Raw genomic sequence first — 114,247 nt, forward strand, 5'->3', positions numbered from 1 at the left:
CGGGTCCTCTGCGATGGCACCCAAGTCGATGACACCCTCAACAACGACCTACCTTGGATCAGCGGCGCGACATCACAGTACGCGGCCGGATTCGAGCACGAACTCTCCACCGCGGCCGGATCACACGTCTGGAAACTGCAGGTCCAATGCTCTTCGGCGTCGGCGATCAGCGTGAACAACGCGGTCCTGATCCTGAGCGAGGTGTGACCATGACCCTGCTTGAGGGTGTTGACATCTCCTACACGCAGGGCGACTACACCCCTGCGGGTGAGGATTTCGTGATCATCAACGCCTCCCGCGCCAATGTTGGACTCACCGTCGGGTCCTGCTACCGGGCACAGGTCGCGCTCGCGCGGGCCGCGGGGAGGCATGTCGGGCATTACTTCTTCAACGGGAACCTCGACCCAGTGGTGTGCGCGGACTTCTTCGCCGACAACCTCGCCTACGTCGCCGGGGATTCGCTGTGGCTCGATATCGAGGACGAGGCATCCACAGGCACCCGGGCGTGGAGCCCCGCGCAGGCGCTCGCCTTCCTGAACCAGGTGAAGACCCGTCTCAGGGTGGTCCCGGGCGTGTATCTGAACAAGTCGCTCATGGACGCCGCCGACTGGTCCGCCGTCGTGGCGGCCGGCGCGCCCTTGTGGATCGCCTCCTACACCCCGTCCCCACCACCCATCCGGTGGTGGCCTGACTGGACGGTATGGCAGTACACGTCCACCCCCATCGACCGTAACAAAGCCCAAACGTCGCTGACCACAGCGTTCACAACCCCAACCCCTCTGGAGGAGGACATGAAAATCCAGCTGATCAAAACGGGCGACGCCTCCGGCGCGATCGGCACGTTGAACCCGGACGGGACCCTCGACTGGCTGACCGCGGACGAGTTCCAAGCCCTGACCCGCACCGGCCTCATCGAGCCCGTCCACGCGGAAGGCGACGGGACGGTATGGGGCATCCTCGCATCCCGCACCGCACGCCTCCGCGCACAACAGGGCGGCGACCCCGTGGCCCTCGCGAAGTCCGTGTCCGCCCTTCTCGTCCCGGCCGTGCTGGCCGGCATCCAGGCCAACAGTGGCCTCTCCCTCACCCCTGAACAAGTCCAGGCCGCGTGCGAGACCGCGATCAAGGACGTGTTCGCCCACGCATCCACCTAGAACCCTCTCCCGAACCCCATGAGAGGGGAACACCATGCCCGACATTCCCATGGGGTGGGCGACGTTGATCGCCGCGGCCGTGACCGCGGCCGGTGGTATGGCCGCGATCGTGATCTCGATCGTGCTGGGCGCCCGCACCCGCCGCGCCGTGAAAAACATCGCATCCGACACCCGCGAGGTCAAAGAACAAGTCACGAACAGCCACACCACCAACCTCCGCGACGAATCCGACCACCGCCACAACGAACTCATCAGCGAGATCACAGCGGTCATCAGCGAGATCACAGCCGTCCGCGCAACCCAGGACACCCACGGAGAGCGCCTCGATGAGGTGCAACGCACCCAACGGGGCATGCAACGCGATATCGGCCGTCTCGCCGACGCCGACCAAGAACAAACCCGCACCGATCACCGCCTCAGCGAACGCCTCACCGACATCGAGAAGAACAACCCCCGACCACACCTCCCCGAAGGAGAATCATGAGCAAGCACCTCACCGCCGAGATCCCGGAGATTATTCACACCGGCCAACGGGTCCTCCGCACCATCATCCAGACAGGGATCCCCGCCTTCCTGACCTTCGCCGTGATCCTCCCGCAGGTCATCGACGCCCTCGGCCTGCCCCTCACCTCGAAGGTCTACCTGTGGCTGGTCGGCCTCGCCGGCATCGTCACCGGGATTGCCGCCGCCCTCACCCGCATCATGGCCATCCCCACCATCAACCGGTGGCTGACAACCATCGGCCTCGGCACCATCAAAAAGACCGACCCGCAAACCCCCGCCAACCCGACGCAGGACCCCACAACCACCCCACCCGCCAACCCCTAACACCCACCACCACGCCCCGGCCCACCCCTCAATTGAGGCGGTAGGCCGGGGCGGGTTTTTGTCGTGTGCCGGCGGCCCGGGCATGGGAGAAGGGGTGTCGCAATATGCGACACCCCTTCAGGGGCTTTGCATCATCACCCGGAAATCACCGATCGTTTACGGTGCCGGTTCCCGCTGTACGCCATGCCGATGCTGGCCGGCTTCTCGGGATGGACCCGTCAGTTTTTCTTTGTTGCGTATTTGAAAACATCGACGTAGTGGGCGATGCCAACGCGTGTGGGGTGGAAGGCTTCACCATTACGGTCTGGCGCGCCGAGGGCGTTGAGACCATTCACCCAATGGGGTGCAGCGCTACAAGCAGTCCGTGCCTGGCTGCGGCTGCTTGCAGGAAGGAGGGTGAAGCCATACTTTTCTGCCTCTCTCTTGATGAGACCGTTCAACTTGTCCTGAACCTGGTGAAGATACACCACATCCTCATCCGTGAAAGGCATGTCGGTTTCCTTCAAATCGCCCGTCCCGGTCGTCGTGAACGCGTAACAGCCAGCCGCCGGAGTGTTCGCCCGGTCAGGGAACAGATCCGGATAGTCGTAGGCGAACTTCCGCGCGTGCGGCGCACGCGCGCTGATCTGACCATAAAGAGCATCGAGGGCCGGTCCCACAACGTCAGTGATCCTGCGGTCCAATTCGTCGTGACCATTCTTCACGTAATCCTGACGACACGTCCTCGAACCCGTCTCTGCAACAGGACCCTTGCCGGATTCGGCAAGGCAAGAAATAATGACTCTTGAGAAGCCCAGGTCGGTGCCTCCAGCGGAGACAAGAACCATGTCGGTGGAGGAGTTCAATGCGTTAATCTGGGGTGGAATGTGGATCGTTTTGCCATCGCTGTCGGTCCTGTCCTGGCCATTGACCATGCCTCGGGCCGTTGCGCCCATGCAGGTAACATCAGTGACAGAGTAACCGGCTGCGCTGCCTACCAGACGTCCCACGCTGGAATCGGACTGGCCACACACGGCAGCGGGGCCTCCTACATCCGCGCCAACACCGTAGGCTGCAGTGAAAGAGTCCCCGATACTCACGAGACCATGCCCAGATGGGCTCACCACACGTTGCCCCGATGACACAGAACCCACACCGGCGGACGCCGACTGAACGCCGACGAGCGAGAACGTCAGACCCGCTACGACCGAGGTCACGACAGCAAGAGAACGGATTCCCCTCCGCTTCGACCGGTCCCTTCGGCCTAAGGCCAGAAACCACCACCCGAGAAGGGGGATGGCATGAGTGCCGTCTTTTACACGAGCCATAACATCACTTTTTATCAACATGGCCGAACGCTACTCTCCAGCCATACACACCGGCAACACCCCTGCGGTAGGTGTGTGGCTGCGGCGTTTGCAGCGGCCGGTAGGCGAACCATTCGGAGAATGGTGACCCGCTCGGCAGACGGCATCGTGGGTGTTCGGCAGGTAGGCCGTTCTGCTGGTGCTCGCGGTAGAAGCTGGACAAACTTCGCGGCCGTCAGCTGCTTCTCGGTCATCTCCACCGCCAACGCTGAACGTGTTCGTGATCGCCTTCGCCGGCCGTGGCTGACTCCCTGGCCTTAACTGAGCCTTAGGGTCACCGTCCGTTTCCACCATTTTTTGGATAGGCCTCCCCGCAGACCCGCTCATGGGGTTAACCTCTTCCCTGCCTCCCAGACAGGCCCCCTCATGAGGGGCCTGTCTGGGGGGAATGCTCGCTCGTATGGTGCGAGGGGTAGCAGGAATTGAGGAGGTTTTGATGTTGGGTGTGTTCTCACAATCTTGGAGGGTTCGGGTTGTGGCGGGGGTGGCTGGTTTGGTTGTCGCGGGGCTGGTTGCCGGGTCGTCTGTTGTGCTGGTTTCGCGCGTGGACTCGGCCGTGGGGTCACCGATGCGTGATACCAAGACGGTGGTCGACTCTCGTACCCGCCCGGTTCCCCAGGCTGAGGAGGGGCCGTCGGAAGATGATGGCGGTTTTTCGTTCACCGTGCCAGGCGAGCAGACGAATGAGGTTGTCGATGCGGGTGGTGTTTCCCGGCGACCGTTTCATGGCACCGGGCGTGCTTTGGGTTCTACAAAGGTAGGGGAGACGGTTATGAGTGTTTTTCCGACCGAGAATGCTCTGCAGGTTCTGATGCGGGTGCCGTCACCAGGTGCGGTAAGGGAGTACCGGTTCCCGTTACAGATGATGAAAGGTCTTCACCCTGTTATCCGCCAGGACGGTTCCGTAGCTGTTGTTAGTGACGGGCAGAATGATCCGGTCGGAGGGTTCGCTGTTCCCTGGGCTGTAGACGCGCACGGCGAAAAGGTGGGGGCTTCCTTCCGCCTCGAAGGAGGCGACCTTGTAGAAACCATCAATGTGCGGCGCGCAACGGTCTTCCCTGTTACGGCAAGCCTTGAGCAGGTTATGCAAGAAGGCCAGTAGACCGGAAAGTTTCGTGAAAACTATTTCGGTAAAGAGCTTTTCCGATGTTTCTCGGATGAATTTATGCGGGTTCACGCCATAATCTGGTGGACGCTGTTGGCAATAGCAGTCAGCGGGGTGGGTTTGCTGCTTCTCCCGCGTTTTCTCGTGAGATCTGAGCCACTCGTTGGGTGGGCAGCACCCAGCATCTATAACACGTGCGGATTGTTCCTTGTCTCCGGAACAATGGGAGTACTTGTTCTTGTCTTCTTGGTCGTCAGGGTATCATCATGGCCAGGCAAGCGGTTTCACCTGTTCTGGGTCGTCCCCGTCGCGGTTCTTGTTGCAGTCGCGTTTTTTGTCGCCTTGCTGCTGGCGACGGTTTTCGTGCCATACCCCTCTCTGTGATTTATCTATTGATATTATTTTTGATATTTAAATGATTGGAAGTTCGAAATGAGAATACGACTTTCTCGGAAAACACTCATGTCGATAAGTGTGATCACTGTAGTAAGCCTCGGAATGGTCGGCGGCATGGCTCCAGCCCATGCGGCCGGACTGGTAGAATTGCCCGCCGGATGCACCCCTGTGCAAGTTCTCGTGTTCCGCGGTTCAGGCGAGCCTAGGGGTAGCGCTGGGACGTACAGAGATACGACGATGACCACTAACGGCTGGGAAGGGAAAACTCTACGTCGTCTTCTGGAAGCCTACGTAGCTCAAAGCCGCGGCACCAGGGCCCCGAGTCCGTATGTGGATACGGTCCCAGTCAAAGCGATCGGTCCGGACGAATTCGGTACCGGGAAGGGATATCCGGGGGTGGCGGTACCGAGAACGGTCGACGTTGCCTTTATCAAGAAAGTAATCGGGGACTCCGCTCGAGCCGGCGCAACAAATACCGCCTCATATATAGATTCGACCATCCAGGCGCAAACTGCTGCCGGTTGCCCGTCTCCGAAGTTTGTTGTCCTCGGTTATTCCCAAGGTGCGATAACTGCGCGCTGGCTCACCCAGCTGCGACCTGACGATGTCGCGCTCACTCAAATTTTTGGTGACCCGCTGCAATTCGAAAATCAAACCGGTAACCACGGCAGTGGTTCCGGCGGAAACGGCTTCATGCGCTACATTTCCACCACCCCCGAAAAAATTCAAGACAACAAGTATTACGCGCTTTCCTCTTCCAAAACCGGTCTGTGCCATGGAGGCGACCCATTCTGCGACTACAACTGGCTCGTGGGAGCGTTCGCAATCGTGTTCCATCAGTTCCAAGAACACCTCGACTATGTCACAGGAAACTCAGAAATTACCCAAGAAGGCCAAACCATCAGCCGCAAAGTTGCTCAGCTAATCCAAACCGTCACAGTCAACGGACCCACCCTGGGTCGACAAAAAGCTACACCCGAACACAACTATCTGGATGATATCGACATGAACACCCTCATGGCCGACCCCAACGTAACCGTCGCTAACCCCGAAACCCCCCAAGCAAACCTCTCTCCCCTTCAACTTCAAGCCATCGGCAAGAACAAGGCTGCACATCTAAACCTTCACCGATTCATCAGCATCCGAGAGGGCAGCACCGTTCGAATCCATGTCGCTGGCATACCAGCCGGGCAACAATTCGGCCTTCGCCTTACTTCCCTAACATCCAAGGGTTCTTGGCGACTGCCTGCTGTCTGGACAAGTCCGATCTACACCTCTACCGGTGGAACCCAAACCATCACCCCAGCCCTCACCGGCATTGACCACGGAAGCTATACCGCAAGCGTGCTTACCAACACATTCACTCACACCCCAGACACCACAATCACTATCACCCAATAATGTAAACCGTCCCATCGGCATCGTCATTGACGAAACGACCGCGGAAAAAGAGGCGATCGGAGCGTGAGGAAGGATTGGTACAACTGATCGTTAGCGCCGGGAGATGCTGGCGGGGAGAAGATATTCAGAGCGTTCCAGTCCTCGGGCGTCACGGAGAGCTCACCACCGGGAGGCGGCGGATGGTGCGCCGTTCACGTTCCCGGCGACGTGTGAGATGTCCTTGTCCCACGTCACCGTCTGGACGTACTCCCAACCGTCTCGATGAGGAGAAGTGGACGGTGGCCCAACCGAGTTCAGTGTTCCAGAACCACAGAGTAGTGGCCGGCTTCGCGGCTCGATCCCAGGCGGTCACGTGTGGGCGGTACCAGTCCACAAGGCCCTCAGCGCCCGTCGTATCTCCGTGGAAACCACGCACGCCGTACGCGCCATCGCTAATGATCGTGTCGGGCGCTTCCCAGTCCTTGTAGGCGCGGAGGACGTTCCCCCGGTGCAACGTGTAGGGAGGGCGGATGGATATGACGGGCATACGATCACACTAGCCCCGGGAACCGACCCTCACTCAGAGACAAGCCGGGCACCACCCGAACACCAACAGGATCGATCTCCTCGCCGATGACAGCATGAGCATGAGCATGAGCACATTCCACCAAATGCCACACCACAAACTGTGGTGACCGGCGGGCGGGCACCCCTCAGCGCAACACGCCGAATAGTTCCGTGAATATTTGACAGGGACAATTTTATAGTCCAGTCCCACAACCACCAACAAACCCCCACCCCACCCCACCCCACATTTTGCCCACAAACACCCCGAAACCAACCAGCCCCAAACGTATGTACTGGCATGCAATCTCTACGGCACATAGTGGTAGACCTCTCCACCAAGGGATGCGACGGCAGCCCGCGCGACATTCTGCTCCACGGACAAATTCACCGGCCCGGCCGTGTGCCCAGCGAACGCGGCCTGGAGCAACTTATCGGCCTGGTTCGTGAACTGATACTGGAGGATCGGATCATCACCCAGGGTCACCGTCCAGGAGTCGCCGCGGGCATAGTAGGTCTCGCGTGCGTCGCCAGCGAGGACCGGTTCGATGTTCGAGTCACGCCCACTCGCCCACGAGTTGACGTTGATGGTATGCCCGTAAAGCATGCACGTCGCCGTCGACAGCAGGGCCGGGGCACCGCCCGCGATGTCACCGACACGAACGTCCTCGCAGCCCTTGATACGGATCGCGATCACCCCAGCATCTTCCCCGATTGAAACCGCAGCGGGCGTGGAAGTCGTCTTATGCGCGGGCTTCGCAGCGGGCGTCGTCGAGCACCCGGCCAGAGCGAGCACCCCCACGAGCGCGAGAGCGAGGACTGACTTGTTCATGGCGCTGATCGTACATCCACCGACAGCCGAACCGTTACACCTTCAAAGGGTGCCCCCGCTCGGGCTCGAACCGAGGACCCAGTGATTAAAAGTCACTTGCTCTGCCAACTGAGCTACAGGGGCTTACCCAACCATCTTGTCAGATTCGGGAATGGTGCGCATGCGAGCCGAGCTGCGTCGCTGCGCGATCGGCGGAAGGGTGGCGACTCCGGCGCGCATGTCGTCCTGGTCGACCTCGGTATAGAGCTGCGTCGTCGCCAGCGAAGCATGGCCGAGGAGTTCCTGCACCACTCGGATGTTGACGCCCTGCTTCAGGAGAGTGGTGGCGTAAAAGTGGCGGAGGCTGTGCCCGGTGAGGTTCCGGTCCGTGATGCCCGCGTTGCGGATCGCCTTCGAGACGCGGGCGGAGGCCGACTTCATGAGGATGTGGCCGCTGCCGTTCGGGAACTGCTCATTGCGGTGCGGCGATGGGAACCACCATCCTGTGCGCGGGTAGCTCCGCGCGAGGTCGATGAGAATAGGGTGGAGGGCTATCACGTGGGCCAAGTTGCCCTTGCGGAGTGAACAGAGAACGCCGCCGTCGAGGTCGACGTCCTCACCTCGGATCTTGACAATCTCACCGATACGTAGGCCCGAAAGGGCGGCGATGGTAATGATGTCGCGGGTGCGCTTGTACGCGCCGGAGTCCAGCATGGCGTCGACCTGCTGGATGCGCAGCGGTCGCGGCTTCCGGCGCGGGATCTTGATCTTGGGGAGTCCGGCGGAAGGGTTGTCGGGCCGGTGCCCTTTGACCTGCATCCACGTGAAGAACGTCTGGTAGTAGGACCGCTCGGACTGCTTGGTCCCGGCCGCGAGCGGGCAACCGGTGCGCGGATTGAATCGGGAAAGCATATTGAGCAGATCCTCTTCACACACGTCGAGGGGCCCAATCCCGCAAAGACGTGCGATGAGTATGAGGCTTTCTTCTCGGTTCACAATGGTCTTCTCTGACAGACCAGCGGCGCGCTGGTAACGTGCGAATCCGGCGAGGGCGGACGTCCAATCCATGTGCTCAATCCTCTCAAGAGTGCTGCCTGACATGGCGCAACAAAGGCTATAGAGCGGGGCACTGTGCGGTATTGGGCTACTGTGATTTGCGATACGTCAGGCAGCGCGACCCCTGGGGTGACGCTGGTCGAGGCGTAGGCCGGGCCGCTGACGGGGCGAATGATTCTGGAGCGGCATAAAAACGCCCCCATAATCCGCGGGTCGTGGGTTCGAGCCCCACGGGGCCCACCTCAACGGCCGGTCGAGGGCCACAGGATGCTGTGGCCCTCGACCGGTGCGGCCGAACGAGCCGTCCGGGATAGTGGGGCGCTTGAGAGAAGTCCAGAATCGAGAGAAGTCCTGTGTCTCCGGTGAGCAGCGCGCCCGAGCTCCCGGCGAAACCCAGCCGTCTCTCCCCATCCGAGTCCGATCCCGGGTTGAATAGACTCATGCCTCGCAACACCTGGTGGTCTCTCCTGGGACTGGCCCTCATCCTCGCCCTGGTCTCCCTGGGACTGTTCCTCGCGCCCGGGCTCGATCAGGGCGTCGCCACGCGAGCGGTCGGCCACCACGACGCTCTCACCCGACGGCAGTGGATCGACCTGGCCGTGGCGGTCGTGGGGTTCGCGACGGCGGTCTGTGCCGGGACGGCGCTGTTCGTCACACGGAAGCGAACGGAGGAGGGAGTTCAGGCGACGCCGGTCACGCGACGCCGCTCCCACACGTAGCCGACCGCGACCGCTCCGGCGACGCACAGCATCACCGGGGTCAGCAGCTGCGGGCCCTGGTGTGTGAACTCCATCACCAGCAGCAGGGCGGTGACCGGGGCGCGCATGGTCGCAGCGAGGAACGCCGCGGCCCCGATCAGCGCGAACCCGGCGAGCGGGACGCCGGGCCAGAGCGCGTCCCAGACGGAGCCGAGACCGAGACCGAGGCCCGCGCCGATCGCGAGAGACGGGGTCAGCGTGCCGCCCGCTGCGCCCGCCCCAATGGTGCCGACGGTCGCGACGGTCTTCACCAGAGTGATCGCCAAGAGCAGCAGCACCGGCACAGTCGCCGACAGCGCGAGCTGGCCGAGTGCGTGACCGTTGCCGAGGATGGCCGGCATGCCGAGGGACACGACGCCCACCGCAGCGAAGGTGAGCGGCATCGCGATCAGGATGCCCCAGGAGCGCGGCCGACGGGCTTGCGCGAACGAGGCGAGGCGGACGAAGCCGACAGCGGCGACGCCGAGCAGCGGCCCCGCCAGCAGTGCCCAGACCACGAGCTGCGGACTGAGCGGCACCTGCTGCACGGTGTAGAGCGGGTTGGCCGGGACGACGGAGCTGGCGACGAGGGCGGCGACGCCGGAGACCGCGAAGGCGGGGAGGACCGTGGCGAAGCTGATCTCGGCCAGGAGGATTTCGAGGGCGAAGACGGCCCCGCCGAAGGGGACGCTGTAGACCGCAGCGAGGCCGGCCCCGGCCCCGCAGGCGACGAGGATGCGGCGCTCACGGGCCGTGACGCCGGCGCGCTCGGAGAGCCAGGACGCCCAGAGCGCTCCGATTTCGCGCGGTGCGACCTCTCGCCCGATGGACGCGCCCAGACCGACGATGACGACCTGCAGGGCGGCATTGGCGAGGGTGACCAGCACCGGCATCCGCTGGCCGTCGACGGCGGCCTGGACGGCGACGACGGCGTGATCGGCGCGGCGGCGGCCCCAGCCGCGCAGCAGCCACCAGCCGACGGCGCCGATGACGCCCGCAACCGCCAGCGCCACCACCCGGTCTGCGGGAGGCGACTCTTGCAGACCGTCGAGGAAGGTGCCTTCGGAGTACCCGAACGCGAGGTGCTGGAGAGCGTGCAGGGCGAGCGCCACCGCCCCTCCGCCGACACCCGCGCCGACCCCGACCAGCACGGTGACGACGACGAGGCGGATCAGCCAGGCGGGTGTGCCGCGACCGGAGACGGGAGAGGCGAGGGGCACGGTTCCAGCGTAATCTCGGATCAGCCGCCGACGAGCGCGCCGACCGTCAGCAGAGAGACGCTGGCGCTGGTACACGCGGTGAAAGCACCGTCCTTCACGAACAGAGCGGTGGTCGAACCAGGCGGATAGACGCGGAAGCCGTCGGCTTTCTGCGGCTGGCACTCCGATTGGTCGTAGTTGAGCGCCTGTGCGATCTTGAGCGGCGCGTGCGCGGTGCCACCGGGGGCGAGTCGCACGGTGGGATGCGGCGCGCTGCGGTCGAACTCAGCCGGCTGGCCGAGCTGGACGCCGTTGCCGTCGCCGACGAAGGAGACACCCGGCCAGCCTTGCAGCGCGCACGGCTCGGACCCCCCGTTGGTCAGGACGAGGGTGACCTCGACGCTGCCGGCCGCTCCCCCGCCTCCCGCGGCGATGGAACCGTTCAGCTTCGCGGTGTCGCACTGGTCGTCGATCGGAACGGCCGTGCTGCTGCTGCTCGGCCGCGGCGTCGGAGAGCCGGTGGCGGTCCGGTTCGGGGTGGAGGACGCCGTCGGGCCCGCGCCGGGAGAGCAGGCGGAGAGAGCCGCCGTCAGAGCGGCGGTGACGGCGAACGCCGCGAGAGCGCGCCGGGATGCGGAGGACGGGATGCGCGTACGATCGGCCATGCATCCACCTCAGCATTCATGCATGTGACTATGGGGGAAGACGCGCCGCACTGACAGGATGGGACTATGAAAGCGCTCGGAACCTGGCTCATCCGCTTCTGGGCGATCGGCGTCCCCGTGATCGGCCTCGTCCTGCTCGTGGGGTTCTGGACGGTGCCGCTCGGAGCGTTCTCGATCACGCTGATCGGCGTCTTCCTCGCGGGCACCGTGCTCGCGGCCGTTCAGCACGCGGAGGTCGTCGCCCACCGGGTCGGGGAGCCGTTCGGGTCGCTGGTGCTCGCCGTGGCGGTCACCGTGATCGAGGTGGCGCTGATCGTGACCCTGATGACAACAAGCAAAGACTCCGAGACCCTCGCGCGGGACACCGTCTTCTCGGCCGTGATGATCACGATGAACGGTATCGTCGGCCTCAGCCTGTTGCTGGCGGCCTCCCGCCGCGAGACCACGTCCTTCAACGCGCAGGGCAGCGGCTCGGCCCTGGGCACCGTGACAGCGCTCGCGGCGCTGACGATGGTGCTCCCGGCGTTCACAGAGACACCAGGCCCGCAGTTCTCCCCGAGCCAGCTGTGGTTCGCGGCGATCGCCTCGGTGCTCCTCTATGCGATGTTCGTGTTCACGCAGACCGTCGCCCACCGGGACTTCTTCCTCCCGGTCTCCACCAAGGAACGGCCGATCGCCGAGGACAGCCACGCCGATGCGCCCTCCAACCGCACCGCGCTCATCAGCCTCGGGATGCTGTTGATCGCCCTCGTTGCCGTCGTCGGCCTGGCCAAGCTCGAGTCCACCCCGATCGAGCGCGCTGTCACCGCGGCCGGTCTGCCGCAGTCGTTCGTCGGAGTGGTCATCGCGCTGCTCGTGCTGCTCCCCGAAGGCATCGCAGCGGCGAAAGCGGCGCGCCGGAACCGGATGCAGACCAGCCTCAACCTGGCGCTCGGCTCCGCCATCGCGAGCATCGGCCTCACCATCCCGTCCATCGCGATCGCGTCGATCTGGCTGCCGGGGGCGCTGCACCTGGGCCTCGGGGCGAGCCAGATCGTGCTGCTGGCCCTCACGGTGGGAGTCAGCATCCTGACGATCGTGCAGGGGCGCGCGGCACGGATGCAGGGAACCATCCACCTGATCATCTTCGCCGCGTTCATCTTCCTCTCGATCGTGCCCTAGGTGTGTGTGTGTTGCCCAGGGACGGTGGTCAATCTGCTGATGGGTGGCTGGCTGCCGATGGCGGTGTGGGGCCTGTGGTGATTGTAGGAGTGCAGCCAGGCCGGGAGTGCGTTGCGGCGGGCTGATTCGGAGTTGTAGTGCCGGGCGTATGCCCAGCCGTCGGCGAGGGTGCGGTGGAAGCGTTCGATCTTGCCGTTCGTCTGCGGATGGTAGGGCCGGGTGCGTTTCGGTTGGATGCTGAGCTCGGCGCAAGCGTCGCGCCAGGCGTATGAGCGGTATGCGGAGCCGTTGTCGGAGAGCACCTGTTCGACGGTGACGCCACGGCTGGCGAACCAGCCGACCGCTCGACGCAGAACAGCGATTGCAGTGGCGGCGGTTTCGTCGTCGTGGATCTCGGCGTAAGCGACACGGGAGTGATCGTCGATGACGGTATGAACGAACGCTGTGCCGGTGATCATGTCGCCGGTGATCCCGTGTTTCCCGGTCCGCTTCGCGGTGATGGCCTTGTTCCGCTCTCCCTGGAGACGTCCGACGTAGCGCCAGCCGCCACCGTCGGGGATGTTGCCGAGTTTCTTGATGTCGACGTGGATCATCGATCCGGGATGCTCGTGCTCGTAGCGGCGGGCGGGTTCGCCGGTGCGGACGTCGACGTGGCTGGGCCGATTGATCCGGCACCGGGAGAGGACCGTGTGAACGGTCGAGGCGGGCATGCCGAGCTGGGCGCCGATACCGACTGGTCCCAGCCGCTTCTTCCACCGCAGATGCACGACCTTGCGGACCAGTCTTCGCGGGGTCTTGTTCGGGCTGTGATGCGGCCGTGACGAACGGTCCAGCATTCCCGCCTCGCCCATCTCCACGTAACGACGAGCCCATCGGTCCGCGGTGCGTCAGGACACTCGGAAGTAGGTCGCCGCCGCAGCAACGGACCAGCCGTCGTCGACGACTTGGCGGGCCAGGCGGAGGCATTCGCGAGGAGTCAAAGCAGCATTAGCGTGGGTCACGAGGACCTCCTAAGTCATCGAGTGCAGGGAAACTAGACAGCCCCACTCTCGACCGGGAGGTCCTCACCCATCTATCGCGTCACACCTCAACCAACGTCCCTGAGCAGCACACCTAGCCCACGAGCCGCTCGCGGACCACATCCGCGAGTTCGTTCGCCATCCGCACGGCCGTGTCCTGATCGGCCGCCTCCACCATGACCCGCACCAGGGGCTCGGTTCCCGACGGACGCAGCAGCACCCGGCCGCTGTCGCCGAGCGTCGCCTCCACGGCTTCGACGGCCGACCGCAGCGACTCGTCGCTGTGGACCGAGTGGTGATCGACCCCCCGCACATTGACCATCACCTGCGGGTACACCGTCATCGCCTGTGCGAGCTCGGCGAGGCTCTTGCGCTGGCGTGCCATCTCGCTGAGCAGGTGCAGGCCGGTGAGGATGCCGTCGCCCGTGGTGGCGAAATCGCTCATGATGACGTGGCCAGACTGCTCGCCGCCCAGCGAGTAGCCGTGCCCGTTCATCTCCTCCAAGACATAGCGGTCGCCGACGGCGGTCTCGACCACCCGGACACCGGCCTCGCGCATAGCGAGCTTGAGTCCGAGGTTGCTCATCACCGTCGCCACGAGCGTGTCGTCTTTGAGTTTGCCGCGCTCCTTCATCCCGAGAGCGAGGATAGCCATGATCTGATCGCCGTCGACGATGCGGCCATCGGCATCGATCGCCAGGCAGCGATCGGCGTCGCCGTCGTGAGCGATGCCGACATCGGCGCCGGCCGCCAGCACGGCCTCCGCCAGCCTGTCGAGGTGCGTCGAGCCGACGCCGTCGTTGATGTTCATACCGTCCGGCGCATCGCCGATGACGGTCACCCGGGCGCCGGCATCGGTGAAGACCTCCGGCGAGATCCCCGCGGCGGCTCCGTGCGCGCAGTCGAGGACGACATGGATGCCGTCCAGGCGGTGTGGCAGACTCGCCAGAAGATGCAGGACGTAGCGGTCTTCGGCATCCGCGAAACGCCGGATGCGCCCGACCTCGGCGCCGGTCGGTGTGAGCTTCTCCAGGTGGAGGTGCTCCTCGATCCTGTCCTCCACGACATCGGGGAGCTTGGTGCCGCCACGGGCGAAGATCTTGATGCCGTTGTCCGGAGCGGGGTTGTGCGAGGCCGAGACCATCACACCGAAGTCGGCTTCGACATCGGCGATGAGGAAGGCCGCAGCGGGGGTCGGGATGACACCGGCGTCATAGACGTCGATTCCCGAGCTGGCCAGACCGGCCGCGACGGCGGCCGACAGGAACTCACCGGAGACACGCGGGTCGCGGGCGACGATGGCCAGCGGGCGCTTGCCCGCGGCGCGGCGCGCCTCCGCGCTGCGGCCTCGCGTCAGGACAGCGGCGGCTGCCTGGGCGAGGCCGAGCGCGAGGTCGGCGGTGAGCGTACCGTTCGCGAGTCCGCGGACTCCGTCGGTTCCGAAAAGACGGGGCATAAACCGAAGCCTAAGCGCTGCGAAGCGTCAACGCTTGGAGAACTGCGATGCCTTGCGGGCCTTCTTGAGACCGGCCTTCTTGCGCTCGGTGACGCGAGCGTCGCGGGTGAGGAAGCCCGCCTTCTTCAGGGTCGGCCGGTTGTTCTCGCGGTCGATCTCGTTGAGGGCCCGGGCGATGGCGAGGCGGAACGCCCCGGCCTGACCCGACGGGCCGCCACCGGTGATGCGCGCGATCACATCGTAGGAGCCGACGAGGTCGAGGACCTTGAAGGGGTCGGTGATCAGCTGCTGGTGCAGTTTGTTCGGGAAGTAGTCCGCGAACGCACGGCCGTTGACCGTGATGGTGCCGGCGCCGGGGACCAGACGCACGCGCGCGATGGCCTCCTTGCGGCGACCGACGGCCGCGCCGGGAACGGAGAGGACGGGACGGGGAGCGGCCGGGGCGGCGCTCTCCGGGGTCTCGGTCGAGTAGGACTCGACGTTCTCAACGGTGTCGACCTGGGCCGAGTCGATGCTGTCTGCGATCTTCGCCACGATGGTGATAATCCTTTTTCTTAGTCAGTCGTGAAGGTCGTGGGATCGCCTACTGGGCGACCTGGCCGAGGGCGTAGGCCTTGGGCTGCTGGGCGGCGTGCGGGTGCTCGCTTCCGGTGTAGACCTTCAGCTTGCGGAGCTGGGCCCGGCCGATGGAGTTCTTCGGCAGCATCCCGCGCACAGCCTTCTCGACGGCGCGAACCGGATTCTTCTCGAGGAGCTCGGCGTAGGTGACGGCTTTGAGGCCGCCCGGGTAGCCGGAGTGGCGGTAGGCCTTCTTCTGGGCGGCTTTCTGGCCGGTGAGGGCCACCTTGTCCGCATTGACGATGATGACGAAGTCGCCTGTGTCCAGGTGAGGGGCGAAGGTCGCCTTGTGCTTGCCGCGCAGGAGGGCGGCGGTGTGGCTGGCGAGACGGCCGAGCACGACATCGGTCGCGTCGATGACGACCCAGTCGCGCCGGATCTCGTCTGCCTTCGGGGAGTAAGTGCGCGTCACAGTAGTGGCTGCTTTCTTGTGTCGAACGGAGGAGTTCGTGAATCCCACTCCGATGGGGGTTCCTCTCCCGAGGGGAGGGGAACCGAAGCCGGTGGAGGGCTCACGTTCGCGGTGCGCGCCGCAGTGAGGCGTAGACACCAAGGGTCAATCCTACGCGACACGCCCGGGAACGGTCAAACCGGACGTCAGAGCGTGCGCAGACCGCGGGTCCGCTCGGCGCGCCGGCCGAGTTCGGCATCGTCGGGGTAGCCGACCTCCCGCAGCGTCAGACCGCGCGCGGGCATCACCCTGAAGGCGCTCGTACGCCGCCGCTCGTCGCGCAGCTCGACAAGGGCGCCGGGCCGGAGCGTGCCTTCGCCCACCTCGACGCACGCGCCGACGAGCGCCCGGACCATGCTGTGGCAGAAGGCGTCGGCGACGACCTCGCCGAGCAAGACGCCGTCGTCGTCGCGCCGCCAGGAGAACGCCTGCAGAGTGCGGATCGTCGTCGCGCCCTCGCGCGCCTTGCAGAAGCTCGCGAAGTCGTGGAGGCCGAGCATCCCGCGTGCGCCCCGGTCCATCGCGTCGGCGTCGAGCGTCGAGGGAACCCAAAAAGTGCGGTGCCGCTGCAACGGGTCGCGGAACGCGACGCGATCGGCCACGCGGTACTCGTAGCGGCGCCACAGTGCGGAGAACCGCGCGTCGAAGCCGGGCGGCGCTTCGGAGGCCCGGACGATCACGACATCCGGGAGGGGCCCCAGCACACCGTTCACCCGCCGCCGCAGCGCCTCGTGCGCAGCCCGGGGCTCGCGCTTGCCGTGCGGCTTGCGCAAGAGCGCCACCTGCTCGGGCGAGAGATCGACGTGCGCGACCTGGCCGGTGGCGTGGACGCCGGCATCCGTCCGCCCGGCGACGGTCAGCGCCGGCGGCTCCCCCGTGCGGCGGAAGATCGTCGCGAGCGCGGCCTCCAGCGTCCCCTGGACGGTCCGGAACTCCGGCTGACGGCCCCAGCCGGCGAAGTCGGTGCCCTGGTAGGCGATGTCGAGCCGGAATCGCGTCGCCTGGTCGGTCATCCCTCGATTCTAGGAGCCAGGATGCCGCACACGCGGGCTGTGGCCGATCTTCTGCCGGCGACGAAGCCATCGGGGTGCGCGGCCACACGCTCGCGCCGCCGGTCGAAGCGAACGTCCCGCACCCCCGAGGGGATGCGGGACGTCACGCTGCGATGAGAAGGTCAGGCCTTCTCGGCCTCCGCCTTGGCGGTGGTCTCCTTCTCGGCCTCGCCGGTGGCCTCTTCGACGACCTCGGCCTCGGTCGCGACGGTCTCCTCCGAAGCGGACTCCGCGGGAGCCTCCTCGGCGGGGGTCTCCTCGACCGGCTCCTCCGCCTTCGGGGCCGCCTTCGCGGCGCTCGGCTTCGCGCGCTTCGCCTTCGCGGTCAGCGGCTCGAGCACGAGCTCGATCTGCGCCATCGGGGCGTTGTCGCCCTTGCGGAAACCCAGCTTCGTGATGCGGGTGTAGCCACCCTCGCGCTCGGCCAGCAGCGGCGCGATCTCGGTGAAGAGTTCGTGGACGACGGTCTTGTCGCCGATGACGGCGAGGACACGACGACGGGCGTGCAGGTCGCCGCGCTTCGCGAACGTGATGAGGCGCTCGGCGTAGGGGCGCAGGCGCTTGGCCTTGGTCTCAGTCGTCTTGATGCTCTTGTGGGTGAACAGCGCGGCGGCCAGGTTGGCGAGCATCAGGCGCTCGTGCGCGGGGCCACCCCCGAGGCGGGGGCCCTTGGTGGGCTTAGGCATGATCGGTTATCTCCAGTGTTGAAAGCGGAAGGCGGAAGGGAGGCGGCCTCAGATGGTGGACTCGTCCTCTTCGTACCCGCTGTAGAAGTGGGCGCCGTCGAAGCCGGGGACGGAGTCTTTGAGCGAGAGCCCCATCTCCGTCAGCTTGTCCTTGACCTCATCCACCGACTTCTGGCCGAAGTTGCGGATGTTCATGAGCTGCGTCTCCGACAGCGAGACGAGTTCGCTGACGGTGTTGATGCCCTCGCGCTTGAGGCAGTTGTACGACCGGACCGACAGGTCGAGGTCCTCGATCGGCATCGAGAGCTCGGAGCTGAGGACCTGGTCGACCGGCGCGGGGCCGATCTCGATGCCCTCGGCCGCACTATTGAGCTCGCGCGCCAGTCCGAACAGCTCGACCAGCGTGCGGCCGGCGGACGCGATGGCGTCGCGCGGGCTGATCGCCGGCTTGGTCTCGACATCGACCACGAGGCGGTCGAAGTCGGTGCGCTCACCGGCACGGGTGGCCTCGACGCGGTACGTGACCTTCAGGACCGGGGAGTAGATCGAGTCGATCGGGATCTGACCCGCCTCGCTGTACTCGTTGCGGTTCTGCTGGGCGGACACGTAGCCGCGGCCACGTTCGATGGTCAGCTCGACCTCGAACTTCGCCTTGTCGTTGAGGGTCGCGATGACCAGCTCGGGGTTGTGGATCTCCACGCCCGCGGGGGCCGAGATGTCCGCGGCGGTGACCTGGCCGGCGCCGGTCTTGCGCAGATAGGCGGTGATCGGCTCGTCGTGCTCGCTCGAGACCACCAGACCCTTGATGTTCAGGATGATCTCGGTGACATCCTCCTTGACACCCGGAACGGTGCTGAACTCGTGCAGCACGCCGTCGATGCGGATGCTGGTCACAGCCGCGCCGGGAATGGAGGAGAGGAGAGTGCGGCGCAGGGAGTTGCCGAGCGTGTAGCCGAAGCCCGGCTCGAGCGGCTCGATGACGAACCGCGATCGGAACTCCGAGATGTTCTCTTCGGTGAGCGTAGGACGCTGTGCAATGAGCACTTTTTGTTTTCCTTTCGGCTAAGTGTCCGCTATATGACACTCGCATCGGGCGCGAGGGGGTGACGCGGCGAAGCCGTGCCACCCCCTCGCTTGCTCGAAAATTTACACAGAATTAGACGCGGCGACGCTTCGGCGGGCGGCAGCCGTTGTGCGCCTGCGGAGTGACGTCGTTGATCGAGCCCACCTCGAGGCCGGCGGCCTGGAGGGAGCGGATCGCCGTCTCACGACCCGAACCCGGGCCCTTCACGAAGACGTCGACCTTTTTCATACCGTGCTCCTGCGCCTGACGGGCGGCCGACTCGGCGGCCAGCTGGGCGGCGTACGGAGTCGATTTGCGGGAGCCCTTGAACCCGACGCCGCCGGAGGAAGCCCAGCTGATGACCGCACCGGTGGTGTCGGTGATCGAGACGATCGTGTTGTTGAACGTGCTCTTGATGTGGGCCTGGCCCACAGCGATGTTCTTCTTTTCTTTCTTGCGCGGCTTGCGAGCGGCCGACTTGGGTGCTGCCATTTTCTTATCTCCTTGAGTCCGTTGTCGGCCTAGCGAGCCTTCTTCTTACCGGCGACGGTGCGCTTCGGCCCCTTGCGGGTGCGCGCGTTCGTCTTGGTTCGCTGGCCGCGGACCGGAAGGCCCTTGCGGTGGCGGATTCCCTCGTAGCTGCCGATCTCGACCTTGCGGCGGATGTCGGCGGCGACCTCGCGGCGGAGGTCGCCCTCGACCTTGAAGTTTCCTTCGATGTAGTCGCGGAGCGAGACGAGCTGCTCGTCCGTGAGGTCTTTGACGCGAATATCGCCCGAGATATCGGTCTCGCGAAGGGTCTGCAGCGCGCGGGTGCGCCCGACGCCGTAGATGTAGGTGAGTGCGACCTCCACGCGCTTGTCGCGCGGGATGTCGACGCCTGCTAGACGTGCCATTTTTGGCTTCTCCTGTGATGAGCGGAGGTCTGCGGCGGCCCCGGTGCCCCGGCCTCCTCCGGGGGTGTCCCCCGCCTCCTGAGTCAGGACGCGGGTTCTGGGATCGCCTCGTTATTCAGTTGAGTCTTGCGCGGTGAGCCCCGGCCGGATCAGCCCTGGCGCTGCTTGTGGCGCGGGTTCTCGCAGATGACCATGACCCGGCCGTTGCGACGGATGACCTTGCACTTGTCGCAGATCTTCTTGACGGAGGGGTTGACCTTCATAAGTTTCTCTAACCTTTGTTCGCTGTCCTCGTGCCCCACCCGGGGCTACCCGGTGAGTGGGGCCGTTACTTACAGCAGCTCTTACTTGTAGCGGTAGACGATCCGGCCGCGGGTCAGATCGTAGGGGCTCAGCTCCACGATCACGCGGTCCTCGGGGAGGATGCGGATGTAGTGCTGACGCATCTTGCCGGAGATGTGGGCAAGAACCTTGTGACCATTGGTGAGCTCCACGCGAAACATCGCGTTGGGGAGCGCCTCGATCACAGATCCTTCGATCTCGATGACACCGTCTTTTTTGGCCATAGCCTCACTGTCGCTAAAAATAGGGGTTGCTGGTCGTGCGTTGACCGGTGACGGGCACGCCGGAAGCGAGCCCAAGACACCGAGGATCAATCTTATGGGATATCCGCATGTTTCGCCAATTCCCGCTATACTCCCGGTTCACGGAATCGGACTCGGGGTGAGGCCGAACGGCGCGAGCCCGGCCGCCCCGCCGTCATCCGCCGTCAGCACCCAGATGCCGTCCGCATGCACGGCGACGCTGTGCTCCCAGTGCGCGGCAGCGGTCCCGTCCTCGGTCGCGACGGTCCAGCCGTCGTCTTTCACATAGGTGTCCTGGTCTCCCAGCACGACCATCGGCTCGATCGCAACCACGAGTCCCGGCTTCACCTCCGGGCCTTTGGCGCGCACCCGGTAGTTGAACACCGGCGGCTCCTCGTGCATCCGGCGGCCGATCCCGTGCCCGATGTAGTCGGTCAGGATGCCGTACTCTCCCCGCGAGAGGATGTAGTCCTCGATCGCCTCACCGACCTCGTTGAGGTGCCTCGCCCGGGCGAGGCGAGCGATCCCGTGCCAGAGCGACTGCTCCGTCACCTCGGAGAGCGTCTGCCGCTCGGCCACGAGATCGGGACGCGCGGGGTCGGGCAGCACGAATGTACGCGCCGCGTCCCCATTCCAGCCATCGAGGATGGCGCCGGAGTCCACCGAGAGGATGTCGCCGGGTTGCAGGAGGCGCGGGCCAGGGATGCCATGCACGACCTCATCGTTCACCGACGCGCAGATCGTGTGGTGGTAGCCCGCCTCCAGCTTGAAGTTCGGCTTGCCGCCGGCCGCCTCGACGGCACGCTCGGCGATGGCGTCCAGCTCGAGCGTCGTGGTCCCGGCCGCGATGGCCCGAGCGACGGCGTCGAGAGAGGCCGCCGTGGCGCGCCCCGGCGCCACCATCGCACGCAGCTGCGCGGGCGTCTTGTAGAGCGAACGTTTGAAGACCATCGAGGACGGCTAGGCGGCGCTCGTGAGGGGCAGGATGCCGCGCTCGGCGAGCGCCGCGCGAATGCGATCGGCCACCTCGCCGACGGAGCCGAGTCCATCCACCTCCACGAGCAGCCCGCGCTCGCGGTAGACCTCGATCAGGGGGGAGGTCTCACGCAGATAGACCTCCTGGCGGTGCCGGATGGCCCCCTCGGAGTCGTCGGCGCGGCCCTGTTCCAGTGCCCGCTTGGTCAGCCGGGCGACGATCTCTTCACGGTCGGCGACGAGCTGGATCACAGCGTCCAGCTTCCCGCCATCCGAGGCCAGCAGTTCGTCCAGGTACTTCACCTGCTCGAGCGTGCGCGGATAGCCGTCCAGCAGGAAGCCGCCCTTGGCGTCGTCCTCGGCCAGCCGGCCGGTGACGAGTTCGTTGGTCAGGCTGTCCGGAACATAGTCCCCCGCGTCCACGATGGCCTTGACCTGCTTGCCGAGCTCTGTCTCGTTCTTGATGTTGGCCCGGAAGATGTCGCCGGTGGAGATGTCGGGAATTCCGTATCCGCTGGTGATGAGGGAGGCCTGGGTGCCTTTCCCCGATCCCGGAGGTCCGACGATGAGCATGCGGGTCAACGCAGCAGCCCTTCGTAGTGCCGCTGCTGGAGCTGCGAGTCGATCTGCTTGACCGTCTCGAGGCCGACACCGACGATGATTAGGATGGACGTGCCGCCGAACATGAAGTTCTGGCTAGCTCCGAGCAGAGCGAAGGCGACCAGAGGGATCAGCGCGATCACCCCGAGGTAGATGGAGCCGGGCAGCGTCACACGGGTCAGCACGTAGTCGAGGTACTCGGCGGTGGGGCGTCCCGCGCGGATGCCGGGGATGAAGCCGCCGTACTTCTTCATGTTGTCGGCGACCTCCTCCGGGTTGAACGTGATGGCCACGTAGAAATAGGTGAAGCCGACGATCAGCAGGAAGTAGAGCAGCATGTAAAGCGGGTGGTCGCCCTTGGTCAGGTAGTTCGTGATCCAGGTGACCCAGGCGGCCGGCGCCTTGCCCGCGGCAGGCTGGTTGAACTGCGCGATCAGCGCCGGCAGGTACAGCAGAGACGAGGCGAAGATGACCGGCACGACACCGGCCATGTTGACCTTGATCGGGATGTACGTGTTGTTCCCGCCGTAGGTCCGCCGGCCGACCATGCGCTTGGCGTACTGCACGGGGATGCGGCGCTGCGACTGCTCGACGAACACGACCGCCGCGACGATCAGCAGCCCGATCGCGATCACCACGAGCATGATCTCGATGCTCTGCGACTGCCCGATGGTCCACAGGGAACTCGGGAACTGGGCGGCGATCGAGGTGAAGATGAGCAGCGACATGCCGTTGCCGATGCCACGCTCGGTGACCAGCTCGCCCATCCACATGATGAGGCCGGTGCCGGCGGTCATGGTGACGACCATGAGCATGATCGCGTACCAGGAGTCGTCCGTGATGAGCTGCGTGCATTGCGACACGGCCGTCGTGCCGAAGAGCGCACCGGAGCGAGCGACGGTGATCAGCGTGGTCGACTGGAGGACGCCGAGCGCGATCGTGAGGTAGCGCGTGTACTGCGTGAGCTTGGCCTGCCCGGCCTGACCCTCCTTGTAGAGGGTCTCGAAGCGTGGGATGACCACGCGCAGCAGCTGCACGATGATCGACGCGGTGATGTACGGCATGATGCCGAGCGCGAAGATCGAAAGCTTGAGGAGCGCGCCGCCCGAGAACAGGTTCACGAGCGAGTAGAGGCCCGAGGTGTCCTGGTTGGCGTTGAGACAGGTCTGCACGTTGCCGAAATCGACGAACGGCGCGGGGATGAAGGACCCCAGCCGGAACAGGGCGATGATACCCAGCGTGAAGAATATCTTCCGGCGGAGATCCGGAGTGCGGAAAATCCGCGCGACGGCGCTAAACAAAAGTGCGTCCTGCTTTCCTGTCGGAAGTCAGTCGGGTGGCCGGTGGAGTTCCGGCCACCCGACTGCGCTGCTGAGGGAGGCTACTGGCTGACAGAGCCGCCAGCGGCGACGATCTTCTGCTGAGCGGAGCCGGAGACCTTATCGACCGCAACGTTCAGCTTAACCGCAATGTCCCCGTTACCGAGAACCTTGACTTTCTCGTTCTTGCGAACGGCGCCCTTGGCGACGAGATCGGCGACGGTGACGTCGCCGCCGGCCGGGTAGAGCTCGGCGAGCTTCTCCAGGTTGACCACCTGGTACTCGACGCGGAACGGGTTCTTGAACCCGCGCAGCTTCGGCGTCCGCATGTGGAACGGAAGCTGACCTCCCTGGAAGCCGGGGCGCACCTGATAGCGGGCCTTGGTTCCCTTGGTGCCGCGACCGGCCGTTTTGCCCTTGGAGCCCTCGCCGCGTCCGACGCGGGTCTTCTCCTTCTTGGCGCCGGCGGCGGGTCGCAGGTGGTGAACCTTCAGAACCTGCTCGCGCGGGGCGGCGACGTCCTTCTTGGCCGAGGCCTTCGCCGGCTTGGCGGCGACCGCCTCGTCCTTGGCGGCGGGAGCGGCCTTCGCCGGAGCCTTCTTGGCCGGAGCCGCAGCCGTCGCTTTCTCGGCGGCCGGCTTGGCGGCGGGCTTCTTGGCGGCGGCCGGCTTCGCGGCAGCCTCGTTCGTGGGCTTGTCGTCAGCCATTAGTCAATCTCCTCGACCTTCACCAGGTGGGCGACGGTCTTGACGTACCCGCGGTTCTGCGCGGTGTCCTCGCGGACGGTCACGTCGCCGATGCGCTTCAGTCCCAGGCTGCGCAGCGTGTCGCGCTGGTACTGCTTCTCGCTCACTTTCGACTTGATCTGTGTGATCTTCAGACGGGCCATCAGGCACCCACCTTCTCTGCGCCGGCCTTCTTCGCGGCAGCGGCGGCCTCGGCCGCGCGGGCCTCGATCTGCAACAGCTTCTCCGGCGCGACACGGTCGTAGTCCAGACCACGACGGGCGGCGACGGCACGCGGCTCTTCGAGCTGCTTGAGCGCCTCCACGGTGGCGTGGACGATGTTGATCGTGTTGGACGAACCGAGCGACTTGCTCAGCACGTCGTGGATGCCGGCGCACTCCAGGACGGCGCGCACGGGACCACCCGCGATGACACCGGTACCGGCAGCGGCCGGGCGGAGGAGGACAACGCCAGCGGCGGCCTCACCCTGCACCGGGTGCGGGATGGTGTTGGCGACGCGGGGGACGCGGAAGAAGTTCTTCTTCGCCTCCTCGACGCCCTTCGAGATCGCGAGCGGCACCTCGCGGGCTTTGCCGTAGCCAACGCCCACCAGGCCGTTGCCGTCGCCGACGACCACGAGAGCGGTGAAGCTGAAGCGACGACCGCCCTTCACGACCTTCGAGACGCGGTTGATGGTGACGACGCGCTCCAGGAACTGGCTCTTGTCGGCGTCCCGGCTGCCACGGTCGCGGTTGGGGTTGCGCTCCCGGCCACCGCGGCGCGGCTCACGCTGCTCACGGTTGTTGTCGGTCGACGCAGCGGTCTCGACCGGCTGCGCGGTCTCCGTTACCTCAGCGGCCACGGTCTGCTCCTTGTTGTTCGTCTCGCTCACAGGTTCAGCCCGCCTTCGCGTGCGCCCTCGGCGACGGCGACCACACGGCCGGCGTACTGGCTGCCGCCGCGGTCGAAGACCACGGCCTCGACACCGGCGCTCTTCGCGCGCTCGGCGACGAGCTCACCCACCTTGCGGGCTTTGGCGGTCTTGTCGCCGTCGAAGCCTCGGAGGTCCGCTTCCATCGTGGATGCGGAGGCCAGTGTGCGGCCCTGGGCGTCGTCCACGACCTGCACGAAGACGTGGCGGGCCGAACGGGTGACCACCAGGCGCGGACGCAGCTCGGTGCCGACGATCTTCTTGCGCAGGCGGGTGTGACGACGGCCGCGAGCGGCCGCCTTGCTCTTTCCTCTGGTACCCAGAGCCATGATTATTTACCAGCCTTTCCGGCCTTGCGACGGACGACCTCGCCGGCGTAGCGCACGCCCTTGCCCTTGTACGGCTCGGGTTTACGGATCTTGCGGATGTTCGCGGCGATCTCGCCCACGGCCTGCTTGTCGATGCCGGCCACGGTGAGCTTGTTGTTGCCCTCGACCGTGAAAGTGATGCCGGCCGGCGGCTCGACGGTGACCGGGTGCGAGAAGCCGAGCGCGAACTCGACGGCCGCGCCCTTCTGGGCCACCCGATAACCGGTGCCGACGATCTCCAGGCCCTTGGAGTAGCCCTCGGTCACGCCGATGATTTTGTTGTTGAGGAGGGTGCGGGTGAGGCCGTGCAGCGAACGCGACTCGCGCTCGTCGTCCGGACGGGTGACCAGGACCTGGCCCTCCGAGAGTGTGACCTCGATCGGGCTCGCGACGGTGAGGCTGAGCTCGCCCTTCGGGCCTTTGACGGTGACGGCCTGGCCGTCGATCTTCACATCGACCCCGGCGGGGACGTCGATGGGCAGTCTTCCAATACGCGACATGGCGGGTTACCACACGTAGGCGAGGACTTCCCCACCCACGCCCTTCTTCTCAGCCTGGCGGTCCGTGAGGAGCCCCGAGGAGGTGGACAGGATGGCGACGCCGAGCCCGCCGAGCACCTTGGGGAGCTCCGTGGACTTCGCGTAGACGCGGAGGCCGGGCTTGGAGACGCGCTTGATACCGGCGATGGAACGCTCGCGGTTCGGACCGAACTTGAGGCTCAGCGTCAGGGTCTGGCCGACGCGCGCGTCGGCGACCTCCCACCCGGAGATGTAGCCCTCGGTGGTGAGGATCTCGGCGATGTGCGCTTTGAGCTTCGAGTGCGGCATCGACACGGTGTCGTGGTGGGCCGAGTTCGCGTTGCGTAATCTGGTCAGCATGTCTGCGACCGGATCTGTCATTGTCATGTGCGGTTTTTCCTTCGTACACCAGGTTTCGTGCAGCCGTTACACGACTGACGACCTGTGGTGGGAGTGGGCCGGCCGGACCGGCCGGCCCACAAGTAGACAAGGCTACTAGGTTTCCCTAGTTCGCCGCCTCCACGGAACGGAAGGGGAAGCCGAGCTGCTTGAGCAGCGCGCGGCCCTCCTCGTCGTTCTTGGCGGTGGTCACGACCGTAATGTCCATACCGCGGACGCGGTCGATCCTGTCCTGGTTGATCTCGTGGAACATCGACTGCTCCGTGAGACCGAACGTGTAGTTGCCGGTGCCGTCGAACTGCTTGTCGCTCAGGCCGCGGAAGTCCCGGATGCGGGGCAGGGCGAGCGAGAGCAGCCGGTCGAGGAACTCCCACATCCGGTCGCCGCGCAGCGTGACGTGCGCGCCGATCGGCTGACCTTCGCGCAGCTTGAACTGCGCGATGGACTTGCGGGCCTTGGTGACCTGCGGCTTCTGGCCTGTGATCAGGGTGAGGTCGCTGATCGCGCCGTCGATGACCTTGCCGTCGCGAGCCGCCTCGCCGACGCCCATGTTGACGACAATCTTCACCAGACCGGGCACCTGATGCACGTTGGTGAAGCCGAAGTCGCCCTGGAGCTGCTTGGCGATCTCGTTCTTGTACTTCTGCTTCAGGCGCGGCTGGCTAGCTTTGACAGACGCCGCGCCAGCGGCGGTTGCAGTGTCAGTCATTTTTACAGGTCCTTACCAGACTTCTTGGCGTAACGAACGCGGACCGTCTTGGTGACGCCGTCCTTCGTAACGGTCTCGGTGCGGAAGCCGACGCGGGTCGGCTTCTTGGTCTCGGGGTCGACCAGGGCCACGTTGGAGACGTGGATCGAGGCCTCGTGGGTCTCGATGCCGCCGGTCTTCGTGCCACGCTGCGTCTGGCCGACGCGGACGTGCTTGGTGACGAAGTTGACGCCCTCGACGATCACACGGTTCTTCTCCACGAGGACCTCGATGACGCGCCCCTGCTTGCCGCGGTCACCGCCACGGGCCTGCGAGCGGCCCGTGATGACCTCGACGAGGTCGCCCTTCTTGATGTTCGCCATGGCTTACAGCACCTCCGGAGCGAGCGAGATGATCTTCATGAACTTCTTGTCGCGGAGCTCACGGCCGACCGGGCCGAAGATACGGGTGCCACGGGGGTCACCGTCGTTCTTCAGGATCACGGCGGCGTTCTCGTCGAACTTGATGTAGGAGCCGTCCGTGCGCCGGGTGTTCTTCCGAGTGCGCACGATGACGGCCTTGACGACATCGCCCTTCTTGACGTTTCCGCCGGGGATGGCGTCCTTGACCGTGGCGACGATGACGTCGCCCAGCCCCGCGTACCGACGGCCGGAGCCGCCGAGCACGCGAATGGTCAGGAGTTCCTTGGCGCCCGTGTTGTCGGCGACCTTGAGTCGGGATTCCTGCTGAATCACTTGGCCTTCTCCAGAATCTCAACCAGGCGCCAGCGCTTGCTGGCGCTCAGGGGGCGGGTCTCGTTGATGAGGACGAGGTCGCCGATGCCGGCGGTGTTGTTCTCATCGTGCGCCTTCACCTTGGAGGTGCGGCGCAGGACCTTGCCGTACAGCGGGTGCTTCACACGGTCTTCGACCTCGACGACGATGGTCTTGTCCATCTTGTCGCTGACGACGTAGCCGCGACGGGCCTTCCGGTAGCCACGGACGAGGGCCTCATCGGCCGCCGGCTCCACAGCCGTGGCCTTGGTGGTCTCAGCCATTACTTGGCCTCCTCAGTCTCGGTCTCGGCGATCTCGGCGGCCGCGGGGGCCTCCGTCTCCGCCTTGGACTTCGCTGCCTTCTTGGCAGGCTTCTTGGCGGGCTCAGCCTCGACCGGAGCCGGGGTGGCCCGGATCCCGAGCTCGCGCTCGCGGATCACGGTGTAGATGCGAGCGATGTCGCGCTTCACGGCGCGCAGGCGGCCGTGGCTCTCGAGCTGGCCGGTGGCCGACTGGAAGCGCAGGTTGAACAGCTCTTCCTTGGCCTTCTTCAGCTCGTCGATGAGACGCTCGTCTTCAAAGGTGTCGAGCTCGCTGGGGGCGAGCTCCTTGGTGCCGATCGCCATTACGCGTCGCCCTCCTCGCGCTTGATGATGCGTGCCTTGAGGGGCAGCTTGTGGATTGCACGGGTCATCGCCTCGCGAGCGAGGTCCTCGGAGACGCCCGAGACCTCGAAGAGGACGCGACCCGGCTTGACGTTGGCGACCCACCACTCCGGCGAGCCCTTACCGGAACCCATGCGGGTCTCGGCCGGCTTCTTGGTGAGCGGACGGTCGGGGTAGATGTTGATCCACACCTTGCCGCCACGCTTGATGTGACGCGTCATGGCGATACGAGCGGACTCGATCTGACGGTTGGTCACATAAGCGGGGGTCAGGGCCTGGATGCCGAACTCACCGAAGGAGACCTTGGTGCCACCAGTGGCCTGGCCGGAACGGCCAGGGTGGTGCTGCTTGCGGTGCTTGACTCTGCGTGGGATCAACATGGTTATGCCTCAACTCCTGCTGCGGCCGGCGCGGCCTGGGCTTCGGGCGCGTTGCTCCCCCGGCCACCGCGGCGCGGACGGTCGTTGCGCTCGCGCGACGGCTTGACGTTCGCCTGCTCGCGAGCCAGTTCCTTGTTCGTGATGTCGCCCTTGTAGATCCACACCTTGACACCGATGCGACAGAAGGTGGTCTTGGCCTCGTAAAAGCCGTAGTCGATGTTGGCGCGGAGGGTGTGCAGCGGCACACGGCCTTCGCGGTAGAACTCGGAGCGGCTCATCTCGGCCCCGCCGAGACGGCCCGACACCTGGATGCGGACGCCCTTGGCGCCGGCGCGCTGCGCGCCCTGGAGGCCCTTGCGCATCGCGCGGCGGAACGCCACGCGGGCGGCGAGCTGCTCCGCGATGCCCTGCGCGACGAGCTGGGCGTCGGCCTCGGGGTTCTTGACCTCGAGAATGTTCAGCTGGATCTGCTTGCCCGAGAGCTTCTCGAGATCGGCGCGGATGCGCTCGGCCTCGGCGCCGCGGCGACCGATCACGATGCCCGGACGGGCCGTGTGGATGTCGACGCGGACGCGGTCGCGAGTGCGCTCGATCTCGATGCGCGAGACACCCGCGCGGTCGAGCGAGGTCTTCAGCAGTGTGCGGATCTTGACGTCCTCGGCCAGGTAGTCGCTGTAGCGCTGACCCTTCTTCGTGCTGTCGGAGAACCACCGCGACACATGGTCGGTGGTGATGCCCAGACGGAAGCCATACGGGTTGACTTTCTGACCCATTAGTTGCTCGCCTTCTTCACAGTGCTGGCCTTCTTAGCTGGCTGGGCGACCTCAGCCTCATCCGGCGTCGCGAGGACGACGGTGATGTGGCTGGTGCGCTTGTTGATGCGGAAGGCACGGCCCTGAGCGCGCGGCTGGAACCGCTTCAGGGTGGTCCCTTCGTCCACGAAGGCACGGCTCACGTAGAGGTCCTGCTCATCCAGGTAGGTGTTGGTCTGGTCGGCCTTGACGCGCGCATTGGCGATGGCCGACGCGACCAGCTTGTACACCGGCTCGCTCGCGCCCTGCGGGGCGAACCTCAGGATGGCCAGGGCCTCCTGGGCCTGCTTGCCGCGGATCAGGTTGACGACGCGACGGGCCTTCATGGGGGTGACGCGGATGTGTCGCACACGTGCGATCGACTCCACCATTTCTCTCCTCCTTTTCGTCGCCGCGATTAGCGGCGACGACCCTTCTTGTCGTCCTTCACGTGACCGCGGAAGGTGCGCGTCGGCGCGAACTCGCCGAGCTTGTGACCGACCATGGTCTCGGTGACGAACACCGGGATGTGCTTGCGACCGTCATGCACCGCGATCGTGTGGCCGAGCATGGCCGGGACGATCATCGAGCGGCGCGACCAGGTCTTGATCACGTTCTTGCTGTTGGCCTCGTTCGCGGCGACCACCTTGCGAAACAGGTGCTCGTCGACGAAGGGGCCCTTCTTGAGACTGCGTGGCATCTTCTCGAACTCCTACTTGCGCTTCTTGCCGGCGTTGCGGCGGCGAACGATGAGCTTGTCGCTCTCCTTGTTGGGGTGGCGCGTGCGGCCTTCCTTCTGGCCCCACGGGCTGACCGGGTGACGACCACCGGAGGTCTTGCCCTCACCGCCACCGTGCGGGTGGTCGATCGGGTTCATCGCGACACCGCGGACGGTCGGGCGCACGCCCTTCCAGCGCATGCGGCCGGCCTTGCCCCAGTTGATGTTCGACTGCTCGGCGTTGCCGACCTCGCCGATCGTGGCGCGGCAGCGCGCGTCGACGTTGCGGACCTCGCCCGAGGGGAGGCGCAGCTGGGCGTAAGGGCCGTCCTTCGCGACGAGACGCACCGAGGAGCCAGCGGAGCGGGCCAGCTTGGCGCCACCGCCCGGCTTGAGCTCGATCGCGTGGACGACGGTGCCGGTCGGGATGTTGCGCAGCGGCAGGTTGTTGCCCGGCTTAATGTCCGCGCCAGCGCCCGACTCGACGATGTCGCCCTGCTTGAGACCGGCGGGCGCCAGGATGTAGCGCTTGGTGCCGTCCAGGAAGTGCAGGAGCGCGATACGAGCTGTGCGGTTCGGGTCGTACTCGATGTGGGCGACCTTGGCGTTCACGCCGTCCTTGTCATTGCGACGGAAGTCGATGACGCGGTACTGGCGCTTGTGGCCACCACCGATGTGACGGGTCGTGATGCGGCCCTGGTTGTTGCGGCCACCACTCTTCGACAGCGGCCGGAGAAGGGACTTCTCCGGCGTCGAGCGGGTGATCTCGGCGAAGTCAGCGACCGAGGAGCCGCGACGACCGGGGGTCGTGGGCTTGTAGTTACGAATAGCCATGTCTGTCTTCCTCTAATCCTTCGCTCAGCCGACGGCCGTGAAGATGTCGATGGAACCGGACTTCAGCGTGACGATGGCACGCTTGGTGTCCTTGCGCTTGCCGAGGCCGAACTTGGTGCGGCGGGTCTTGCCCTGACGGTTCAGGGTGTTCACCGATGCGACCTCGACCTTGAAGATCGACTCGATGGCGAGCTTGATCTCGGCCTTGTTGGAACGCGGGTCGACGAGGAAGGTGTACTTGCCCTCGTCGATCAGGCCGTAGCTCTTCTCGGAGACGACCGGGGCGATGATGACGTCGCGCGGGTCCTTGTTGACGGCGGCCATCAGGCGTTCACCTCTTCCTTCTTGGTCGCAGCGCTGGTGGACTTGGCTGCGATGAAGCCCTCGAGCGCGGCCTGGGTGAAGACGATGTCGTCGCTCACCAGCACGTCGTAGGCGTTCAGCTGGTCGTAGGTCAGCGCATGCACGGACGCGATGTTGCGCACGCTCTTGAAAGCGAGTTCGTCGTCGCGCTCCAGCACGACGAGGACGTGCTTCGAGGTGGCGACGCCGCTCAGCAGCTCCACGACGGCCTTGGTCGAGGGGGCTTCACCGGCGGTGAAGGCCTGGACGGCGTGGATGCGGCTGCCGCGAGCGCGGTCCGAGAGAGCGCCGAGCAGAGCGGCGGCGATCATCCTCTTGGGGGTGCGCTGCGAGTAGTCGCGCGGCGTCGGTCCGTGGACGATGCCACCACCGGTCATCTGGGGAGCGCGGATCGAGCCCTGACGAGCACGGCCGGTGCCCTTCTGCTTGAACGGCTTGCGGCCGGCGCCGGAGACCTCGCCACGACCCTTGGTCTTGTGCGTGCCCTGGCGAGCCGCGGCGAGCTGCGCCGTGACGACCTGGTGGATCAGCGGGATGTTGGTCTGAACGTCGAACAGGGAGTCGGGAAGCTCGACGGAGCCGGCCTTCTTGCCCTTGAGGTCGACGACGTCAATCGAGGTAGCCATGAGCTTAGGCCCCCTTCACTGCGTTGCGGACGAAAACGATGCGGCCGCGCGCACCGGGAACGGCGCCCTTGACCAGCAGCAGGCCCTTCTCGGCGTCGATGGCCTGCACCGTGAGGTTCAGGACGGTGACGCGCTCGCCGCCCATGCGACCGGCCATGCGCATGCCCTTGAAGACACGGCTGGGGGTCGAGGAGGCGCCGATGGAGCCCGGCTTGCGGTGGTTGCGGTGCGCACCGTGCGAGGCGGAGACGCCCTGGAAGTTGTGGCGCTTCATGACGCCGGCGAAGCCCTTGCCCTTCGAGGTGCCGACGACATCGACCAGCTGGCCGGCCTCGAAGGTGCTGTCGACGGTGAGCTCCTGGCCGGCCGAGTACTCGGCGGCGTCGGCGGTGCGGACCTCGGTCAGGTGACGGCGCGGCGTGACGCCGGCCTTGTCGAAGTGGCCGGCGGAGGGCTTGTTGACCTTGCGCGGGTCGATCTGGCCGTAGGCGATCTGGACGGCATTGTAGCCGTCGGCCTCGGGGGTGCGGACCTGGGTCACGACGTTCGGCGTGATCTCGATGACGGTCACGGGGATGAGCTTGTTGTTCTCGTCCCAGACCTGGGTCATGCCGAGCTTCTTGCCGAGGAGGCCACGGGAGGTCTTGGTGTCGATGGTGGACATAGCGGCACTCCCCCTTAGAGCTTGATCTCGATGTTGACGTCGGCCGGCAGGTCGAGACGCATGAGCGAGTCGACGGCCTTCGGCGTCGGGTCGATGATGTCGATCAGCCGCTTGTGCGTGCGCATCTCGAAGTGCTCGCGGCTGTCCTTGTACTTGTGGGGCGAACGGATGACGCACACCACGTTCTTCTCGGTGGGAAGCGGCACCGGCCCGACGACGGTCGCGCCGGCACGGGTCACCGTGTCGACGATCTTGCGCGCCGAGGTGTCGAGACCAGCGTGGTCGTACGATTTAAGCCGAATGCGGATCTTCTGTCCCGCCATGTTGCGACTCTCTCTCTTGTTATGGCGTCGTACGAAGAACTCTCCTCGGGGGGAGTGCTCTCGCATTGGACGCGGTGCGACGAACGCAGGGGAACGCCACTGTTTATCTGTCAACTCTCCGGCCTCGCCTCTGGGAGTTTCTCCCGGCCGGAAGACAGGGATGAACCGTGTTCTCCGAGGTAGCCGATGTGAGCGTGTCCTGCTGCCTGCGGCCTAACCATCCGTCCGCGGGTCCGGAGACTCTCGCGCTGGGCTATGCACAACCTGGCAGTGATCCGTTCGGAGCGCGCACTCGCACACTCGTTCCGAAATGTTCAACCCGTCAAGTTTGCCAGATTCCGGCCAGTGCTGCAACCCGGGCGTGTCGCGCTACCGGGATCCGGCGAGTTCCGTCAGTTTCACGCCGAATCGAGCGTACTCGGAGGCGACGTACGCCTCGAGCGCCCCGGCTGCGTCGCCCGCGGCATCCGAGCCGGGCTCACCGATCGAGCACAGAGCCGCGGCGAGGGCGCGGACCAGTTCTGCGTGGGAGGAACCGTCGACCTGGACGAGACTCTCCCCCACCGCGCCGGCCACTTCCTCCAGCGCCGGCGAGCTGCGCGTGACGACCGTCTTCCCGGCGGCCAGGCCCTGCCAGACCTTGTTGGCGATGACGCTCCGCGCCTTCGGGGAGTCCCCGAAGATGCCGAGCACCACATCCGCGGCGGCCAGGTGATCGGCCAGCTCGATCGCGGGGACCGGCTCGAGGAATCGGCACTGCTCGGCGATCCCGAGCTCAACGGCCCGCGCGCGGACGCTCGCCCGCGGCGTACCGTCGCCGATGAACGTGGCCTCGAACGACGTGGCCGCTCCGAGCGCGGCGAGCGCCTCCAGAATGACCGGCAGGCCGTGCAACGGAATGTAGTTGCCGTAGTAGAGGACACGGAGGGGCTCGTCCGCTGCGCGCCGGCGATCGGCGGCCGCCGCCCCGGTCGCCGGGCGCGCCCACCCGGGAGCGCCCACCGGGAGGGAGAGGACATCGGTTCCGGGATGCGCGGCAGCCAGCTGTTGCGCCCGGACCCTGGTGTCGATCAGGACGAGGTCGGCCAGCGCGCAGGCCATCGCGTCCACCAGTGCGTACCATCGCGCCCGCAGCGAGCCCGGCCGTGCTTTCTTGCAGTCTTCGACCATCGTCTCGTACTGCCCGACGAATCCGTCGGCCACGAGCACGCCCCGGTTGAGGCGCGCGACCGCCCACACGACGGCGATGTACGGGAGCGAGAACTCCGACAGGATGTAGACCCGCCGCCCGTGGACGGTGAACAGGAGCGCTCGGAGATCGTGCAGCATCCGCCCGCCAGCGGGACCCTTCCCGACGTCGCGTGATCGTGATCTCGGCGCCTAGGTGCTCCTCGAGGAAAGCGCGAATCCGTGCGTTGCGCGGATATTCGGTGTCCCAGACACGGCAGTAGGCGACCTTCACGCGGCGGGCCTCCCCATCCGAACCCGGTTGCTGAGCGCGCGGAACGTTGTGACGCAGAAGTAGGCCCAAGCGCCGTACCCGAGCCGTCCGCCGCGGAGAGCCGCGCCCAGGCACGCGAGCAGGCCGCTCCCGCTCGCCGCCCGTCCCGCGCGGTCGGCGGGCAGCGTCAGGAAGAAGTCGCCGCGGATACGCCGACTGGTCGCTGTGAGGTACCGTTTGCCCCACTCGAGGCTCGCGCGCCAGTTCGGGTCCGTGGTCAGAGAGTCGGCATGACTGACGGGGCGGCACACGAGCGGTTCTGGGACGCACAGCATGCGGGTTCCCCGTTCGCGCTCCAGCCAGATCAGCCACTCCCAGTCTTGGTGGAGCCGCACGGCGGTGTCCCACGGCTCGGACAGCGCCAGAGCCTGGGGGAACAGCATGGTGGAAGAAGCGAATTGTGGCGAGACGGAACGGAGGCGGGGTCTTTCCAGCAGGTACTCGGTGATGCTCGGAACGTCTCGGACGGGCTCGGTGGGGACCACGCGCTCGCCGCCGGTGCTCAGGTCTTTTTCGAGAATCGCACAGCTCACCACCCAGTTGCCGCCCGAGACTCCGGCCGATTCGAGCGCGTCCAGCTGGGCTCGGAGCTTCGTCGCCTCCCAGGTGTCGTCGTCGTCGAGCGGCGCGACGGTCTCGTGCCGCGCCGCGCGGATGCCGGCCATGCGTGCGCCGTTCCCGCGCAGTTCCGGTTCGGAACGCACGACATGCACCCGGGGGTCCTGGAAAACCGGCGGATTCTAGTGGTCGTTGCAACACGACGATTAGCTGGTAGGTAGTTTAGCGAGGCGCTGGGCTGGGGTTTCCCAGCCGAGCGTTTTGCGTGGGCGGGTGTTGAGTTCGTGTGCGACTCGGGCAAGGTCCGCGGGCGAGTGCTGTGAGAGGTCGGTGCCCTTCGGGAAGTACTGCCTCAGCAACCCGTTCGTGTTCTCGTTAGAACCGCGCTGCCAGGGCGAGGCTGGGTCGCAGAAGTAGACGTCCATGTCGGTGGCGATCGTGAACGTCTTGTGGGCGGCCATCTCCGCACCCTGGTCCCAGGTCAGCGACTTCTTCAGTTCGGCCGGCAGGCCGCTCATCGTCCGAATGAGGCCATCGCGGACGGTCTCGGCAGCGTGGTCGGTCGGGAGGTGGACGAGCATCACGAACCTGGTGGTTCGCTCGACGAGGGTGCCGATCGCGCTGGCGTGGTCAGCGCCGATGATGAGATCGCCTTCCCAATGCCCTGGAACAGCACGATCAGCGACCTCAGCGGGGCGCTCGGAGATCATGAGCATCGGGTCGACGAACCGCGAACGACGTGCGTTGGTTCCCCGGTTCGGTCGGCGACGTGCGCGCCCGGTACGCAGCGCTGTCGCGAGATCACGGCGCAGCTGGCCGCGTCCTTGGAGATAGAGCGTCTGGTAGATCGTCTCGGTCGCCACTCGCATCCCAACGTCGTCCGGGAACTGACGGATCAGGGCTCGAGTGATCTGCTCGGGAGACCACCGCAACGCCAGCTTCGACTCAACGAAAGCACGCAACCGCAGCTCTGTCACCAGTCTTCGCGGCTTTGGCCGTGGGCGACGCTTCGCCGAGTAGCGATGTGCTGCGAAGGGGTGATAGATCCCGGTCGAGGACCGGTTCCGGGAGATTTCCCGACTGATCGTGGATGGCGACCGCCGCAGCTGGGCGGCGATGCTCCGCAGTGACAACCCATCGCGGAGGAGATCCCGGATCTGCTCACGTTCCTCCAGCGAAAGGAACCGCGGATCGAGCTTCCTCTCCAGCTGAAAGATCGCCGCCGGCGAGATTGTCTCGGTGCCGTCAAGAAACGTCGTCATACCTGTTTTGTAATCGACGACCCGACCATCTGGGTAATAGCGGCGATGAGCGGTCTTCCGGACACCGTTATCCCAATCCCGTGCCGTGCGGATGTTCACCCCGACGGCAGCCGCTGCTTCGCGACGCGAGATGCCATCGCGTCGCAACTGGAAGTAGCGTTCCTTTCCTGGATGCGGACCAGTCCCGGTTTTCCCCTGGCTGCGCAGGCCGGCCTTCCATACCCACGTCCCGCAGGTCGCCGGGTTGAACCCCAACTCACGCGCCGCGATCGTGATGCTCCCACACGCCTCGAACAACGCGAAGAACGCGTCCTTATCAGCCTGCGTGAAACAGCGTCGATCCCTCGAATAGCTCCTTAAACGGGCCACGGTCGTTACAACTCCCAGAAAGTCCAGGTGTTGCAACGACCGTTAGAACCCAAGAATAGCGCGGGGCCTTGTTTTTGCTGGAGCCGCCCGAGGGAATCGAACCCTCGACCTTCTCATTACGAGTGAGATGCTCTGCCGACTGAGCTAGGGCGGCGTGGCCGGAATGCAGTGCCGGATACAATGAGACAGCTTACCCGATCTCGAGAGGCTCTCTCGACAACGAATGCGGCGTTCGGGGGGTCAGCGGGGCTTCGTCCCGAGCGCCTGCACCTGCTCGAAGGAGCTGCGGAGCCGGGCGCTGAGCGGTTCGCCGCCGCCGAGGTCGACCCAGCACGACCAGGCGTGCCGCATACCGGCGAACGCGACGTACGTCACGAGACGCGCTCGCTGGTGCAGGGCCTCGGGGTCGGCGGCGAGGGCGGGGTCGTCGCGGGAGAGACGCTGCTGCACGACCGCACTGAGCGCGTCCTCGAATTGATGCATCCTGGCCAGGCGCTGAGCGAACAACTCGGGGTTGTCCTTCAGGAGGGCGCGGCGCCGGATATGCAGCTCCTGCACGCTCGCGGACATCGCGCCCGGGAACGCGGGATCGCCCAGCTCGCCGGTGGCGATCGCCGCGATCAGCAGCTGGCCGATGCTGTCCAGAAGGGGCTCCTCCGGCCCGGCGGCGACGAACCGATCGATACTCGCCTCGTCAGGGAGTTCGGGGAGCTCGCCGACGATCGCGGACTCCTTCGACGGGAAATAGTTGAAGAAGGTGCGTGGGGAGACGTTCGCCGCGTGGCTGATCTCATCCACGGTCACACGGTCGAACCCTCGTTCGCCCGCGAGTTGGAGGGCGGCGAGCTGGATGGCGCGGCGTGTGGCGATGCGCTTGCGCTCGCGGAGGCCGAGCTCACCCTCCACTGCGGGTTCGCAGGCGACAGTCACAGAGATGATTATTTCATTCTCTGCAAAATTGCACCACTCACTTTAAGTCGCATGAAGCATGCCTCAGCAGGTCTTACCGTCGGCGGGCAGCACGCCATTCACGAGGTAGGAGTCCACGGTGTCGTTCACACAGGAGTTGGACTTGTTGTAGGCCGTGTGGCCCTCGCCCTTGTACCTCAGCAGGCGCCCGTTCTCCAACTGGCCGGCGAGGCTCTTCGCCCAGACATACGGGGTGGCCGGGTCGTTGGTGGTGCCGACGACCAGGATGGGAGCCGAGCCTTTCGCGGCGATCGGGCCGCGCTCGACAGCCGACTTGTACGGCCAGTTCGCGCACCCGATCTCGCCGTACGACATGTAGGGGCCGATGACCGGCGCCGCCCGTGTGAGCTCCGCGGCTTGCGCACGCATTCTGACGGGATCGGCGTCGTGGGAGTAGTCCAGGCAGTTGATCGCCGAGAACGCCTCGGTGGAATTGCCGTTCTCAGTGCCGTCTTTGCTCCGGCTGTTGTAGGCGTCGGCCAGGGTGAACGCGGCCGCCGCGCTGCCCTTCATCACCGACTCGAACATCTTACTCAAGTACGACCACGCGGTCGCGTCGTAGAGCGGGTAGATGATCGCGGTCACCAGGGTGTCGGCGCCGAGCATGCGTCCGTCGCTGTTGCGGATCGGACTCTTCTCGACAGAGGCCAGCAGGTCGGAGACGGTCCGCATCCCCTCCTCCACCGTGCCGGCGAACGGGCAGCCCTTCTGCGGCAGGCAGTCTTTGAGATAGGCGCTCAGCGCACTCTCGAAGCCCTCGGCCTGCGCCTTCGTCACATCGAAGTACGAGACCGCAGGGTCGAGCGCTCCGTCGAACACGAGCCGGCCGGTCTTGCCCGGATAGAGACCGGCGTAGACCGCGCCCAGGTAGGTGCCATACGAATAGCCGAGATAGTTGAGCTTCTTGTCGCCCAGGGCGGCGCGCAGCAGATCTAGATCGCGTGCGGCGCTGACCGTGTCCACATGGTCGAGCAGCGCGCCCGTGTTCTTCTCGCACGCCGCACCGAAGTTCTTCGAGACAGCAGTGTTCTCCGCGATCCACTGGTCCGAACCGCGCGTGCCGGGCGTGATGCCATAGAGGTAATCGTCCATCTGGCCGGCGCCGTAGCACCTGACCGCCGACGACCGGCCAACGCCGCGGGGATCGAAGCCCACCACATCGAAATGGTCCTGCAGAGTGGAGTCGGTCGCGCGGTCCACCGAATCCTTCACGAAATCGTAGCCGGAGCCACCGGGTCCACCCGGGTTGACCAGCAACGAGCCCTGCTTCGCGCCCTTCGCGGGCTGCCGGATGAGCGCGAGCTCGATCTCGCCCGCGCCCGGATCGTTCCAGTTCAGCGGCGCCTTGGCCGTCGAGCACTGCATCCCGCTCGCGCAGTCCGACCAGGTCAGGCGCTGGCTGTAGAAGGGCTGCAACGCAGCGGGAACGCTCTCTGTCGCCGGCGTGGACGTCCGCGGCGCTCTCGCCGGCAGGAACCAGGTGACGCAGCCGCTCAGCGTGAGCGCGACGACCGCTGCGATGGCGATGAAGACGGTACGGGCGGCTCCCCGGCAGGACGGGCGTCCTGATCGCGTGGTCATTGGTCGGTCCCTTTTCGCGCGGCTTCGCCACGGAGAACAGCGGTGAGCATGGCCTCGAGGGCCAGCGCGGGCGCGACGTTCGCGTCGATGCGCTGACGGGCGGTGGCGACCGCGTCCATGGCCGCGAGCGTAGCGGCCGGAGTCGTACGGGCGCTGAGTGCGCCGAGCTCGCCACTCAGCTCGGTGTTCACGAGACCGATCCCGCCGTCGAGCTGGACCATCATCACGTCGCGGTACAGCGAGAGCAGATCGGTCAGGATGCGGTCGATCCCGTCGCGCAGACTGCGCGTAGCACGGCGCTTCTGGTCCTCTTCGAGCTGGCGCAGTTGCACACGCAGCGCCGGGGGGATGGCCGCGCCGGGTTCGAGGCCGAGCGAGCGCAGAGCGTGTTCTCGCTCCTGCGCGTCGCGCTCCTCCGTGATCGCTTTGGCGTCCGCGCCGGCGATCTCCAGCAGTTCCGCTGCGGCGAGCACCGCGCCGGAGACCGAGCGGACCCCGAGGGCGAGTTGCAGCGTCCGCTCGCGCCGTCGCCGGGCTTCCCCGTTCGTCGCGAGCCGGTGCGCCATCCCGATGTGGCTCTGAGCGTGACGGGCCGCGCGCTCGGCGGTCTCGGCGTCCACCCCGTCGCGCCGTTGGATGAGCCCGGCAACGTCCGCCACGCCGGGCACCTTCAGCCGCACCGTGCGCACGCGGGAGCGGATCGTCGGCAGCAGGTCGGCCTCGCTCGGCGCGCACAGTATCCAGACCGTGCGCTCCGGAGGCTCCTCCAGCGCCTTCAGCAGCACATTCGAGGTGCGCTCGGTCATCCGGTCGGCGTCCTCGATGACCATCACGCGAAACCGCCCGGCCGAGGGCGCGAACTGCGAGCTGGAGACGAGCGAGCGCACCTCGTCGATCGAGATGATCACCCGCTCGGTGCTCAGGACGGTGAGATCGGGATGCGTCCTCGCCTCGACCTGCCGGCGCGCTGCCCGGTCTCCCTCCGGGGTCCCGGGGCTCAGCAGCGCGGTCGCGAAAGCGAACGCGAGATTCGACCGGCCCGAGCCGGGCGGACCGGTGATCAGCCACGAGTGCGTCATGCCGCGGGCCGCCTGCTCGACGGGCCCGGGGGCGGTGGCGGTCTCCGCGGCGGCACGGACGACGGCGATGGCGTCGTCCTGCCCCGTGAGTTCGTCCCAGACCGCCATAGCCTCCAGGCTAGCGGCCACCGCGGACACTCGCTCCGCCCTCAGACCCGGCCGTCGAGGCGGCGGCGGATCTCCGCGGCGATCTCCTCGACCGGACACGAAGCGTCCACGACCAGGAACCGCCCCGGCTCGGCGGCGGCGAGCGCCAGATAGGCCGCCCGCACCCGCGCGTGGAACTCGGACCGTTCCGCCTCCAGCCGGTCGTACCGTGTCCGGGCACTGTCGAGGCGCACCCGCGCGGTCGTCTCGTCGAGGTCGAGCAGAATGGTCAGATCCGGCAGCAGCCCCTCGGCGGCCCACAGCGACAGCCCGCGGACCTCCCCCGCGTCCAGCACCCGTCCGGCGCCCTGGTAGGCGACGGAGGAGTCGAGGTAACGGTCCTGCAACACCACCTCCCCGCGCTCCAGGGCCGGACGCACGACCGTCGCGACATGGTGCGCGCGGTCCGCGGCGTACAGCAGCGCCTCGGCGCGCGGAGCGATGTCCCCGCGGCGGTGCAGAACGATCTCCCGGATCTCGACTCCGACGTCCGTGCCGCCGGGCTCGCGAGTGCGGACGACCGTGCGGCCGAGCCCGAGCAGCCACCGCTCGAGCAGGGCGGCCTGGGTGGACTTCCCGACACCGTCCCCGCCCTCGAGCGTGATGAACAGCCCGGGGCGGGAGGTGGGGACGCTCACTCCGCGTCCGCAGCGGTCGGCTCGACGGCGGTGGATGCGGTGGTCTTGACGGCGGCGGCCTTCTTCGCCGCCGCGGTCTTCGCCGCGCTCGACGTGGCCGCTGCGCTCGTGGTCGCGGCCGTCTTCTTCGCGGCGGCCGGCTTCGCGGGCGTCTTCTTCGCGGGCGTCTTCTTCGCGGGCGTCTTCTTCGCGGGCGTCTTCTTCGCGGGCGTCTTCTTCGCGGCGCTCGCGCGCGACGTGGCCTTCCTCGCCGCGCCCTTCTTGGCCGGACCCTTGGCACGTTTATCGGCCAGGAGTTGCACGGCCCGCTCGAAGTCGACCTCGTCGACGGTCTCGCCACGCGGGATGGTCGCGTTCGTCTCGCCGTCGGTGACGTAGGGACCGAACCGGCCGTCCTTCAGCCTGATCGGTTTGCCGCTGACCGGGTCCGCATCGAATTCCTTGAGCGCGCTCGAGGCACGCCGGTTGCCATACTTCGGCTGGGCGAACAGATCCAGCGCCCCTGCGAGGTCGACGGCGAAGATATCGTCCTCTCCCGGCAGCGAGCGGGTGTCGGTCCCCTTCTTCAGGTACGGCCCGTAGCGGCCGTTCTGCGCCTGGATCTCGTCCCCGCTCTCCGGGTCCACACCGACGACACGTGGCAGATCGAGCAACCGGAGCGCGGTGTCGAGGTCGACGCTCGCCAGGTCCATCGATTTGAAGAGGGACGCCGTGCGCTGCTTCGGCGCCGCGCCCTTCTTCGCGGGCTTCCTGGCCTCGATCACCTCGCCGGTCTGCTGGTCGGCCTCGGGCTCTTCCGGGTCGGCTTCGGTCACGTAGGGACCGAAGCGGCCGTCTTTCGCGAGCACCAGCTTCCCGTTCGCCGGGTTGGTGCCCAGCACACGGTCGGTCTGGACCGGCGCCTCGATCAGCTCGCGCGCCTTGGCCGGGGTCAGCTCGTCCGGGGCCAGCTCCGGCGGGATGCTGACCCGGCGCGGCGAGGCGTCCTCCGCCGCACCCGGTTCGGCGAGCTCGAGGTAAGGACCGTACTTGCCGATGCGAAGCGTCACGCCGTCGTCGATCGCGATCGAGTTGATGCTGCGCGCGTCGATCTCACCGAGATTGTCGATGACCCGGCGCAGCCCCGTGTGCTTGTCACTGCCGAAGTAGAAGCTGTTCAGCCAGTCCACGCGCGCCGCCAAACCGCCGGCAATGCGGTCGAGGTCGTCTTCCATCTCGGCCGTGAAGTCGTACTGCACGAGGTCGCCGAAGTAGTCCTCCAACAGGCGGACGACCGAGAACGCCACCCAGCTGGGCACGAGCGCCTGACCGCGCTGGGTGACATAGCCGCGGTCGATGATCGTGGAGATGATGCTCGCGAACGTCGACGGACGCCCGATCCCGAGCTCCTCCAGCGATTTGACGAGGCTCGCCTCGGTGTAGCGCGGCGGCGGGGTGGTCTCGTGCCCGTCCGCTGCGACCTCCTGGACGGACAGCGCCTGCCCGGCGGTCAACGGCGGGAGCTTGGACTCACCGGTGTCGGAGGCGTTGCGCTCCTCGTCCCGGCCCTCTTCGTAGGCGCCCAGGAACCCGCGGAAAGTGATCACGGTGCCGCTCGCGGTGAACTCCGCGACCGTCCCCGAGAGCTGCCCCTCCGCGATGGCGGCCTCGACGGTGACCGAAGCGGTCTGTCCCTTGGCGTCGGCCATCTGCGAGGCGACCGTGCGCTTCCAGATCAGGTCGTAGAGCCGCAGCTCCGGCCCGCGCAACGACTTCTCCAGCTCGGCCGGAGTCCGGAACGTCTCACCCGAGGGACGGATCGCCTCGTGGGCCTCCTGTGCGTTCTTGCTCTTGGAGGTGTAGACGCGTGGCTTCTCCGGCACCGTCTCGGGACCGTAGAGCTTCGCCGCTTGTGCCCGTGCCGCGTTCGTCGCCTGCTGCGACAGCGAGGCGGAGTCGGTGCGCATATAGGTGATGTAGCCGTTCTCGTAGAGCGACTGCGCGACACTCATCGTCTGACGTGCCGAGAACCGCAGCTTCCGGGCGGCCTCCTGCTGCATCGTCGAGGTGGTGAACGGCGCTGCCGGACGCCGCGAATACGGCTTCGAGTCGACCTTCGCGACCGACACGACCGTGCTCGGCTTCCGGATCGCCTCGGCGAGCGCCTGCGCGGCGGCCTCGTCGAGGGTCCGCGCCCCGGAGGTCAACCGACCGTGGTCGTCGAAGTCGCGACCGGTCGCGATCCGGTCGCCATCGACCCGTGCGAGCCGGGCCCCGAAGGAAGGGGCCTCTTCCGGCGCAAGCTCGGCCGTCAGTCCCCAGTAGCTCGCCGCGACGAACGCCAGCCGCTCCCGTTCGCGGTCCACGACGAGCCGCGTCGCCGCGGACTGGACGCGACCGGCCGACAGCCCGGGACCAACCTTCCGCCAGAGCACCGGCGACACCTCGTAGCCGTACAGGCGGTCCAGGATGCGCCGGGTCTCCTGAGCGTCGACGAGGGCCGTGTCGATCTGGCGGGTGTTGTCGCGCGCCTTCTCGATCGCCTCACGGGTGATCTCGTGGAACACCATCCGCTTGACGGGCACCTTCGGTTTGAGCACCTCGACCAGATGCCAGGCGATGGCTTCCCCCTCGCGGTCCTCATCCGTGGCGAGCAGGAGCTCGTCGGCGTCCTTCAGCGCCCGCTTCAGGTCGGCGACCGTCTTCTTCTTCTGATCGGACACGACGTAGTAGGGCTCGAACTCGTTCTCGACATCCACCGAGAACTTGCCGAGCGAGCCCTTCTTCAGTTCCGGCGGCAGGTTCTTGGGCTCGATGAGGTCGCGGATGTGCCCGACTGAGGCCATGACCTCGTAGCCGTCGCCCAGATACTGCGCGATAGACTTCATCTTGTTCGGAGACTCGACGATGACGAGTTTCTTCGTGGCGGGCACCTGACTCCTCGTTATATCTGTACGCACGATCGTTTCGACGAACGTGCGGTTTCGCTCCCCCAAGCGCCGCTCCGATGGCGGCGAGCGCGGCCCACACGGCCCAACACGCAAACCATACACACCTCAGCCGCCAGTGTGCCTAATCCTCTCGACGGACGTTCGCCCTGGGCGCATCGCCCGAACCGCACCGCTCTTGCGGTCGCGCAGCGAACGCGGACAATAAGGGTATGGCACCGACTTCAATGACGACGTACACCGCCAAGCTGATCGACGGCCCCCTCGAGGGCAAGACCATCGCCACGGCTTTCCTCGACGAGGACGGACTCCGCCCCCGTCTGGAACTCCCTTCCACCACCGCAGGCAAGCGCTTCGTCTACATCCGTGCCGCCGGGGCAGAGGTCGAGTTCGCGCCCGGCGACGACCGTGCGCCGCTTCCGAGCGCGGCGGCGTATCGCTATTTGGAGACAGTGTTCGACTGAGCAGTGCTCGGCCTGTGCGGCCCGCGCATCGACTTATGGTGTGCCTGCCCTCATGGTGTGCCCGCCGGCCCGGCTCGAGCGGATGCGGAGGCCACGAGCCCGGCGTAACCCACCTGCACGGTGACAACGGCGACCGCCTCGGTCACCGCACACGCGCTCACCACCGCGCCGTTCGCCCTCGCGATATTCCGGGCAACCTCACACGGTTCGCCCGGCAGCCGTCCGATGGCGATGTCCGCCGCCGCGAGCGCTGCCAGGTCCGCCGCGACGCCCGCCCGTCGTTGAGCCGCCAGCGCACCGCAGACCGCCATCACGAGCAGCCCGACCACGACGACGACCGCCACGATCAGCACGGCAAGGACGGTGCCCGCTCCGCGATCTGAGGAGAGCGGGACAGCTACGCCACGCGCCGGCGACAAACCTGAACGCACACCACACCAAGCACGCGCACCACACCCCGAAGCCGCTGCCGTCTCCGCGCCACGACTCGCACGCTCACCGCTACCGGACACGAACCTCATGCGTGAGCCCGGTGTCACCGATGCCGTCACGGTCCCTCGACCGCCGACTCGTCCAGCGCGCACGCCCGGGCGCTCACAGCGAGCCCGAAGCTGCCGAGTCCGATCGCCGCGACCGGGGCGGACATCCGCACGCACACCATCCCTTTCTCCCTCTCGGTCGCGCTCGTCTGTCCACCCGGCGGATCGGGAGGAACATCCCCGCGCCCGAGCAGCCAGGCCATCACGGCGGCCCGATCGGTCAGCACCGCCTGCTGTGCCGCGGCCTGGACACCGGCGATGCACAGCCCGAGCCCGACGATGACGGCGGGGAGCGCGGCTGCGAACTCTGCGGCCACGCTGCCGCGCTCGGCGCTAACCGGCCACCGTGAGCGCACGTCTCACCAGTTCGCTCAGGATGCCGCGGACCTCGTCGCCCCGGAGCAACACCAGCAGCCCGGCGAAGCCCACCGCCGCCATGGTGGTGACCGCGTATTCGGCCGTGCTCGCGCCGCGTTCTTCGATGATCAGTCTGTTCGTGAACTCCCGCATGGGTCCTCCTTCGTTGTCGATGATTCGATCCTCGCGGCGAAGGCTCAGGCGTGGTTCGAGTCGGGCGAATCTGTTGATAAGTCATCGGAGACCGGTCACTGTGGAGGAGACCATCGCGAGGATGACCGGTGCGACGCCAAGAACGAGAAACGCGGGGAGCACACAGACACCCAGCGGGAGCAACAGCCGCACAGCCAGCGTCGCCGCCCGCGCTCGTCCCTCGATGCGGGCGGAGCGCCGTTCCTGCCGAGACGCGGACGCCAGGAGATCGGCCACCGGCGCTCCCGCGCGTTCCGCGATACGGAGCACACGGTCGAGCACATGATCGTCGCCGGTGTCCAGCCCCGAACGCTCCCGCACCTCGCCGATGAGCCGTCGCGCACCCGGCACGGAGAGACCGCCCGCAAGGGCCGCGCCCATCAGGTCCAGTCCGACGCCGGCGACGGGGCCCCTCGTCGTCGCGGACCGGACCAACCGGGACATCCAGGCCCGCCCCGCGAACGTCAGCCCGACACCGGCGACGAGGAGCCCCCAGCCGATCAGCGAACCGGTGAGCGCACCGAGGACGTCGATCCCGAGCCCGGCCGCCATGAGCAGCCCCACCAGGGGAAGGACCGTCATCAGCCGTGAGGTCGCCCGGGGACCGCTCAGTGCCGCTTCCACTTCACGCGCCGTCTCCGCGCGGTCGCGGAGCGAGGCTCCGGCGCCGCGCAACACGGGCGAGAGCACGGCTCCGGCGGCCTCGGCGACCTGCCAGGCTGCCGCGACCGTCCGAACGGCTGGGCCCGCCCGGACCGAGACGAGCACGAGCGCATCCCCCGGCCGCTCCCCCGCCGAGACCGCTCGCGCCACGCGGCCGATCGCGGGATGCGATGAGTCCTCCGCGAGATAGCCCCAAGCCGATTCCGGAGCCACCCCCGCCTCCAGCAGCACGCCCAGCGCCTCGACGGCCTCGGCGAGCGCGTCTTCCTCGAAACCGGGCCGCCTCCGGCCGCGCTCAGTCATCCCGCACCACCCGCAGACGGCCGTCGCCGCCGAGCGCGAGCCGGCCGAACCCCGCCACTCGGCGGCGCCCACCCGAGCGTTCGACGTGGACGATCATCCCGATAGCGCTGACCGCCTGACGCGCCACGGCTCGATCGTGCAGCCCCGCGAGCGCCCCGAGCGCCTCGAGCCGGGCCGGGACGTCCTCGATAGAGTTGGCATGCAGGGTGCCAGCTCCGCCGTCGTGTCCGGTGTTGAGCGCCGACAGGAGATCGCTGATCTCGGCGCCGCGGCACTCCCCCAGGACGAGCCGGTCCGGTCGCATCCGGAGTGCCTCGCGGACGAGGCGGCGCAGGTCTACCCCACCCGCACCCTCCAGATTCGGCTGTCGCGCCTGAAGACCGACGACGTGCGGGTGCGGAATGCGGAGTTCGGCGACATCCTCGATCACGACGAGGCGTTCGGTGGGCGGCACGTGGGCGAGCATCGCCGCGAGGAGGGTCGTCTTCCCCGCGCCGCCAGCCCCCGTCACGAGGAGGTTGACCCTGCCTGCGACGGCGGCGAGCAGGATCGCACGCTGGGCGGCCGTGAGCGTTCCGCTCTCGACCAGATCCGGGATGCGCGGCTGCACGCGCGCGGGGATGCGGACGGAGAGCAGGGTGCCCTCGGTGGAGACGGGCGGCAGCACTGCGTGGACGCGCACGCCGCCCGGGAGCCGGACGTCGATGAAAGGCGTCGCCTCGTCGATGTGCCGTCCGCCGTGCGCGATCAGGCGGACGGCGAGTCGTCTGACCGCGGTTTCCTCCGCGTTCCAGCCGTCCTGCCGTCGGAGGCCGCTGCGGGCGTCGTCCGTCCAGAGTTCGCCGGAACCGGTGACGAAGAGGTCGGTGATGCCCTCGCGCATGAGATAGAGGGTGAGCGGACCGTACGTGTACCAGAGGCCGGCCGGTGGCGGGGTCTGGAGACGGACCGATGAGGCGTCCGGACGCGGGGAGAGCACGGGCGGTTTCGACGCCACGCGGGACGAGACGGCCGCCAAGCCCCCTTCCGGGCTCCCGGCTAGCGTCGGTGTCTCCGGCGCAATCGCCGGCGACCCCCGCGATGCCGTCGCGTCATCCAGCGCAACATGAGCGGCCGGGAGCACCCGGCCGCCGCCCGGCGGCTCGTACCGTTCGGCCGGTCCTGCGGCAGCCTCCATCGCCCGGTGACGGGACGGCTCCCGTGGGCTCTCCCGCGGCTTCGCCCGCGCCCGTGTTCGTCTTCGCATCCCCTGACGCTACGGACATCCCGCGTCTGCGCGCCGGGGTCGCAGAATCCGTGGACAACTCGGCCGCGCCGCCGTGCTGTGGAGAACTCGATCGCGAACAGGAGACCCGTGTTAAACAAAGGGGGGCCGCACCTATTGGGGGGAACAGGTGCGGCCACTGCGGCGCAGGATTGGGGGGAATCGTATTGCGCCGCACGCCAGAATATTAACAATTCGGCCACGGACTAGTCTACGCAGAATCAATGCAAACGCAAGTCTGTTCGGGGTCCTCTTCTACAGGTTGTAGAGTCGGGCAGTATCGTGCCACGACTCATCCCATCCGGCATCGCAAAGGAGCGAACAGACTCGCCATGAGCAACACCATCGACAACCTGCTGCACGAAGCGCGCCGGTTCGCGCCCAGCGAGGAATTCGCCGCGAACGCTGTGGCGTCGGCTGATCTCTACGAGAGAGCGTCCGCCGACCGTCTCGGATTCTGGGCCGACCAGTCGCGCGAGCTGCTGCACTGGCACAAGCCGTTCACACGCACGCTCGACTGGTCGAATCCGCCGTTCGCTCAGTGGTTCGACGACGGCGAGCTCAACGTGGCCTACAACTGCCTCGACCGGCATGTGAACGCCGGAAACGGCGAGCGCGTCGCGCTCCACTGGGAGGGCGAGCCCGGCGACAGCCGGAGCATCACCTACGCCGAGCTGACCGCCGAGGTGAAGAAGGCAGCGAACCTGCTCACCAGCCTCGGCGTCCGTGCGGGCGACCGCGTGGCGATCTACCTGCCGATGATCCCGGAGGCCGTCGTCGCGATGCTCGCGATCGCCAGGATCGGCGCCGTCCACTCGGTGGTCTTCGGCGGATTCAGCGCAGAGAGTCTCCGCTCGCGCATCGACGACGCCGCGGCGAAGCTTGTCATCACGGCCGACGGCGGCTGGCGGAAAGGCCGCGTCTTCCCGCTCAAAGACGCGGTGGACGCCGCCCTCGCCAACGAACAGTGCGCCGACCGGCAAAGCACCGTCGAGCACGTTCTCGTCGTGAAGCGCGGCGAGAACGAGGTGGCCTGGACCGAAGGCCGCGACCTGTGGTGGCACGAGAAGATCGCCCAGGTGGATGCCGACCACGTCGCGAAAGCCTTCCCGTCCGAGAACCCACTCTTCATCCTGTACACCTCGGGCACCACCGGAAAGCCGAAGGGCATCCTGCACACCTCGGGCGGCTACCTGACCCAGGCGGCTTTCACCCACAAGAACGTGTTCGACCTGCATCCCGAGTCCGACGTCTACTGGTGCAGCGCGGATGTCGGCTGGATCACCGGCCACACATACGTCGTGTACGGCCCGCTCGCGAACGGCGCGACGCAGGTGCTCTACGAAGGCACCCCCGAGACGCCGCACCCCGGCCGGTGGTGGGAGATCATCGAGAAATATAGGGTCTCGATCTTCTACACGGCCCCCACAGCGATCCGCTCCTTCATGAAGCTAGGCCGGCAGCACCCGCAGCGGTTCGACCTGTCGAGCCTGCGCGTGCTCGGGTCGGTGGGGGAACCCATCAACCCCGAGGCCTGGATGTGGTACCGCGAGGTCATCGGCGGCAACCGGACGCCCGTCGTCGACACCTGGTGGCAGACCGAGACCGGCGCGATCATGGTCTCCGCCCTTCCCGGAGTGACGACATTGAAACCGGGGAGCGCCCAGGTTCCGCTGCCCGGGATCTCGGTCGACGTCCTCGACGAGGCCGGTGTTCCGGTCGGCCGGGACGAGGGCGGCCTCCTCGTGGTCACCAAACCGTGGCCGAGCATGCTGCGCGGCATCTGGGGCGACCCAGAGCGCTTCAAGGACACATACTGGGAGAAATTCGGCGACAAGTACTTCGCCGGCGACGGCGCCCGCTACGACAAGGACGGCGAGATCTGGCTGATGGGCCGCGTGGATGATGTGATGAACGTCTCCGGGCACCGCCTGTCGACCACGGAGATCGAATCGGCGCTGGTCGCCCACCCGCTCACCGCGGAGGCCGCCGTGGTCGGCGCGGCGGACGAAACGACCGGTCAAGCGGTGGTGGCCTTCGTCATCATCAAGCAGAATCAGCTGGAGACGGCCGAGTCGATCGACGCGGCCGCGGAACTGCGCAAGCACGTCGCCGAGCAGATCGGCGCGATCGCCCGGCCGCGCGACATCTTCCTGGTCAACGAACTGCCGAAGACGCGCTCCGGGAAGATCATGCGCAGGCTGCTCCGGGATGTCGCGGAAGGGCGCGAGGTCGGCGACACCACGACTCTGGCGGACACGGCGATCATGTCGTCCATCCAGTCCAAGCTCGTCTAGCTGTACAGCTAGACGATCGGCGCAGCGCAGATCCAGACAGCGCGGACCAGAGCAGCACCGCTGCCGAACAGAGGAAGCGGCGCGAACCGGGCCGGTTCGCGCCGCTTCCCGGGCTCACGGCCTAGTCGAACGCGACGATGAGCTCGACCTCGACAGGAGCGTCGAGCGGGAGCACAGCGACACCGACCGCGGAGCGAGCGTGGACGCCGGCGTCGCCGAAGACCTCGCCGAGAACCTCGGAGGCGCCGTTGACGACACCGGGCTGGCCGGTGAACGCGGGGTCCGAGGCGACGAAGCCGACGACCTTGACCACACGAGTGACGCGATCGAGGGAGCCGATCACGCTTTTGACCGCAGCGAGCGCGTTCAAAGCACAGATCCTGGCGTACTCCTTGGCGTCAGCGGCGGGGACGAGGCCGTGCCCCTCCCCCACTCTGCCTGTCGCAGGCAGAGCGCCCGCGACCATGGGCAGCTGACCGGAGGTGTACACGTGGCCGCCGTCGACCACCGCGGGAGTGTAGGCGGCGACGGGCGGGACAACCTCCGGCAGGTCGATCCCGAGTTCGGCGAGCCTCGCCTCGACGCCCGCCATTAGGTGTCCGCCCCGTCCCGCGCCGGACGCTTCAGGTAGGCGACCAGACCGCCTTCCGATCCGATGACCACCTGCACCAGCTCCCAGCCGTCAGACCCCCAGTTGTTGAGGATGGCGGCGGTGTTGTGGACGATCAGAGGGGTGGTCATGTATTCCCAGCGCAGCATTCTGCCCTTTCCGGTTGCAGGGGTCGGGCCGTTCGGTCCCACCTATCAGGTTTATCGCTTAGCCTGATCCTATGTCTGCGAAAAAACCACAGGCTAGAGGTGGGCTCGGAGCCGTCGGCGCGTTCGTCGGCATGAGCGCCGTGGTCGGTCTTCTGGTCACCGCCGCCGTCACACCCGCCATCGCAGTGACAGGCATGGCCGCCAACAACAGCATCGGCATTTTCGAGGGGCTGCCCGAGTACCTCCAGATCGGCCAGCTCGCCCAGCCGACCACGATCTACGCGAAGAACGCCGACGGTTCCGACGTCGCGCTGGCCACTTTCTACTCCCAGAACCGGTTGCCGGTCGCCTTCGACCAGATCTCGCAGTCGGCGAAGGATGCCGCGATCGCCGGCGAGGACCCGCGCTTCTACACGCACGGCGGCGTCGACATCCAGGGCACCATGCGCGGTGTCCTCTCGACGGTCTCCGGTGGCGGCGTGCAGGGCGGCTCCTCGATCACGCAGCAGTACGTGAAGAACGTGCTGCTCCAGAAGTGCGAGGCGATGCCGGTCAAGACGAAGGATCAGAAGGCCAAGTACCAAGACTGCGTCGACGACTCCACGGGCATCACGCCAGACCGCAAGATCAAGGAGATGAAGTACGCCATCGGCCTGGAGAAGAAGTACCCCAAAGACGAGATCCTGGTCGGCTATCTGAACATCGCCGGCTTTGGCGGTTCCGTCTACGGAATCGAAGCCGCAGCCCGCTACTACTACAACACGACCGCGGCAGCGCTGACGCCCGCGCAGGCGGCCAGCCTCATCGCGATCGTCAACGAGCCGAGCGGACTGAAGCTCGACAACCCCGACTCCGCATCGAACGGGGCCGCCAACGGCTACGCCAAGAACAAGGAGCGCCGCGACTACATCCTCGGCAAGATGTACGAGTACAAGAAACTCACCAAAGCGCAGTACGACGAAGCGGTCGAGACGCCGATCCAGCCGGTGATCACGCCGTCCAGCCGCGGCTGCCAAACGGCCGGCGGGGCGGCGTACTTCTGCGACTACGTGCAGAGGATCATCCTGAACGAAACCACCTTCGGCAAAGACGAGGATTCCCGCGCAGCGAACTTCAACCGCGGCGGCTACAAGATCTACACCTCTCTCGATGTCGACCTGCAGCGGACCGCGGAGGAGACGCTCGCTTCCTATGTGCCACAGACGTACTCGTTCGACATCGGCGGCGTACTTGTGGGTGTCCAGCCGGGGACAGGGCGTATCCTCTACATGGCCCAGAACAAGCAGTACTCACAAGATCCGGATGTGCTCGCGTCGGGCGATCAATACTCATCGGTCAACTATGCGACTGACTACGACTACGGCGGCTCCAACGGTTTCCAGGTCGGATCCACCTACAAGACGTTCACGCTCGCCGAATGGCTCGAAGAAGGCCACACGCTGAACGAGACAGTCAATGCCAACGTCAGGACCTACGCCACGGGCACGTTCAAGGGGTATTGCTTCCCCAACGGCTCCTACGGCTCCACCCCGAACCGCTGGCCGACGAACGACAGCTCGGGCGAAGAAGGCGTTCGCAGCGCGATTCAGGCGACGCAGCTCTCCATCAACACAGCGTTCGTCTCCATGGCATCCCAGCTCGATCTCTGCAAGATCCGGGACACGGCAAAAGCCTTCGGAGTACACACCGCCACGGGCACTGAGCTGGCCGCGAACCCGGCCAGCGTCCTGGGGACGAACACCATCGCACCGCTGACGATGGCAACCGCGTTCGCGGGAATCGCCAATGGCGGAGTCACCTGTTCCCCGATCGCGATCGACAAGATCATCGGAGCCGACGGCAAAGAGGTGTCCGCTCCGACATCGAAGTGCGAGCAATCGGTCGACCCGTCGATCGCCGCAGCGATGTCCGCGGCCATGCAGAGAGTGCTCGTCAGCCCAGGCACGGCCGCCGGCATGAATACGACCGGCAAGGACATGATTGCGAAGACCGGGACCACAGACGGAAACGAGCAGCTCTGGCTTGTGGCTTCCACCACGGGAGTGGCGGGTGCGTACTGGGTGGGCAATGTCACCGGTCACCAAGACATGCGGCGGACCACCCCGACTCACGGCACATCCCCGGCCAGCGCCCGCACATCGGTCATGCGAGCCATGATGTCCGCCGCCGTCGCGAAGTACGGGGGCGAGCCTTTCGCCAAGGCATCGGACAAACTCGTGCGCGGCGCACAGGTGACCGTCCCCGACCTCACCGGCAAGACCCCCGCGGAAGCGAAGTCCATCCTGATCGGCATCGGCCTCGACTCCGTCGACGGCGGCCCGCAGGACTCGGCACTGCCAGCGGGCACGGTTTCCGCAACCGATCCTGCGGCAGGGGCCTCGGTCGAGAAAGGCACGCAGGTGACCGTCTACACGAGCAACGGCGCGCTGGTGACGATCCCCAACGTCGTCGGGATGAAGGTGTCCGATGCGCAGAAGGCGCTGGCCGACGCCGGTTTCGCCATCAGACTCACCGGTGAGGGCAGCCCGGACGCCATCGTGCAGGCCGAGGAACCCGGGGCGGGGAGCAGAGCCAGACCGGGAACCCAGGTGGCCCTGACCGCGCAGAAAGCGACCCAGCCGACTCCGACGCCCGGCGCCGGCGGATGAGCGCGCGCTCGCTTCGAGCGGCGGGCGCCGCGCTGACGGCGCTCGCCGCTGGCGGCGCGACCGCATTCGCCTACGGGTCGCTCGTCGAACGCCGAGCGTTCACTCTGCGCGAAGTGACGGTTCCGGTGCTGCCGACCGGATCGGACTCCATCCGGGTGCTGCACCTCTCCGATCTGCACATGGCTCCGTGGCAGCACGACAAGCAGCAATGGATACGTTCCCTGGCGCGCTTCGAGCCCGATCTGATCGTGGACACCGGCGACAATCTGAGCCACCAGGACGGCCTCAGCGGCATCCGCGCGGCGCTCGATGTCTTCCGAGGCGTACCCGGCGTCTTCGTACACGGCTCGAACGACTACTTCGGCCCCCAGCTGAAGAACCCGTTCAAATACTTCACCGGCCCGTCCAAGAAGCGCGGCTCCACCTCGCCCCGGCTCGACACCGCCGCTTTGACGGAATACTTGAGCGGCCTCGGCTGGCTCGACCTCAACAACGCTACCGGGGCTCTGGAGGTACGTGGCACGCACCTCGAGCTGTTCGGTGTCGACGACCCGCACATCCGCTACGACCGCGTGGCAGCGATCCCGGGAGCGCTGGACGAACTGCGCGAGAACGACCCGTACTCCGACGACACGGCCTGGCCTGGCGACGGCGCGCGACCGGAACGCCCGACGGTGACACTCGGCGTCGTCCACGCGCCCTACCGTCGTGTGCTTGACTCGTTCGTGACCTATGGCGCTGCGATGATCTTCGCCGGGCACACGCACGGGGGCCAGGTGTGTGTGCCCGGCTACGGCGCGCTGGTGACGAACTGCGACATCTCCCGCAAGCAGGCAAAGGGCCTGAGCCTGTGGCGGCACGCCTTCCGCACGGCTTACCTGAACGTGTCGGCCGGGCTCGGAACGTCGATCTACGCACCGGTGCGGTTCGCGTGCCGGCCGGAGGCGACGCTCGTCACGCTGACGGCGGCAGAGTGAACGGAGTCGGCCTTTTCTCCTGCACGAACTCCTCTGGCGTCTTCCCCGTCGATCGGCAGGAGTGGTCATCGCCGCCCCGGCGCTCATGTATCCTAGACAAGGCCTTCGGGCCATCGGGGTGTGGCGCAGCTTGGTAGCGCGCTTCGTTCGGGACGAAGAGGCCGCAGGTTCAAATCCTGTCACCCCGACTCTGTCAAATAGGCTGTGAGACACGGCTGCCGATGCTTTCGCGAGTGTGCGCTTCAGCGGGCTGCCGCCTTCGTGCAGAGGCAAGGGGTCTGGCGAATCACAACCGCCGCGATTCTTTCACAGCACCCCTCACCGGGGAGCTTTCCATGACGCGTCTCGCCCCTCGTTCCGCGAGTCAGAACGCATCCGGCCGCGCGAACTCCGCCCCCGTGTATCGTGCGTCCGGGTCGGCCCGCGAGCGCACCAGTGGCAGCGTCCGCGTCACGGCGGTGGCGATCCGCTCGCGCAGGTCGTCCGAGGCGATGGCGTAGTCCTCGAAGTCCGCCTCGCTCGCGTAGATGCCGAGGGGCAGGGTGATCGACTGGAAGAACCCGAACAAGGGGCGCATCTGGTGCTCGACGAGCAGGGCATGGCGGTCGCTTCCGCCCGTGGCCGTGAGCACGACAGGTTTGTCCACGAGGGCGTACTGGCCGATGTGGTCGAAGAAGAGCTTGAAGAGGCCGGTGTAGGTCGCCCGGTAGGCGGGTGAGCCGACCACGATGATGTCAGCCGACTCCACCGCTTCGAGGGCGGCGAGGACACGCGGGCTGAGGTGGCTGCAGAACGGCCCGGCGCCCAGGTCGCCGAGCAGCGGTGCGAGTCCGATGACGTTCGGGGTGCCGCCGGTCGCGTCGGCGAAGGCAGGGGTCACCTCGTCGACGAGGACGGTCGTGCGCGACGGCGTCGTGAGGCTGCCGCTGACGCCGACGACGGTGGGTGCGTGTGCCATGCGGGACCGCCTTCGCTGCTGACAAAGCTGGGAAACGCGGCCAACGCTACCCGGGCAGTCCGGATGCCGCTCCATGCCGTGTCACGGACCGTCATGCGGCGGGGTAGAGCTGCGCGACGATCTCCAGCGAGCGGATGCGACCCTCGATGGTGGCGGCGCCGGAGGAGACCATGAGCTCGTCCGCCTCGGTGGAGGCGAGAAGGGCATCCAGCCGGGCCTTGACCTCGTCGGGGACGCCGATCGCCTGGCGGGCATTGCGAGCGGCGATGAACTCCTCCTCCAGCGGGGTGAAGTCGTGCGCGAGCGCTTCCTCGACGCTGACGGGCTCGGGTTTCAGCCCCTGACGCAGACGGAGGAAAGAGAGCTGTCCAGGGAGGCTGAGCGCCCGCACGGTGTCGGGGTCCTCGTCCGAGACGACGGTGACCGCGATCATGGTCCGGGGTTCGCTCTGGGTGTCGCTGGGCTTGAACCGGGAGCGGTACACCTCGAGCGCAGCCTCGGTGTTCTCGCCGGCGAAGTGGTGGGCGAAAGCGAACGGGAGTCCGAGAGCCGCCGCGACCTGTGCGCTGTAGCCGCTGGAACCGAGAAGCCAGATCTGCGGGACGTCGCCGAGGCCGGGGACGGCGGTGATGCTGCGCAGGGGGTTGTCATCGTCCATGCCGCCGTGGAAGAAGCCGAAGAGGTCGAGGAGCTGCTGCGGGAAGTCATCGACGCCGAGGCCCTGCTCGCTGCGGCGGAGAGCCATCGCCGTCGCACCGTCGGTGCCCGGTGCGCGGCCGATGCCGAGGTCGATGCGGTCGCCATAGAGGGCGCGGAGGGTGCCGAACTGCTCGGCGACGACGAGCGGCGCGTGGTTCGGCAGCATGACACCGCCGGACCCGACGCGGATGCGCTCGGTCGCTGCGGCGATTCCCGCGATGAGGACGGCGGGAGCGCTGGAGGCGATGGCCGGCATCCCGTGGTGCTCGGCGACCCAGAACCGGCCGTAGCCGAGGCGTTCGGCAGCCTGCGCGAGCCGGACGCTGCCGGCGAGCGCGTCGGCGTTGGTGCCGCCGGCGGGGCGGCTCGCCAGGTCGAGGACGGTGAGGGGGATGCTGCTGGACGCGTTCACCCTGAGTCCAACCGCGCCCGGACGCCTGCGATTCCCGGCGCCCGGACGTCTCCCGCGGGAGCTGCTCAGTCGGCGCGCAGGCGACGCGCCCAGCTGGCGACCAGGAGCGCCAGGAGACCCGCCGCCAGCAGCCCGCCCGTCAGCCAACCGGCCCAGCCGGCGACGACCGCTCCGGTGTCGGCGAGACCGCTGCCCGGCTCGCTCACTGAGGCCGGGTGGTCGAGCGGGGTGACCGTGAGGGAGGCCGCGCAGACGTGGCCGCTCGTCTCGCCGTGTCCCACGATCGAGTAGAGCCCGGTGGCGTCGAACAGAACCGTCACTGTGAGGACATCGCTGCCGTCCGCGTTGACGCGCTTCTCGAAGTGCATGGTGCTCGGGGCGGCCGTCGAGACGAGGCGGACGCTGATGCCGTCCTCGCCTGTCACCGTTCAGTCGACGAGCTCGGAGGCCGACCAGGTCCCCGGGACGCAGATGAGCGTGGCGGTTCCACCGGCTTGCGAGCTCAGCAGATCGAAGCGGCAGGGAGCGCCTTTCGTGTACTGGTCCGCGTTCGCGGCCGTGGGCGCGGCCAGCATCAGGGTCGCGGCGATCGTCAGCGCGGCCAGAGTCTTTCTCATCATCAGCCTTGCCTCCTCTCGGCCCGACGCACATCGAGCTTAGTGATTAATTCTCACTTTATGCCGGTGGCGCATGGAACGACAAGGGCGGCAGCGGTGCGCCTGGCCCCCACAACAGGGGTGGACCCGTCGCCCGGAAGAGTCGGCGCGACCGTCACATCGAGCGCTGTCCCGGTCTGCCCGACCTCCAGGAACTCGACCTGGACGGTCTTCGCCTCCCCCGGCGCGAGCAGGACCTCCGTCACCGCCACCGGCCGCGCCCGATCCGTGCCCGAGACCGCCGAATGCCTCGCGCCGCCGCTGGTCACACCCAGCAGCAAACCGTCCGCGGGACGGTACACGACGACCCGCGTGAGGATGGACCCCACCGGGACCCCGGACTTCCCTGCGCCGGTGACGTAAGCGGGCAGCCCCGGAACGCTCGCCGCCGCCACGGTGTTCGTCAACGTCACCCGAATGTGCGCCGTCGGTTTGCCGTCCGCACGGCACACCGTCGCACCGGCGGCGACCTCGGACTTCAGGTAGTAGCTCATCTTCGATCCGGTCGCGTCGTTGAAGTACACCCCGAAACCGCCGGTCTCAGCCGTGGAGGTCGGCAGAGCGCCAGCGAGAGTCGTCGACGCGAGCACGCGCTGTTCGGCGGGGTGCGCGCTCCAGATCAGGATGCGACGGCTCGTTCCCGAGTCCGCCAGCGCCGCGATGAGCACCCTTCCGTCGAGCCCGCCCGCGGTCACCCGGCCGAAGACCGCGCTGGCAGCCGACGCGAAGAAGGAGTCCTGTGTACTCGGATCGCCGTATCGCTGATACACACCGCTCAGGAGCAGCCGCACGGCGTTGCCAGCGCTCAGCGTGTCCCCGCCCGGCAGCGCGATCGGTCCGGTCGCTCGGAGGACCGCGGCGAGAACGACCGGGTCCATCGTCACCACGCCATCCACAGCCGTCCCGGTGCTCGACGCCCACATCGCCGCGACCGTGCTCGCCGCGAGCGGGAAGTCGGGGGTGAGGTTCGCATCCTGGAGGAACCGTCCGACGAGCGGACCGTAGAGCCCCTGCGTGGCCGCGGGGACGCTGACGACCGGCGAACGCCAGGGCCCGATCGTGGAACCGGCCTTCTGCGAAGCGAGCGACACGGCGCCTTTGTCCGCATGGATGACCGCGACCGAGCCGATGAGTCCGCCGGTAGCCCGCAGTTCGGCCGGATTCTGGGCGACGAGGAGGTAAGTGCGCGGTCCGTCGGCGCCGAGCATGCCGGGCAGCAGACGCGCGGCGTTGCCGGCCACGTCGATCGTCGGCGCGGTCTGCGCGAAAAAGGTGCGCATCCGGTCGACAGCGGTACCGACAGGCGAGAGAAGGCCACCGGAGGGCAGCGCTTCCACACTCGCCTCGGCCCTGCGGAAAGCCGTCTGCGCGCCCTCGACCGGGGCCTGGGCGGCGGCCAGCCGGGCCAGATCGACGCGGCCGCCAGAGAGGTCAAGACGACGGGTGTCCACCTCCGTCGCGACGCCGATGAGCAGTCTGACGACCTCCGAGGCGACCGTCTCGCTCACGGTCGCGACGGTCCGCACCGCGGTGAGGTTGGCTCCGATCCACGGAATGCCCTCCGCTACCCGCCAGACCGGATCTGAGGTGAGCGATACCGCCGCCTTGGCGTGGCGTTCGAGATCGGCGGAGGCGGCCCGCGCGCGTGCGAGGCCCCCGCTCTCGACGGCCTTCCGCACGGCGGCGATGTCGGGCATCGCCGCCGTCAGCTCCTGCCGTGCGAGTACGCCGCGCAGAACGATCCAGCCCGCCACAGCGGCGATCAGCACCACGGCGAGCGCCACCACGGCGACGAGGACGGGACGCCGCCGGCGCGGCTCGCGAGGAGGCTCCGCCGGATGCGGCGACGACTCCTTCTGCGAGAGACCGATCACCATGAGGACAAAGGTAACAAATCCTCAGTTTTGTGGGCTGCCCCCAAACGGGGCTGCCGAGGAAGGCGGCGCCGCTTGCCCGTCGCTCCGCAGAGGTCCTCCCCTCCCGAAGTCTCACCTCTTTCCCGGCATCCAGCCCCCACACCCCGGAACCCCTCCTTTGCCGCCGCCCGTCGGAAAAGGAGGGGATTGCAGCCGGTAACGAGGCAAACGCAGGAAACGGAGGAGAGAACAGGCCCCAACGGCCAGATCTCTTCCGCTTCCGACGGGACGGAGCGGGTGGCAGGCGGACGGAGCGCCTCGCCGTTCAGCGCCTCACGGGGAAGTCGCAGCTAGCGCCCGAGCCCGCGGTACTCCCAGCCGGCAGCGCGCCACGCGACGGGATCGAGGGCGTTCCTGCCGTCGATTACGCGCCGGTGCGCGACCAGCTCACCGAGTTCGGCGGGGTCGAGCCCGGTGAACTCCGGCCACTCTGTGATGAGGACGACGACGTCGGCCCCGGCGACCGCCTCGTGCGCGTTCGCAGCGAAAGCCAGCTGCGGAGCCCGGAGACTCGCATTCGGAACAGCCTCGGGGTCCGTCGCGGTCACAATCGCTCCCCGGGCGGCGAGCCGGGTCGCCACGTCCAGTGCGGGTGAGTCGCGGATATCGTCCGAGTGCGGCTTGAAAGCGAGCCCCAGCATACCGACGCGGACACCCTCCACTGCCCCGGCGACCTCCGCGACGAGATCGACCACACGGGCGCGGCGGCGCAGATTGATCTTGTCCACCTCGTCGAGGAAGCGCACGGCATCGCCCTGTCCGAGCTCCCGCGCGCGCGCGCTGAAAGCGCGGATGTCCTTCGGCAGGCAGCCGCCGCCGAAGCCGACGCCGGCGTTGAGGAAGCGTCGGCCGATGCGTGCGTCGTGCCCGATCGCGTCGGCCAGCCGGGTCACATCCGCTCCGGCCGCCTCGGCGATCTCGGCCATAGCGTTGATGAAGGAGATCTTGGTCGCGAGAAAAGCGTTGGCCGAGACTTTCACGAGCTCGGCGGTAGCGTAGTCGGTCACGATGACCGGTGTTCCAGCGCCGACGGCACGGGCGTAGACCTCGTCCAGGATGCGCGCGGCGCGCTCTCCGGCTTCGCCCGACGGGACGCCGTACACGAGACGGTCCGGGCTGACGGTGTCTTTGACAGCGAACCCTTCGCGGAGGAACTCGGGGTTCCAGGCGAGCGTGACCTCCGACGCGCGCTGCGCGACCAGCTCGGCCAGCCGGGCGGCCGTGCCCACCGGGACCGTGCTCTTGCCGACGATCAGATCCCCCGGTTTGACGTGCTCCAGCAACGAGGCGAACGCGGCGTCGACGAAGCGCATATCGGCCGCGTCTCCCTCGGCCGACTGCGGGGTGCCCACGCCGACGAAATGCACCTCGGCCTCGGCGACGGCCGAGAAGTCCGTGGTGAACCGGAGGCGTCCGCTGGCGGTCGCGGAGGCGAGCACCTCGGGCAGCCCCGGCTCGAAGAACGGCGCGCGCGCCTCGGACAGGGCCGTCACTTTGGCCTCATCGACATCGACGCCGATGACAGTGTGGCCCAGGTCAGCCATCGCAGCAACGTGGACCGCTCCCAGATAGCCGCAGCCGATCACGGAGATTCTCATGCTGTTGATCTTTCGTTGCTGTGGGGGATCAGGTGAAATCGGGGTCGGGTTCGCTATCGTAGGCTGTCGCGACATCGACAGGCCAGCGCCGGCGGCCATTGTTCAGCACACCGCGGCTCTCCTGCAGATAGCAGGCTCCACAGAGCGATTCGTAGCTCACCGAGGCGCCGTCGATGGCGACCTGATCGCCGTCGAAGACGAAGACGCTGTCGATTTTGCGCGCGTTGAAGATCGCCTTGCGCCCGCAGCGACAGATCGTTTTCAGCTCCTCGAGGCTGTGCGCGACCTCGAGAAGACGGCGGCTGCCCGGGAAAGCGACGGTCTGGAAATCGGTGCGGATGCCGTAGGCGAGAACCGGGACATCGTCCAGAAGCGCGATCCTGAGCAGATCGTCGACCTGCGCCTCGGTGAGGAACTGCGCCTCGTCGACGAGCACGGCGCTGATATCGCGATCGAACCGTTTGCGGATGCGGTCGCGGTGCTGCTGAAAGACGCCGTACGCGTCCGTCCCCGGCGCGATCAGATAGTCCACCTGGCGGGTCACGCCCAGGCGCGACAGGATGCCTCTGTCGCCTTTGGTGTCGATCGACGGCTTTGCCAGAAGCACGCGGTGTCCGCGCTCCTCGTAGTTGTATGCCGCCTGGAGCATGGCGGTGCTCTTGCCGCTGTTCATCGCGCCGTAGCGGAAATACAGTTTTGCCACGTCCCGATCCTAGGCGGTCGAGGCTGACGCTCCTATGGGGGCGCCGGACGCTCAGGTCAGGTAGCCGTCTTCCGCCGCGCGGCGGATGAGGTCAGCGCGCGAACTTGTCGGCCGGCCGGCCTTCCCGTACTTCTCTCGCACACGGCGCAGATACGTCTTAGCCGTCTCGTACTGCACGCTCATCGCCTGAGCGACCTCGGAGGTCGTTCGACCGTCGGCGTAGAGAAGCAGCGCCTGGCGCTCCCCGTCGCTCAGCCGGGGGCGCGCGGCTCCGAGCGCGGGCGAGGCCGGTCGCCAGGCCACCGACGCAGCCACGGACGAGCCGCCGCCCGAGGCCTCCCAGCCGACCGCGGACCGCGCAGCGGCAAGAAGGCCGCTCATCGGCTGAGATTTCGAGACATAGGCGATCGCGCCCGCGGCGAGCACCGCCGCGCGATCCTCCTGGGTGTCGACCGCGGTCAGGACGATCACTTTGGCGCCGGCGGCCCGGCAGGTGCGCACGCGCGCGCCGATGGAGATGGACTCGCGCAATTGCAGATCCATGATCACGAGGTCGGTGGGGAACGCGTCGCTATGCACCAGTTCCAGCCAGCTCCCAGCACGGAGCACGAGGTCGAACTCGGGAGCGTTCTTCTCGATCCAGGTGGAGAGGCTGTCGAGCAGGATCTCGTGATCGTCGAGGATGGCGAGCCGGACCGTCGGCGAGACGGGGGCGGCTAGGGGCGGGGGTGCGGGGATGGTGCTCATCGTATCGGTGTCCCAGGATAGGCGATGCGGACGGTGAGCCCGTCATCGTCCGCCTGCATCGTGGCCGTCAGGCCGGCCGATCGCAGAACGCTCAGGATGGGAAGCAGCTCTCGCCTCAGCTCGCGGCGAGACTTCCGGACGCGCGCCGTCAGCGTGAAGAGGGGACGCTCCGGCTCGGAGACGACGACCCTGACTCTCTCGGCGTCCAGTCCCGGCAGCCCCGCCAGGGTCGCGAGGAGCGCGCTGACGATCGCGCGTTGCTCGTCGCTGAGCACCCGATCGAGCCGGTCGGGGTCGTGGACGCGGGAGGCGGACCGCCCCGGAGCGGTGTCCCGGCCGCAGGACGCGAGGGCGAGGGCGAGGGTCTCGGCCAGCCAGGTGCGCTCGACGGCCGCGACAGCGGCGGCGCGCAACTCATCGGCGATCCGGCGCGCCCGCTCACGATCCTCCGCGGTGACGCTCCCGCTAGCGACAAGCTCGGAGAGGAAGGGAACCGCCGCCGCGTTGAGAGCCGTCGCACGCTCCTGCAGGATCATCCGGGCGGCGGTCTGGCGCAGCTCGCCGTCCAGGCGGCCCTGCCCGGCGCGGGCCACCTCGCGCCAGCGCAACGTCTCGCCCGTCATCGTCCAGGCGTACCCCGCTCCGCCGCAGGCGAGCGCGAGGACGGGGGTCGCGGCCACCGTCGCGTAGACGAGCGGGTTGTTCTCGCCTGACGGGGCTTGCAGGGCGGCGAGGGCGCCGAGCACGGTCCCGCAGGCCGCCGCGACGCCGAGCGCCTCCCCGACAGGCCGGTACAGCGGCATCACGGCGACCAGAAGCGCGACCGCGATCTGCCCCGCATCGTCCTGGATGCGATGGTTGCGTCCCCACACAGCCGCCGCGAACAGACACGCGGAGGCCAGAGCCATTCCAACGATCGCGAGGTGGGACCACAGCCCGACCGGAGCGAGCCCGGGGTAGGTCCGGACGCCGGCCGTCACCACGGCGAGGACCAGCACGCCGAGCGCGACCGCCGCGAGCACGGGCGACCGCAGCTGGTTGTGGTGCAAGACAATGGAGAACGCAGCGTAGCCGATCGCGGTCACACCGAGCAGCGGCAGGAGGGGCCAAGCCGACTGCACACCCAGGGGGTCGAGCCGCTGCGGTGTGCGCTCGAGCGGCACGGAGCGAAACCGGACGATCGTCTCGGTGATCCGGTCGGTCATGCGGCCGTCTCCCGTGTCGGCAGGACCATGATGACGGTGGTACCGACATCGGCGCTGGAATAGACGGTCACCGTCCCACCGAGCCGGCCGATGCGGTCATGCACCGACTGCCGGAAGCCGAGCCGATCGCTGGCGGTGGAGGCGGGCGCGAAGCCGCTGCCGGCGTCCACCACCATGACCGAGACCGCGTCGCCCCCGCCGGAGACCGCCACCTCCGCGGTGGCACTGCCCGAGTGCCGGAGCACATTGATCAGGCACTGACGCACAGCGAGCCCGAGCGCGCGCTCCGTATCGTCGTCGAGCCGCGCGAGGATGTCGCGGTCGCCGGAGAATTCCACCGAGAGCCCCTCGTCGCGGGCGTCCTCGATCGCATGCCGCAGTTCGCTGTCGTACCAGGGATCGCCTCCGGGCGCTGACTCATCACCGTCGTGCGGGGCGACAGGTCCCGTGATCCGCCACAGGTCGTCCTCGATCCGCTGGCGCAGCCGGAGCGACAGCTCGCCCGGCTCGGCGTTCGCGACGGCCGCAAGCTCGCTCAGCACCGTGTCGTGGACTTCGGCGGTCGAGCCGGCCAAGAGTTCGCGTCTCAGATCGACCAGACGCACATCCCGGACGGCGCGGTGGAGGGCGGACTGGGTCTTCGATCGCGCTCCCCGCGTGACCCCGTCGAACGCGAACACGCCGATCAGGAACAGGTAGACACCCAGCGAGGTCGCGTCCGGCTGGAACGTCCGCCCGGTCGCCGCAGTGCCGAGAACCATCGCGGCATCGGCGAGGGCGAAGCCCAGGGTCGCCCACAGGATGCCCGCGAGCGTGCCGGTGCCGGTGCCGCCGACCAGCGTCATCGCCGCGACCGGCAGTCCGGCCACGAACAGACATGTGTCCCGGTAGACCGGCATGCCCGCGAAGAGGGCAACGATGTAGAAATATGTGCAGACCGTCCCCACCAGCAGGTACGCGACCGTGAGCAGTGTGGTCCGCCTGCGCGCGAGCAGAGCCAGCAGCACGGTCATCGGCACCAGCATCAGCAGCGTGACCCCGGAGGAGGGGCTCATCCCGGCGTTGAGCCCCGAGAGCAGCACATTGGCCGCGGCCGCCGCAAGGCAAGCAAAACCCGCCCAGCGAGCGGCCGTTGCGAGCGCCCGCGAATTGGCCGCGCGAGCAAGATGACCGGGCAGCCCCAGGGACAACCGCGCTCCTTCCCACGAGACCGGCCGAGCGACCAGCGGGCGCCTGCGGCGGCTCGACCTCCCGAGGGAGAGTATGGCAGGTCACCGCGTGGCTGTGTACCCTGAAGAAGGCGTTTTCTGCACGCGGATCAGGAACAGCGTCCGGATCAGAACAGCGTCGGCTGCACACCGAGCGTCACGAGCCCCGCGGCGCCGGGCACTTCGCCCGCCATCGCCGCCCCGGCGAACATGCGCCGCTCTCCCTCGCTGTCGCGCAGCGTCCGGAGCGCCGACGACCGGACCCCGCCGGTGAGCGGACTCTTCTCGCTGCGCTCCAGCCCGTGCGCGCGGAGTAACGGCTTGATCCGGGCGGCCAACCAGCGCCGGTACTCCTTCGGCGCATACGTGCCGCGCCCATACATCGCCCGGTACTGCGGCAGCAGTTCGGGATGCTCGCGCCCGAGCCAGAGGTAGTACCACTCCTTCACGCCCGGCTTCAGGTGGAGGGCTGAGTAGAGCACGCTCGTCGCGCCCGCGTCTCTGGCCTGCCGGAGTGCGCGGTCGAGGTGTACACGGGTATCGGTGAGGTACGGGAGGATCGGCATCAGGAACACAGCGCAGTCGAGGCCGCGCTCGCGCACGGCCGCGACCGTCGCGAGGCGAGCCGTGGTCGTGGGGGTCCCGGGCTCGACCGATTGCTGCAGTTCGTCGTCGTATACCGCGATCGACACTGCGAGGTCCACCGGCACCCGCGTCGCCGCGTCGGCGAGCCGGTCGAGGTCGCGGCGAAGCAACGATCCTTTCGTGAGGATGCTGAACGGAGTGCCGGAGCCGGCGAGCGCGTCGATGATGCCCGGCATGAGCGCATAGCGCCCCTCCGCCCGCTGATACGGGTCGGTGTTCGTTCCGAGTGCGACCGGATGCCGCCCCAGCCCGGTCGTGCGAGCTCCTTGCGGAGGACCTCGGCGACGTTGACCTTGACGATGATCTCCTGGTCGAAATCCTTTCCCTGGTCGAGGTCGAGGTAGGAATGCGTCGGCCGAGCGAAACAGTAGACACAGGCGTGCGAGCAGCCCCGGTACGGGTTGACCGTCCACCCGGAGGGCATCGGGCCGCCTCCGCCCGTGACTCTGTTGAGCGCCGACTTGGCGAGAACCTCGTGAAAGGTGATGTTCGCGAACTCGGGAGTGCGCACCGACCGGACGAGGGCGCTCAGCCGGGCGAGCCCCGACAGCGCGGTCGGCGTCTCCGCCGTGAGTTCTTGGCCGCTCCATCTCATGACACTATTCGAACATATGTTCGAATGATGGTCAAGTGTTGGGGTGGTTCAGACAGCGCCACAATCGACGCGGGAGGAGCGGGCGCTCGAACGGCAAGCGCCATCCGCGCCATACAGGGCCCCGCCTCGTCGGGATCGCTTCTGTGGCCGGTCGAGTTCGGCCGCGACGAGAGCCGAAGCTGCCTTCAGCGTCTCGTTCACCCGCCGCAACTCGGCATTCTCCGATTTGAGACGCTTGATCTCTCGACCTGTGCGTCGATCGTGACGCCGAGCCGGCCACTGGCATCAACCCGCTGTCGACGACTCCACATGCGAATCGTCTCCGGCGACCCGACCGAACGCCTGCGCGAGCGCGCCCACTGCCCGAAACCCGCAGAAACAGCGCGAGTTCGAGGGCGACCAGGCACGACTGCGCAAGGCCCACCCGCGACACGCGCTCTCCCCGGCCACCCGCGCCCGCGGAACCGCCGACGCGATCGGACGGCATCGGGGCGGCCGAACGGCCTACCGCGCGAGCTTCAGCACAGCGGCGGTCTGCTCGAGCACGCGCTGAGCCTCTTCGGGCCGGTCGTTGAGCGTCGTGCCGACGGTCGGGATGAGCTCTCTCAAGGCCGGCAGCCAGCCCTCGAACCGCCCCGGGAAGCAGCGCTTCAGCAAGTCGACCATGATCGGCACCGCGGTGGACGCGCCAGGCGAGGCGCCGAGCAGACCGGCGATCGAGCCATCCGCCGCCGCGATGACCTCCGTGCCGAACTGCAACACGCCCCCCCTCCTCTCGTCCTTCTTCATCACCTGGACGCGCTGCCCTGCCGTGATGAGCTCCCAGTCCTCCGACTTCGCTGTGGGCATGAACTCGCGGAGGGCGGCCAGCTTCTTCTCGCGTCCGGCCATCAGCTCGCCGATGAGGTATTTCATGAGGTCGAGGTTGTCGCGCGCGACGGCGAGCATGGGGCCGATATTGCCCAGGCGGATCGAACCGGGGAGGTCCCACCAGCTGCCGCTCTTCAGGAATTTGGGGCTGAACCCGGCGTACGGGCCGAACAGCAGCGACGTCTCGCCATCCACGACGCGGGCGTCGAGGTGAGGCACCGACATGGGCGGCGCGCCGACGGCCGCCTTGCCGTAGACCTTCGCCTTGTGCTGGGCGACGATCGCCGGGCTGGTGGTCCGCAGGAACTGCCCCGAGATCGGAAAGCCGCCGAAGCCTTGGATCTCCGGGATGCCCGACTTCTGCAGCAGATGCAGAGCGCCGCCGCCCGCGCCCACGAACACGAACCGCGCGAGTGCCTCGCGCGGAGTGCGCCCGACCTCATGCCGGACGCGGATGCGCCACAGACCGTCCTTGGTGCGTTTGAGGGAGCGCACACGGTGGTTCACTGCGAGTTCTGCGCCGTTCGCGACCAGGTCGTCCATGAGGGCGCGGGTGAGCGCCCCGAAGTCCACGTCGGTGCCCGCCAGCTGGCGGGTCGCCGCGATGCGCTGCTTGCGGTTGCGCTTCTTCGTCAGCAACGGTGCCCACTCGCCGATGGTCTCGGCGTCCTCGCTGTACTCCATCCCGGCGAAGAGCGGCTGCTCCTTCAGCGCCTCGTAGCGGCGGCGGAGATACCGTATGTTCTCCCGACCGCGCACGAACGTCATGTGCGGCGTCGAGTTGATGAAGGTCTGCGGCTCCGGCAGGTCGCCGGCGGCGACCAGGCTGGCCCAGAACTGCCGGCTCAGCTGGAACTGCTCGTTGATGCTGATCGCCTTCGCGGGGTCGACTGTGCCGTCCGCCGCTTCGGGCATGTAGTTCAGTTCGCAGAGGGCGGCATGGCCCGTTCCCGCGTTGTTCCAGGGATTCGAGCTCTCCTGGGCGACCTCGCCGAGGGACTCGTAGATCCGGATGCTCCAGCCGGGCTGCACGCGCTGGATCATGGCACCCAGCGTCGCGCTCATGATGCCGCCGCCGATCAGGACGACGTCGATGGGATCGTTGCTCACCCGACAATCCTACGGGGCGCGGGGAGCCCCCGCCCGTGCCGGCGGAGACCCTTTCGCTGCCGAGGTCATCGCAGCGCCGGGAAACCGGCCGCGACCGGCGCGGACGCGGCCTCGGCCCGGAGCCGCGACCGGCCCCGGGCACACAGAGGCGAGTGTGCCCAAGCCGTCACACTCGACGCACCGGGACCCCGCGCAGCGGCTCGGGGTCAGGCGCTGACCGAGGCGGCCAGCCGTTTGGCGACGAGCTCGGCGATCTGCACCGCGTTCAGCGCTGCTCCCTTGCGGAGGTTGTCGTTGGAGACGAAGAGCGCCAGACCGCGACCCTCGGGAACGCCTCCGTCGCTGCGGATGCGGCCGACGAAGCTCGGGTCCTGGCCGGCCGCCTCGAGCGGAGTGGGGACATCGGCGAGACGGACGCCCGGGGCGTCCGCGAGCAGCTCGGCGGCTCGCTCGGGGCTGATCGGGTTCGCGAACTCCGCGTTGATCGAAAGCGAGTGACCGGTGAAAACCGGGACGCGCACGCAGGTGCCGGAGACGAGCAGACCCGGCAGATCGAGGATCTTCCGGCTCTCGTTGCGGAGCTTCTTCTCCTCGTCGGTCTCGTTGAGACCGTCCGCCACGAGGGAACCGGCGAGCGGGATGACGTCGAACGCGATCGGCCGCACGTACGTCACCGGGGCCGGCAGCCCGACGGCGGAGCCGTCGTGGACCAGGCGCAGCAGGTTCTCGTCGGCCGCCGCGGCGCGGATCTGACCGGCCAGTTCCTCCGCACCGGCGAGACCGGAGCCGGAGACAGCCTGGTACGTCGAGACGACGAGGCGTTCGAGGCCGGCCTCGTCGTGGAGGACCTTCAGCACCGGCATGGCCGCCATCGTGGTGCAGTTCGGGTTCGCGATGATCCCCTTGCGCGCGTCGGCGATGGCCTCGGGGTTCACCTCGGAGACGATCAGCGGGACATCCGGGTCCATGCGCCAGCCGCTGGAGTTGTCGATGACGATGGCACCGGCCTCCGCGAACCGCGGGGCGTGCGCCTTGGAACCGGTCGCGCCGGCCGAGAAGAGCGCGATGTCGATGCCCGAGACATCGGCGACCTCGACATCCTCGACCACGACATCCTCGCCGCGGAAAGGCAATGTCGTGCCTGCCGAGCGGGAGGAGGCGAAGAGACGGATTCTCCCGACCGGGAACTCGCGCTCGTCCAGCAGACGGCGTATCACCGCACCCACCTGACCGGTGGCGCCGACGACGGCGATCGAGAGTCCAGCGTGCTCGCTCATGGAGAGGCCCCTTCGGGTCGAGTGTTCAGATGGTCGGATGGGAAACGCACCGCGCGAATTCCCGGAGCGGTCGTCAGCGGCCGGTGCCGGCATAAACGATGGCCTGCTGGTCGCCGTCGAGCCCGAAGGCGCTGTGGACGACGCGAGCGGCCTCCGCCACGGTGTCGGCGCGGGTCACGACCGAGATGCGGATCTCGCTGGTGGAGATCATCTCGATGTTGATGCCGGCGTCGAAGAGGGCCTCGAAAAGCTTGGCCGAGACACCGGTGTTGGTGCGCATCCCCGCGCCGACCAGGGCGAGCTTGCCGATCTGGTCGTCGTACTGGAGCGATTGGAAGCCGACTTCGTCCTTCTCGGACGTCAGGGCGGTCAGCACGCGCTGCCCCTCCGACTTCGGCAGCGTGAACGAGATGTCGGTCAGGCTGGTGGCCGCCGCGGAGACGTTCTGCACGATCATGTCGACGTTCGCGTTGGCCTTGGCCACGATCTTGAAGATCTGCGCCGCCTTGCCCGGCACATCGGGCACGCCGACGACGGTGATCTTCGCCTCGCTCAGATCGGTGGCGACCCCGGAGATGATGGGCTCTTCCACGGTTCCCTCCTTCTTCGCGGCCTCAGCCGCGGCTGCTTCGTTGAGGACGTACGTGCCCTCCCGGTTCGAGAACGAGGAGCGCACATGCAGGGTGACGTTGTGGCGCCGGGCGTACTCCACCGCGCGGATGTGCAGGACCTTCGCGCCGGCGGCGGCCAGCTCCAGCATCTCCTCGCTGGTGATGCGGTCGATCTTGCGCGCGAGCGGAACCTGCCGGGGATCGGAGGTGAACACGCCGTCCACATCGGTGTAGATCTCGCAGACCTCGGCGCCGAGCGCGGCGGCGAGGGCGACAGCGGTCGTGTCGGAACCGCCGCGGCCGAGCGTCGTGATGTCGCGGGACTCCCGGCTGAAGCCCTGGAAACCGGCGACGATCGCGATGGCTCCCTCGGAGAGGGCGTCCTGGATGCGGCCGGGCGTCACGTCCACGATGCGCGCGGAGCCATGCACCGCGTTGGTGATCATGCCCGCCTGGCTCCCGGTGAACGACCGGGCATCGGAGCCCATGCTCTTGATCGCCATCGCCAGGAGCGCCATCGAGATGCGCTCGCCCGCGGTGAGCAGCATGTCCAGCTCGCGCGGGGCCGGGATCGGCGTCACCTCGTGCGCGAGGTCGACCAGTTCATCGGTGGTGTCCCCCATCGCGGAGACGGCGACGACGACTTCGTTGCCCGCTTTGCGCGTCTCGACGATCCGCTTGGCGACGCGCTTGATCGACTCGGCGTTGGAGACGGACGAGCCGCCGAATTTCTGCACGATCAAGACCATGGCACTCCAGAAGTCACGGGAGTTCCCATCCTACCGGCCGGGGGTATGCCTGGGCGTTCATGTGACGATGGCGTCAGGAGACCTGACGCCGGCCCTCGAACGCGCGGCCGAGGGTGACCTCGTCGGCATACTCCAGATCGCCGCCGACCGGCAGACCGGAGGCGAGACGCGTGACGCGGACCTCCAGCGCGGTCAGCAGGCGGCTGAGGTAGGTCGCCGTCGCCTCGCCCTCGAGATTGGGGTCGGTCGCGATGATGACCTCCTGCACGGTCCCGTCGGCGAGACGCTGCATGAGCTGCCGGATGCGGAGGTCGTCGGGGCCGACGCCATCGATTGGGCTGATGGCGCCGCCGAGGACGTGATAAAGCCCACGGAACTCGCGCGTGCGCTCGATGGCGACGACATCCTTCGCTTCCTCCACGACACAGATCAGCGCCGGGTCGCGACGCGGATCGCGGCAGATGGAGCAGGTGGCCTGCTCCGAGACGTTGCCGCAGATCTCGCAGAACCGCACCTTGTCGCGCACTTCCAGCAACACCTCGGCCAGCCGGGTGACATCGAACGCCTCGGTCTGCAGGATGTGGAACGCGATCCGCTGCGCCGACTTCGGCCCGATCCCCGGAAGGCGTCCGAGTTCGTCGATCAGCTCCTGGACGATGCCCCCGTACACGGGTCACCGCGTCCCCGGGTTGGACGGAGCGGGCTGCTCCTCGAGGAAGGTCGCCCCCAGGATCTCGCGGACGACAGCCTCGCCATAGCGCTGCGGGGCCTGGAAGGTGGGGGTGCGCGTACCGGTGGCCGGTGCGGCCGCAGGAGCGGTGCGCAGCGCCGGATGCTGCGCCGGAGCCGTGGACGGGGCAGGAGCCGAGCCAGCGGGAGGAGGAGGGACAACCGCTCCGTCTTCGTCGGGCTCCTTTGGGAAGTCGGGCTCCTCCGGGAAGTCGGGCTCGAACGGCGGCTCGGTCTCCTCCGGCGGAACATCGTCGGAGAGAGGCGTGTCACCGCGGGGCGGGATGCCGGCTCGGGATGCGACTGGAACAGCGGCGGGCTCGGGCCGTTCGAGGGTCACGACAGCGGACGCCGCCCCCACCGGTTCCGCAACAGGAATGGCGACGGTCGCCCACTCAGTCACTGGCCCGGAGGACGGCGCGGCGGCCGAACGCGATGCCGCCCGGGCGGCTCCCGACGCCTCCGCGCCAGCGTCCGCCGCGACGCCGGACCCGGAGATCTCGGGCGGAGCCTTCGCCGACGGCGACGCACCGGGCGCCGGGCGTCCCGACACCGGCGATCCCGAGGACAGGTCTTCGGAGGCGAGGCGATCGGGAACGCCGTCCGACGGTCCCCCGCCCCCGTGCGGCGCAGCGCCGGGGCCGCCCGCCCCGGGCCAGGCCTCGGCCGCGGGAACCGCCTGCGCACCCGGGCCCGACGAACCGGAACCGCCGTCGGCGCGGGCGATGAACTTCACCCGGATTCCCAGGATGTCCACGATGGCCTGGCGGAGATACTCGCTGACGCCCTGGGTGCCCGGCGACGGAGGCTGCCGGAAACTCTGGACGTCGTTGTCGCTCGGGAAGGACAGCGTGAGCACGTCATCGCTGAGGGCGCGCACCTGTGCGGTGAAGACGACCATCCAAGCGCTGCGTTTGGCGCGCTGGACAGCATCCAGAATCTGCGGCCAAGAGTCCTTGACCTGCTGCGTCGTCACCGGACCGATCGGCGGCGCGGTGACGGCTTCGGCCGGAGCGACCGCTGCAGGCTCCGGCTGTGGTTCCACCACCGCATCCGGCTCCGGCGCAGCTTCCTCGGCCCTCGCCGGCTGCTCCGTCCTCGCCGGCGGCTGCACCCCCGCAGTCGGCTCCGCCTTCGCAGCAGGCTCCGCCGCACGAATCGCCGGGGGCTCCGGAGCGGGCGCGCTGCGGGTCGCCGGCGCCGCAACCGCAGGCGCCGTGCCCCTCGTCGGCCCACCGCCCGCGGCATCGCTCACGCCCACCCGGCGCTCCAGCCGCTCGACCCGGGCCAGCGCACCGCGCTCGGTGTCGTCGCCCGACGGCACCAGCACACGGGCGATCATGAGCTCCAGGTGCAGGCGCGGCGAGGTCGCGCCGGTCATCTCGGTCAGCGCGGCGTTCACGATGTCGGCGGAGCGGCTGAGCTCGGCCGCACCGAACATCATCGCCTGCATGCCCATCTTGTCCAGTTCGTCGGCGGGGACGCCTCGGAGGACGGCGGCGGCGCCCTCGACGCTGGTCGCCGCGACGACGATCAGATCGCGCAGACGTTCGAGCAGGTCGTCCACGAAGCGGCGCGGGTCCTGTCCGGTCTGGATGACGCGGTCGACGGCCGCGAAGGCCCCGGCCGCATCCCGGGCGGCAATGGCGTCCACGACCTCGTCGAGCAGAGCCGCGTGCGTGTAGCCGAGGAGCGCGACGGCCCGCTCATACTCGATGGAACTGCCCTCGGAGCCCGCCATCAGCTGGTCGAGCAGCGAGAGGGTGTCGCGGGGCGAGCCGCCGCCGGCGCGGACGACGAGCGGGAGCACGCCGGGCGCGACGGTCATCCCCTCGCTGTCGCAGAGGCCCTGGACGTACTCGAGCATCTGCGCAGGGGGGACGAGCCGGAACGGGTAGTGGTGCGTCCGGGAGCGGATGGTGCCGATGACCTTCTCCGGCTCCGTGGTCGCGAAAATGAACTTCACATGCTCCGGCGGCTCCTCCACGATCTTCAGCAGCGCATTGAAACCCTGCGGCGTGACCATGTGCGCTTCATCCAGGATGAAGAGCTTGTAGCGGTCGCGCGCCGGCGCGAAGATGGCGCGCTCGCGGATGTCGCGGGCGTCGTCCACACCGTTGTGGCTCGCGGCGTCGATCTCGACCACGTCGAGCGAGCCGCCGCCATCGCGGCTGAGTTCGACGCAACTCGGGCAGGTGCCGCACGGGGTGTCGGTGGGCCCCTCGGCGCAGTTGAGGCAGCGGGCCAGGATGCGCGCGGAGGTGGTCTTTCCGCACCCGCGCGGCCCGGAGAACAGATACGCATGATTCACCCGGTTGGTGCGCAGCGCCGTCCTGAGCGGATCGGTCACCTGCGACTGGCCGATCATCTCGGTGAAGGTGTCCGGCCGGTAGCGGCGATAGAGAGCGGTGACCACCCCCACATGCTACTTGCCACGACCGACAATGGGGTCAGTCTGAGGGGACCCGCCGACCTCGAAGGTGGTATCCGCGCCGCGCTAGGAGTTGTCACCGACAAGCGGCTCCTCCGTCGCCATATCCCCCTCTATCCAATCCTGCCGCGTCCAATAGATCCGGGATTTGTGCGATTGATTGACTACGCCAATCCAGAGGAATGGACATCAAAGTCAATGACCTTAAAGCCTGATTTACTCTTAGTAATAGAATAAACCCAAGGCAATTCAGGTTCAGTCGATCTCCATTTCTCGGACTAAATCAAGCGTGGCTTTATTTTCGTGTTCACCTACTGCCAGCACAGTAATAAAAGCCAGGGCGGCGTGACCCCACCATCCTCCCTGATTCACCGGGTTCGCCCACGATTGTTGAGCCGATCTTATCGACTGGCCGAGCATCGGGCGCTTTTCTGGCTCATCTACCAGAAGCCGTGAGGGACAATCAATAACGAGGACTATTCCTGATCGAAAATCAAGCTCTACTGGGTCGGAAAGAAGCTCATCGAAGGCATCCCAATTTCTCCCAAAGTAGTCAGGGAAACGCAATGCACGTGAGAACTCTTCGAACATGTCTTTGACAGTCACACACTCCATCGCTGAGAGTTGGACTATAACAAGACCGTCGCGGTGAGCGTCGGCAAGAAAACCATCCAACTCCAACGATGATTTGTGAAAGATAAGAATCGGCTTCATATTAGCCCCCCGCAGCACTAGGAAATTTAACAAATGAATTGTAGTGATCGGGCGTATAGTAAGCGCTTCCATCGCTACCTGTGACTGAACGCTGCCCTCCTCTGTCAACATCCGGGATCCGGGGATTTACGTCCCCCTCCCGATAGCTAGGGCCGTCTGGCAACGCGCCCTCCCTATTGCTAAAGTTTCGGCCTCCCGCATATCCAGACGGCGGCTTCCCTGTGCTCTCTACAACGTCATCAACCATGGCCGCCTTCGCAGTGGCTGGGCCAAGAGGTGTCGGGGGATTTCTAACAGGAGCCCTCACGCTGCTAGCAGCGGTTTCTGCTTTTGCGGCTGTGTTCCCAGCGGTGTTGGTTATGACTTTGGATGCGACCGCGCTGAGGGCTTTCCCAGCCACAGCACCCACAGCCCCACCAACAATACCGCCGACCGCGCCACTCGCGACCGCTGAAGCGAACCCCGCCCCGGTCTTCTTCCCGGGCTTCAACCCGTAGGTAACCGCACCACCAACCGCACCAGCACCCAGGATCACCGCCCCACACACCCCGAACGTAACCGCAACACACCCCGCCGCACCCGCGATCGCCGCACCAACCGCAACAGCCGCCACAACACCCGCACCGATCGCGGCGGCTTTCTGCCAGGTCTTCGGGCTCCAGCTCCAGGGGTTCCACCATTGCTCGGACTTCTTACCCGAGCTGCCCTTCGCGCTGGACTTGTCCGTCTTCGAACCACCCGCCACGGCTTTCGGCTTCGATTTCGCGCCGGCCGATTTCGCTGCCGCAGGTTTCCCCTTGGACTTGTTCGTCTTGGGTTTCAGCCCAGACGGGTCACTGGTAGTGACCGGGTTGTTGTGGGAGTAAGAGTACCCGTTCGACTGCTGCGGGTCGGTCATGTCCAGGATCGGGTCGACGGAGAGGAACTTCCCGATCACCGGGTCATACGCCTGAGCACCCAACTGCGTAAGCCCAGTCATCACACTGGTGGGCTTGTTCAAATACCCATGCTGGCTCCCCCACACGGTTTGAGGCCCGCGCGCGTTGCCGTAGGGGTCAGCGAAGCGGCGGGTGACCTGCCCAGTGGACTGATTCACCGCGAGATCCTGCGTACCGTTCATGTCACCGGACAGCCACGTCACAGTGCTGCCGGACACCCCAACCTTGGTGGAGCGTTCCGCAACAGTCACCCCCGCCACCGAATACGTCCGGGTCGCGGACGCCGCACTCGCGCCAGGCGCGAGCGTCACTTCGGTCTCCCCCACGAACAGGGTCGTCCCAGCCTTCGGATCCGTCTGCAGCAGCACGTTCCCGTCAGCGTCATACACCCGGGACTGGGTACCGTCTTTCGTGGACACCGAGGCGAGCTTCCCGGACTCATCCCACGTCAAGGTCTGCCCCGGACGCGTCACAGTGTTCCCGGCTGCGTCGTAGTCGTACTGTCCACCGGCCACACTCGTCACCGCGTGCGGACGCGCGGCACCCGCCGCCGGATACGTGTAGCTGGTGGTGGTGTCCCCGGCTGTGGTGTGCGCGGTGGTGGAGGTGCGGTTCCCCGTCAGCGGGTCGACCGTGTAGCTCGTCCAGTACGGCGCCGCCCCACCCAGCCCGGCCGTGGTGGGGGTGGGTGCGCAGTCGCTGCTCTTCGGCGTCCACGCTTCGGTGAGCTGGTGGAGGTAGTCATAGCGGAAGCACTGCGTATCCGCGCCGGCCGCGCCGGTGGTGGAAGAGGTCGGTTTGCCCTTAGCCAACGTGTCGAACGACCACGACGCCAGCAACGCACCACTGGTAGAATCGGAGTATTTCGCCGTCTTCCGGTTCAACTGGTCATACGTGTACGCCAACACCTGCCCGCGCGCGTCCGTGGTGGACAGCACATTCCCCGCCAGATCATAGACACTCACCGTGCGACCGGAGTCCGGGTCGTCGGCGACAACCTGGTTGCCTTTCAGGTCGTACTGCCACGCCCACCTATTGCCCGCAGGATCGACCATGCCGGTCATCTTCCCGCCCGGGTTGTACTCATACGTGGTGGCCAACCCGGCACCAGCGATCCCCGCTCCCTGGTACTGGACCAGCTTCGTCTTCTCCCCCCGCGAGTTCGTGAACGTACTCGTCGGGGTGCCCCCAGCCGGTGGCACCATATCGGTGCGATCCGCCCCCGGATACGCATACCTCGTCCGGGACGTCTCATCCCCATACGTATACAGAACACTCGCGGTAGTCCGCCCCGCCGCATCGAACACCGTGTCCGTGCGGGAAGGCACCTGAGCCATACTCGTCGGCACGAACAGCTTGCCATTCGGCGCCTCGGTCGCCCAATACGGCCTCGTGGTCGACACCGTCCGACCCTGGGAATCATAAGCCGTGTCCGTGTTCACCCCACCGGAACCGACCGCGGGCGCCTGCGACTGCACCAGACGGCCGAGACCATCGACCACCTCGATCGTGGTCTTCGTCCCACCCGGGATCAGCGTCTTCGTCGTCACCGTCGATGCCTGCGTCTGCGACACCCCATAGGCGAACGCGCTCGACGGGGAGGAGGCGTTGTCCGCCTGCGCCCGGTTCGGGAGCCAGACTGCGGTGCGGCGGCCGAGCGCATCGTACGTCGCCGAGGTGACCTTCCCGTTTTCATCCGTCACTGACAACTCCGCGCCGCGTGCCGGATCCAGCACCGTGCTCGATACCCACCCGACCGGATTCGTGGTCTCCACCCTCGTCGTCGGGCCCCCCGTAGTGGCGGGCGTGTAGGCGGTCTTCGACACCCGCCCCAACACATCCGTCACCTCAACCGGCCGCCCCAGGCCGTCGTACACGCTCGTGGAGGCGACCGTCCACGTCTTCGCCGCACCCGACATCTCGGTGACCGCCTCGGTCATGGTCACCTCCCCCCGCGTCGGCGCCGCACCGACCGCGGCCCCGTCGTAGGCGGTGCGGACTCCGCTGATCAGCCGATCCGCACCCACCGTTCCGGACTGATCACACGCCCCGGAGGTGGTCAGCACCTCGGAAACTGAACCGACCAGGTTCGCCGCCGCGTTCACCGCCGCATACACCGTCGTCGCACACGTCGCAGGCGCGTCACTGGACACCACCTGCTGCGTCACCGACAACCCCCACGCCCCCGCGAACGCCGTGGACGACGTCGTCGTCCGGCTCCCCCCAGTGGACACCGGCTCGCTGGTCACCACCGTCGCCTCACCGGTATACCACGCGGAATGGTAACCATTGCTCGCCGTCGCCGCCGACATCCACGGCGTCGTCGTGGTCGACACCACCGGACCCCCCCACCCCCAACGTGGTCACCTGCTCCCGGACCCGCCCCGCAAAGGGACGCTCATCCGGCACACCCAACACACTCACGGCTTTCGCGCCGCCCGCGGGGGCGGCGCGGTCGCCGTTCAAGCCGCGGAAAAAGGTGTACTTCGTCACAGCCTGCCCCGCCGGATTCCCCGCACTCCCGACCCGCACCTCGGTGGAATCGAACCCAGCGAAAACCGACCAGGAGCGCTTGTCCGCCGCAGACAGCGGGGAGTCGTTGTACCGCCACGCCGGCGTGCCATACAGGTAGGACTTCTCAACCGCGGGAGACCCCGCACCACCGTGTTCGGGTTATCGATCACACTCGTGACCACATACTTATGGAACAGATCCTGCTGAACTGCTTGCGGCGGCGTCACCGCCGGACTCCACCACTGCGAGTAGCAGCGTTTCGTATTATTCTGCGGATTCGCGAAAATCGCCGCCCGATCCCCCGGCACACACTCCTGCCCCGAATAATTCACGCTCACCGTCGCACCCAGCTCGGTCTTGATCGAAGAGATCCGCCACTTATCCAACGGCACCAACCCGTCGATCGCCCACACCCGATTCTGCATCGTCGTCCCCGCAAAACTCACGGTCGGCTCCGTCAGTGACGTGCCGTTGCTGTAGCCGGTGTGGGTGATGCTGTCCAGCCACAACGCCGCCGACGTGCCATCGCCGGGGGCGGGGAACGACTGCTTGAGCTCCTAGGAATCCACATCCTTGTACGACCCACCCGTGAGGACCTGGGTCTTCACGCTGGCGAGCTTCGAGGTGGTCCAGAACGTCGGGGAAATCTGGGTCGCGCACGAACCCGAGGTGCAGAGCTGGTCGAACGGGACATCCGGATACGCCGCCGCATTCACCGGCTTCACCGCGTTCCCGGCTGTCGGCTGGGCCATGCACGACTCACCACCCGGATCCGAGCAGCGACCATTCCTGTCATAGGTGTCATAGGAGAAGAACACCTTCCCGCTGGCCGCGTTCGCCCCATAGACGGTACGGTGCTGGAGGTCAGGCCGTACTCGATGTGCTCCAACTCACCGCCCCGCGTATAAGCGGTCGCCGTCGACCCGTTTTTGGCGTAGAGGTTCGTTTGCGCGTTGTAATAGAACGCCTCCGCATTGCCGTGAGTGTCCACCACGTAGTCGAGGTTCCACCGCCACCCCAAGGTGCAGGACGACGCCGCGTGACACGGCTCCCCGACATCGTTCCCGAACACCGGAACACTCCACGCACTATTCGTCACCGGCTTCCCCGCACTCCAGCCAGGAAGCTGATTCAGGCCGAAGAAATACTGGGTCCCGTCCGTGGTCGTCATCTGCCAACACGCCGTGTCCGAGGTGCCATTCGCGGCACACAGTCCACCCTTGAGCTCCGTGAAGCGAGTGCCGTCATCATTGCCCAACCGGTACTGATTCGACCCCGCAACCTGGATCAACTCACCCGAATGCCCCGCGAACGACACTGACGCATTCGCGTTCTTCCAACACAGGTCCCCACTCGTCCTCACCGCACCACTCGGCCCATCATCCACCGCACACCCCACATAAGAACGCTCGATGAACCCACCCCCCGCCAAAGACCACCCCTCACCGACCGCCGACGGCTGATTATTCGTCGACCCCGTCAACCCATCCACCGACTGCGAATCATACGACAACGAAAGATCCGGAGAAGGACCAGCCGCAACCGGCGGCACCCGCAACGGATACTCCCACGTGAACGTCCCCGTCTGCGCCGACACATCCCACTCACTCGACGGCCTCAACGACGTCGCCGTGAAATCCCCCGTCCCCCTCCCACCAACCGGCGCCGCCAACGGTATCAACAACACCGGCGCCGAAGACAACACCGGCGCAAGCACCACATCCCCACCCTTCGCCTGGACAGACGAGGGGACCGAGTCGGCTGCCTCCACCACCGCCTTCGCGGACTCCGGCGGCTTCACCCCGTCCACCTGCACCCACCGGGCACGCGAAGCATAATCCGCACCAAACACCGCATCCAACAACCGCGACGGAACACGCACCCCCACCGACGCCTCACCCTTGCCCCCATCCACCCGCTTCAACTGAACGACCGGGCCGGACACACCGAGCTTCTTCGCCCGCTCAGCACTCAAAAACCGTGCCTCAACCTTCCCCGCACTATCCCTCGCCGCAGCCTTCGCCTTCCCCTTACGGGAGACATCGAGTTGCTTCCTCGCATCCCGAACCGCAACAGGATCCCCCGCCGCAGCCACCGCCACCCCCGACCCACCCAACTCACGCCACGCACCATCCACCACCGTGGCCCGACCACCACCAACAGAATCGACAACCACCGCACCCAAACCCGCCGAACCATCAGTGACAACCTCATACACCCCCGACAACGCCTCAGCAGACACAACTGGCGCCGACACCGGAGAAACACCACCCCCAACCTCGACCCCCGACGCCAGAGAACCCTTCACAACCTTCTCCGACACCAACGGAACCGGCCTCTCACCAGCAAACACCGGCACACCCTGCACAATCGCCACCACCAACGCCGCAACAGTCGCAACACCGATCGCAGCACGGCGACCAACCACCCCACGGCGACCAACCACCCCACGGCGAATAGAACGAGAAGAATCACGCTTCATTAGGAATCTTTCTGAACTCAACGAAATCACGCAGGAAAACAGGTCACGGTTGGGGGACAGGACGCTGACGCAACGTCGAATCCGGCAACGCAGCCGGATACACAGAGACATCTGCGACAGCGCCATCGAAGAACTGCGTCGGAATCCCACCGGTGAGAGCCGAGCCGACCACGACAGCGCCCAAAGCCGGAACATCATCCACCGGAAGCGAGAAGAACACCCGGTTCACAGTGAGGACATCATCCGCGTAAACCACAATCCCCAACTGCCGATTCACCGCATCCCAGACACCCGAAACCGTCACGAAACCCGGTGTGGTCGAAACCGCCGGTCCCGTCACGCACTTCGTCACCGCCGTGGGGCCCTGGGCGCGCAGACAGAACTGCCAATTCATTCCCGCCTGCAAAGAGAACCCTGAATCACTCACCCCGCTCCCCGAGACAACCGCCTGCGCCTCCGTCTGCCCCGACGTCTTCACCCGCGCCGAGACCGTGAACGATTTCGTCGTGTCCACCACACCCGGAGCGGTGGCCGTCGGCTGATACTTCGCCAGGAACCCCCGCGAGCCCTCGTTCACCGCCCCAGAAGGACAGGCAGAAGTCGTTGTCGTGAAGTAGTCGTTCCCCACCCGGCAGCGGAAGATCTCCACCGCCGTGTACCCGGCCGGCAGCGCCGAGGCCGAGGCCCACACATACCCGAGAGGCCGCCCCGTTGGACCAGCGCCGTCGCAGTTCGCGGCGCGGGAGAGCATGTTCCCCGCCCCATACGCGCACGCATACAGCACCTGCGTCCCGGACGGCTGCACAGCACCGGAACCGTACCGGGCAAGCTGCCCGATGGTGGACTCAAGGACGAACCCCGGCAGGGAAGCAGCGTCCTTCTCTGTTGCGTGCCCCCCACCCGGCTTCGCATAACCGTTCAGCGAAACCATGCCGAGGAACCTCAGCTGTGGGTCCTCACCGTCCGCACTCGCCCACCCGGCATTCCCGCCGACCGGAATCGACGCCGCTCCGACCCGGTCCGTCAAGGTCATCGCATCCACATCATCCGCACTCCAGACGTGACCGGTCGACAGATCCGGCAGTTCCGCCCGAACCTCCAGCCCCGCCGCGGACGCCTTCGACACCGAATCGTACGAAACGTTCCCCGCCCTGTCGTATGCGGCAACCCACAACGTCGAGAGGTCCTCGACCGGAGCGACCCGAATCGTCGTCCGTCCCGACGGATCCGCACAGACAACACGCACCGCGCCCGCCTGTCCCAGCCCACAATCCGGCAACGCCGACGTGTAACTGGTCACCGGCGCGGCAGGGCTCATCACCGGCCTACCGCCGTTGGTCCACCACACCTGATACCCGGCGATGGCGGGTTCCGCAGCAGTGACCACCACATCGAGCGGGCTGCCGACCGTCGCGCCCACCGCATCCACGCTCACCGTCGGCAGTGCCGGTTTCGTGGAATCCGCCACGAAATAGCACCTCGGGGAAGCAGCCGAATAGTTGATCGTGTCGAAGCCCACCGCCGACCACGCGTATTTCTCCCCGTCCACCAAACAGTTCGCCGGGATCGTGTACGTCAGGTTCGCGCCCTGAGCCTGGAAAGCCGTCCCCGGGACATCCTGCACCCCATTGGACAGCCGCGTGATCGTGAAGATCGCCGCCGTGTTCTGCGGGTCCGGGTCCGTCACCGTGACCCCGATCGTCACCGGCGCGCCACCGTAAACATAGACCGGATTGTTCGCATCCGTGCTGCAGGACCGTGCGGGAGCCGTGAACGCAGGAGCGGCTGGCGTGTTCGGGCGTGAGTTGTACGTCACGATCAACTGGGCATCCCACCGGTAATGTTTACCGGTGAGGGAGCTGCCCTCATTCTCCGCCCGCAGCGCGAGAGTCTGATACGGGAGCCCCGCGGCAGCAGCATCCTGAATCGCGACAGTGGCCGAGAAACCCACCCACTGCGGGTCCCGCTGGCACGGACCACCGACGTTGTAAGCCTGCCCGTCGATCGCCCGCACCCACTGCCCCGGGTCGGAATTCCAGGTGAAGCCGACACCGGAGGGCCCGTACTGCCACAACTGCATCCACGTGCTCGCACAACTGTTCGCCCACGTCTGAACGACATTGAAACGAGCGTTCTGAATCGCCTTCCCGGCAAGGAAACTCGTATCGAACCGGTAGAACGCCCGAGAGAGGTAGCCGACACCGCCCTGGACCCCGTAGCCGGCGCTGTTCTCCGGCGGATTCAAGTAAGACTGATTCGGATACGCACGATCCGTATACCAGTCGTACTGCAAATAGCCACTCCAATCCGGGTCCACATACAACGGATACGTCACATCACCATCCGTGATCGCACCAATGTCAAGAACCGACTCCGCACCCGACACGGAACTGGCAACCGCACGCGGCTCCGAACCCCCCGGACTCTCCTCGCTCGCCGCCTCGTGCGACGAGTCCCACCACAGCGGCGTCGCCGCCAGAACCGGCTCACCCTCGGCAGGATGCGCCTCCAACGCTCCCGTCTCGGCCGACTCGACCAGGCGCGCACCCGTGACCGTCAAACGCAAAGCCGACAACCGCTCATCCGCAGCAGCTTCCGCGTTCTTGACGACCAAAACTTCCCGCATGCCCGCTTTGGTCGCGGTGACCCACAGATTCACACCGGGAAGAACATCCTTGAACACCGCCGCGTTCTTCTTGACCGTGGGAACAGGAAGGTCACCGTAGGGCCAAGTCTCCGTGATCCACTCGCCCGACACCGAGCGAACCGACACGATCTGATCCGTGCCACCCCGCCCGATGCGGACCGGAACCGCAGCCACCTTCGGCTCGAACCACTCATCCTCCTCGACCAGCGTCGTGTCGAGCGTGGTCCACTTCCCCTTGACTTTCGCCTGCTCCGGAACCTGACTGGTCACCGCCTCCATGAGACCGTCAGCACGCACCTTCACCAGCAGGTTCGGAGAGCTCTGAGAATCGACCACGACATCATGGCCATACGCCTCCGCGACCGCCCGCGCCGACACCTCATCCGCGGCATGATCCGCATCCACGACCCCCGCCGACTGCTCAACCGCCGCACCAACCGGCACATCGACAGCCACAAGGCCCGCACACACCACCAGCGCCGCCACCCCACCAGCCACCAACCGAGACCACCCACGACCGGACACACATGCCGGAACCCAGCGACTTCTACGAATTTTCATAATCGACACTCATCATTGCTTAAAACAAATGCGAAATGAAAATTTCAGAAATACTTACATTCGACCCGTAAAGGGTGACAACACCACCAGAGAGCGAACACAGAGGGAAACGAGAGAACGAGCGAGAGCGAACCGCGTCGCCGCGTCCCAGGCCGAACCGCTCAGCCCGCGGCGACCGCCCGCAAGGATTGCCGCGCGATCTCGAGTTCCTCGTTGGTCGGCACGACCAGCACCGTCACCGCAGAGCCGTCCGCTGAGACGATCCGCGCGCCCGGCGACCGGGCCGCGTTCCGCTCCGGGTCCAGCTGGATGCCGAGCACGCCCAGTCCCTCGCACGCGGCCGCGCGCAGATCGGGGTCGTTCTCGCCGACGCCGGCCGTGAAGGTCAGCGCGTCGAGGCCGCCCAGCAGTGCGGTGTAGGCGCCGATGTAGTGCTTGAGCCGGTGCGCGACGGTGTCGAGCGCGAGCCGGGCCGAGACATCCCCCGACTCCACCGCCCGATGCACATCGCGCATATCGCCGTGGCCGGTGAGCCCCAAGAGGCCGCTGCGCCTATTGAGGAGCTCATCCAGTTCGTCGATGCCGAGACCGGCGCGGCGGGCCAGATGGAACAGCACCGCCGGGTCGAGATCGCCGGAGCGTGTGCCCATCACGAGCCCCTCGAGCGGCGTCATCCCCATCGAGGTGTCGATCGAGCGACCGCCATCGACCGCGCACGCCGAGGCGCCGTTGCCGAGGTGGAGCACGATCTGCTTGAGCTCGCCGAGCGGGCGTCCGAGCACCTCCGCCACCGCTCCCGAGACGTACTTGTGGGAGGTACCGTGGAAGCCGTAGCGGCGCACACGGTGCTTCTCGGCGAGCGCTGCGTCGATCGCGTAGGTGTACGCGGCCGGTCCGAGCGTCTGATGGAACGCCGTGTCGAAGACAGCGACGTGCGGCACCTCCGGGAACGCCTGCTTGGCGGCGCGGATACCTTGCAGGTTCGCCGGGTTGTGCAGCGGGGCGAGGTCGGCCAGGTCCTCGATGTTGATCTCGACCAGGGGGGTCACGATGGTCGGCTCGAAGAAGCGCTTGCCCCCGTGGACGACTCGGTGCCCGACAGCGTCCAGGGGATGCTCGGCCAAGCTCGGCCCGTCAGTCTCGAAAGCCGCCAGCATCGCGCGGAAGGCCGCGATGTGGTCCGGGATCGCGAGCGTCCGCTCGCCAGAGCCGCCCGGTCCGCGGTGACGGATGCGCCCCGCGCCCTCCCCGATCCGCTCGATGAGACCGGTCGCGAGCGCTTCCTCGCTCTTCGCGTCGATCAGCTGGTACTTGAGCGACGACGAGCCGCTGTTGACGACGAGGACGGCGCTCATGACAGAGCCGCCTGGATGGCCGTGATCGCGACCGTGTTGACGATGTCCTCCACCGTCGCCCCGCGCGAAAGGTCGTTGATCGGTTTCCCGAGCCCCTGAAGCACCGGGCCGATGGCGACGGCCCCGGCGCTGCGCTGGACGGCTTTGTAGGTGTTGTTCCCGGTGTTCAAGTCCGGGAAGACGAACACCGTCGCACGGCCGGCCACCTCCGAGCCGGGCATCTTGGCGGCGCCGACCGCCGCGTCCGCCGCGGCGTCGTACTGGATCGGCCCGGCCACGGGGAGCTGGGGAGCCCGGTCGCGGACGAGCGCCGTCGCGGTGCGCACCTTGTCCACATCCGCCCCCGTGCCAGAGTCGCCGGTCGAGTACGAGAGCATCGCCACCCGCGGCTCGATCCCGAACTGACCGGCGGTGAGCGCCGAGGAGACCGCGATGTCGGCGAGCTGCTCGGCGGTCGGGTCCGGGATGACCGCACAGTCGCCGTAGACAAGCACCCGGTCGGCGAGTGCCATCAGGAACACGCTCGACACGACCGAGACGCCCGGACTGGTCTTGATGATCTCGAACGCCGGACGGATGGTGTGCGCCGTCGTGTTCGCGGCCCCCGACACCATGCCATCGGCGAGCCCGGCGTGGACCATCATCGTGCCGAAGTAGGACGGGTCCGTCACCGTGTCCGACGCCTGATCGATCGTGATGCCTTTATGCGCGCGCAGTTCGGCGTACTCGTGCGCGAAGCGCAGCCGCAGCACGTCGTCGAACGGACTGAGCACCTCCGCACCGGAGATGTCCAGACCGAGCTCGATCGCGCGCGAACGCACCTCGAACGGCTCGCCGAGGATGGTGAGCCGGGCCACGCCGCGGGCCAGCAGGGTCGCAGCGGCGCGCAGGATGCGATCGTCCTCCCCCTCGGGCAGCACGATGTGCTTGTCGGCGGCGCGGGCGCGCTCGATCAGGTCGTACTCGAACATCAGCGGTGTCACAACCTCGTGACGGGTGACATCGAGGCGCGCGAGCAGGGCCCCGGCGTCCACGTGCCGCTCGAACAGGGCGAGCGCCGTGTCGTACTTCCGCTGCGAGTCGGCGGCCAGCCGGCCGCGCGCGTGTGTGATGCGGACCACCGTGTCGTAGGTGTCGAGTCGTGTTCGCACAATCGGCAGCGGCGAGCGCAGGCCCGCCAGCAGGCGCTCGATCGGCTCGGGCAGCTCGAAGCCGCCGTTGAGCACGATCCCAGCGATCGACGGGAACGTTTCGGACGCGTTCGCCATCAGCACGGCGAGCAGGACCTCGGTGCGGTCGCCGGGGACCACCACGACCGCCCCCTCCACCAGGCGAGGCAGCACATTGTTCATGGACATGCCCGCCACGACCACGCCCAGAGCCTCACGCGCCAGCAGCTCACGGTCACCGGCGAGCAGCTCGCCGTCGGTCACCTCCATGATCGAGCGGATGCTGGGCGCGACGAGGAAGGGGTCTTCCGGGATGGCCCACACCTGCGGCCGGTCGCCCTGAGCCGGGGCGCCTGTGGCCACCGCTTCGCCCACCGCTTCGACGATCGCCTCCAGCCGCTCGCTGTCCGCGCGGTTCGCGACCACCGCGAGCAGTCCGGCGTGCTCGGCGCGAAGCTCGGCCACGGCGAGCTCCGCCAGCTGCCGCAGCTCCTCCGGCGAGCGCGGGTCGGCCTGCCCGAGGCGCTCCCCGAAGCCCTGGCCGATCCGTCCACCGAGCACGAGCAGCGCCGGGGCGCCCAGATTCGCGGCGATGCGCGCGTTGTAGCCGAGCTCGGTCGGGCTGCCGACATCGGTGTAGTCCGAGCCGAGGATGACGACGGCGTCGGCTTTCGCCTCCACCGCGCGGAACCGCCGGACGATCTCGCCGAGCGCCGCGTCCGCGTCCGCGTGGACGTCCTCATAGCTGACGCCGACCGCCTCCTCGTAGCCGATCCGCACCGTCACGCGAGTGAGCAGCAGGTCGAGCACATAGTCGCGCTCGACCGTGGAGCGGGCAATCGGACGGAACACCGCGACCCGTTCGACCGAGGGCCGCAACGCCTCCAGCACGCCGAGGGCGACCGTCGATTTGCCGGTGTGCCCCTCGGCCGAGGTGATGTAGAGCGACCTCACCATGTCAGCCGGCCCTTTCGATCGTCCCGAGGGCCCCGAACCGGTATACGGTCTCCGGCGGCGCCTCGGCCGTCCTGTGGTCTTGGCTCGGCCGGGTCGCGTTCATGGTGATAGTCAGTCCTCCGTCAGAGGGGATGCGATGGACCGCGAGCCACTCCGGATCGAGCACGGCCGGGGACCCGGCGGCGAGCGCGTCGGTCAGCCGCTCACCCAGTACCTGCCCAATGATTGCCTGTCCGGTCATTCCTGCGCCTCGACTCGTCGGAGCTTCATTCTACAGAATGTAGAACAGTGGCGTCGCCGTCCGCACTCGACACGGTGCCCGCGACCGCGACCCGCACGGAAAAGACCCCCCACGCACCCGCCAGAGCCCGGTTGCCCTTGCTGCGTTTCCGCCCTGGGGGAGTTGGCCTGGATGGCGCCACGTGGGGAGCCGACGATCAGTGTAGCGGGTCCGGCTGGGAGGAGCGGCAACGAGCACGACCCAGCGTCCGCTAAGATATTCGGAGCCGTCACCGCCAGGTGGGGGCGACCCAGGAGAATTCGCCTAGTGGCCTATGGCGCACGCTTGGAAAGCGTGTTGGGTGCAAGCCCTCGGGGGTTCGAATCCCCCATTCTCCGCCCAGAGCCGAGGAGGCCATCGGGCACCGCCCCACCCCGTGGAGCCCGGGCTTCGTCGCAGACGTTACCTCTTGACCATGACTAAGAAGATGTTCGCTCAGCTGTGCGCCACCGGGGCGATCGCCGCGGTGACCCTGTTGATCGGCAGGAACCTGCACGACACCGCCACGGTGGTGCTGTTCGCGGTCGGGGTGCTCGCGACCATCCTGTCGGCCTTCCGGGTGCGCTCGCTGCGGGCGCGAGAGGTTGCCGAACGCCGCCGCCAGGTCCGTGTCCCCCAAAATACCGCTACCGAGTCGGAGGCCGATCCGTCAGGCTCGTAGCGATGAGCGGACGGAAAGAAGTCGGACGGACCGCAGAGACGTTGCGGGTGACGGTGCTGCATCCCTTCCAGCGCCTGTACGTCCGCGGTCTGCTGGCCGCTCTGGCGCTGACCACGCCGGTTTTCGCCCTGCTCTACTGGCTGACCGTCCCCGACGACGCGCACATCGTTGTGACCGGTCTCACCGCCCTGGGGATCTACGCCTTCTTCAGCACCCGCATCTCCCTCGGTCCGGATGGGGTCAGCGAGCGCCGTTTCTTCGGGAGGACGGTGCTGACACGACCGGGCGAAGCCGGGGCGATCCTGCTCGTTCGGCTCTACGACGGGAATACGCTCGACACCCTCCCGGAGCTTCTTCGTGACCGGACACAGCGGCCGGGTGCTCATCCGCATGCGCGGCCGATTCTGGTCACTGGAGGATATGGAGCGTGTGGCTGAGGAGCTGGATGCTTCGGTCACCCGCACCGAGGAGCCGATGACGCGCACTCACCTCCGGAGGAGATCCCCGGAACTCCTCTCCTGGTTCGAGCGCGGGCTCCACCGGAGCTGAGCAGCCGCGGCGCTACCGCGCGACGGTCTGCCACGCGACGAGCCTGGATTCCTCCAGTGTCGCGACGGCCGAAGCGGCCAAGGACGCCGCTGAACCATCGGCCGGAGCCCCCAGATGTTCCTCCAGACCGGCGACGATCTCGGACATCGTCCGCGGACGGTCGAGCAGACGCCAGATCTGCGCGCCGAGCCCATGCAGCACCCGGGCGATGCCGTCGCGCAGGAGCACAAGGTCGCCGTCGACGGTGAGTTCGTCTTCGACATCGGCACGGGTCAGCGCCTCGATGAGCGCGTCGTCGGAGAGCAGCTCGGCGACGACGGGGACGAAGCCGGCCGCCTCGCTGTAGCGCACCGCGAAAGCGCCACCGCAACGGTCGAGGGCGGCGGCGAACGCCGCCAGCGGCCGCCGGCCCCGGACAAAGTAGCTGGTCTGCGGCAGGATGTGCTCGACCGCTTCGCGGAAGAGAAGCGGTCGCAGTTCAGGGGCGCCGGTGTGCGAGGGCTCGCGATCGAGGACGAGAATGCGGCGGAGGCGGGCGCCGGCGGCCCCGCTGCGCAGCATCCCGAACTCCTGCGGCGACGCCTGCCGTTTGAACGGACGGCCCGGAACCTTGATCGAGACGGGCTTCTGGTAGGAGAGCACCCTGCCGCTGGACGTCACAGCCACGGATTCGTCCGAACAGTAGACCAGTTCGCGCCCGAGCGCCTGGGACACCGTGCTCTTGCCCGCACCCGATGGGCCGACCAATGCCACGGCCGCCCCGGTCACGGGATGCGCGAACCCGGCGGCGTGGAGCAGCAGCCGCCCCTCGGGCTGAGACGCGAGCGCGATGTGCGTGACCGCGACCGTGAGCCGTTCCGCCAGTTCGTCCAGGCTGCGTGCGACGACCTCAGTGGGCACGTCCCCGCCATCCCCGACGGAGACGCGGAAAGCGCCTTCCGGGTCGAGGACGCCGCGGAGAACGCTGTACGCCGCCGTTCCGACCGGGGCCCGGCACCAGTCCCATGACTCCACGAGAGGAGCGAGATCCTGTCCCGGCGCCGCGGTCGCGTCAAGGCGCAGCTCGATAGGAGACCCGAGGGCCATCACGGTGAGGCGAAGTTCGTTCATGTCTGTGGTTCGACATTAGCCCCGGTGGGTTCTAACAGTGGTCGCAACACCGGCTAGTTTCGGGAGTTGTTATGACACTTGTAAGGACGTCGCAGAAGATGACCGGGCCGGCACCGATGTCGGCCGAGCGTGCATGATATATCGAGTTGTGGCGGCAGGGAATGAACACCTCCGAGATCTGCCGGATGCTCGGGATTCGCCGCAAGCTGGGCAACAACTGGCGGAACGGGTGGAAACATCGCGACCTGGTCACGGGCAAAGTGCGTTACTATCCGCCGATCGATGAGGTTCCGGTGGTGACGACGGTCTCGGCCCGGTTCTTATCGGAGGACGAGCGGGTGAGGATCGCCGACCAACTCAGGACGGGCGCGAGCATCCGCAGTATCGCAGCCGACCTGGGACGAGCACCGTCGACAATCAGCCGGGAAGTGCGCCGCAATCGCGGGATCACTGGGGAAGTATCGACCGTTCCATGCGCACCGGCTCGCGAGGAGTCGCCGTGCCCGTGACCGGCCGGGGAAGATCGCCTCCAACCCCCGATTGCAGCAGGAGATCCGTGGGCTGTTGAAGAAGTATTGGAGTCCCGTTCAGATCTGTCAGCACCTGCGTCAGCAGCATCCTGACGATCCGAGCATGCGCGTGGTGCATGAGACGATTTACCGCGACCTCTACGACTACCGCGGCGGCGCACTCCCGCGCGAACTCTGCCGAATGCTGCGCACCAAACGCGACAGACGCAAAGCACCCCGCGTGATCGCCCGGCGCAGGATCCGATTCAACGCTGCGCTCACGATCCATGACCGTCCGTTCGCGCCCACGGACCGCAGCGTCCCCGGAGCCTGGGAAGGCGACCTCATCATGGGGCTCGGCAACCGTTCGGCGATTGCCACACTCGTCGAGCGAACGACCCGGTTCACTCTCCTGTTGCCTGTTGACGCTGTCAACAGATCCGAGAGCCTCCGCGATCAGCTCGTCCCTGCTCTCGCGGCGCTCCCGCCCGAACTACGCCGCTCAATCACCTGGGACCAGGGCTGGGAAATGGCGAGACATGAAGAGATCAGCCGCGCAACAGGAACGAGAATCTACTCCTGCGACCCGCACTCGCCCTGGCAGCGCGGCAGCAACGAGAACACGAATCGGCTCTTGCGGGACTACTTCCCCAAACGCACCGACCTCAGAACACACACCCCGAAAGAGCTCGCCCTCGTCGCCGCCGAACTCAACAACCGACCCCGCAAAATCCTCGGCTGGAAGACCCCGAACACCCTCTTCACTACGCTGCTAGAACAAACACACCATCCATGAGTGTTGCGACCACTGTTAGAACCCACCCCCAATTCCCCTGGACCGTGACAAACGTCGCGTATTGGGTGGCGTTCAGCGCGAGAGCTCAGGCGAACGGCTCCCACGGCGGGACAGCGATGATCACGCCGAGCCCGACCGCGACAGACGCCGGGACCATCGGCCAGCGGCGCGGGCGCCGCTGGCGTGCCGCCGTGGCGGCGTCAGTGCGCGAGTTCGGGAACCGTCCGCGGCCGGACGACGAGCCACAGGGACGCGATCGACACCAGCGCGCACACCGCCATCACCGCGCCCATCGGCACGGCGCTGCCGGTGCCCAGGATGCCGACGATCGGCGAGACGATCCCGGCGATCCCGAAGTTCAGAGCGCCGAGCAGGCTCGCGGCCGTGCCGGCTTCGTGGCCATGGGCGCTCAGCGCGAGGACCTGCACACAGGGGAAGCCGAAACCGCAGGCGGCGATGAAGAACCACAGCGGGACGACGACACCCCACAGGCCGGCCTGCGCCTGGTCGAGCAAGACGATGAGGAGAGAGGAGACGAGCATGACCACGGTCGAGACAGCGAGTATCCACTGCGGCCCGACATACTTCGTGAGGCGCGAAGCGGACTGCACACCGATGATGATGCCGATCGAGTTCACAGCGAAGAGCAGGCCATACTCCTGCGGGTTGAACGAGTAGATCTGCTGGAAGACGAACGAGCTCGCGGAGAGGTACGAGAAGAGCCCGGTGAAGTTCGCGGCGCCGACGATCGCGATGCCGACGAAGACGCGGTCGCTGAGCACAGACCTGTAGCGCTGGCCGACGGTCGCGTGCCCGGCGTCGTGCCGCCACGCCCGCGGGAGGGTCTCCGCGATCCAGAGCGAGACGCAGACGACGAACAGGCCGTAGCAGGCGAGCGCGACGAAGATGCCGCGCCACGGCATGACGAGGAGCAGCCAGGAGCCGATCACCGGGGCGAGGACGGGGGCGAGACCGTTGACGAGGGCGAGGCGGCTCAGCATCCTGACCAGCGGCCGGCCGCCGAACAGGTCCCGGACCATCGCCATCGCGACCACACCGCCGGCGGCGGCGCCGATGCCCTGCAGCGCGCGGGCGGCACCGAGCAGCTCCACATTCGGCGCCACTGCGGCCGCGAGACAGGCCACACGATGTGTACCGCCGTCGCGACGATCAGCGGTGTGCGCCGTCCGATCTTGTCCGACCACGGCCCGACGAGCAGCTGTCCGACGCCGAACCCGATCGTGGTGGCCGTCAGCGTGAGCTGGATCGCGGCCGTCGAGACGCCGAAGTCGGCTTCCAGCGTCGGCAGCGCCGGAAGGTTAGGTGTCGATGGTGAACGGCCCTGGGCAGCACATCTAGCCAGCGCCCGGGAGCCGGCTATAGGTTCATCCGGACGACACATCGCCGACGAGGCCGGAGGACGACCATCATGAGGCTCACCCCCACCCGGGCTGACAAGTTCTCGTTCGGACTGTGGACCGTCGGCTACACCGGCGCCGACCCGTTCGGCGGCGCGACCCGGCCACCGCTCGACGTGGTGGAGGCGGTGACGAGGCTGAGCGAGCTGGGCGCTTACGGGCTCACCTTCCACGATGACGACCTGTTCGCGTTCGGCTCGGCCGACGCGGAGCGGCAGAAGCAGATCGACCGGCTGAAGCAGGTGCTCGCGGACACCGGGATCATCGTGCCGATGGTCACAACGAACCTGTTCAGCGCCCCGGTGTTCAAAGACGGCGGCTTCACCTCCAACGACCGCGCCGTGCGCCGGTTCGCGCTGCGGAAGGCGCTGAGGAACCTCGACCTCGCCGCCGAGCTGGGGGCGCAGACGTTCGTGATGTGGGGTGGCCGCGAAGGGGCGGAGTACGACTCCGCGAAAGATATCCGGATGGCGCTGGAGCGCTACCGCGAGGCCGTCGATCTGCTCGGCGACTATGTCACGGACAAGGGCTACGGCATCCGGTTCGCCCTGGAGCCGAAGCCGAACGAGCCGCGCGGCGACATCCTGCTCCCGACCGTCGGCCACGCGCTCGCGTTCATCTCATCGCTGGAGCGGCCCGAGCTGGTGGGGCTCAACCCGGAGGTCGGGCACGAGCAGATGGCCGGGCTCAACGTCGCCGCCGGAATCGCTCAGGCGCTGTACCACGGCAAGCTCTTCCACATCGACCTCAACGGGCAGCGCGGCGTCAAGTACGACCAGGATCTGGTGTTCGGGCACGGCGACCTGCAGAATGCCTTCGCGCTGGTCGACTTGCTGGAGAACGGCGGCCCGAACAACGGCCCCGCCTACGACGGCCCGCGCCACTTCGACTACAAGCCGTCCCGCACCGAGGACATCACGGGCGTCTGGGAGTCGGCGGCGGCGAACATGCGCACCTACCTGCTCTTGAAGGAGCGCGCGGCGTCGTTCCGCGCCGACCCCGAGGTGCAGGAGGCGCTGGCCGCGTCGCGCGTCGCGGAGCTGTCGCAGCCGACGCTCGGCCCGAGCGAGAGCTACGGGGACCTGCTAGCCGACCGCAGCGCGTTCGAGGACTTCGACGCGGGCGCCTACTTCGGCGGCAGGGGCTTCGGCTTCGTGCGTCTTCAGCAGCTGGCACTCGAGCACCTGCTCGGCGCACGCTGAGGGACTTGCTGTGACGCTGGTCGCCGGGGTCGACTCCTCGACGCAGAGTTGCAAGGTCGTCGTGCGCGACCTCGGTTCGGGCACGCTCGTGCGCTCCGGACGGGCGGCGCATCCTGAGGGCTCCGAGGTGGACCCGGCAGCTTGGCGGTCCGCCCTGACCGAGGCGGTCGCAGCGGCGGGCGGGCTGGACGACGTGGCCGCGGTCTCGATCGCCGGGCAGCAGCACGGGATGGTCGTGCTGGACGCCGACGGCCGCGTCATCCGCGACGCCCTCCTCTGGAACGACACCCGCAGCGCGGGGGCCGCACGCGACCTCATCGCGGAGGTGGGAGCCGGCGCCTACGCCGCCCGCGCCGGCGTCGTTCCGGTCGCATCGTTCACCGCGACGAAGCTGCGCTGGCTGCGGGACGCCGAACCGGAGAACGCCGGGCGCGTCGCGGCCGTCGCACTCCCCCACGACTGGCTGACCTGGCGGCTGCGTGGGTACGGCCCCGCGGACGAGAGCCCGCTCGGGCCGGACCTCGAAGCGCTGACGACCGATCGCTCCGACGCGAGCGGCACGGCGTACTGGAGCGCAGCGACAGGAGCCTACGACCTCGACCTGTTCGAGCGGTCCCTCGGGCGGGCCGGGAAGCCGGAGACCCCGGCGACGGCGTCGTCCTGCCGCGGGTGCTCGGTCCGGCCGAGAGCGCCGGCCGCACTCCCACCGGGGCACAGCTCGGGCCGAGCGCCGGTGACAATGCCGGGGCCGCACTCGGGCTCAGCGCTGCGGACGGCGATGTCGTCGTCTCGATCGGGACGAGCGGCACGGTCTTCGCGGTGACCGGGACGCCGGTCTCGGACGCCAGCGGGACGGTCGCCGGATTCGCCGACGCGAGCGGCCGGTGGCTGCCGCTGGTGGCGAATCTCAACGCCGCACGCGTCCTCGATGCGATCGCGGGCGTGCTCGGCGTGGACCACGCCGGTCTCTCCGCCCTCGCGCTCACGGCCGAGCCGGGTTCGGGCGGGGCTGTCCTGGTGCCGTACTTCGAGGGCGAACGGACGCCGAACCTGCCGGACGCGACGGCCAGCGTCCACGGTCTCACTCTGGCCTCGACCCGGCGCGAGAACCTGGCCCGCGCGGCGATCGAGGGGATGCTGTGCGGGCTCGCCGACGGGCTCGACGCCCTCCGGGCGTGCGGCGCGCGGGAGCGGCGCGTTCTGCTGATCGGCGGCGCGGCGCAGAGCCCGGCCGTCGCGACGATCGCGGCGCAGGTGTTCGACGCCGTCGTCGTCGTGCCGTCGCCGGGCGACTACGTCGCGGACGGCGCGGCCGTCCAAGCGGCCTGGGCCCTCACCGGACAGCGGCCACGGTAGGCGGTCGCGACGTCCAGGACGTTGCGCGTGGACACGCGCACGATCATCCGCCAGCAGTACGCGGCGGCGCGGACGGTGGGCTGACACCCGGCCGGCCGGGGCACGCGCTCAGAACTGCGCGGCCAGGGCCGCACCGGCGGCGCGGGCCCAGCGCGCGGCGTCGGCGGTCGCGGCGGCGATGAGGACGGGGAGGGCGAGAGCGTCGCCCACCGCAGCGGCCCCCGCCACGAGAGCGGCGCCCCCGGACAGGAGGCCGAAGCCGGCGTCGAGCCCTTGAACGAGTCGGGGGCGAGGACGATAGTGGCGGAAACGGCGCCCATCTCCTCACACTGGCACAGGATCGCACCACCCGGCCGCATCGCTCGATTTGCGAAAAAGAGCGTCCTCCCCGAAATCCTTCGCGTCTCCCGGTGTCTCCCTCTGTGTAAGGGATCGCGCCGCCCGTTCCCAGAGGAGGGACACCATGAGCACACCGATCATCGTGGACGACGACTACACCACAATCCCGTACCTGCTGCGGCAGGGGCAGCGGATCAATCTGATCCACTGGCACCAAATCGACGAACGCTGGACGTACGAGACGATGCATGGAAACTACTGCGGGCGCAACCAGTCCAGTTGGCTGCTCGAGGTCAACGGCGAGCCCCGCGCCGTCTCCCGTGCGATGTGGGCGTTCTTCACCTAGACCGAACGGGGGGCGCTGTCCCAGGGCGGCGACCGTCTCGGGAGAGCGGCGCCGCCCGGTGACGTGTCGTTGCGCGCATGGTTTGATACCATATTTCACATACTGTACTCGGTTTGTGGAGGTGGTCGGTGCCGGGCGACGGTGTGCCGTTGGTCTTCGATTTCGAGGCGGCGGACGCGCTGGCGGTCGGGGCGAGGGTGGCGGCGGCGATCGAGGTGCGGACGCCGGTTCGTTCGGGTGTTGTCGCGGTCGCGTCGGCGGAGTTCCGTGGCGGGTTAGCCCGCGCGTTCGCACGGAATGGTGAGCATGCGGCGGCCGGCGGGCGGGCGGGCGCGGCGGGGTTGCGGAGCCTGGCCGGGTTCGCGGACGAGATCGCGGAGAGCGCGCGGGCGGAGAAGGTCCGGCGTTCCCGGGTCCGGGAGTGGGAGTATCGGCGGAGTCGGCGGGAAGCGCAGGCGGTGGCGCTGGGGATCGCGGCGGCGGTGTCCTTCGAGGTGTGGGACCCCCGGCCAGCGGCGGGGCCCCCGCCGCTGAGACGGGCTGTGGAGCCGGTGTCGGTGCGGCGGGACACCCCGCCTGCCACCATGAGCGACAGCGGCAGCGGTGGTGTGTCGTCGGCGCGGCCGGGGGATCTGCGTGCGTATGCGAGCATGTGCGGGACGCTGGACGCGGAGCTGGCCGGGTATCTGCACCGGGTCCGGCAGGCGGTGGACGCCTTCGAGCGGGGGTGCCGGTGGGGTGACCTCGACGCCTCGGCTGTCCTGACCGGGTTCCAGCGCTGGCTGGACGGCAACCGGGCGGACGCTGCCTGGGCGGAGGGGACCGCTGCGGGTTTCGAGACCGCCGGCGGCGGGGCGAGCGGGACGGTGTGGGCGGTGTACGATCCGGTGCGGAAGGGGTGGGCTGCGGCCACCCCCGCTGAGCTCCTCGGCCTCCTGCGATCCCTCACCGCCGCCGAGCTCGCCCGGCTGCTGCGGAACAACCCCGACCTCGCCCAGACCTTCTGGAACCATCCCCCCGACCCCGTCCACGTCGCGGACTGGTGGGCGGGCCTGACCGCGAAACAACAGAACGCCCTCGTGAAGACCGCGCCGGTGATCATCGGCAACCTCCCCGGCCTGCCCTACCGCATCCGGGACACCGCGAACCGGGCCACCTACGCCCACTGGCTGCGCCACCTCGACGAACTCACCGAAGACCAACGGAAAGTCATCCAAGCCCTCAGGAAAGCCCTGGCCACTCCGGAGGACGGCGTCCCGGTGCGGTTGGTCGCCCTGAACCTCTTCGCCACCACCCCGCCGGTCGCGGTCGGCTACGGCGACCTCGACCGCACCAGCCACACCACCTGGTGCGCCCCCGGCATGGACTTCGACGCGAAAGACGCCCTCGGCACCTGGAGCGATGCCGCGAAGAACCTCTACCGGACCCAGCACACCACGAAGGTCGGCACTCCCGGTGTGGTCGCGTGGATGGGCTACGACACCCCGGGCCTGCTCGGGGTCGCCTTCGGGGCCGCGGCGGAATCCGGCGGCGCCCGCTTCGCGTCCGAGATCGACAGGAACAGCGCGGCACGGGCAGCCGGTGAGGCCGGGCCGGCGAGCATCGCCGTCGTCGCGCACTCCTACGGCACCACCATGGCCTCGTACGCGCTCACCCAGACGACCACCAGGATCGACTCGCTCGTGATGGTCGGCTCCGCCGGGATCGACACCGGTCTTGTGCCCTCGCTCTCCCGTGTCCACGCCACCACCGTCTACACCACCCACGCCACCGGCGACCGCCTCGCCCCCTTCGGCTCCCCCCTCGCCCACCGCGCCGAACCCAACCCCGAAGCCGCCGGAGCCACCGACCGGGCCATCGGCGGGGCCCACGCCTTCTCCTCCGAAGGCAACGGCCGCGACCTCGCCGGAGTCGATGGCCACAACCCCCTGGGCGAACCCCACCGCACCGCCCCCGGCGGCCTCCTCAACGCCGAACCCAGCAGAGGACACGGCTACTTCAATCTGGACACCCAATCGCTCTGGAACACGTCCGCGACCGCCCTCGGCCGGCCCGATCTGATCGATGGGGACCTGACCTCGACCACCGCCGGCGCCGACGCCCACAACCAGCGGGCCGAGAAGATCACAGAACGCCAGCGACAAAAGGCCCTGCCATGACCCACGCCCGCACGCTCACCGCCGCCCTCGCCCTCGTGGTCACCGTCTCGCTTGGAGGCTGCACCATGACCCCACCACCACAACCCGGCACCCAGAAAACCGGCCTCCACCTGCGCGACCAACTCCTGGACTACATCCACGACTCCCTCGCAGCAAGCGGCCTCCCCGACGGCTGGCGCTACAACCAAGAACCCGGGAGCGAAGCCTGGGACCCCGCCACCTCAGAATTCATCGGCAGTTCCTGCTACGTCGGCTCCACCAACAGCAAACGACTCAGCATGGACCTCTTCCACGACCCCGTCGGAGCAGCCCCGGACTTCGCCGCCACCATGAGCGACTACTGGACCAGCCGCGGCTACACCGTCATCGTCGCCACCAAACCCGCCGCCTCCGGCCACCACACCCGTCCTCCGCGCCGACCTCCCCAACGAGGCACGGCTCAGCGTGACCGCCCACGACGACTTCTTCGTCCTCGGATTCCACACCGAATGCTCCACCAGCCCCACCCTCGACGACTTCGCCGGACCCCACGGCTACCGCACCTGGGACCCCACCAACCCCGACGACCCCTACAACGCACCCACCGAAACCGAAACCGACGCCGACACCAACACCGAGTGAGCACCGGGCACCCGCCGAGACCGGCTGCGGTGAGCGAACGCCTCGATCCCAGCGCCAGTCGCGGGACGTCACGGCGACCGAACTCGGCGCAGTCCTGCCGCGCGCCGCCGGTATCGGCATCCCGACGCCGGCGGCGCGCCGCCCGGACGGGGTGGCTACTGGGTCAGGTCGTACAGGGTGACCCCGTCGACCGTCTTCGCCGTGAAGCTCCGCTCCACCCAGCTCGCGATCGCGCTCGACGAGCCGCTGCCGCCGCTCGCCCGGCCGATACCGCCCGCGATGAAGTAGTGGATCTTCCCCGCGGCGACATCCTCTTTAAACTGCGCCAGCGTCGGCGACGGGTCGGACCCGTTGAAGCCGCCGATCGGCAGGACGCTCTCCTGCGTGGCGAGCTGGTAGCCGCCGCCCGCGCGCCCGCCGCCGCCCGGCCCGCCCATCGACCCGGCGACCGTCGGGCCCGCGGTGACGATCGAACCGCTGTGCGCGGTCGTCACCGTCTGCAGCGTGTATGCGGTCGGCGCGAGCAGTCCGGCCACGAGCACGACCCCGATGGTCGCACGCGGCAGCGCCCGGGAGCGACCGGCCACGCTCGGAGGGAGCAACAGCAGCGCGCCCGCCGCGAGGGCGACGACCAGAACGACGACCCTCAGCCAGGGCAGCCAGTCCGGCGCGCGGTCCAGCAGCGCCCAGGCCCACACGCCCGTTCCGAGCGCGGTGGCCGCCGAGAGGATGCGCACCCACAGGCGGCCCCGGGCGGCCCAGGCCGCCGACGCTCCGATCGCGACGGTCCCGGCGAGCGCGGGCGCGAGCGCGACCGTGTAGTAGGCGTGGAAGATGCCGGCCATGAAGCTGAACGCCAGAGCCGTGACGATCAGCCAGCCGCCGAAGAGCAGCAGCGTCGCCCGTCGGGCGTCGGTCCGGGGAGCGCGCCGTCCGAGGACCAGCGCGAGCAGCACGAAGGCGGCCGGGAGCACCCAGGCGATCTGGCCGCCGAGCTCGTTCTCGAACAGGCGCAGGACACCGGTCGAGCCCCACATCCCACCCCCGGCCGCGCCGCGGCCCGTGACGCTGCCGGTCTCGTCTCCGGTCAGCCGTCCGAAACCGTTGTAGCCGAACGTCAGCTAGAGAAAGCTGTTCGTCTGCGAGCCGCCGATGTACGGCCGCATCGAGGCCGGGACGAGCTCGACGATCGCGACCCACCATCCGGCGGAGACGATCACGGCCCCGAGCGCCGCGAACAGGTGCCCGAACCGTCTGCCCCACGACACCTTCGCCGCGAGAAGATACACGCCGGCGAGCACCGGGAGGATGAGGAACGCTTGCAGTTGCTTCGTCAGGAATCCGAACCCGATGGCCACGCCCGCCCCGATCACCCACCGGATGCGGCCGGACTCGATCCCGCGGAGGGTGAGGAAGGTGGCGAGGGTGAGCAGCAGGACGAGGAGGGCGTCCGGGTTGTTGAACCGGAACATCAGCGCGGCGACCGGCGTGAGAGCCAGCACGCCTCCGGCGAGCAGAGCCGTGCGTGCCGTGAAATTCCGCCGCACGATCGCGTAGACGAGGCCGACGGTCGCGACTCCCATGAGCGCTTCGGGGAGGAGGATGCTCCACGGGCTCAATCCGAAGATCCGCACCGAGAGCGCCATGATCCACAGGCTCGCCGGCGGTTTGTCGACCGTGATGGAGTTCGCGGCGTCGCTGGAACCGTAGAAGAAGGCTTCTCCGTCCACCGACCCCGCCTGCACGGCGGCCGAGTAGAACGAGTTGGCCCAGCCGCTCGCCGCGAGGTCCCAGCTGTAGAGGAAAGCCGTGGCAACCAGCAGGCCGAGCAGCGCCGGCCGCTCCCAGGCGGCGGAGCGCCGTGCGGAGCCGGCCGGACGGCTGGGTCGGCACGGGAGAAACGCCGGGCGCGGAGATGGAGGGGGCACGGGCACGGTGGTGACGGACATGATCACTGCTCCGTTTCGGTGAGGGTCAGCACGAGAGGGGTTCCGGAGGCCGGTTCCGGCGCCGGGGGCAGGGCGGCGGGAAGCGCAGCAGGGGGAAGCACAGCGGGCGCGGGCGGCGCCCCCGTGGTGGCCCGCGCCGTCTCCCGCCGTCGCGACGCCCGGAACACCCACAGCCGCAGCAGCGCGAAGCGCAGCAGCGTTGCGGCGAGGTTCGCCGCGGTCAGCACCAGCAGTTCAACCCGCGAGGAGGCCCCCGGCGCGAGCGTGTGAAGCAGCGCGAGGGAGCCGCCGGTGAGCGCCCAGGCGATGCCGAACACGATCAGCCCCTGGAACTGATGCCGCGCCATCCCGGGACATCCGCGCACGCCGAACGTGAAGCGGCGGTTCGCCCCGGTGTTGGCGACCGCGGTGATGAGCAGCGCCGCGAAGTTCGCAGTCTGTCCACCGACCAGGCCGGAGAGAAGCAGGTAGAGCACCGCGTAGGCCGCGGTCGAGAGCGCCCCGACGACCGCGAAGCGCACAACCTGGCCGAAGAAGCCCGGCTCCCGGGCCGGGGCGAAGGGGCGCCGCCCGAGTTCCACGTACACGGACTCCAGCGGCATGCGGCCCCGCGCGATGTTCGTGCCGACGCGCAGCATCCCTTTGAGGTCCTCGCGGGCCGTGCGCACGATGTCGACCGAACTGTGGGGGTCGTCGACCCAGTCCACCGGGATCTCGTGGATGCGCAAACCCGCCCTCTCGGCGAGGATGAGCAGTTCGGTGTCGAAGAACCAGCCGTCGTCCTCCACGAGGGACAGCAGCCGCTGGGCGGCCTCTCGGCGGATCGCCTTGAAGCCGCACTGCGCGTCACTGAACCCGACGGCCATGCTGCGGCGCAGCAGCAGGTTGTAGCTGCGGGAGATGAACTCGCGTTTGCCGCCGCGGGTGACCCGGGCGCTGCGGCCGAGCCGCGTCCCGATCGCGAGGTCGGAGTGCCCGGAGAGCAGCGGGGCCACCAGCGGCGGCAGGGCGGCGAGATCGGTGGAGAGATCCTCGTCCAGATAGACCAGCACCTCGGCCGGGGAAGAGCCCCACACCCCTTTCAGGGCGCGGCCCCGCCCTTTGAGGGGCAGATGCACCGCGGCCACCCGCGGCAGCTCGGCCGCGAGGGCGTCTGCAAGGGCGGGTGTCGCGTCGGTGCTGGCGTTGTCGGCGATCGTGATCCGCCAGCTCGCCTGGACCGCGCCGTTCAGGTAGGCGTGCAGCCGGCGGAGGGACGTCTCGAGCGTCGCCTGCTCGTTGTACACGGGCACGACGATGTCGAGCGCCAGGGATGGAGTGGATGAGTTCGACATGATCGCAACCCTGCCGACGGCGCATAATCGTGACCTGTCGTGGGCTGAGGTCTTTCCCCTGCGTTTCCCGCTGTGTTCCGATGCGTCTCCTGTGCTTTCTCTCTGCGCCGGGCCCTGCCTCGCCCTCGCGCCGGAATGCGCGGGGACGCTCTGCCGTTGTCAGGAGAAGACATCGTCCACCGCAAGGAGCATTCATGGCCACCGTCGAGCTGACCGCGCAGAACATCGAAACCCAGATCGCCGGGAACGGCATCGTTTTCGTCGACTTCTGGGCGGAGTGGTGCGGGCCCTGCCGCCAGTTCGGACCCGTCTTCGAGAGCACGTCCGAGCAGCACTCCGATGTCGTGTTCGGCAAGGTCGACACCGAAGCCGAGCAGGCCCTCGCAGCGTCGGCGCGGATCACGTCCATCCCGACGCTGATGGCCTTCCGCGACGGCCTCCTGGTGTTCTCCCAGCCGGGTGCGCTGCCCGCTCCGGCGCTGGAGGACCTCATCGGCCAGGTGAAGGCGCTCGACATGGACGCCGTGCGCGCGTCGATGGCGGAGGGGCAAGCGGCGCAGCCCCGAGCGTAGCGCCCCAGGACGAGCCCGACGCCCACCGCTCCCGCCCACCGGGGGCCCTTCTCCCGAGCAGGCGTCGCACACCACCCAGTGATCTCGCGATCGCACTCATTCAGACGCTGAGGCTGCCACCGGCCACGGATGGCCGGCCGATCCCCGGCCTAACATGACCTCGATCGCACAGGAGCTTTCGATGGGGAATGGGGTGTGTCGATGTCGTTCAATCCGATCAGAGGCCGATCCGGCCGGGCGGTGGCCGCCCTCGCGACCATGGCGGTCGCCGGCGTCGTCGCACTCGTGCCCCACGGTGTGCCGGGAGCCTCGGCGGCGGAGCCGGTGAGGGACATGGCCGGTGCCGTCCTCCAGTCCCCGCCCGAGCCGAGGGCCGCGATACCGCATCGCTCGTCGTCCCCGGACTCCGATCCGCTCGGCTACTGGACCGCCGACAGGATGCGGTCGGCGGTGAGGGCCGGGTCGCCGGCCGGCGCCCGTGCCGAAGCGACAGCCGGGAACTCCGCGTCCGGGCATCCGATGCAGACCGTCGGAAAGCTCTTCTACGTCGACGCGAACGGCCAGGACAGCTGGTGTACCGCAGCCGTGATCAACGGTTCGTCGCACAACCTGGTGGAGACCGCCGGACACTGCGTGTACACGTACGGGCGGGGCTGGAACACGAAGTTCGCTTTCGCTCCCGGATACGACAACGGCAGGGCGCCGTACCTGGTCTGGGACTACTCGCGGGCCTTCACCCTCTCAGCCTGGGCTCTGCACCAGGACGACGAGCACGACCAGGGGTTCGTCGCCTTCCAGCGGCGCCTGGTGTACACCCATCGACCGTACTGGGCCTACCTCACCGACTGGGTCGGCGGCAACACGCTGAGAACGGGCCTGGGCAACGATGTTAAGAAGGTGACGGTGGTCGGCTATCCGACCTACTGGCCCCTCACCGGGGAGAGCCAGGGCACCTGCACCGGCGACGCGGAGCCGTTCCCCGGCTTCACCGAGCACGCCACGGTGCTGCACGGGTGCCGGATGACCCCTGGCTCCTCCGGCGGCCCCTGGTTCAGCACGATGACGTCCGCCGATTCCGGAGAGGTGTTCGCCGTCACCACCCTGGGCAGGTTCCTCCTGCCCGACCCGTACGCTCTCGCGGTTCCGAACGATTGGGAGGTCTGGTGCATGTATCTCATCGCCAGCGCGCGAAGCTGACGAGGCCGGGAGGAAGACGCCCCGCGATCCGACCCCGCATCCCCGCCGCCCCTGTTCGGAAGAACTACTTGTACCCCCACCCTGTACCCCACTATTGTCGAGGGCAGAACCTCCCAGCGGGGGGATGCCGCACAATCGGGAGGGGGTGCTGCGTGACAACCCACGAGACGCCCATCGGCAACACGCCGAAGACAGGTCAGGCCATCCATCTGGTGCGCTGGATTCGCTCGGCGGACGGCTGGAGCAGCGAGACCGTGCTGTGTACCTACCTCGGCGGCACCCCTCAGCACTGGATCGTGGAGCAGCACGGCGAACGCGTCCGGCTGGAACGCCAGGAGTGGGCGCAATTCGCGTTCTGAGCTTGGCTGTCCGGCGACAGCGGCGGGTCGGCGCCCCGCACCCCGACGATCCAGGCGCCGGCTGAAGCGGGGGATGCGGGGGCCGGTCACCCCGATGTGCCCCGCTAGAGCGACGCCCGCCCCAGCGCCTGCTCGACATCCGCCAGCAGGTCTGCGATGTCCTCGATCCCGACCGACAGGCGGACCACATTGCCGGGCACGTCGAGTTCCGTACCGCGCACGGAGGCGTGGGTCATCTCGGCCGGATAGCCGATGAGGGACTCGACGCCGCCGAGCGACTCCGCGAGCTGGAAGACTTCGGTGGACTCGGCGAACCGGCGTGCCGTCGCGGCGCCGCCGGTGAGGGTGACGGAGAGCATCCCGCCGAAGCCGCTCATCTGGCGGGCGGCGAGAGCGTGGCCAGGATGCGTCGGCAGTCCGGGGTAATAGACGGCCTGGATGCCGGGGCGGCCGAGGAGGGCGTCTGCGATCGCCTGCGCGTTCTCGGTGTGGCGCTGCATGCGGACGGCGAGGGTCTTGATGCCGCGGATGGTGAGCCAGGCGTCCATCGGCGCGGAGACGGCCCCGGCGGCGAACTGGACGAACCGTGCTTTCTCGGCGAGCTCCTCGCCGGCGAAGACGAGCGCTCCGCCGATCACGTCGGAGTGACCGCCGAGGTACTTGGTGGTCGAGTGGACGACGACATCCGCGCCGAACGACAGCGGCTGCTGAAGCGCGGGCGAGGCGAAGGTGTTGTCCACGACGACGAGCGCACCGGCGCTGTGGCCGAGGGCGGCCAGGGCGGCCAGGGCGCTGATCTTCATGAGCGGGTTGCTCGGGGTCTCGATCCAGAGCAGGCGGGTACGGCCGGTCGCGAGGGCGACGCCCACAGCGTCCAGGTCGGTCAGGTCGACCGTGGTGTTGCGCACGTCCCAGGCGCCGTGGATGCGGTCGATCAGACGGTGCGTGCCGCCATAGACATCGTTGCCCAGGACGACATGGTCGCCGGGTCTGAGCACGGCGCGCAGCAGGGCGTCTTCGGCGGCGAGGCCGGAAGCGAAAGACAGCGCGGAGACGCCGCCTTCCAGGGAGGCGAGCAGCGACTGCAGGGAATCCCGGGTGGGGTTGGCGGCGCGGCCGTACTGGTAGCCACCGCGCAGACCGCCGATGCCGTCTTGGACGAAGGTCGAGGTCTGGTGGATCGGCGGAATGATCGCGCCCGTCGTCGGGTCGGGCTCCTGGCCGATGTGGATGGGGCGAGTGGAGAAACCGTGTGTCATCAGTTTTTTCCTGTGCTCTGTCGTCTTGCGGGGCTCTTCGCTGAGGAGAGGAGCCTCTGCCGCGGGAGCCCCGCCCCGTGCTGCCTCTTGCCAGCTCCACGATGGCCCCCCGCCGCAGCAGCTACCCGGCCCTCTCCGTCGCGTGGATGGTCTCCGCGTGCCTCACGGGGTCCACCGTAACAGGGCAGCTGAACAAGCGCGCGAACACTTCCCGCACCGCATTCTGCGCCTCCCACACACAGCGCACGGCTGTGGCGCCGCAGCCGCGGAAGCGCCCGCCTAGGCTGCCACCATGCGTATCCTCGGGGTCGACCTGGCGCGCGGTGTGGCGCTGCTGGCCATGTTCGTCGCACACACGGCACCGCTCACGAGGGAGTCGCCCTTCCCGCTCAAGCTCCTGACCTTCTCAGACCACTTCGCGATGCCGCTGTTCGCGGTGATGATCGGGGTCTCGGCGGGTCTCGCGTCCCGGAACGCCCTCGCCGACGGCCAGAGAGCGTCGCAAAGCCGGTTCCGCAACGGGTTCGCCATCCGGGGGCTGCTGCTGATCGCCCTCGGCATCCTGGCCGGGTTCTTCGGGGCGCAGGTGTACCCGATCCTGCACTACTGCGGAGCCGTCTGCTTGCTGCTCTTGCCGTTCCTCTTCGTCCGCGCACGCTGGCTCGCGGGAGCGACCGTCGCGGCCGCGGTCGTCAGTTCCGCGCTGATGCCGATCATCGCAGACGGGACCCTGGCGTTGTGGAGCATGCACGGAGCGCTCCTTCCGCGTCTGCTGACGATGGTCGCCGGGTTCTTCTTCTTCGATCCCGCCTACCGGGTCACCTCGGTTCTCGCCTTCGCCCTCGTCGGACTCGCGATCGCGCGCACCGGTTTCCGCACACGCGCCATGCTCACGACCGGAGCGGCCGGGGCCGCGCTCCTCGCGGCGGGTTTCGTCTCCGCTTCCCTCTTCGGCGTCGCGGTCTCCCCGCATTCCGGCACCCTGCCAGAACTCAGCGTCTCGACCGGGTGGGCGCTCATCGTCCTCGCCGTCTGCGCTCTGACGGGAGAGATCGCAGCCCGGCCGGGCTCGACCCTCGGCAGAGCCCTCTCCCCCGTCGCCGCCCTCGGTTCGATGACCCTGACCTTCTACATCGCCCAGCTGGCCGTTCTGGGCGTCTGGACCCGCTTCTTCTCACCGTCCGACGATCACTGGTGGATGCTCGCGCTCCTGAGCGGCGGTTCGCTCGCCGGGGCCGTCCTCTTCCGCCGCTTCCTGGGCGGCGGACCTCTGGAGCGGATGGTCGCCGTGATCGCCTACGGCGGTCGCCGCGCACGTCCAGCGTGAGGCCTCCCTCCTCGCAGAGCCTAGAATCTGACCATGCCCGTGTCCTCCCTCTCCGCCGTTGCCCAGGACTACCTGAAGGTCATCTGGTGCGCGACCGAGTGGGAGGGCGACCCCATCACCGTCAAGCAGCTGGCCGAGCGGATGGGCGTCCGGGCAGCGACGGCCTCCGACAGCATCCGCCGTCTCGCCGACCAGGGCCTGCTCGTACACGAGCCGTACGGCGGCATCGAACTCACCGACGCCGGCCGCCACGGCGCGGTCGCGATGGTCCGCCGGCACCGGCTGATCGAGACGTTCCTCGTGGAGGAGCTCGGCTACGGCTGGGATGAGGTCCACGACGAGGCCGAGGTGCTCGAACACGCGGTCTCCGACGAACTGGTCGACCGGATCGACCGGCGCCTCGGCTACCCGGCGCGCGACCCGCACGGAGACCCCATCCCGACCGCCGACGGCACAGCCCGCCGACCGGACGCAGAGCCCCTGCTCACGGCACGCACCGGCGTAGCACTCCAGATCGTCCGCATCTCGGACGCCGATCCCGCGATCCTCCGCTACCTCGGCGAGCGCGGCATCGGGCTGGATGCGGAGGTCACGGTGGACGAGCATCGGGAGTTCGCGGGGGATGTGACGGTCCGCCTCCACGGCGAGCCGATGGTTCTCGGCTCGGCAGCTGCGGGGGCGGTCTGGGTGACCACCCGCTAGAGGGGTCGCGGGAGCACGGGTCGGGCAGCCCCGTGCGCGCAATTCCATCCGGACCGCACTGAAGGAGCGGCCGTCTGCCCTACGGTGAACCGCGGCGCTCGATTCTCGCGTGTCCGACCCCCCATAAGGAGCCCCACCGTGACGTCTCAGCCTGCCCCCGGAACGCCGCAGCAGCCCGAGTCCGCCCAACCCGAGTCCAGCCAGCCCCAGCCGCTCCAGCCTCAGCAGGCAGTGCCGCCCCGGCAGCCGGCCACCCACCTCGCCTCCTCAATCGTCTCCACCGCGCTGTTCTGGCCGGTCGGCATCGCCGCAATCCTCAAGTCGGTCGCCGCGCGGCGCGCGCTCGCGGCCCAGGACCTCCCGGCGGCGACCGCGGCCGGCAAGAGCGCCCGCACCCTGGCGATCGTCGGCACCTGCATCGGGTCCGTGCTGTTGCTGGTCTCGGTCGTCATGACGATCGCGGTCACGACAGCCTCCCTCCATGCCGCCGAGAGCGAAGACGCCGTCTCGGACGCATCGATCGATGTCGAGGACCTCGACGTCGGCGACTGCCTGGCGCTCCCGGCCAGCGGCATCGCGAGCACCGTCGAACTCCTCGACTGCGCCGGGCCGCACACCGCCGAGGTCTTCCACACCTTCGAGATGGCCGGCGCCGCCGCGTTCCCCGGTGCCGAGGCCGTGAAGCAGGCGGCCAGCGAAGCCTGCACCGGCGAAGCGTTCGCGCAGTACATCGGAGCGGAGACCGACGCTTCGGGCTACTCGATCAACTACTTCGGCCCGACGTCCGCCTCCTGGTCGATGCAGAATCGCGGCATCACCTGCTTCCTCGTCTCCGCGGAAGAGGGCGGCGAGCTCACCGGTTCCGCCCGCGGCTAGGCGTCGATCAGCGCCGCGAGCGCCCGGTCCGGCGCCAGCCCGGCGACGGCGCCAGCCCGGCGACGGCGCCAGCCCGGCGACGGCGCCAGCCCGGCGACGGCGCCAGCCCGGCGACGGCGCCAGCCCGGCGACGGCGCCAGCCCCACCGGACGGTCGTCCGTCCGGTGGGGCTGGCGCCCCGTCAGGTGTCGAGCAGTGAACCTTCGATCTGCTCCCAGTACAGCCGCGCGTAGACGCCCCCGGCTTCCAGCAGTTGCCGGTGGTTCCCCCGCTCCACGATCCGACCGCGGTCGACGACGAAGATGATGTCGGCCGCGACGATGGTGGAGAGGCGGTGAGCGATCGCGATGGTCGTGCGGCCGCGCGAAGCCGTGTCCAACGCCTGCTGCACCACGCGCTCCGAAATGCTGTCGAGCGCACTGGTCGCCTCGTCCAGGATCAGAACGGCGGGGTCCTTGAGCAGGACGCGCGCGATGGCGATCCGCTGCTTCTCGCCTCCCGAGAGCCGGTAGCCGCGTTCGCCGACCACCGTCTCGTAGCCGTCTGGGAAACCGACGATGGTGTCGTGGATGTTCGCCCGCCGCGCCGCCGACTCCACTTCCTCCGGCGTCGCCTCGGGCCGGGCGTAGCGCAGGTTCTCGGCGATGGTCGCGTGGAACAGATAGGTTTCCTGGCTGACCACGCCGATGTGCGAGACGAGCGACTCCTGCTGGAGCGCGCGCAGGTCTGTGCCGCCGAACAGGATGCGGCCGCTCGTGGTGTCGTAGAACCGCGGGATGAGGTACGACACAGTGGTCTTCCCCGCCCCGCTCGGACCGACGAACGCCGCGAACTCGCCCGGCTGGATCACGAACGAGACGTCGTCGAGCGTGTTCCGCTCCCCGTCCCGCGCATCCGGGTAGCGGAAGGCGACGCGGTCGAACTCGATCCGCCCGAGTTCGCGCTCGGAGTCGACCGGCACCGCATCCGGCCGGTCCACGATGGCCGGCTTGAGGTCGAGGTATTCGAAGATCCTCGCGAACAGCGCACCCGACGTCTGGAGGTCGAGCGCCACCCGCATGAGGGCGAGCAGCGGGAAGAGCAGCCGCGCCTGCACGGTCGTGAACGCCACGATCGTGCCCGCGGTGATGTCGGTCGCACCGCCGAGCACCAGCCAGCCCGAGACGAGGTAAACGATCGCGGGGATGGACGAGAGGAAGATGTTCACCATCGCGAAGAACCACTGGCCGCTCATCGCCTGCGAGACCTGCAAGCGGATCTGGGTGCGGTTCTCGTCGGAGTAGCGCTCGACTTCGGCGCGCTGCCGGGTGAAGCTCTTCGCGAGCAGGATGCCCGACACGCTCAGCGTCTCCTGTGTGATCGCGGTCATGTCCGACAGCGACTCCTGCGTCTTCGTCGCGATCCGCGCCCGCGCCTGCCCGACCCGCCGCTGCGCGATCACCAGAATGGGCATGAGGATCACGGCCACGATCGTCAGCTGCCCGTTGAGGAGCAGCATCGCGACCAGCGCGGCGATCACCGTGACCGTGTTGCCCAGGACGCTCGACACCGTGTTCGTGAGGACGTTCGCGACCCCGCCGACATCGTTCTGCAACCGCGACTGGATGATGCCCGTCTTGGTCTTCGTGAAGAAGCTCAGCTCCATCGACTGCAGGTGCGAGAACAGCCGCACCTGGAGCGCCCCCATCACCCTGTTGCCGACCGCCGAGGTCAGATACGTCTGCGCGACCCCCAGCAGCGCCGAGGAGACGAACACCACGATCATCAGCGCCACGATCTCGATCAGCGTCGGCAGGTCCGGCTTCCCCGCCTTCGGGAACAGACCATCGTCGAAGGCCCGCTGCGTCAGCAGCGGCGGGATCACCGACAGCGCGGCGCCGATCAGCACCAGCGCCATCATCAGCACGATCGCGGCCCGGTGCGGCGCGAAAAGCGCCATGATCCGCCGGAACAGATGCGGGATGCGGGGCGCTGTCGCGTTCAGTGCCTTCTGCGCTTCGGCGTCCCCGCCGCTGACGCGCGACCGCATCCCACCGCCGCCGATTCCACGCATCCCACTCATGAGTTCAGGGTAACTCGCCGGGCCGTCCTCCCCGCCACCGCCGCAACGCGACGACGCCGGCGGAAAAGGAGGAGTCATCGCACAGAGTCCGCGCGAACTCCTCCCTTTCCCGCGAAACAGCCGCGTCCTCGCCGGCCTCCAGGTCATCCTGGAGGACGTCTACGAGGCGGCGAAGGTGGACGGCGCGAGCACCGGGCAGCGCTTCTGGCGGGTGACCCTCCCGCTGCTCAAACCGGCGCTCATGGTCGCGATCCTGTTCCGCGTGCTCGACGCTCTGCGCATCTACGACCTGCCGCAGATCCTCACCGGCGGCGGAGGCGGCACCGGGTACGCGACGACGACGCTGTCGATTCTCGTCGTCGATCAGATCCGGCAGGGCTTCAACAGCGCGGCCGCCCTCTCGACCATCACATTCATCATCGTCTTCCTGGTGGCCTTCGTCTTCGTGCGGTTCCTCGGCACGAATGTGGTCAGGACACAGGAGGCGCAGCAGAAAGGAGCGAAGGGATGACCGCCGTCGCCGGCCCCCGGGCCTCCACCTCCCCTCCGGAGGCGAACGCACACCCCCGACCGCAGACGAAGAGCCGCACGAGGCAGCGGCGCCGGAGCGCCGGAGCGCCGGCGTCCGCACCGGCGTCCAGGCCCTCGCGATCGTCCTCTGGTGCCTCCTCCCGTTCTACTGGATGGTCGTCACCTCGTTCCGCGACGTCGGCTACACGAACGACAACACCCCGTGGATCGCCCACTTCACGTGGGACAACTACGTGACGGCTCTCTCCACCAACCTGGGCAAACACCTGGGACAAGCGCTGCTGAACTCGCTTTTCATCGGCCTCTGCGTCACGGTCATCTCGCTGGTCGTCGGCATTTTCGCCTCCTACGCGCTCGCACGGCTGGACTTCCGGTTCAAGGGCATCGTCCTCGGCGTCATCCTCGCCGCCTCGATGTTCCCGGGGGTCGCGCTCATCACGCCGCTGTTCCAGCTCTTCACGAACATCGGCTGGATGGGAACTTACCAGGCGCTGATCATCCCGGAGATCTCGTTCGCGCTGCCGCTGACCGTCTACACGCTCACCTCGTTCTTCCGCGAGATGCCCTGGGACCTGGAGGAGGCCGCCCGGATCGACGGCTGCTCGCAAGCGCAGGCGTTCCGGAAGATCATCCTGCCGCTGGCCGCGCCCGCGGTGTTCACCACCGCCATTCTGGCGTTCATCTCCTCGTGGAACGAGTTCCTGATCTCCAGCCAGCTGTCCAGCGACGCGACGCAGCCGGTCACGGTCGCCATCGCCTCGTTCACCGGCAGCCAGCCGCACCAGGAGCCGTACACGGCGGTCATGGCGGCCGGCACGATCGTGACCGTCCCGCTCATCATCCTGGTGCTGATCTTCCAGCGCCGGATCGTCGCGGGCCTCACGGCCGGCGGCGTGAAGGGCTGAGCGGATGCACTTCTGGCGCCCGCTGGAACTCGTCGACGTCGGACTCGGCTTCGTCGGGTTCTTCGGGTTTGCGTTCTTCGTGGTCACCGCCGTCTGCGAGCTGACCGGTCAGCCCGCCCTCGGCTGGGCGCTCACGACGCTCACGCTCGCGGTCGCCTTCATCGCGCTGTTGCAGGCGCGCCGCCGCATCACGACAACGCGACTGCCCGCGCAGTCGCGTCCGGAGCGGGACGCCTGAGCGGTCATGACCGGCATCGAGGAGGTCGCCCGGGCGACCGGTGTCTCCACAGCGACGGTCTCCCGGGCGCTGCGGGGGCTCCCGAACGTGTCCGACAAGACCCGCGACGCCGTGCGCCGGGCGGCGGACGAGCTCGGCTACGTCGCATCGTCCAGCGCGTCGGGACTGGCGAGCGGGCGCACGCTCGCTCTGGGCGTGGTCGTCCCCTCGGTCAGCCGGTGGTTCTACGCGCAGGTGCTGGAGGGCGTGGATGCCGAACTCCGGGCGGCCAGCTACGACATGATCCTCTTCAATCTGGGCGCGCACCGCGGCAACCGCGAGCGGGTGTTCCACCGCAGCATTCTGCGCAAGCGCACCGACGCGCTCCTCGCGCTCTGCCTGGACTTCACTCCCGATGAGCGCAAGCAGCTCGCCTCTCTGGGCCATCCGACCATCGTGGTCGGCGGCTCGGTGATGGGGCTGCGCAGCATCGGCATCGACGAGCGATCGACCGCCCGCCGGGCCACGGAGCACCTCATCGGTCTCGGGCACACGCAGATCGCCCACCTCGGCGGCGAGGACGAGGAGGGGCTCAACAGCAACGTCCCACTGAGCCGGCTGCGCGGCTTCGAGCAGGCGATGACGGTGGCGGGGCTGCCCGTGCGGCCGGAGTGGGTCGTCCCGGGCGGCTTCTCGCTTCCGCGAGCACGCGCCAGCATGAGCCGGCTGCTCGACCGGCCCGGTCCGCGACCGACGGCGGTCTTCGCCAGCTCGGACGAGATGGCGATCGGCGCCATCCTCGCCGCGGGCGACCGCGGGCTGCGCGTTCCGGAGGACCTGTCGGTCATCGGGATCGACGACCACGACTTCGCTGCGTGCTTCGGTCTGACGACGATGGCACAGAACCCGTTCGAGCAGGGTGCGACGGCCACACGGATGCTGCTCAAGGAACTCGGCGGTGGGGAGCCGCGTACACGCTCGGTGAGCGCGGCGGCGACGCTCGTCGTCCGCAGCTCCACCGCTCCCCCGCACTGACACACGGAATCTTCAGACGATCTCCGTCAAATCAGCCATCATGCACCGCAGAACGCTCACGTTTTGGAATAATAGGTCCGTTGGCCGCTGGCCGATCGCGCCTTTCGGGTAGGCACGATCGCCAGCCGACGGCCGCCCGTTGCCGAACTCTTGAGCTCCGGAATGCGAAGAGCCGCCCTGACTAGGACAGGGCGGCTCTTCGCATCGTGCGGGCTGCGCGTTCAGCCGGCGTCGGCCAGCGCCAGCACTTCGGCTTCCTGGTCCGCCGACTCCTGCGGTGCGTCCACCCGCTTCAGGTGCTTGTGTCCCAGCACGATGAGAGCGACCGCGATGAGCACAGACACGCCACCGGCGAAGAACGGCATCGCCGGGCTGATCGTGTCGGCCAGCAGCGTCGCCGCCGGTGGGGCGATGGCTCCGCCGAGGAACCGCACGCCCGAGTATGCGCTCGACGCGACCGGGCGGGGCAGGTCCGTCGCCTCCATCACGCACTCGATGAGCACGGTGTTCAGGATGCCGAGCAGCAGACCGCCGACGATGACACAGACGATCAGCGCGACCAGCGACGAGCTGAAGATCCCCGCGGCGATCAGATCGAGCGCGAGCAGCGGCATCACCGTCCAGAGCACTCGTGTGCGCGGGATGCGCGCGGTGAGCAGCGGCGCCACCCAGACCGACGTGACGGCGAGCGAGACGCCCCAGCCGAAGAAGACCAGGCCGAGCGCGATCGCGGATTCGACGCCGAGCGGCACCAGGGCGAACGGCGTGTAGGCCAGGAGCACGAAGAAGCCGATGTTGTAGAACAGCGCCGCAGCGGCCAGGAAGCCGAGGGCCGGGATGGCCAGCGCGCGGAACGGAGCGGAGAGCTTCGTCGGGGAGGGGCTGCTCGGGGTTCTTCTTCAGCAGCACGATGATCGCGACGAAGCCGATCGCCATCAGCGTGGCGGTTACGAAGAACGGCCCGCGCCAGCTCCAGCTGCCGAGCAGCCCGCCGAGCAGCGCCGTTGGACGCCGTCACGGCCGCCCTGGCGCTGCGGGCAGCGGGACCGGCCCCGCGCATCCTCGTGCAGGGGGCGACGGGGGCGGTCGGTGCGCTGGCCGTGCAGTTCGCGCTGCGCGAGGGCCGGATGGTGGTCGGAACGGCATCCCGAACCGACAGCTCCGCCATCCCGATCGTGGACTACCGCGCCGAGGGCTGGCCCGCCGCCGTGCGCGCAGCCGCGGGCGGTGCGGTGGATGCGGCGATCGACCACACAGGATCGGTGCGCGCCGGCGAGGCGCTCGCGGCGGAGGGCGTCCTCGTCCACACCGCTTGGGCCGGACGACCCGGGCACGAGCGCGCGGACGCGCTGCGCGGCGCGGTGGACGCACTGCGCAAGCGGAGGGAGCGCGTGGTCTCCGTCCCGGCGTTCGTGCGGTTCGCGGACGTACACTATCGCCGTCTGCTGGCGGGACTGCTCGCCGATGCCGCGGAGGGCCGGCTGCGCGCGCCGGAGCCGGTCCAGTATCCCTTCGATGAGCTGTGGAGCGCCTACCGCACGGCCGCACGGCGGGAGCCAGGGCGCAAGACGGTGCTCAGGATGCCGGGCGCGGCTGAGTGACCGGCCTAGGTGTGTTTCTCAGGGACGTTGGTCAATCTGCTGATGGGTGGCTGGCTGCCGATGGCGGTGTGGGGCCTGTGGTGATTGTAGGAGTGCAGCCAGGCCGGGAGTGCGTTGCGGCGGGCTGATTCGGAGT

Annotated in this window: 110 protein-coding genes, 4 tRNA genes, 1 other RNA gene and 10 pseudogenes (2 of these 125 running past the window's edge); 34 read left to right on the top strand and 91 right to left on the bottom strand. The window is 67.7% G+C overall.

Annotated elements, in window-relative coordinates; translation table 11 throughout:
- The 4 genes in view from O159_RS10390 to O159_RS10405 are tightly spaced (at most 34 nt apart) and all read left to right on the top strand, a layout consistent with a single transcriptional unit that may run on beyond the window.
- Window positions 1–207, top strand: partial view of a hypothetical protein gene (locus O159_RS10390; RefSeq protein WP_144267598.1) — the end only. 414 nt of this gene lie to the left of the window's left edge; 207 of the gene's 621 nt are visible here — the last part of the coding sequence; the start codon falls outside the window, past its left edge; its stop codon occupies window positions 205–207.
- Between the two features lie 2 nt (window positions 208–209).
- Window positions 210–1,154, top strand: a complete 945-nt coding sequence (locus O159_RS10395) for a glycoside hydrolase family 25 protein (RefSeq protein WP_021755233.1) — start codon at window positions 210–212, stop codon at window positions 1,152–1,154.
- Between the two features lie 34 nt (window positions 1,155–1,188).
- A complete protein-coding gene (locus O159_RS10400) occupies window positions 1,189–1,638 on the top strand; it encodes a DUF2746 domain-containing protein (protein ID WP_021754742.1) in 450 nt (149 codons plus the stop codon).
- Window positions 1,635–1,982, top strand: a complete 348-nt coding sequence (locus O159_RS10405) for a hypothetical protein (protein WP_021754741.1) — start codon at window positions 1,635–1,637, stop codon at window positions 1,980–1,982. Before O159_RS10400 ends, O159_RS10405 begins: the two co-directional genes overlap by 4 nt.
- A 218-nt stretch (window positions 1,983–2,200) precedes the next feature.
- Here the strand turns inward: O159_RS10405 and O159_RS14170 are convergent, their stop codons facing one another.
- Window positions 2,201–3,310, bottom strand: coding sequence for an SGNH/GDSL hydrolase family protein (locus O159_RS14170; RefSeq protein ID WP_081689869.1), 1,110 nt, complete (start codon window positions 3,308–3,310; stop codon window positions 2,201–2,203).
- 586 nt (window positions 3,311–3,896) lie between these two features.
- Between O159_RS14170 and O159_RS14645 the strand changes: the two genes are divergently transcribed.
- The gene (locus O159_RS14645; RefSeq protein WP_169725679.1) at window positions 3,897–4,430 is read left to right on the top strand and encodes a hypothetical protein; all 534 of its coding nucleotides are present in this window, start codon (window positions 3,897–3,899) and stop codon (window positions 4,428–4,430) included.
- Between the two features lie 636 nt (window positions 4,431–5,066).
- Window positions 5,067–6,230 carry a cutinase family protein gene (locus tag O159_RS14175; protein ID WP_169725688.1) on the top strand — a complete coding sequence of 388 codons (1,164 nt, stop codon included), beginning with the start codon at window positions 5,067–5,069 and terminating at the stop codon, window positions 6,228–6,230.
- A gap of 853 nt (window positions 6,231–7,083) precedes the next feature.
- Here O159_RS14175 and O159_RS10420 read toward each other — a convergent pair.
- The 3 genes from O159_RS10420 to O159_RS10430 all read right to left on the bottom strand — a co-directional run bounded on the left by O159_RS10420 (window position 7,084) and on the right by O159_RS10430 (window position 8,652).
- Window positions 7,084–7,605, bottom strand: a complete 522-nt coding sequence (locus tag O159_RS10420; RefSeq protein WP_021755742.1) for a hypothetical protein — start codon at window positions 7,603–7,605, stop codon at window positions 7,084–7,086.
- A 50-nt stretch (window positions 7,606–7,655) separates the two neighbouring features.
- Window positions 7,656–7,728: transfer RNA gene (locus O159_RS10425), tRNA-Lys, on the bottom strand.
- The gene (locus O159_RS10430; RefSeq protein WP_169725689.1) at window positions 7,729–8,652 is read right to left on the bottom strand and encodes a tyrosine-type recombinase/integrase; all 924 of its coding nucleotides are present in this window, start codon (window positions 8,650–8,652) and stop codon (window positions 7,729–7,731) included.
- Between the two features lie 428 nt (window positions 8,653–9,080).
- Here O159_RS10430 and O159_RS10435 point away from each other — a divergent pair, with 428 nt between their 5' ends.
- Window positions 9,081–9,359, top strand: coding sequence for a hypothetical protein (locus O159_RS10435; protein WP_021755744.1), 279 nt, complete (start codon window positions 9,081–9,083; stop codon window positions 9,357–9,359).
- On the opposite strand, the gene O159_RS10440 is transcribed toward O159_RS10435, so the two are convergent.
- Together O159_RS10440 and O159_RS10445 are read right to left on the bottom strand one after the other, a co-directional pair.
- Entirely contained in the window at window positions 9,320–10,597 is a 1,278-nt protein-coding gene (locus O159_RS10440; RefSeq protein WP_021755745.1) for a chloride channel protein, read from the bottom strand. The two genes, O159_RS10435 and O159_RS10440, sit on opposite strands and share 40 nt — an antisense overlap.
- A gap of 20 nt (window positions 10,598–10,617) precedes the next feature.
- On the bottom strand, window positions 10,618–11,241 hold the full coding sequence (locus O159_RS10445; protein ID WP_021755746.1) for a DUF4232 domain-containing protein: 624 nt from the start codon (window positions 11,239–11,241) through the stop codon (window positions 10,618–10,620).
- Between the two features lie 66 nt (window positions 11,242–11,307).
- Between O159_RS10445 and O159_RS10450 the strand changes: the two genes are divergently transcribed.
- A complete protein-coding gene (locus O159_RS10450; RefSeq protein WP_021755747.1) occupies window positions 11,308–12,402 on the top strand; it encodes a calcium:proton antiporter in 1,095 nt (364 codons plus the stop codon).
- Here O159_RS10450 and O159_RS10455 read toward each other — a convergent pair.
- From O159_RS10455 to topA, 44 genes and pseudogenes are all read right to left on the bottom strand, one after another.
- Window positions 12,399–13,403, bottom strand: a pseudogene (locus O159_RS10455) (IS481 family transposase). The gene O159_RS10450 and the pseudogene O159_RS10455 overlap by 4 nt on opposite strands.
- A 112-nt stretch (window positions 13,404–13,515) precedes the next feature.
- Window positions 13,516–14,877 (bottom strand): phosphoglucosamine mutase, encoded by a 1,362-nt coding sequence (gene glmM, locus O159_RS10460; protein WP_021755749.1) that lies wholly within the window; start codon window positions 14,875–14,877, stop codon window positions 13,516–13,518.
- 27 nt (window positions 14,878–14,904) lie between these two features.
- Window positions 14,905–15,411 (bottom strand): 30S ribosomal protein S9, encoded by a 507-nt coding sequence (gene rpsI, locus O159_RS10465; RefSeq protein WP_021755750.1) that lies wholly within the window; start codon window positions 15,409–15,411, stop codon window positions 14,905–14,907.
- Window positions 15,412–15,460: 49 nt separating this feature from the next.
- The gene (gene rplM, locus O159_RS10470) at window positions 15,461–15,907 is read right to left on the bottom strand and encodes a 50S ribosomal protein L13 (protein WP_021755751.1); all 447 of its coding nucleotides are present in this window, start codon (window positions 15,905–15,907) and stop codon (window positions 15,461–15,463) included.
- A 185-nt stretch (window positions 15,908–16,092) separates the two neighbouring features.
- Window positions 16,093–16,959, bottom strand: coding sequence for a tRNA pseudouridine(38-40) synthase TruA (gene truA, locus O159_RS10475; RefSeq protein ID WP_021755752.1), 867 nt, complete (start codon window positions 16,957–16,959; stop codon window positions 16,093–16,095).
- A 161-nt stretch (window positions 16,960–17,120) separates the two neighbouring features.
- Window positions 17,121–17,684, bottom strand: a complete 564-nt coding sequence (gene rplQ / locus O159_RS10480; RefSeq protein ID WP_043993695.1) for a 50S ribosomal protein L17 — start codon at window positions 17,682–17,684, stop codon at window positions 17,121–17,123.
- 48 nt (window positions 17,685–17,732) lie between these two features.
- Window positions 17,733–18,728, bottom strand: coding sequence for a DNA-directed RNA polymerase subunit alpha (locus O159_RS10485; protein ID WP_021755754.1), 996 nt, complete (start codon window positions 18,726–18,728; stop codon window positions 17,733–17,735).
- Window positions 18,729–18,840: 112 nt separating this feature from the next.
- Window positions 18,841–19,239, bottom strand: coding sequence for a 30S ribosomal protein S11 (rpsK, locus tag O159_RS10490; protein WP_021755756.1), 399 nt, complete (start codon window positions 19,237–19,239; stop codon window positions 18,841–18,843).
- A 29-nt stretch (window positions 19,240–19,268) separates the two neighbouring features.
- Window positions 19,269–19,643, bottom strand: coding sequence for a 30S ribosomal protein S13 (gene rpsM, locus O159_RS10495; protein WP_021755758.1), 375 nt, complete (start codon window positions 19,641–19,643; stop codon window positions 19,269–19,271).
- A gap of 149 nt (window positions 19,644–19,792) precedes the next feature.
- Window positions 19,793–19,906, bottom strand: coding sequence for a 50S ribosomal protein L36 (gene rpmJ / locus O159_RS10500; protein WP_011186712.1), 114 nt, complete (start codon window positions 19,904–19,906; stop codon window positions 19,793–19,795).
- An 81-nt stretch (window positions 19,907–19,987) separates the two neighbouring features.
- Complete coding sequence (infA, locus tag O159_RS10505; RefSeq protein ID WP_011186713.1) at window positions 19,988–20,209, bottom strand: translation initiation factor IF-1; 222 nt, start codon at window positions 20,207–20,209, stop codon at window positions 19,988–19,990.
- Between the two features lie 138 nt (window positions 20,210–20,347).
- The gene (gene map / locus O159_RS10510) at window positions 20,348–21,178 is read right to left on the bottom strand and encodes a type I methionyl aminopeptidase (protein WP_021755760.1); all 831 of its coding nucleotides are present in this window, start codon (window positions 21,176–21,178) and stop codon (window positions 20,348–20,350) included.
- A 9-nt stretch (window positions 21,179–21,187) separates the two neighbouring features.
- Entirely contained in the window at window positions 21,188–21,784 is a 597-nt protein-coding gene (locus O159_RS10515) for an adenylate kinase (RefSeq protein WP_201766218.1), read from the bottom strand.
- Window positions 21,781–23,103, bottom strand: a complete 1,323-nt coding sequence (secY, locus tag O159_RS10520) for a preprotein translocase subunit SecY (protein ID WP_021755764.1) — start codon at window positions 23,101–23,103, stop codon at window positions 21,781–21,783. The genes O159_RS10515 and secY overlap by 4 nt, the downstream gene beginning before the upstream one ends.
- Window positions 23,104–23,183: 80 nt before the next feature.
- Window positions 23,184–23,828, bottom strand: a complete 645-nt coding sequence (rplO, locus tag O159_RS10525; RefSeq protein WP_021755766.1) for a 50S ribosomal protein L15 — start codon at window positions 23,826–23,828, stop codon at window positions 23,184–23,186.
- Window positions 23,828–24,010: a 50S ribosomal protein L30 gene (gene rpmD, locus O159_RS10530; protein ID WP_021755768.1), complete on the bottom strand. Its 183-nt coding sequence runs from the start codon at window positions 24,008–24,010 to the stop codon at window positions 23,828–23,830. The genes rplO and rpmD overlap by 1 nt, the downstream gene beginning before the upstream one ends.
- The gene (rpsE, locus tag O159_RS10535) at window positions 24,010–24,738 is read right to left on the bottom strand and encodes a 30S ribosomal protein S5 (protein ID WP_021755770.1); all 729 of its coding nucleotides are present in this window, start codon (window positions 24,736–24,738) and stop codon (window positions 24,010–24,012) included. The genes rpmD and rpsE overlap by 1 nt, the downstream gene beginning before the upstream one ends.
- Window positions 24,735–25,106, bottom strand: a complete 372-nt coding sequence (rplR, locus tag O159_RS10540) for a 50S ribosomal protein L18 (protein ID WP_021755772.1) — start codon at window positions 25,104–25,106, stop codon at window positions 24,735–24,737. Before rplR ends, rpsE begins: the two co-directional genes overlap by 4 nt.
- A 2-nt stretch (window positions 25,107–25,108) precedes the next feature.
- On the bottom strand, window positions 25,109–25,645 hold the full coding sequence (rplF, locus tag O159_RS10545) for a 50S ribosomal protein L6 (protein WP_021755774.1): 537 nt from the start codon (window positions 25,643–25,645) through the stop codon (window positions 25,109–25,111).
- A 6-nt stretch (window positions 25,646–25,651) separates the two neighbouring features.
- Complete coding sequence (gene rpsH, locus O159_RS10550) at window positions 25,652–26,050, bottom strand: 30S ribosomal protein S8 (RefSeq protein ID WP_043993697.1); 399 nt, start codon at window positions 26,048–26,050, stop codon at window positions 25,652–25,654.
- A 118-nt stretch (window positions 26,051–26,168) separates the two neighbouring features.
- Window positions 26,169–26,771 carry a 50S ribosomal protein L5 gene (rplE, locus tag O159_RS10555; protein WP_021755777.1) on the bottom strand — a complete coding sequence of 201 codons (603 nt, stop codon included), beginning with the start codon at window positions 26,769–26,771 and terminating at the stop codon, window positions 26,169–26,171.
- Between the two features lie 2 nt (window positions 26,772–26,773).
- On the bottom strand, window positions 26,774–27,133 hold the full coding sequence (rplX, locus tag O159_RS10560; RefSeq protein WP_021755778.1) for a 50S ribosomal protein L24: 360 nt from the start codon (window positions 27,131–27,133) through the stop codon (window positions 26,774–26,776).
- Between the two features lie 3 nt (window positions 27,134–27,136).
- The gene (gene rplN, locus O159_RS10565; protein WP_011186725.1) at window positions 27,137–27,505 is read right to left on the bottom strand and encodes a 50S ribosomal protein L14; all 369 of its coding nucleotides are present in this window, start codon (window positions 27,503–27,505) and stop codon (window positions 27,137–27,139) included.
- Window positions 27,502–27,807, bottom strand: a complete 306-nt coding sequence (gene rpsQ / locus O159_RS10570) for a 30S ribosomal protein S17 (RefSeq protein WP_021755779.1) — start codon at window positions 27,805–27,807, stop codon at window positions 27,502–27,504. The genes rplN and rpsQ overlap by 4 nt, the downstream gene beginning before the upstream one ends.
- Window positions 27,807–28,151, bottom strand: coding sequence for a 50S ribosomal protein L29 (gene rpmC, locus O159_RS16620; RefSeq protein WP_021755780.1), 345 nt, complete (start codon window positions 28,149–28,151; stop codon window positions 27,807–27,809). The genes rpsQ and rpmC overlap by 1 nt, the downstream gene beginning before the upstream one ends.
- Window positions 28,151–28,570 carry a 50S ribosomal protein L16 gene (rplP, locus tag O159_RS10580; RefSeq protein ID WP_021755781.1) on the bottom strand — a complete coding sequence of 140 codons (420 nt, stop codon included), beginning with the start codon at window positions 28,568–28,570 and terminating at the stop codon, window positions 28,151–28,153. Before rplP ends, rpmC begins: the two co-directional genes overlap by 1 nt.
- 2 nt (window positions 28,571–28,572) lie before the next feature.
- Entirely contained in the window at window positions 28,573–29,343 is a 771-nt protein-coding gene (gene rpsC, locus O159_RS10585; protein WP_021755782.1) for a 30S ribosomal protein S3, read from the bottom strand.
- Complete coding sequence (rplV, locus tag O159_RS10590) at window positions 29,343–29,753, bottom strand: 50S ribosomal protein L22 (RefSeq protein WP_021755783.1); 411 nt, start codon at window positions 29,751–29,753, stop codon at window positions 29,343–29,345. The genes rpsC and rplV overlap by 1 nt, the downstream gene beginning before the upstream one ends.
- A gap of 26 nt (window positions 29,754–29,779) precedes the next feature.
- Window positions 29,780–30,061 (bottom strand): 30S ribosomal protein S19, encoded by a 282-nt coding sequence (rpsS, locus tag O159_RS10595; RefSeq protein ID WP_018191964.1) that lies wholly within the window; start codon window positions 30,059–30,061, stop codon window positions 29,780–29,782.
- A gap of 12 nt (window positions 30,062–30,073) precedes the next feature.
- A complete protein-coding gene (gene rplB, locus O159_RS10600; RefSeq protein ID WP_021755784.1) occupies window positions 30,074–30,913 on the bottom strand; it encodes a 50S ribosomal protein L2 in 840 nt (279 codons plus the stop codon).
- A 24-nt stretch (window positions 30,914–30,937) separates the two neighbouring features.
- On the bottom strand, window positions 30,938–31,237 hold the full coding sequence (gene rplW, locus O159_RS10605) for a 50S ribosomal protein L23 (RefSeq protein WP_021755785.1): 300 nt from the start codon (window positions 31,235–31,237) through the stop codon (window positions 30,938–30,940).
- Window positions 31,237–31,902, bottom strand: coding sequence for a 50S ribosomal protein L4 (rplD, locus tag O159_RS10610; RefSeq protein WP_021755786.1), 666 nt, complete (start codon window positions 31,900–31,902; stop codon window positions 31,237–31,239). Before rplD ends, rplW begins: the two co-directional genes overlap by 1 nt.
- 4 nt (window positions 31,903–31,906) lie before the next feature.
- Window positions 31,907–32,566 (bottom strand): 50S ribosomal protein L3, encoded by a 660-nt coding sequence (gene rplC, locus O159_RS10615; RefSeq protein ID WP_021755787.1) that lies wholly within the window; start codon window positions 32,564–32,566, stop codon window positions 31,907–31,909.
- A gap of 14 nt (window positions 32,567–32,580) precedes the next feature.
- Window positions 32,581–32,889 (bottom strand): 30S ribosomal protein S10, encoded by a 309-nt coding sequence (rpsJ, locus tag O159_RS10620; RefSeq protein WP_021755788.1) that lies wholly within the window; start codon window positions 32,887–32,889, stop codon window positions 32,581–32,583.
- 369 nt (window positions 32,890–33,258) lie between these two features.
- Window positions 33,259–34,218 carry a glycosyltransferase gene (locus O159_RS13400; RefSeq protein ID WP_021755789.1) on the bottom strand — a complete coding sequence of 320 codons (960 nt, stop codon included), beginning with the start codon at window positions 34,216–34,218 and terminating at the stop codon, window positions 33,259–33,261.
- A gap of 129 nt (window positions 34,219–34,347) precedes the next feature.
- Window positions 34,348–35,103: a glycosyltransferase gene (locus tag O159_RS10630; RefSeq protein ID WP_021755790.1), complete on the bottom strand. Its 756-nt coding sequence runs from the start codon at window positions 35,101–35,103 to the stop codon at window positions 34,348–34,350.
- Window positions 35,104–35,123: 20 nt separating this feature from the next.
- Window positions 35,124–35,216, bottom strand: a pseudogene (locus O159_RS17010) (IS5/IS1182 family transposase); the annotation flags it as partial.
- 52 nt (window positions 35,217–35,268) lie between these two features.
- A pseudogene (locus O159_RS10635) lies at window positions 35,269–36,210 on the bottom strand (IS30-like element ISLxc3 family transposase); the annotation flags it as partial.
- A gap of 447 nt (window positions 36,211–36,657) precedes the next feature.
- Window positions 36,658–36,733: transfer RNA gene (locus O159_RS10640), tRNA-Thr, on the bottom strand.
- Window positions 36,734–36,819: 86 nt separating this feature from the next.
- Complete coding sequence (locus O159_RS10645; protein WP_236609471.1) at window positions 36,820–37,509, bottom strand: TetR family transcriptional regulator; 690 nt, start codon at window positions 37,507–37,509, stop codon at window positions 36,820–36,822.
- A 63-nt stretch (window positions 37,510–37,572) separates the two neighbouring features.
- Window positions 37,573–39,129 (bottom strand): alpha/beta hydrolase, encoded by a 1,557-nt coding sequence (locus O159_RS10650; RefSeq protein ID WP_021755792.1) that lies wholly within the window; start codon window positions 39,127–39,129, stop codon window positions 37,573–37,575.
- The gene (locus O159_RS10655) at window positions 39,126–40,316 is read right to left on the bottom strand and encodes a DNA polymerase III subunit delta' (RefSeq protein WP_021755793.1); all 1,191 of its coding nucleotides are present in this window, start codon (window positions 40,314–40,316) and stop codon (window positions 39,126–39,128) included. Before O159_RS10655 ends, O159_RS10650 begins: the two co-directional genes overlap by 4 nt.
- Window positions 40,317–40,357: 41 nt before the next feature.
- The gene (gene tmk / locus O159_RS10660; RefSeq protein WP_021755794.1) at window positions 40,358–40,993 is read right to left on the bottom strand and encodes a dTMP kinase; all 636 of its coding nucleotides are present in this window, start codon (window positions 40,991–40,993) and stop codon (window positions 40,358–40,360) included.
- Window positions 40,990–43,905, bottom strand: a complete 2,916-nt coding sequence (gene topA / locus O159_RS10665; RefSeq protein ID WP_021755795.1) for a type I DNA topoisomerase — start codon at window positions 43,903–43,905, stop codon at window positions 40,990–40,992. The genes tmk and topA overlap by 4 nt, the downstream gene beginning before the upstream one ends.
- A 227-nt stretch (window positions 43,906–44,132) precedes the next feature.
- On the opposite strand from topA, the gene O159_RS10670 reads away from it, so the two are divergent.
- Window positions 44,133–44,384: a hypothetical protein gene (locus tag O159_RS10670; protein WP_043993703.1), complete on the top strand. Its 252-nt coding sequence runs from the start codon at window positions 44,133–44,135 to the stop codon at window positions 44,382–44,384.
- A 50-nt stretch (window positions 44,385–44,434) separates the two neighbouring features.
- On the opposite strand, the gene O159_RS15930 is transcribed toward O159_RS10670, so the two are convergent.
- From O159_RS15930 to O159_RS10690, 5 genes are all read right to left on the bottom strand, one after another.
- Window positions 44,435–44,905 carry an Rv3654c family TadE-like protein gene (locus O159_RS15930; RefSeq protein WP_081689951.1) on the bottom strand — a complete coding sequence of 157 codons (471 nt, stop codon included), beginning with the start codon at window positions 44,903–44,905 and terminating at the stop codon, window positions 44,435–44,437.
- A 26-nt stretch (window positions 44,906–44,931) separates the two neighbouring features.
- The gene (locus tag O159_RS10680; RefSeq protein WP_021755798.1) at window positions 44,932–45,240 is read right to left on the bottom strand and encodes a hypothetical protein; all 309 of its coding nucleotides are present in this window, start codon (window positions 45,238–45,240) and stop codon (window positions 44,932–44,934) included.
- Between the two features lie 16 nt (window positions 45,241–45,256).
- Window positions 45,257–45,433: a DUF4244 domain-containing protein gene (locus tag O159_RS14185; protein ID WP_081689872.1), complete on the bottom strand. Its 177-nt coding sequence runs from the start codon at window positions 45,431–45,433 to the stop codon at window positions 45,257–45,259.
- Between the two features lie 81 nt (window positions 45,434–45,514).
- Window positions 45,515–46,438, bottom strand: a complete 924-nt coding sequence (locus O159_RS10685; protein WP_043994264.1) for a type II secretion system F family protein — start codon at window positions 46,436–46,438, stop codon at window positions 45,515–45,517.
- Window positions 46,431–47,417, bottom strand: a complete 987-nt coding sequence (locus O159_RS10690) for a TadA family conjugal transfer-associated ATPase (protein ID WP_236609472.1) — start codon at window positions 47,415–47,417, stop codon at window positions 46,431–46,433. Before O159_RS10690 ends, O159_RS10685 begins: the two co-directional genes overlap by 8 nt.
- 617 nt (window positions 47,418–48,034) lie before the next feature.
- Here O159_RS10690 and acs point away from each other — a divergent pair.
- Complete coding sequence (gene acs / locus O159_RS10695; RefSeq protein WP_021755801.1) at window positions 48,035–49,999, top strand: acetate--CoA ligase; 1,965 nt, start codon at window positions 48,035–48,037, stop codon at window positions 49,997–49,999.
- Window positions 50,000–50,120: 121 nt separating this feature from the next.
- On the opposite strand, the gene O159_RS10700 is transcribed toward acs, so the two are convergent.
- Window positions 50,121–50,591, bottom strand: coding sequence for a RidA family protein (locus tag O159_RS10700; RefSeq protein WP_021755802.1), 471 nt, complete (start codon window positions 50,589–50,591; stop codon window positions 50,121–50,123).
- A complete protein-coding gene (locus tag O159_RS15065) occupies window positions 50,591–50,740 on the bottom strand; it encodes a hypothetical protein (protein ID WP_169725636.1) in 150 nt (49 codons plus the stop codon). Before O159_RS15065 ends, O159_RS10700 begins: the two co-directional genes overlap by 1 nt.
- A gap of 89 nt (window positions 50,741–50,829) precedes the next feature.
- Here O159_RS15065 and O159_RS10705 point away from each other — a divergent pair, with 89 nt between their 5' ends.
- The 3 genes from O159_RS10705 (at window position 50,830) to O159_RS10715 (ending at window position 54,571) form a co-directional block, all read left to right on the top strand.
- Window positions 50,830–53,406, top strand: a complete 2,577-nt coding sequence (locus O159_RS10705) for a transglycosylase domain-containing protein (RefSeq protein WP_043993709.1) — start codon at window positions 50,830–50,832, stop codon at window positions 53,404–53,406.
- Window positions 53,403–54,383 (top strand): metallophosphoesterase, encoded by a 981-nt coding sequence (locus O159_RS10710; protein WP_021755805.1) that lies wholly within the window; start codon window positions 53,403–53,405, stop codon window positions 54,381–54,383. The genes O159_RS10705 and O159_RS10710 overlap by 4 nt, the downstream gene beginning before the upstream one ends.
- Before the next feature lie 114 nt (window positions 54,384–54,497).
- Window positions 54,498–54,571: transfer RNA gene (locus O159_RS10715), tRNA-Pro, on the top strand.
- Between the two features lie 176 nt (window positions 54,572–54,747).
- Here the strand turns inward: O159_RS10715 and msuE are convergent.
- From msuE to O159_RS15070, 19 genes and pseudogenes are all read right to left on the bottom strand, one after another.
- The gene (gene msuE, locus O159_RS10720) at window positions 54,748–55,341 is read right to left on the bottom strand and encodes an FMN reductase (protein WP_021755807.1); all 594 of its coding nucleotides are present in this window, start codon (window positions 55,339–55,341) and stop codon (window positions 54,748–54,750) included.
- A gap of 91 nt (window positions 55,342–55,432) precedes the next feature.
- Window positions 55,433–56,452: an LLM class flavin-dependent oxidoreductase gene (locus O159_RS10725; protein WP_021755808.1), complete on the bottom strand. Its 1,020-nt coding sequence runs from the start codon at window positions 56,450–56,452 to the stop codon at window positions 55,433–55,435.
- A gap of 65 nt (window positions 56,453–56,517) precedes the next feature.
- On the bottom strand, window positions 56,518–56,877 hold the full coding sequence (locus O159_RS15935; RefSeq protein WP_021755809.1) for a hypothetical protein: 360 nt from the start codon (window positions 56,875–56,877) through the stop codon (window positions 56,518–56,520).
- Window positions 56,878–56,880: 3 nt separating this feature from the next.
- The gene (locus O159_RS15940; protein WP_021755810.1) at window positions 56,881–57,072 is read right to left on the bottom strand and encodes an ABC transporter ATP-binding protein; all 192 of its coding nucleotides are present in this window, start codon (window positions 57,070–57,072) and stop codon (window positions 56,881–56,883) included.
- 50 nt (window positions 57,073–57,122) lie between these two features.
- Window positions 57,123–58,985, bottom strand: coding sequence for a DUF4012 domain-containing protein (locus O159_RS10735; protein ID WP_021755811.1), 1,863 nt, complete (start codon window positions 58,983–58,985; stop codon window positions 57,123–57,125).
- A gap of 329 nt (window positions 58,986–59,314) precedes the next feature.
- Window positions 59,315–60,622, bottom strand: a complete 1,308-nt coding sequence (locus tag O159_RS10740) for a UDP-glucose dehydrogenase family protein (RefSeq protein ID WP_021755812.1) — start codon at window positions 60,620–60,622, stop codon at window positions 59,315–59,317.
- A 28-nt stretch (window positions 60,623–60,650) separates the two neighbouring features.
- On the bottom strand, window positions 60,651–61,325 hold the full coding sequence (locus O159_RS10745; protein ID WP_021755813.1) for a thymidine kinase: 675 nt from the start codon (window positions 61,323–61,325) through the stop codon (window positions 60,651–60,653).
- Between the two features lie 51 nt (window positions 61,326–61,376).
- Entirely contained in the window at window positions 61,377–62,072 is a 696-nt protein-coding gene (locus O159_RS10750) for a response regulator transcription factor (protein WP_021755814.1), read from the bottom strand.
- Window positions 62,069–63,277, bottom strand: coding sequence for a hypothetical protein (locus tag O159_RS10755; RefSeq protein WP_021755815.1), 1,209 nt, complete (start codon window positions 63,275–63,277; stop codon window positions 62,069–62,071). The genes O159_RS10750 and O159_RS10755 overlap by 4 nt, the downstream gene beginning before the upstream one ends.
- Window positions 63,274–64,332 carry a sensor histidine kinase gene (locus O159_RS10760; protein WP_236609473.1) on the bottom strand — a complete coding sequence of 353 codons (1,059 nt, stop codon included), beginning with the start codon at window positions 64,330–64,332 and terminating at the stop codon, window positions 63,274–63,276. The genes O159_RS10755 and O159_RS10760 overlap by 4 nt, the downstream gene beginning before the upstream one ends.
- Window positions 64,333–64,613: 281 nt before the next feature.
- A pseudogene (locus O159_RS10765) lies at window positions 64,614–65,725 on the bottom strand (Rv2578c family radical SAM protein).
- Window positions 65,726–66,229: 504 nt separating this feature from the next.
- On the bottom strand, window positions 66,230–67,705 hold the full coding sequence (locus tag O159_RS10770) for a malate:quinone oxidoreductase (RefSeq protein ID WP_021755818.1): 1,476 nt from the start codon (window positions 67,703–67,705) through the stop codon (window positions 66,230–66,232).
- Between the two features lie 206 nt (window positions 67,706–67,911).
- A complete protein-coding gene (locus O159_RS10775) occupies window positions 67,912–68,982 on the bottom strand; it encodes an aspartate-semialdehyde dehydrogenase (RefSeq protein ID WP_021755819.1) in 1,071 nt (356 codons plus the stop codon).
- 73 nt (window positions 68,983–69,055) lie between these two features.
- Complete coding sequence (locus O159_RS10780; RefSeq protein WP_021755820.1) at window positions 69,056–70,342, bottom strand: aspartate kinase; 1,287 nt, start codon at window positions 70,340–70,342, stop codon at window positions 69,056–69,058.
- Window positions 70,343–70,415: 73 nt separating this feature from the next.
- On the bottom strand, window positions 70,416–71,012 hold the full coding sequence (gene recR, locus O159_RS10785; RefSeq protein WP_021755821.1) for a recombination mediator RecR: 597 nt from the start codon (window positions 71,010–71,012) through the stop codon (window positions 70,416–70,418).
- Between the two features lie 3 nt (window positions 71,013–71,015).
- Window positions 71,016–73,487, bottom strand: coding sequence for a DNA polymerase III subunit gamma and tau (locus O159_RS10790; RefSeq protein ID WP_021755822.1), 2,472 nt, complete (start codon window positions 73,485–73,487; stop codon window positions 71,016–71,018).
- Between the two features lie 270 nt (window positions 73,488–73,757).
- Window positions 73,758–74,216 (bottom strand): barstar family protein, encoded by a 459-nt coding sequence (locus O159_RS14190; RefSeq protein ID WP_081689952.1) that lies wholly within the window; start codon window positions 74,214–74,216, stop codon window positions 73,758–73,760.
- Between the two features lies 1 nt (window position 74,217).
- The gene (locus O159_RS10795; RefSeq protein ID WP_043993712.1) at window positions 74,218–77,403 is read right to left on the bottom strand and encodes an RHS repeat-associated core domain-containing protein; all 3,186 of its coding nucleotides are present in this window, start codon (window positions 77,401–77,403) and stop codon (window positions 74,218–74,220) included.
- A 10-nt stretch (window positions 77,404–77,413) separates the two neighbouring features.
- Window positions 77,414–77,647, bottom strand: coding sequence for a hypothetical protein (locus O159_RS15070; protein ID WP_169725691.1), 234 nt, complete (start codon window positions 77,645–77,647; stop codon window positions 77,414–77,416).
- 378 nt (window positions 77,648–78,025) lie between these two features.
- Between O159_RS15070 and O159_RS16325 the strand changes: the two genes are divergently transcribed.
- Entirely contained in the window at window positions 78,026–78,148 is a 123-nt protein-coding gene (locus O159_RS16325; protein WP_269078356.1) for a hypothetical protein, read from the top strand.
- Between the two features lie 77 nt (window positions 78,149–78,225).
- On the opposite strand, the gene O159_RS10805 is transcribed toward O159_RS16325, so the two are convergent.
- The 7 genes from O159_RS10805 to ffs all read right to left on the bottom strand — a co-directional run bounded on the left by O159_RS10805 (window position 78,226) and on the right by ffs (window position 87,274).
- On the bottom strand, window positions 78,226–78,420 hold the full coding sequence (locus tag O159_RS10805; RefSeq protein WP_021755825.1) for a hypothetical protein: 195 nt from the start codon (window positions 78,418–78,420) through the stop codon (window positions 78,226–78,228).
- Window positions 78,390–80,051, bottom strand: a complete 1,662-nt coding sequence (locus O159_RS10810; RefSeq protein ID WP_144267659.1) for a hypothetical protein — start codon at window positions 80,049–80,051, stop codon at window positions 78,390–78,392. Before O159_RS10810 ends, O159_RS10805 begins: the two co-directional genes overlap by 31 nt.
- A gap of 142 nt (window positions 80,052–80,193) precedes the next feature.
- Window positions 80,194–83,295, bottom strand: a complete 3,102-nt coding sequence (locus tag O159_RS10815) for a DNRLRE domain-containing protein (RefSeq protein ID WP_144267661.1) — start codon at window positions 83,293–83,295, stop codon at window positions 80,194–80,196.
- A gap of 224 nt (window positions 83,296–83,519) precedes the next feature.
- Window positions 83,520–84,713 (bottom strand): acetate/propionate family kinase, encoded by a 1,194-nt coding sequence (locus tag O159_RS10820; RefSeq protein ID WP_021755828.1) that lies wholly within the window; start codon window positions 84,711–84,713, stop codon window positions 83,520–83,522.
- On the bottom strand, window positions 84,710–86,839 hold the full coding sequence (gene pta, locus O159_RS10825; protein ID WP_021755829.1) for a phosphate acetyltransferase: 2,130 nt from the start codon (window positions 86,837–86,839) through the stop codon (window positions 84,710–84,712). The genes O159_RS10820 and pta overlap by 4 nt, the downstream gene beginning before the upstream one ends.
- A gap of 1 nt (window position 86,840) precedes the next feature.
- Window positions 86,841–87,080 carry a hypothetical protein gene (locus O159_RS10830; RefSeq protein WP_021755830.1) on the bottom strand — a complete coding sequence of 80 codons (240 nt, stop codon included), beginning with the start codon at window positions 87,078–87,080 and terminating at the stop codon, window positions 86,841–86,843.
- A 97-nt stretch (window positions 87,081–87,177) separates the two neighbouring features.
- Window positions 87,178–87,274, bottom strand: an RNA gene (ffs, locus tag O159_RS14195) — signal recognition particle sRNA small type.
- A 98-nt stretch (window positions 87,275–87,372) separates the two neighbouring features.
- On the opposite strand from ffs, the gene O159_RS10835 reads away from it, so the two are divergent.
- The 3 genes from O159_RS10835 to O159_RS10845 all read left to right on the top strand — a co-directional run bounded on the left by O159_RS10835 (window position 87,373) and on the right by O159_RS10845 (window position 88,217).
- Window positions 87,373–87,457: transfer RNA gene (locus tag O159_RS10835), tRNA-Ser, on the top strand.
- Window positions 87,458–87,534: 77 nt separating this feature from the next.
- On the top strand, window positions 87,535–87,780 hold the full coding sequence (locus O159_RS10840) for a hypothetical protein (protein WP_144267663.1): 246 nt from the start codon (window positions 87,535–87,537) through the stop codon (window positions 87,778–87,780).
- A 2-nt stretch (window positions 87,781–87,782) separates the two neighbouring features.
- On the top strand, window positions 87,783–88,217 hold the full coding sequence (locus O159_RS10845; RefSeq protein ID WP_236609474.1) for a hypothetical protein: 435 nt from the start codon (window positions 87,783–87,785) through the stop codon (window positions 88,215–88,217).
- A 124-nt stretch (window positions 88,218–88,341) separates the two neighbouring features.
- Here O159_RS10845 and O159_RS10850 read toward each other — a convergent pair whose 3' ends face one another.
- Complete coding sequence (locus O159_RS10850) at window positions 88,342–89,439, bottom strand: P-loop NTPase family protein (protein ID WP_021755831.1); 1,098 nt, start codon at window positions 89,437–89,439, stop codon at window positions 88,342–88,344.
- Window positions 89,440–89,600: 161 nt separating this feature from the next.
- Here O159_RS10850 and O159_RS10855 point away from each other — a divergent pair.
- Window positions 89,601–90,744, top strand: a pseudogene (locus O159_RS10855) (IS30 family transposase).
- A 200-nt stretch (window positions 90,745–90,944) separates the two neighbouring features.
- Here the strand turns inward: O159_RS10855 and O159_RS10860 are convergent.
- Window positions 90,945–92,099: pseudogene (locus tag O159_RS10860) on the bottom strand (multidrug effflux MFS transporter).
- 74 nt (window positions 92,100–92,173) lie between these two features.
- Here O159_RS10860 and xylA point away from each other — a divergent pair.
- The 5 genes and pseudogenes from xylA to O159_RS15075 all read left to right on the top strand — a co-directional run bounded on the left by xylA (window position 92,174) and on the right by O159_RS15075 (window position 98,185).
- Window positions 92,174–93,364 carry a xylose isomerase gene (gene xylA / locus O159_RS10865; protein WP_021755834.1) on the top strand — a complete coding sequence of 397 codons (1,191 nt, stop codon included), beginning with the start codon at window positions 92,174–92,176 and terminating at the stop codon, window positions 93,362–93,364.
- 10 nt (window positions 93,365–93,374) lie between these two features.
- Window positions 93,375–94,804 (top strand): annotated as a pseudogene (locus O159_RS10870) (xylulokinase).
- A 379-nt stretch (window positions 94,805–95,183) separates the two neighbouring features.
- Window positions 95,184–95,405: a hypothetical protein gene (locus tag O159_RS10875; RefSeq protein WP_021755835.1), complete on the top strand. Its 222-nt coding sequence runs from the start codon at window positions 95,184–95,186 to the stop codon at window positions 95,403–95,405.
- 128 nt (window positions 95,406–95,533) lie between these two features.
- Window positions 95,534–97,564 (top strand): alpha/beta hydrolase, encoded by a 2,031-nt coding sequence (locus tag O159_RS13405; protein ID WP_021755836.1) that lies wholly within the window; start codon window positions 95,534–95,536, stop codon window positions 97,562–97,564.
- Window positions 97,565–98,008: 444 nt separating this feature from the next.
- Window positions 98,009–98,185, top strand: coding sequence for a hypothetical protein (locus tag O159_RS15075; protein ID WP_169725692.1), 177 nt, complete (start codon window positions 98,009–98,011; stop codon window positions 98,183–98,185).
- Window positions 98,186–98,340: 155 nt separating this feature from the next.
- Here the strand turns inward: O159_RS15075 and O159_RS10885 are convergent.
- Window positions 98,341–100,134: pseudogene (locus O159_RS10885) on the bottom strand (ArnT family glycosyltransferase).
- 2 nt (window positions 100,135–100,136) lie between these two features.
- Complete coding sequence (locus tag O159_RS10890) at window positions 100,137–101,468, bottom strand: glycosyltransferase (RefSeq protein WP_021755839.1); 1,332 nt, start codon at window positions 101,466–101,468, stop codon at window positions 100,137–100,139.
- 194 nt (window positions 101,469–101,662) lie between these two features.
- Between O159_RS10890 and trxA the strand changes: the two genes are divergently transcribed.
- The 3 genes from trxA (at window position 101,663) to O159_RS10905 (ending at window position 103,596) form a co-directional block, all read left to right on the top strand.
- Window positions 101,663–102,040, top strand: a complete 378-nt coding sequence (trxA, locus tag O159_RS10895; RefSeq protein ID WP_021755840.1) for a thioredoxin — start codon at window positions 101,663–101,665, stop codon at window positions 102,038–102,040.
- Between the two features lie 240 nt (window positions 102,041–102,280).
- On the top strand, window positions 102,281–103,237 hold the full coding sequence (locus tag O159_RS10900) for a trypsin-like serine peptidase (protein ID WP_144267665.1): 957 nt from the start codon (window positions 102,281–102,283) through the stop codon (window positions 103,235–103,237).
- A 152-nt stretch (window positions 103,238–103,389) separates the two neighbouring features.
- Window positions 103,390–103,596, top strand: coding sequence for a hypothetical protein (locus tag O159_RS10905; protein ID WP_021755842.1), 207 nt, complete (start codon window positions 103,390–103,392; stop codon window positions 103,594–103,596).
- 104 nt (window positions 103,597–103,700) lie between these two features.
- Here the strand turns inward: O159_RS10905 and O159_RS10910 are convergent, their stop codons facing one another.
- On the bottom strand, window positions 103,701–104,858 hold the full coding sequence (locus O159_RS10910; protein WP_269078391.1) for a cystathionine gamma-synthase: 1,158 nt from the start codon (window positions 104,856–104,858) through the stop codon (window positions 103,701–103,703).
- Between the two features lie 289 nt (window positions 104,859–105,147).
- Here O159_RS10910 and O159_RS10915 point away from each other — a divergent pair, with 289 nt between their 5' ends.
- From O159_RS10915 to O159_RS13410, 3 genes are all read left to right on the top strand, one after another.
- Entirely contained in the window at window positions 105,148–106,182 is a 1,035-nt protein-coding gene (locus O159_RS10915) for an acyltransferase family protein (protein WP_021755844.1), read from the top strand.
- Window positions 106,183–106,215: 33 nt separating this feature from the next.
- The gene (locus O159_RS10920) at window positions 106,216–106,884 is read left to right on the top strand and encodes a metal-dependent transcriptional regulator (protein WP_021755845.1); all 669 of its coding nucleotides are present in this window, start codon (window positions 106,216–106,218) and stop codon (window positions 106,882–106,884) included.
- Between the two features lie 138 nt (window positions 106,885–107,022).
- The gene (locus O159_RS13410; protein ID WP_169725693.1) at window positions 107,023–107,760 is read left to right on the top strand and encodes a CD225/dispanin family protein; all 738 of its coding nucleotides are present in this window, start codon (window positions 107,023–107,025) and stop codon (window positions 107,758–107,760) included.
- Window positions 107,761–107,941: 181 nt separating this feature from the next.
- Here O159_RS13410 and O159_RS10930 read toward each other — a convergent pair whose 3' ends face one another.
- A complete protein-coding gene (locus tag O159_RS10930; protein WP_043993716.1) occupies window positions 107,942–109,822 on the bottom strand; it encodes an ABC transporter ATP-binding protein in 1,881 nt (626 codons plus the stop codon).
- A gap of 124 nt (window positions 109,823–109,946) precedes the next feature.
- Here O159_RS10930 and O159_RS10935 point away from each other — a divergent pair.
- From O159_RS10935 to O159_RS10950, 4 genes and pseudogenes are all read left to right on the top strand, one after another.
- Window positions 109,947–110,333, top strand: a pseudogene (locus tag O159_RS10935) (carbohydrate ABC transporter permease); the annotation flags it as partial.
- Window positions 110,287–111,258 carry a carbohydrate ABC transporter permease gene (locus O159_RS10940; RefSeq protein ID WP_236609475.1) on the top strand — a complete coding sequence of 324 codons (972 nt, stop codon included), beginning with the start codon at window positions 110,287–110,289 and terminating at the stop codon, window positions 111,256–111,258. The pseudogene O159_RS10935 and the gene O159_RS10940, both read left to right, overlap by 47 nt.
- A 4-nt stretch (window positions 111,259–111,262) precedes the next feature.
- Window positions 111,263–111,496 carry a hypothetical protein gene (locus O159_RS10945; protein ID WP_021755850.1) on the top strand — a complete coding sequence of 78 codons (234 nt, stop codon included), beginning with the start codon at window positions 111,263–111,265 and terminating at the stop codon, window positions 111,494–111,496.
- A gap of 6 nt (window positions 111,497–111,502) precedes the next feature.
- Entirely contained in the window at window positions 111,503–112,510 is a 1,008-nt protein-coding gene (locus tag O159_RS10950; RefSeq protein WP_021755851.1) for a LacI family DNA-binding transcriptional regulator, read from the top strand.
- Window positions 112,511–112,731: 221 nt separating this feature from the next.
- Here the strand turns inward: O159_RS10950 and O159_RS10955 are convergent, their stop codons facing one another.
- Window positions 112,732–113,292 (bottom strand): MFS transporter, encoded by a 561-nt coding sequence (locus tag O159_RS10955; RefSeq protein ID WP_021755852.1) that lies wholly within the window; start codon window positions 113,290–113,292, stop codon window positions 112,732–112,734.
- Window positions 113,293–113,514: 222 nt separating this feature from the next.
- Between O159_RS10955 and O159_RS10960 the strand changes: the two genes are divergently transcribed.
- Window positions 113,515–114,111, top strand: a complete 597-nt coding sequence (locus O159_RS10960) for an MDR/zinc-dependent alcohol dehydrogenase-like family protein (protein WP_021755853.1) — start codon at window positions 113,515–113,517, stop codon at window positions 114,109–114,111.
- Between the two features lie 5 nt (window positions 114,112–114,116).
- Here O159_RS10960 and O159_RS10965 read toward each other — a convergent pair.
- A pseudogene (locus O159_RS10965) lies at window positions 114,117–114,247 on the bottom strand (IS481 family transposase) (it continues 868 nt past the right edge of the window).

The organism is Leifsonia xyli subsp. cynodontis DSM 46306, assembly GCF_000470775.1.
GTDB classification, from domain to species: Bacteria; Actinomycetota; Actinomycetes; order Actinomycetales; family Microbacteriaceae; genus Leifsonia; species Leifsonia cynodontis.

Coding starts and splice junctions, on each gene's coding strand:
- O159_RS10395 (WP_021755233.1), top strand. CDS start 210: ATGACCCTGCTTGAGGGTGTTGACATCTCCTACACGCAGGGCGACTAC.
- O159_RS10400 (WP_021754742.1), top strand. CDS start 1,189: ATGCCCGACATTCCCATGGGGTGGGCGACGTTGATCGCCGCGGCCGTG.
- O159_RS10405 (WP_021754741.1), top strand. CDS start 1,635: ATGAGCAAGCACCTCACCGCCGAGATCCCGGAGATTATTCACACCGGC.
- O159_RS14170 (WP_081689869.1), bottom strand. CDS start 3,310: ATGTTGATAAAAAGTGATGTTATGGCTCGTGTAAAAGACGGCACTCAT.
- O159_RS14645 (WP_169725679.1), top strand. CDS start 3,897: ATGCGTGATACCAAGACGGTGGTCGACTCTCGTACCCGCCCGGTTCCC.
- O159_RS14175 (WP_169725688.1), top strand. CDS start 5,067: ATGACCACTAACGGCTGGGAAGGGAAAACTCTACGTCGTCTTCTGGAA.
- O159_RS10420 (WP_021755742.1), bottom strand. CDS start 7,605: ATGAACAAGTCAGTCCTCGCTCTCGCGCTCGTGGGGGTGCTCGCTCTG.
- O159_RS10430 (WP_169725689.1), bottom strand. CDS start 8,652: ATGGATTGGACGTCCGCCCTCGCCGGATTCGCACGTTACCAGCGCGCC.
- O159_RS10435 (WP_021755744.1), top strand. CDS start 9,081: ATGCCTCGCAACACCTGGTGGTCTCTCCTGGGACTGGCCCTCATCCTC.
- O159_RS10445 (WP_021755746.1), bottom strand. CDS start 11,241: ATGGCCGATCGTACGCGCATCCCGTCCTCCGCATCCCGGCGCGCTCTC.
- O159_RS10450 (WP_021755747.1), top strand. CDS start 11,308: ATGAAAGCGCTCGGAACCTGGCTCATCCGCTTCTGGGCGATCGGCGTC.
- glmM (WP_021755749.1), bottom strand. CDS start 14,877: ATGCCCCGTCTTTTCGGAACCGACGGAGTCCGCGGACTCGCGAACGGT.
- truA (WP_021755752.1), bottom strand. CDS start 16,959: ATGACCGACCAGGCGACGCGATTCCGGCTCGACATCGCCTACCAGGGC.
- rplQ (WP_043993695.1), bottom strand. CDS start 17,684: ATGCCTAAGCCCACCAAGGGCCCCCGCCTCGGGGGTGGCCCCGCGCAC.
- rpsK (WP_021755756.1), bottom strand. CDS start 19,239: ATGGCAGCACCCAAGTCGGCCGCTCGCAAGCCGCGCAAGAAAGAAAAG.
- rpsM (WP_021755758.1), bottom strand. CDS start 19,643: ATGGCACGTCTAGCAGGCGTCGACATCCCGCGCGACAAGCGCGTGGAG.
- rpmJ (WP_011186712.1), bottom strand. CDS start 19,906: ATGAAGGTCAACCCCTCCGTCAAGAAGATCTGCGACAAGTGCAAGGTC.
- infA (WP_011186713.1), bottom strand. CDS start 20,209: ATGGCCAAAAAAGACGGTGTCATCGAGATCGAAGGATCTGTGATCGAG.
- map (WP_021755760.1), bottom strand. CDS start 21,178: ATGGTCTTCAAACGTTCGCTCTACAAGACGCCCGCGCAGCTGCGTGCG.
- rplO (WP_021755766.1), bottom strand. CDS start 23,828: ATGGCTGACGACAAGCCCACGAACGAGGCTGCCGCGAAGCCGGCCGCC.
- rpmD (WP_021755768.1), bottom strand. CDS start 24,010: ATGGCCCGTCTGAAGATCACACAGATCAAGTCGAAAGTGAGCGAGAAG.
- rplR (WP_021755772.1), bottom strand. CDS start 25,106: ATGGCTCTGGGTACCAGAGGAAAGAGCAAGGCGGCCGCTCGCGGCCGT.
- rplF (WP_021755774.1), bottom strand. CDS start 25,645: ATGTCGCGTATTGGAAGACTGCCCATCGACGTCCCCGCCGGGGTCGAT.
- rpsH (WP_043993697.1), bottom strand. CDS start 26,050: ATGACAATGACAGATCCGGTCGCAGACATGCTGACCAGATTACGCAAC.
- rplE (WP_021755777.1), bottom strand. CDS start 26,771: ATGACTGACACTGCAACCGCCGCTGGCGCGGCGTCTGTCAAAGCTAGC.
- rplX (WP_021755778.1), bottom strand. CDS start 27,133: ATGGCGAACATCAAGAAGGGCGACCTCGTCGAGGTCATCACGGGCCGC.
- rpsQ (WP_021755779.1), bottom strand. CDS start 27,807: ATGGCTGAGACCACCAAGGCCACGGCTGTGGAGCCGGCGGCCGATGAG.
- rpmC (WP_021755780.1), bottom strand. CDS start 28,151: ATGGCGATCGGCACCAAGGAGCTCGCCCCCAGCGAGCTCGACACCTTT.
- rplP (WP_021755781.1), bottom strand. CDS start 28,570: ATGTTGATCCCACGCAGAGTCAAGCACCGCAAGCAGCACCACCCTGGC.
- rpsC (WP_021755782.1), bottom strand. CDS start 29,343: ATGGGTCAGAAAGTCAACCCGTATGGCTTCCGTCTGGGCATCACCACC.
- rplV (WP_021755783.1), bottom strand. CDS start 29,753: ATGGTGGAGTCGATCGCACGTGTGCGACACATCCGCGTCACCCCCATG.
- rpsS (WP_018191964.1), bottom strand. CDS start 30,061: ATGCCACGCAGTCTCAAGAAGGGCCCCTTCGTCGACGAGCACCTGTTT.
- rplB (WP_021755784.1), bottom strand. CDS start 30,913: ATGGCTATTCGTAACTACAAGCCCACGACCCCCGGTCGTCGCGGCTCC.
- rplW (WP_021755785.1), bottom strand. CDS start 31,237: ATGGCCGCCGTCAACAAGGACCCGCGCGACGTCATCATCGCCCCGGTC.
- rplD (WP_021755786.1), bottom strand. CDS start 31,902: ATGGCTACCTCGATTGACGTCGTCGACCTCAAGGGCAAGAAGGCCGGC.
- rplC (WP_021755787.1), bottom strand. CDS start 32,566: ATGTCCACCATCGACACCAAGACCTCCCGTGGCCTCCTCGGCAAGAAG.
- rpsJ (WP_021755788.1), bottom strand. CDS start 32,889: ATGGCGGGACAGAAGATCCGCATTCGGCTTAAATCGTACGACCACGCT.
- O159_RS13400 (WP_021755789.1), bottom strand. CDS start 34,218: ATGCTGCACGATCTCCGAGCGCTCCTGTTCACCGTCCACGGGCGGCGG.
- O159_RS10650 (WP_021755792.1), bottom strand. CDS start 39,129: ATGACCACGCGATCAGGACGCCCGTCCTGCCGGGGAGCCGCCCGTACC.
- O159_RS10655 (WP_021755793.1), bottom strand. CDS start 40,316: ATGGCGGTCTGGGACGAACTCACGGGGCAGGACGACGCCATCGCCGTC.
- O159_RS10670 (WP_043993703.1), top strand. CDS start 44,133: ATGGCACCGACTTCAATGACGACGTACACCGCCAAGCTGATCGACGGC.
- O159_RS15930 (WP_081689951.1), bottom strand. CDS start 44,905: ATGAGGTTCGTGTCCGGTAGCGGTGAGCGTGCGAGTCGTGGCGCGGAG.
- O159_RS14185 (WP_081689872.1), bottom strand. CDS start 45,433: ATGCGGGAGTTCACGAACAGACTGATCATCGAAGAACGCGGCGCGAGC.
- O159_RS10685 (WP_043994264.1), bottom strand. CDS start 46,438: ATGACTGAGCGCGGCCGGAGGCGGCCCGGTTTCGAGGAAGACGCGCTC.
- acs (WP_021755801.1), top strand. CDS start 48,035: ATGAGCAACACCATCGACAACCTGCTGCACGAAGCGCGCCGGTTCGCG.
- O159_RS10700 (WP_021755802.1), bottom strand. CDS start 50,591: ATGGCGGGCGTCGAGGCGAGGCTCGCCGAACTCGGGATCGACCTGCCG.
- O159_RS15065 (WP_169725636.1), bottom strand. CDS start 50,740: ATGACCACCCCTCTGATCGTCCACAACACCGCCGCCATCCTCAACAAC.
- O159_RS10705 (WP_043993709.1), top strand. CDS start 50,830: ATGTCTGCGAAAAAACCACAGGCTAGAGGTGGGCTCGGAGCCGTCGGC.
- O159_RS10710 (WP_021755805.1), top strand. CDS start 53,403: ATGAGCGCGCGCTCGCTTCGAGCGGCGGGCGCCGCGCTGACGGCGCTC.
- msuE (WP_021755807.1), bottom strand. CDS start 55,341: ATGGCACACGCACCCACCGTCGTCGGCGTCAGCGGCAGCCTCACGACG.
- O159_RS15940 (WP_021755810.1), bottom strand. CDS start 57,072: ATGATGAGAAAGACTCTGGCCGCGCTGACGATCGCCGCGACCCTGATG.
- O159_RS10735 (WP_021755811.1), bottom strand. CDS start 58,985: ATGGTGATCGGTCTCTCGCAGAAGGAGTCGTCGCCGCATCCGGCGGAG.
- O159_RS10740 (WP_021755812.1), bottom strand. CDS start 60,622: ATGAGAATCTCCGTGATCGGCTGCGGCTATCTGGGAGCGGTCCACGTT.
- O159_RS10750 (WP_021755814.1), bottom strand. CDS start 62,072: ATGAGCACCATCCCCGCACCCCCGCCCCTAGCCGCCCCCGTCTCGCCG.
- O159_RS10755 (WP_021755815.1), bottom strand. CDS start 63,277: ATGACCGACCGGATCACCGAGACGATCGTCCGGTTTCGCTCCGTGCCG.
- O159_RS10760 (WP_236609473.1), bottom strand. CDS start 64,332: ATGAGCCCCTCCTCCGGGGTCACGCTGCTGATGCTGGTGCCGATGACC.
- O159_RS10775 (WP_021755819.1), bottom strand. CDS start 68,982: ATGAGCGAGCACGCTGGACTCTCGATCGCCGTCGTCGGCGCCACCGGT.
- O159_RS10780 (WP_021755820.1), bottom strand. CDS start 70,342: ATGGTCTTGATCGTGCAGAAATTCGGCGGCTCGTCCGTCTCCAACGCC.
- O159_RS14190 (WP_081689952.1), bottom strand. CDS start 74,216: ATGAAGCCGATTCTTATCTTTCACAAATCATCGTTGGAGTTGGATGGT.
- O159_RS10805 (WP_021755825.1), bottom strand. CDS start 78,420: ATGGCCCAGCCGACAGCCGGGAACGCGGTGAAGCCGGTGAATGCGGCG.
- O159_RS10820 (WP_021755828.1), bottom strand. CDS start 84,713: ATGAGCGCCGTCCTCGTCGTCAACAGCGGCTCGTCGTCGCTCAAGTAC.
- pta (WP_021755829.1), bottom strand. CDS start 86,839: ATGGTGAGGTCGCTCTACATCACCTCGGCCGAGGGGCACACCGGCAAA.
- O159_RS10830 (WP_021755830.1), bottom strand. CDS start 87,080: ATGACCGGACAGGCAATCATTGGGCAGGTACTGGGTGAGCGGCTGACC.
- O159_RS10840 (WP_144267663.1), top strand. CDS start 87,535: ATGACTAAGAAGATGTTCGCTCAGCTGTGCGCCACCGGGGCGATCGCC.
- O159_RS10845 (WP_236609474.1), top strand. CDS start 87,783: ATGAGCGGACGGAAAGAAGTCGGACGGACCGCAGAGACGTTGCGGGTG.
- O159_RS10850 (WP_021755831.1), bottom strand. CDS start 89,439: ATGAACGAACTTCGCCTCACCGTGATGGCCCTCGGGTCTCCTATCGAG.
- xylA (WP_021755834.1), top strand. CDS start 92,174: ATGAGGCTCACCCCCACCCGGGCTGACAAGTTCTCGTTCGGACTGTGG.
- O159_RS10875 (WP_021755835.1), top strand. CDS start 95,184: ATGAGCACACCGATCATCGTGGACGACGACTACACCACAATCCCGTAC.
- O159_RS10890 (WP_021755839.1), bottom strand. CDS start 101,468: ATGTCGAACTCATCCACTCCATCCCTGGCGCTCGACATCGTCGTGCCC.
- trxA (WP_021755840.1), top strand. CDS start 101,663: ATGGCCACCGTCGAGCTGACCGCGCAGAACATCGAAACCCAGATCGCC.
- O159_RS10915 (WP_021755844.1), top strand. CDS start 105,148: ATGCGTATCCTCGGGGTCGACCTGGCGCGCGGTGTGGCGCTGCTGGCC.
- O159_RS10920 (WP_021755845.1), top strand. CDS start 106,216: ATGCCCGTGTCCTCCCTCTCCGCCGTTGCCCAGGACTACCTGAAGGTC.
- O159_RS10930 (WP_043993716.1), bottom strand. CDS start 109,822: ATGAGTGGGATGCGTGGAATCGGCGGCGGTGGGATGCGGTCGCGCGTC.
- O159_RS10940 (WP_236609475.1), top strand. CDS start 110,287: ATGTGGTCAGGACACAGGAGGCGCAGCAGAAAGGAGCGAAGGGATGAC.
- O159_RS10945 (WP_021755850.1), top strand. CDS start 111,263: ATGCACTTCTGGCGCCCGCTGGAACTCGTCGACGTCGGACTCGGCTTC.
- O159_RS10950 (WP_021755851.1), top strand. CDS start 111,503: ATGACCGGCATCGAGGAGGTCGCCCGGGCGACCGGTGTCTCCACAGCG.